At 43.6% G+C, this 115,343-nt stretch carries 102 protein-coding genes (1 of these 102 running past the window's edge); 70 read left to right on the top strand and 32 right to left on the bottom strand.

The features are described from left to right. The 4 genes in view from JV36_RS0115190 to JV36_RS0115175 are tightly spaced (at most 40 nt apart) and all read left to right on the top strand, a layout consistent with a single transcriptional unit that may run on beyond the window. Positions 1–736: the 3' portion of a curlin gene (locus JV36_RS0115190; RefSeq protein ID WP_032094995.1), read on the top strand. 710 nt of this gene lie to the left of the window's left edge; only the last 736 of its 1,446 coding nucleotides appear in the window; its start codon lies beyond the left edge, outside the window; its stop codon occupies positions 734–736. A gap of 40 nt (positions 737–776) precedes the next feature. Beyond that, on the top strand, positions 777–1,169 hold the full coding sequence (locus JV36_RS0115185; RefSeq protein ID WP_032094934.1) for a CsgE family curli-type amyloid fiber assembly protein: 393 nt from the start codon (positions 777–779) through the stop codon (positions 1,167–1,169). Next, positions 1,163–1,618, top strand: coding sequence for a curli assembly protein CsgF (locus JV36_RS0115180; protein WP_032094933.1), 456 nt, complete (start codon positions 1,163–1,165; stop codon positions 1,616–1,618). The genes JV36_RS0115185 and JV36_RS0115180 overlap by 7 nt, the downstream gene beginning before the upstream one ends. An 8-nt stretch (positions 1,619–1,626) precedes the next feature. Beyond that, positions 1,627–2,388 (top strand): CsgG/HfaB family protein, encoded by a 762-nt coding sequence (locus JV36_RS0115175; protein WP_032094932.1) that lies wholly within the window; start codon positions 1,627–1,629, stop codon positions 2,386–2,388. A 34-nt stretch (positions 2,389–2,422) separates the two neighbouring features. On the opposite strand, the gene JV36_RS0115170 is transcribed toward JV36_RS0115175, so the two are convergent. The 14 genes from JV36_RS0115170 to JV36_RS0115100 form a co-directional block, all read right to left on the bottom strand. Then, a complete protein-coding gene (locus JV36_RS0115170; RefSeq protein ID WP_032094931.1) occupies positions 2,423–3,100 on the bottom strand; it encodes a response regulator transcription factor in 678 nt (225 codons plus the stop codon). 144 nt (positions 3,101–3,244) lie between these two features. Further along, entirely contained in the window at positions 3,245–4,195 is a 951-nt protein-coding gene (locus JV36_RS0115165) for a VWA domain-containing protein (RefSeq protein ID WP_032094930.1), read from the bottom strand. Continuing rightward, complete coding sequence (locus JV36_RS0115160) at positions 4,195–5,253, bottom strand: VWA domain-containing protein (protein WP_032094929.1); 1,059 nt, start codon at positions 5,251–5,253, stop codon at positions 4,195–4,197. The genes JV36_RS0115165 and JV36_RS0115160 overlap by 1 nt, the downstream gene beginning before the upstream one ends. 15 nt (positions 5,254–5,268) lie before the next feature. Further along, positions 5,269–6,039, bottom strand: a complete 771-nt coding sequence (locus tag JV36_RS0115155; RefSeq protein ID WP_032094928.1) for a MotA/TolQ/ExbB proton channel family protein — start codon at positions 6,037–6,039, stop codon at positions 5,269–5,271. Between the two features lie 124 nt (positions 6,040–6,163). Beyond that, positions 6,164–8,164 (bottom strand): PEGA domain-containing protein, encoded by a 2,001-nt coding sequence (locus tag JV36_RS0115150; RefSeq protein ID WP_032094927.1) that lies wholly within the window; start codon positions 8,162–8,164, stop codon positions 6,164–6,166. A 10-nt stretch (positions 8,165–8,174) separates the two neighbouring features. Then, the gene (locus JV36_RS0115145; protein ID WP_032094926.1) at positions 8,175–9,626 is read right to left on the bottom strand and encodes a hypothetical protein; all 1,452 of its coding nucleotides are present in this window, start codon (positions 9,624–9,626) and stop codon (positions 8,175–8,177) included. 22 nt (positions 9,627–9,648) lie between these two features. Further along, the gene (locus JV36_RS0115140) at positions 9,649–10,902 is read right to left on the bottom strand and encodes a hypothetical protein (protein ID WP_032094925.1); all 1,254 of its coding nucleotides are present in this window, start codon (positions 10,900–10,902) and stop codon (positions 9,649–9,651) included. Between the two features lie 21 nt (positions 10,903–10,923). Next, positions 10,924–11,463, bottom strand: a complete 540-nt coding sequence (locus JV36_RS0115135; protein ID WP_032094924.1) for a hypothetical protein — start codon at positions 11,461–11,463, stop codon at positions 10,924–10,926. 499 nt (positions 11,464–11,962) lie between these two features. Further along, complete coding sequence (locus JV36_RS0115130; protein ID WP_032094994.1) at positions 11,963–15,304, bottom strand: amidohydrolase family protein; 3,342 nt, start codon at positions 15,302–15,304, stop codon at positions 11,963–11,965. A 405-nt stretch (positions 15,305–15,709) separates the two neighbouring features. After that, positions 15,710–17,059: a glutathione-disulfide reductase gene (gene gorA / locus JV36_RS0115125; protein ID WP_032094923.1), complete on the bottom strand. Its 1,350-nt coding sequence runs from the start codon at positions 17,057–17,059 to the stop codon at positions 15,710–15,712. A gap of 346 nt (positions 17,060–17,405) precedes the next feature. Beyond that, complete coding sequence (locus JV36_RS0115115; protein ID WP_032094921.1) at positions 17,406–18,713, bottom strand: response regulator; 1,308 nt, start codon at positions 18,711–18,713, stop codon at positions 17,406–17,408. A 148-nt stretch (positions 18,714–18,861) separates the two neighbouring features. Next, positions 18,862–20,523: a sensor histidine kinase gene (locus JV36_RS0115110; RefSeq protein WP_032094920.1), complete on the bottom strand. Its 1,662-nt coding sequence runs from the start codon at positions 20,521–20,523 to the stop codon at positions 18,862–18,864. Positions 20,524–20,533: 10 nt separating this feature from the next. Continuing rightward, the gene (locus tag JV36_RS0115105; RefSeq protein ID WP_200883164.1) at positions 20,534–21,349 is read right to left on the bottom strand and encodes a PhnD/SsuA/transferrin family substrate-binding protein; all 816 of its coding nucleotides are present in this window, start codon (positions 21,347–21,349) and stop codon (positions 20,534–20,536) included. 26 nt (positions 21,350–21,375) lie between these two features. Then, a complete protein-coding gene (locus JV36_RS0115100; protein WP_032094918.1) occupies positions 21,376–21,936 on the bottom strand; it encodes a response regulator in 561 nt (186 codons plus the stop codon). Between the two features lie 341 nt (positions 21,937–22,277). Between JV36_RS0115100 and prlC the strand changes: the two genes are divergently transcribed. From prlC to JV36_RS0115060, 8 genes are all read left to right on the top strand, one after another. After that, on the top strand, positions 22,278–24,314 hold the full coding sequence (prlC, locus tag JV36_RS0115095; protein WP_032094917.1) for an oligopeptidase A: 2,037 nt from the start codon (positions 22,278–22,280) through the stop codon (positions 24,312–24,314). A gap of 8 nt (positions 24,315–24,322) precedes the next feature. Continuing rightward, the gene (locus JV36_RS0115090; protein WP_032094916.1) at positions 24,323–25,012 is read left to right on the top strand and encodes a DNA-3-methyladenine glycosylase I; all 690 of its coding nucleotides are present in this window, start codon (positions 24,323–24,325) and stop codon (positions 25,010–25,012) included. A gap of 68 nt (positions 25,013–25,080) precedes the next feature. Next, positions 25,081–25,935, top strand: coding sequence for a bifunctional demethylmenaquinone methyltransferase/2-methoxy-6-polyprenyl-1,4-benzoquinol methylase UbiE (ubiE, locus tag JV36_RS0115085; RefSeq protein ID WP_235207861.1), 855 nt, complete (start codon positions 25,081–25,083; stop codon positions 25,933–25,935). Further along, positions 25,935–26,570, top strand: a complete 636-nt coding sequence (locus tag JV36_RS0115080; protein WP_032094915.1) for a ubiquinone biosynthesis accessory factor UbiJ — start codon at positions 25,935–25,937, stop codon at positions 26,568–26,570. The genes ubiE and JV36_RS0115080 overlap by 1 nt, the downstream gene beginning before the upstream one ends. A 9-nt stretch (positions 26,571–26,579) precedes the next feature. Continuing rightward, positions 26,580–28,211 (top strand): ubiquinone biosynthesis regulatory protein kinase UbiB, encoded by a 1,632-nt coding sequence (gene ubiB, locus JV36_RS0115075; RefSeq protein WP_032094914.1) that lies wholly within the window; start codon positions 26,580–26,582, stop codon positions 28,209–28,211. Between the two features lie 301 nt (positions 28,212–28,512). Beyond that, positions 28,513–28,722, top strand: coding sequence for a transcription antiterminator/RNA stability regulator CspE (cspE, locus tag JV36_RS0115070; protein WP_032094913.1), 210 nt, complete (start codon positions 28,513–28,515; stop codon positions 28,720–28,722). Positions 28,723–29,057: 335 nt separating this feature from the next. Next, entirely contained in the window at positions 29,058–29,882 is an 825-nt protein-coding gene (locus JV36_RS19290) for a hypothetical protein (RefSeq protein WP_052010059.1), read from the top strand. A gap of 170 nt (positions 29,883–30,052) precedes the next feature. Next, on the top strand, positions 30,053–30,526 hold the full coding sequence (locus JV36_RS0115060) for an Lrp/AsnC family transcriptional regulator (RefSeq protein ID WP_200883163.1): 474 nt from the start codon (positions 30,053–30,055) through the stop codon (positions 30,524–30,526). 226 nt (positions 30,527–30,752) lie between these two features. Here the strand turns inward: JV36_RS0115060 and JV36_RS0115055 are convergent, their stop codons facing one another. Genes JV36_RS0115055 through JV36_RS0115045 form a run of 3 tightly spaced genes read right to left on the bottom strand, consistent with a single transcriptional unit; the run spans position 30,753 to position 33,709 of the window. Further along, on the bottom strand, positions 30,753–31,760 hold the full coding sequence (locus tag JV36_RS0115055; RefSeq protein ID WP_032094912.1) for a cytochrome d ubiquinol oxidase subunit II: 1,008 nt from the start codon (positions 31,758–31,760) through the stop codon (positions 30,753–30,755). A gap of 9 nt (positions 31,761–31,769) precedes the next feature. After that, positions 31,770–33,140 (bottom strand): cytochrome ubiquinol oxidase subunit I, encoded by a 1,371-nt coding sequence (locus tag JV36_RS0115050; protein ID WP_032094911.1) that lies wholly within the window; start codon positions 33,138–33,140, stop codon positions 31,770–31,772. 11 nt (positions 33,141–33,151) lie between these two features. Next, positions 33,152–33,709, bottom strand: a complete 558-nt coding sequence (locus tag JV36_RS0115045) for a GbsR/MarR family transcriptional regulator (protein WP_032094910.1) — start codon at positions 33,707–33,709, stop codon at positions 33,152–33,154. 212 nt (positions 33,710–33,921) lie between these two features. On the opposite strand from JV36_RS0115045, the gene JV36_RS0115040 reads away from it, so the two are divergent. Together JV36_RS0115040 and JV36_RS0115035 are read left to right on the top strand one after the other, a co-directional pair. Beyond that, a complete protein-coding gene (locus tag JV36_RS0115040; RefSeq protein WP_032094909.1) occupies positions 33,922–35,127 on the top strand; it encodes an MFS transporter in 1,206 nt (401 codons plus the stop codon). Positions 35,128–35,332: 205 nt separating this feature from the next. Next, positions 35,333–38,035: an ATP-binding protein gene (locus tag JV36_RS0115035; protein WP_032094908.1), complete on the top strand. Its 2,703-nt coding sequence runs from the start codon at positions 35,333–35,335 to the stop codon at positions 38,033–38,035. Positions 38,036–38,318: 283 nt separating this feature from the next. Here JV36_RS0115035 and JV36_RS0115030 read toward each other — a convergent pair whose 3' ends face one another. The 4 genes from JV36_RS0115030 to ubiD form a co-directional block, all read right to left on the bottom strand. Beyond that, a complete protein-coding gene (locus JV36_RS0115030) occupies positions 38,319–39,341 on the bottom strand; it encodes a transporter substrate-binding domain-containing protein (protein WP_052010058.1) in 1,023 nt (340 codons plus the stop codon). A gap of 362 nt (positions 39,342–39,703) precedes the next feature. After that, positions 39,704–41,050: a M28 family metallopeptidase gene (locus JV36_RS0115025; RefSeq protein ID WP_235207863.1), complete on the bottom strand. Its 1,347-nt coding sequence runs from the start codon at positions 41,048–41,050 to the stop codon at positions 39,704–39,706. 246 nt (positions 41,051–41,296) lie between these two features. Continuing rightward, positions 41,297–41,992, bottom strand: a complete 696-nt coding sequence (fre, locus tag JV36_RS0115020) for an NAD(P)H-flavin reductase (protein WP_032094907.1) — start codon at positions 41,990–41,992, stop codon at positions 41,297–41,299. Between the two features lie 53 nt (positions 41,993–42,045). Beyond that, positions 42,046–43,515, bottom strand: a complete 1,470-nt coding sequence (gene ubiD / locus JV36_RS0115015; RefSeq protein WP_032094906.1) for a 4-hydroxy-3-polyprenylbenzoate decarboxylase — start codon at positions 43,513–43,515, stop codon at positions 42,046–42,048. Between the two features lie 225 nt (positions 43,516–43,740). Between ubiD and JV36_RS0115010 the strand changes: the two genes are divergently transcribed. Together JV36_RS0115010 and JV36_RS0115005 are read left to right on the top strand one after the other, a co-directional pair. Next, positions 43,741–43,992, top strand: coding sequence for a TIGR02647 family protein (locus JV36_RS0115010; protein ID WP_032094905.1), 252 nt, complete (start codon positions 43,741–43,743; stop codon positions 43,990–43,992). A 117-nt stretch (positions 43,993–44,109) separates the two neighbouring features. Continuing rightward, positions 44,110–44,760 (top strand): tetratricopeptide repeat protein, encoded by a 651-nt coding sequence (locus JV36_RS0115005; protein WP_032094904.1) that lies wholly within the window; start codon positions 44,110–44,112, stop codon positions 44,758–44,760. 166 nt (positions 44,761–44,926) lie between these two features. Here the strand turns inward: JV36_RS0115005 and JV36_RS19465 are convergent, their stop codons facing one another. Then, positions 44,927–45,790 carry a cytochrome b/b6 domain-containing protein gene (locus JV36_RS19465; protein WP_081926644.1) on the bottom strand — a complete coding sequence of 288 codons (864 nt, stop codon included), beginning with the start codon at positions 45,788–45,790 and terminating at the stop codon, positions 44,927–44,929. Positions 45,791–45,893: 103 nt separating this feature from the next. After that, a complete protein-coding gene (locus JV36_RS0114995; protein ID WP_032094903.1) occupies positions 45,894–46,178 on the bottom strand; it encodes a PepSY domain-containing protein in 285 nt (94 codons plus the stop codon). A gap of 343 nt (positions 46,179–46,521) precedes the next feature. On the opposite strand from JV36_RS0114995, the gene JV36_RS0114990 reads away from it, so the two are divergent. Then, complete coding sequence (locus JV36_RS0114990) at positions 46,522–48,885, top strand: TonB-dependent receptor (RefSeq protein ID WP_032094902.1); 2,364 nt, start codon at positions 46,522–46,524, stop codon at positions 48,883–48,885. Between the two features lie 120 nt (positions 48,886–49,005). Here the strand turns inward: JV36_RS0114990 and JV36_RS0114985 are convergent, their stop codons facing one another. Continuing rightward, positions 49,006–50,682, bottom strand: a complete 1,677-nt coding sequence (locus JV36_RS0114985; protein WP_032094901.1) for an alkaline phosphatase D family protein — start codon at positions 50,680–50,682, stop codon at positions 49,006–49,008. 694 nt (positions 50,683–51,376) lie between these two features. Between JV36_RS0114985 and rnr the strand changes: the two genes are divergently transcribed. From rnr to rplQ, 22 genes are all read left to right on the top strand, one after another. After that, positions 51,377–53,758, top strand: coding sequence for a ribonuclease R (rnr, locus tag JV36_RS0114975; protein WP_032094899.1), 2,382 nt, complete (start codon positions 51,377–51,379; stop codon positions 53,756–53,758). Then, entirely contained in the window at positions 53,759–54,499 is a 741-nt protein-coding gene (gene rlmB / locus JV36_RS0114970; protein ID WP_032094898.1) for a 23S rRNA (guanosine(2251)-2'-O)-methyltransferase RlmB, read from the top strand. It begins immediately after the preceding gene. A 229-nt stretch (positions 54,500–54,728) separates the two neighbouring features. Then, positions 54,729–55,706 (top strand): transposase, encoded by a 978-nt coding sequence (locus JV36_RS0114965; protein ID WP_032094897.1) that lies wholly within the window; start codon positions 54,729–54,731, stop codon positions 55,704–55,706. Between the two features lie 759 nt (positions 55,707–56,465). After that, positions 56,466–58,136 carry a S8 family serine peptidase gene (locus JV36_RS0114960; protein WP_200883162.1) on the top strand — a complete coding sequence of 557 codons (1,671 nt, stop codon included), beginning with the start codon at positions 56,466–56,468 and terminating at the stop codon, positions 58,134–58,136. Positions 58,137–58,491: 355 nt separating this feature from the next. Further along, entirely contained in the window at positions 58,492–59,934 is a 1,443-nt protein-coding gene (locus JV36_RS0114955; RefSeq protein WP_052010056.1) for a hypothetical protein, read from the top strand. A gap of 465 nt (positions 59,935–60,399) precedes the next feature. Continuing rightward, positions 60,400–60,768 carry a 50S ribosomal protein L14 gene (gene rplN, locus JV36_RS0114950; RefSeq protein WP_032094895.1) on the top strand — a complete coding sequence of 123 codons (369 nt, stop codon included), beginning with the start codon at positions 60,400–60,402 and terminating at the stop codon, positions 60,766–60,768. A gap of 12 nt (positions 60,769–60,780) precedes the next feature. Beyond that, positions 60,781–61,095: a 50S ribosomal protein L24 gene (gene rplX / locus JV36_RS0114945; protein ID WP_032094894.1), complete on the top strand. Its 315-nt coding sequence runs from the start codon at positions 60,781–60,783 to the stop codon at positions 61,093–61,095. Positions 61,096–61,112: 17 nt separating this feature from the next. Then, positions 61,113–61,652, top strand: coding sequence for a 50S ribosomal protein L5 (gene rplE, locus JV36_RS0114940; protein ID WP_032094893.1), 540 nt, complete (start codon positions 61,113–61,115; stop codon positions 61,650–61,652). Positions 61,653–61,664: 12 nt separating this feature from the next. Beyond that, positions 61,665–61,970, top strand: a complete 306-nt coding sequence (gene rpsN / locus JV36_RS0114935; RefSeq protein ID WP_032094892.1) for a 30S ribosomal protein S14 — start codon at positions 61,665–61,667, stop codon at positions 61,968–61,970. A 13-nt stretch (positions 61,971–61,983) separates the two neighbouring features. After that, positions 61,984–62,376: a 30S ribosomal protein S8 gene (gene rpsH, locus JV36_RS0114930; protein ID WP_032094891.1), complete on the top strand. Its 393-nt coding sequence runs from the start codon at positions 61,984–61,986 to the stop codon at positions 62,374–62,376. A 13-nt stretch (positions 62,377–62,389) separates the two neighbouring features. Continuing rightward, positions 62,390–62,923: a 50S ribosomal protein L6 gene (gene rplF / locus JV36_RS0114925; protein WP_032094890.1), complete on the top strand. Its 534-nt coding sequence runs from the start codon at positions 62,390–62,392 to the stop codon at positions 62,921–62,923. Positions 62,924–62,935: 12 nt separating this feature from the next. Continuing rightward, complete coding sequence (rplR, locus tag JV36_RS0114920) at positions 62,936–63,289, top strand: 50S ribosomal protein L18 (RefSeq protein WP_032094986.1); 354 nt, start codon at positions 62,936–62,938, stop codon at positions 63,287–63,289. Positions 63,290–63,298: 9 nt separating this feature from the next. Further along, positions 63,299–63,799, top strand: coding sequence for a 30S ribosomal protein S5 (gene rpsE / locus JV36_RS0114915; protein WP_032094889.1), 501 nt, complete (start codon positions 63,299–63,301; stop codon positions 63,797–63,799). Between the two features lie 6 nt (positions 63,800–63,805). After that, positions 63,806–63,985: a 50S ribosomal protein L30 gene (gene rpmD, locus JV36_RS0114910; RefSeq protein WP_032094888.1), complete on the top strand. Its 180-nt coding sequence runs from the start codon at positions 63,806–63,808 to the stop codon at positions 63,983–63,985. A 4-nt stretch (positions 63,986–63,989) separates the two neighbouring features. Next, positions 63,990–64,424 carry a 50S ribosomal protein L15 gene (gene rplO, locus JV36_RS0114905; RefSeq protein ID WP_032094887.1) on the top strand — a complete coding sequence of 145 codons (435 nt, stop codon included), beginning with the start codon at positions 63,990–63,992 and terminating at the stop codon, positions 64,422–64,424. Between the two features lie 5 nt (positions 64,425–64,429). Next, positions 64,430–65,749 (top strand): preprotein translocase subunit SecY, encoded by a 1,320-nt coding sequence (gene secY / locus JV36_RS0114900; protein ID WP_032094886.1) that lies wholly within the window; start codon positions 64,430–64,432, stop codon positions 65,747–65,749. 37 nt (positions 65,750–65,786) lie between these two features. Continuing rightward, positions 65,787–65,900, top strand: a complete 114-nt coding sequence (gene rpmJ / locus JV36_RS19460) for a 50S ribosomal protein L36 (RefSeq protein WP_013786217.1) — start codon at positions 65,787–65,789, stop codon at positions 65,898–65,900. A gap of 174 nt (positions 65,901–66,074) precedes the next feature. Beyond that, positions 66,075–66,431: a 30S ribosomal protein S13 gene (rpsM, locus tag JV36_RS0114895; protein ID WP_032094885.1), complete on the top strand. Its 357-nt coding sequence runs from the start codon at positions 66,075–66,077 to the stop codon at positions 66,429–66,431. Positions 66,432–66,445: 14 nt separating this feature from the next. Continuing rightward, positions 66,446–66,838, top strand: a complete 393-nt coding sequence (gene rpsK / locus JV36_RS0114890; RefSeq protein ID WP_013786215.1) for a 30S ribosomal protein S11 — start codon at positions 66,446–66,448, stop codon at positions 66,836–66,838. A 24-nt stretch (positions 66,839–66,862) separates the two neighbouring features. Continuing rightward, complete coding sequence (rpsD, locus tag JV36_RS0114885) at positions 66,863–67,483, top strand: 30S ribosomal protein S4 (protein ID WP_032094884.1); 621 nt, start codon at positions 66,863–66,865, stop codon at positions 67,481–67,483. A 19-nt stretch (positions 67,484–67,502) separates the two neighbouring features. Continuing rightward, positions 67,503–68,492 carry a DNA-directed RNA polymerase subunit alpha gene (locus JV36_RS0114880; protein WP_032094883.1) on the top strand — a complete coding sequence of 330 codons (990 nt, stop codon included), beginning with the start codon at positions 67,503–67,505 and terminating at the stop codon, positions 68,490–68,492. Between the two features lie 41 nt (positions 68,493–68,533). Beyond that, positions 68,534–68,935: a 50S ribosomal protein L17 gene (gene rplQ, locus JV36_RS0114875; RefSeq protein ID WP_032094882.1), complete on the top strand. Its 402-nt coding sequence runs from the start codon at positions 68,534–68,536 to the stop codon at positions 68,933–68,935. Between the two features lie 639 nt (positions 68,936–69,574). On the opposite strand, the gene JV36_RS0114870 is transcribed toward rplQ, so the two are convergent. Continuing rightward, positions 69,575–70,642 (bottom strand): GGDEF domain-containing protein, encoded by a 1,068-nt coding sequence (locus JV36_RS0114870; RefSeq protein ID WP_032094881.1) that lies wholly within the window; start codon positions 70,640–70,642, stop codon positions 69,575–69,577. Between the two features lie 219 nt (positions 70,643–70,861). Between JV36_RS0114870 and JV36_RS0114865 the strand changes: the two genes are divergently transcribed. From JV36_RS0114865 to JV36_RS0114765, 21 genes are all read left to right on the top strand, one after another. Beyond that, positions 70,862–72,226 (top strand): flagellin N-terminal helical domain-containing protein, encoded by a 1,365-nt coding sequence (locus JV36_RS0114865; RefSeq protein ID WP_032094880.1) that lies wholly within the window; start codon positions 70,862–70,864, stop codon positions 72,224–72,226. A 187-nt stretch (positions 72,227–72,413) separates the two neighbouring features. Then, the gene (locus JV36_RS0114860) at positions 72,414–73,874 is read left to right on the top strand and encodes a phosphomannomutase/phosphoglucomutase (protein WP_032094879.1); all 1,461 of its coding nucleotides are present in this window, start codon (positions 72,414–72,416) and stop codon (positions 73,872–73,874) included. Positions 73,875–74,074: 200 nt separating this feature from the next. Continuing rightward, entirely contained in the window at positions 74,075–75,481 is a 1,407-nt protein-coding gene (locus JV36_RS0114855) for a mannose-1-phosphate guanylyltransferase/mannose-6-phosphate isomerase (RefSeq protein ID WP_032094878.1), read from the top strand. 150 nt (positions 75,482–75,631) lie between these two features. Next, positions 75,632–78,457, top strand: a complete 2,826-nt coding sequence (locus JV36_RS0114850; protein WP_032094985.1) for an SLBB domain-containing protein — start codon at positions 75,632–75,634, stop codon at positions 78,455–78,457. Positions 78,458–78,475: 18 nt separating this feature from the next. After that, entirely contained in the window at positions 78,476–79,420 is a 945-nt protein-coding gene (locus tag JV36_RS0114845; protein WP_032094877.1) for a Wzz/FepE/Etk N-terminal domain-containing protein, read from the top strand. Continuing rightward, positions 79,420–80,694: a Vi polysaccharide biosynthesis UDP-N-acetylglucosamine C-6 dehydrogenase TviB gene (gene tviB / locus JV36_RS0114840; RefSeq protein ID WP_032094876.1), complete on the top strand. Its 1,275-nt coding sequence runs from the start codon at positions 79,420–79,422 to the stop codon at positions 80,692–80,694. The genes JV36_RS0114845 and tviB overlap by 1 nt, the downstream gene beginning before the upstream one ends. A 27-nt stretch (positions 80,695–80,721) precedes the next feature. Beyond that, entirely contained in the window at positions 80,722–81,747 is a 1,026-nt protein-coding gene (locus JV36_RS0114835; protein WP_032094875.1) for an NAD-dependent epimerase/dehydratase family protein, read from the top strand. A gap of 1 nt (position 81,748) precedes the next feature. Continuing rightward, positions 81,749–82,813 (top strand): dTDP-glucose 4,6-dehydratase, encoded by a 1,065-nt coding sequence (gene rfbB / locus JV36_RS0114830; RefSeq protein WP_032094874.1) that lies wholly within the window; start codon positions 81,749–81,751, stop codon positions 82,811–82,813. Continuing rightward, positions 82,813–83,691 (top strand): glucose-1-phosphate thymidylyltransferase RfbA, encoded by an 879-nt coding sequence (rfbA, locus tag JV36_RS0114825; protein ID WP_032094873.1) that lies wholly within the window; start codon positions 82,813–82,815, stop codon positions 83,689–83,691. Before rfbB ends, rfbA begins: the two co-directional genes overlap by 1 nt. Next, positions 83,688–84,764: a DegT/DnrJ/EryC1/StrS aminotransferase family protein gene (locus JV36_RS0114820; RefSeq protein ID WP_032094872.1), complete on the top strand. Its 1,077-nt coding sequence runs from the start codon at positions 83,688–83,690 to the stop codon at positions 84,762–84,764. The genes rfbA and JV36_RS0114820 overlap by 4 nt, the downstream gene beginning before the upstream one ends. Then, positions 84,761–85,354 (top strand): acyltransferase, encoded by a 594-nt coding sequence (locus JV36_RS0114815; protein ID WP_032094871.1) that lies wholly within the window; start codon positions 84,761–84,763, stop codon positions 85,352–85,354. The genes JV36_RS0114820 and JV36_RS0114815 overlap by 4 nt, the downstream gene beginning before the upstream one ends. After that, positions 85,341–86,837 (top strand): oligosaccharide flippase family protein, encoded by a 1,497-nt coding sequence (locus tag JV36_RS0114810; RefSeq protein ID WP_032094870.1) that lies wholly within the window; start codon positions 85,341–85,343, stop codon positions 86,835–86,837. The genes JV36_RS0114815 and JV36_RS0114810 overlap by 14 nt, the downstream gene beginning before the upstream one ends. A 2-nt stretch (positions 86,838–86,839) precedes the next feature. Next, complete coding sequence (locus tag JV36_RS0114805) at positions 86,840–87,736, top strand: glycosyltransferase family 2 protein (protein ID WP_032094869.1); 897 nt, start codon at positions 86,840–86,842, stop codon at positions 87,734–87,736. After that, on the top strand, positions 87,726–88,862 hold the full coding sequence (locus JV36_RS0114800; RefSeq protein WP_032094868.1) for a hypothetical protein: 1,137 nt from the start codon (positions 87,726–87,728) through the stop codon (positions 88,860–88,862). Before JV36_RS0114805 ends, JV36_RS0114800 begins: the two co-directional genes overlap by 11 nt. A 60-nt stretch (positions 88,863–88,922) precedes the next feature. Continuing rightward, the gene (locus JV36_RS0114795) at positions 88,923–90,017 is read left to right on the top strand and encodes a glycosyltransferase (RefSeq protein WP_032094867.1); all 1,095 of its coding nucleotides are present in this window, start codon (positions 88,923–88,925) and stop codon (positions 90,015–90,017) included. After that, the gene (asnB, locus tag JV36_RS0114790) at positions 90,018–91,940 is read left to right on the top strand and encodes an asparagine synthase (glutamine-hydrolyzing) (RefSeq protein WP_032094866.1); all 1,923 of its coding nucleotides are present in this window, start codon (positions 90,018–90,020) and stop codon (positions 91,938–91,940) included. Continuing rightward, positions 91,933–93,048 carry a glycosyltransferase family 4 protein gene (locus JV36_RS0114785; protein ID WP_032094865.1) on the top strand — a complete coding sequence of 372 codons (1,116 nt, stop codon included), beginning with the start codon at positions 91,933–91,935 and terminating at the stop codon, positions 93,046–93,048. Before asnB ends, JV36_RS0114785 begins: the two co-directional genes overlap by 8 nt. Continuing rightward, positions 93,048–93,986, top strand: a complete 939-nt coding sequence (locus JV36_RS0114780) for an NAD-dependent epimerase/dehydratase family protein (protein ID WP_032094864.1) — start codon at positions 93,048–93,050, stop codon at positions 93,984–93,986. The genes JV36_RS0114785 and JV36_RS0114780 overlap by 1 nt, the downstream gene beginning before the upstream one ends. 5 nt (positions 93,987–93,991) lie before the next feature. Then, positions 93,992–94,543: a sugar transferase gene (locus JV36_RS0114775; protein WP_032094863.1), complete on the top strand. Its 552-nt coding sequence runs from the start codon at positions 93,992–93,994 to the stop codon at positions 94,541–94,543. 97 nt (positions 94,544–94,640) lie between these two features. Further along, positions 94,641–96,578 (top strand): polysaccharide biosynthesis protein, encoded by a 1,938-nt coding sequence (locus tag JV36_RS0114770; RefSeq protein WP_032094862.1) that lies wholly within the window; start codon positions 94,641–94,643, stop codon positions 96,576–96,578. 115 nt (positions 96,579–96,693) lie between these two features. Then, positions 96,694–98,025, top strand: a complete 1,332-nt coding sequence (locus JV36_RS0114765; RefSeq protein ID WP_032094861.1) for a capsule assembly Wzi family protein — start codon at positions 96,694–96,696, stop codon at positions 98,023–98,025. 43 nt (positions 98,026–98,068) lie between these two features. On the opposite strand, the gene JV36_RS0114760 is transcribed toward JV36_RS0114765, so the two are convergent. Next, entirely contained in the window at positions 98,069–98,566 is a 498-nt protein-coding gene (locus JV36_RS0114760) for an NUDIX hydrolase (protein WP_032094860.1), read from the bottom strand. Continuing rightward, positions 98,563–99,570, bottom strand: coding sequence for a hypothetical protein (locus JV36_RS0114755; RefSeq protein WP_032094859.1), 1,008 nt, complete (start codon positions 99,568–99,570; stop codon positions 98,563–98,565). The genes JV36_RS0114760 and JV36_RS0114755 overlap by 4 nt, the downstream gene beginning before the upstream one ends. A gap of 214 nt (positions 99,571–99,784) precedes the next feature. On the opposite strand from JV36_RS0114755, the gene glmS reads away from it, so the two are divergent. From glmS to JV36_RS0114740, 3 genes are all read left to right on the top strand, one after another. Then, positions 99,785–101,617 (top strand): glutamine--fructose-6-phosphate transaminase (isomerizing), encoded by a 1,833-nt coding sequence (gene glmS / locus JV36_RS0114750; protein WP_032094858.1) that lies wholly within the window; start codon positions 99,785–99,787, stop codon positions 101,615–101,617. 70 nt (positions 101,618–101,687) lie between these two features. Next, positions 101,688–103,028 (top strand): phosphoglucosamine mutase, encoded by a 1,341-nt coding sequence (glmM, locus tag JV36_RS0114745; RefSeq protein ID WP_032094857.1) that lies wholly within the window; start codon positions 101,688–101,690, stop codon positions 103,026–103,028. A 77-nt stretch (positions 103,029–103,105) separates the two neighbouring features. Further along, entirely contained in the window at positions 103,106–104,293 is a 1,188-nt protein-coding gene (locus tag JV36_RS0114740) for a nucleotide sugar dehydrogenase (protein WP_032094856.1), read from the top strand. Between the two features lie 91 nt (positions 104,294–104,384). Here JV36_RS0114740 and JV36_RS0114735 read toward each other — a convergent pair whose 3' ends face one another. Both JV36_RS0114735 and JV36_RS0114730 read right to left on the bottom strand, forming a co-directional pair. Continuing rightward, positions 104,385–104,771 carry a type II toxin-antitoxin system VapC family toxin gene (locus JV36_RS0114735; RefSeq protein WP_032094855.1) on the bottom strand — a complete coding sequence of 129 codons (387 nt, stop codon included), beginning with the start codon at positions 104,769–104,771 and terminating at the stop codon, positions 104,385–104,387. A gap of 4 nt (positions 104,772–104,775) precedes the next feature. Beyond that, on the bottom strand, positions 104,776–105,006 hold the full coding sequence (locus tag JV36_RS0114730) for a type II toxin-antitoxin system Phd/YefM family antitoxin (RefSeq protein ID WP_032094854.1): 231 nt from the start codon (positions 105,004–105,006) through the stop codon (positions 104,776–104,778). A gap of 275 nt (positions 105,007–105,281) precedes the next feature. Between JV36_RS0114730 and JV36_RS0114725 the strand changes: the two genes are divergently transcribed. The 3 genes from JV36_RS0114725 (at position 105,282) to JV36_RS0114715 (ending at position 106,894) form a co-directional block, all read left to right on the top strand. After that, positions 105,282–105,473 (top strand): hypothetical protein, encoded by a 192-nt coding sequence (locus JV36_RS0114725; protein ID WP_032094853.1) that lies wholly within the window; start codon positions 105,282–105,284, stop codon positions 105,471–105,473. Positions 105,474–105,512: 39 nt separating this feature from the next. Next, on the top strand, positions 105,513–105,887 hold the full coding sequence (locus tag JV36_RS0114720) for an outer membrane beta-barrel protein (RefSeq protein WP_268746609.1): 375 nt from the start codon (positions 105,513–105,515) through the stop codon (positions 105,885–105,887). A gap of 257 nt (positions 105,888–106,144) precedes the next feature. Then, positions 106,145–106,894 (top strand): hypothetical protein, encoded by a 750-nt coding sequence (locus JV36_RS0114715; protein WP_032094851.1) that lies wholly within the window; start codon positions 106,145–106,147, stop codon positions 106,892–106,894. Between the two features lie 94 nt (positions 106,895–106,988). Here JV36_RS0114715 and JV36_RS0114710 read toward each other — a convergent pair whose 3' ends face one another. After that, positions 106,989–107,888, bottom strand: a complete 900-nt coding sequence (locus JV36_RS0114710; RefSeq protein ID WP_235207860.1) for a homocysteine S-methyltransferase family protein — start codon at positions 107,886–107,888, stop codon at positions 106,989–106,991. A 235-nt stretch (positions 107,889–108,123) separates the two neighbouring features. On the opposite strand from JV36_RS0114710, the gene JV36_RS0114705 reads away from it, so the two are divergent. After that, on the top strand, positions 108,124–108,306 hold the full coding sequence (locus tag JV36_RS0114705) for a hypothetical protein (protein ID WP_032094850.1): 183 nt from the start codon (positions 108,124–108,126) through the stop codon (positions 108,304–108,306). A 51-nt stretch (positions 108,307–108,357) separates the two neighbouring features. Here JV36_RS0114705 and JV36_RS0114700 read toward each other — a convergent pair whose 3' ends face one another. Beyond that, positions 108,358–109,254 (bottom strand): LysR family transcriptional regulator, encoded by an 897-nt coding sequence (locus JV36_RS0114700; protein WP_032094849.1) that lies wholly within the window; start codon positions 109,252–109,254, stop codon positions 108,358–108,360. Positions 109,255–109,361: 107 nt separating this feature from the next. Here JV36_RS0114700 and JV36_RS0114695 point away from each other — a divergent pair, with 107 nt between their 5' ends. Genes JV36_RS0114695 through JV36_RS0114685 form a run of 3 tightly spaced genes read left to right on the top strand, consistent with a single transcriptional unit; the run spans position 109,362 to position 113,542 of the window. Next, on the top strand, positions 109,362–111,056 hold the full coding sequence (locus tag JV36_RS0114695; RefSeq protein ID WP_052010053.1) for an ABC transporter transmembrane domain-containing protein: 1,695 nt from the start codon (positions 109,362–109,364) through the stop codon (positions 111,054–111,056). Then, on the top strand, positions 111,057–112,106 hold the full coding sequence (locus JV36_RS0114690; protein WP_032094848.1) for an HlyD family secretion protein: 1,050 nt from the start codon (positions 111,057–111,059) through the stop codon (positions 112,104–112,106). It abuts the gene before it with no gap. Further along, a complete protein-coding gene (locus tag JV36_RS0114685) occupies positions 112,103–113,542 on the top strand; it encodes a TolC family protein (protein WP_032094847.1) in 1,440 nt (479 codons plus the stop codon). Before JV36_RS0114690 ends, JV36_RS0114685 begins: the two co-directional genes overlap by 4 nt. 316 nt (positions 113,543–113,858) lie before the next feature. Here the strand turns inward: JV36_RS0114685 and JV36_RS0114680 are convergent, their stop codons facing one another. Then, positions 113,859–114,704 (bottom strand): hypothetical protein, encoded by an 846-nt coding sequence (locus tag JV36_RS0114680; RefSeq protein ID WP_032094846.1) that lies wholly within the window; start codon positions 114,702–114,704, stop codon positions 113,859–113,861. Positions 114,705–115,343 lie beyond the last annotated feature (639 nt).

Genomic DNA, 115,343 nt, shown 5'->3' with positions numbered 1-115,343 from the left:
TTGGAGCATGGTCGGCGATGCAAACGTTCTTGAATTTGAACAAGACGGTAACGGCAATGAAATTGCCACTGGCGCATTTGATGGCTCAGACAATGAAGTTAACATCGACCAAATTGGTGATATTAACCTAGCTACGGTAGAAACTATTGGTGGTATTGCTAACACATTTGAAATTAATCAAGTGGGTAATAGCAACATAGCATATGCCGGTGTGATTGGTTTATTCAATGAGTTTGATTTAACACAAGTCGGTGATGCGAATGAAATTAGCGCGGTCAACTTCGAGGGCTTTTTCAATACAGTAGAAATTGATCAAGACGGCGATGCTAACCTAGCGCTGGCGCAGGCCGGTATTGGTGAATCAACATTTTTCGCAGATGACAATATTATCGAAATGTCGCAAGAAGGCATTGAAAACGTAGCGTCAGTAGAGCTGGCGAGTAATGCAAGCTCGAGTTTTAATGAGATAACGGTATCGCAGTCCGGTGAACTCAACCTTCTCGACCTACTTGTAAACGGTAATGACAATATGATTAGCGTGATGCAAGAAGGCGTTGGCAACTGGGTTACTGATGAGAGTGGCGGTCAGTTTGCTATTACAGGTGACGCAAACACATTTGAGGTAACTCAAATGGGGAATGATAACTTAGTAACAGGCAGTATAACGGGCAACGGCGGAACGGTAAGCGTTACGCAAGTAGGCGATTACAACGTCGCTACTGTTGTTCAAATGTAAGTGCGACAGGCCGAGCGAAAGCTCGGCCTTATTCAATGCAATGAAGTATTTGTATCGTTTCACATGTCTTACACTATTCATTAGTGTCTTTTCTCTGACGAGTCACGGAGCAGAAATCCGGCTGGGCGGGCTGCTGCTAGACAACAGTATCAGTCGTCAAGGTCACGAGTTTGCCTCTAGAATCAGCCAATACTGGCGAGAAGTTCCCGACAGTTCAGGTAAAAACTTAGTCGTAAAAGAGATTATCGTTCCCCAAGCAGGAACACTGCTTTCGGTAATATACGACAACAAAGTGGTTTACCAAACTTATATGGGGCGTCGTCAGGTGCCTATGGACGAGAAAGTGCAGCAAGCCATTGTTTTAGTGTTAGATGCTGTAGCGAACGCGAGTATTGATAGTAGAAGCCCAGATTTAGCAGGGGATGAATGGTAATGAAAAAAGGGACATTAATCACAGCATTGATAACCTTGGGAGCGGTATTTCAGTTTACTGCCCTAGCAACAGAATTGGTCTATGAGCCTATCAACCCATCGTTTGGTGGCAACCCATTAAACGGGTCGTTTTTACTCAGCAAAGCCAATTCACAAAATGCACACAGTGCGTCTTTAAATGAACGGTCTTATGACGAACGCTTACAGGAGTCGCTTGAACGTGCCTATATCAATCGTATTGTACGTGAGATAACCGATATTGCCTTTGGCGAGCAGGAATATGACGCAGATGGTAACCCCATAGACAGCATATTCAATCAAGACAGTATTTTTGTAAGTGGTGATTTTCAGGTAGAGCTGATCACAAGTAACCCTGATAGCATTGTAGTTAATATTACTAACTTGCTTACAGGTGAAGTTACGGTTGTAGAAATTCCACGGTTTGGGTAGGGAAACACATGAGAAGTACCGTATTTTTAGTATTGGCGTTTGTCCTTTGTGGCTGCGAATCAATCACTAACACATTGCCGCCAAATGCTTCCGCGGCAGATATTATCAAAGAAAGCAAAACACTATCGGAAGTGAAATCTTTACCTCCTCCCATGGGACAAATTCCAGTATCTGTTTATGCGTTTAGAGACCAAACCGGCCAGTATAAGCCAAGCAGCGGTGCGAGTTCATTCTCTACCGCTGTTACGCAAGGCGCTACGTCAATTCTTGTGCAAACACTGAGCGAGACTTCTTGGTTCTTACCAGTAGAGCGTGAAGGGCTACAGAACATTCTTACAGAACGTAAGATTATTCGTGCAGACGAGAATAATGACGGTGATCTCCCCCCTTTGACAACAGCAAGAATAATTATTGAAGGAGGCGTCATCAGTTACGACACCAATATTCGTACCGGGGGGGCTGGTGTTGAGTACTTTGGTGTTGGAGCAAGTGAGCTATTCAGAGAAGACCTTATTTCTATTTATATGCGGGCAGTTGATGTCAGAACCGGGCAGGTTTTAATCTCTGTCTCAACGTCGAAAAAAGTGCTTAGCCAAGAAGTCAGGGCTGGGCTATTTAGGTATGTGTCATTAAAACGATTGCTAGAGGCTGAAACCGGTTACACCACGAATGAACCTATGTTTGAGTGTGTGAAACAAGGCATTGAGAAGGCAGTGACTGAATTGGTCCTACGAGGCATGGATAAAGGTGTTTGGCGCTCTAAAACTTAGGCGCCGGCCATCAAATAAATTTTCTTACTAATAGCTAATTGCTGACTTGTTGCAGTTGACTAAATTGCTGCGCATACCATTTTATAAGTTCCACACGATTTCTACATTCAGTCTTTCTAAAAATGCTGTATACGTGGGTCTTAACGGTATTGACGCTAATGTGAAGGCAGTCTGCAATTTCTTTATTTTGAGCACCATCAGCCACTTTGCGGGTAATAGCTAACTCACGTTTTGTCAGCAATTTGTTCGGTGGCTGTAACCTTGCTAGCGGCTTTGTTTTTGCTAGTAAATTAGCGTCAATGTAACGACTCATTACCTCACGGCTAAACCATTTATTTCCCGCTTGCACTTGCTGCACTCCCCGTACAAGCAGTTCCAAACTATCTTCAATGTGAAAAACACCATTTATGCCATGTTGTAATGCTGCGTAGTGGAAATCAACGTCTGCTGCATACACGTTGAAGACGACCTTATTTAGGTCGGGAAAATCGTTCACAACTGGCAAATTAAGTAACGTTGTTGTACTGCAATAGTTTGCATCAATAAAAAAAGTGTAGGTATTGTTTAAGATACTTCGTGGAGGCTGAATAGCACCAGTGGTGACGGCAAAACCACACGACGGTAAGATACAAAGAAACCGTTCATAAGCCTCATCTCTTTCGCTAGCTATTTCGTGATTATTTCGCGTAAGAACAAACGCTTGATGTGACATGAAAACTCCTTTTCGTGTCTAAAGACATGACCCACTAAACCTTACGGTCTAAGGGAACACATTACAACATTGTAAGCACACTTCGCTTCGTAATTAGGCAATAAAAAATGTAACAAAGTAAAACAAGCTTCAGTAGTGACGCTCTTAAAAATACTGGCCTACAAACGCACCGCGGTTTCGCTTAGCAACGGCTTGCATAAAAGCGCCAAAGCGCTGGGCGTTGCCACTACCGCGGCTAAAACCTACCCCATGGATACGTATGATTGGCTTACCATCCGCACCAGCATTTGCCTGCGTTATTTGGGTTACCGTTCGGTCAAAATTGCTTAGCTGATAGTCATCACCAAATACATAAAGACTCACTTTCCCTTTTGTGTTTTTGTAGAGCTTTATTGCTTTTAAAATACCAGCTTCAGGTTGGCTCGCACCACCTTTAAAGCTTTGCATTTGGTTCATGGCTGTTTTTCTGAGCGTTGGTCTGTCGTCCAGCCATTGCCCAGCCTTACTTGAAAACATAAAGCCACCGTCGGCCGACATAATTTGAAAGCCTTTCATTTTTGGGTGGTTTTGCAGAATATCGTTAACAATGGTGATCACTCTATTCCAGCTACTTCCATTAGACATGGAGCCTGAGTTATCGATAGCAAAAATGACATATTCTGCGTCTGTGGGTATACCGCCTACATCATCATCGGGAGTATCTGTTGAATTAGGCGTATTTAACATGGCGGTGGCTTGGCGAATTTCAGCTCTCAGTGATGATGCCTTGTCTTGTAACTGCGTGATTGTTTGCTGGGCACGAGGTATGGAGGAGTTTAAGTTTTTTTGCTTATCGGTTACCGAGGCCGTTTTGCTTTGAGCCGATTTAAGTTCTTGTTGTTTATCTGAAAGTGCACCTTTCAGCGTTTCCACACTTACCTGTGCTTGCAAAACCTGGTCAATGAGAATACTTACGTTACTAGGACCTCGCTCGGTATCTTCAGTGCCATTTTTTGCAAGTAATACCAGCATAATAACCGCGCCGAAGGCACAGGAGATAATATCTAAAAACGCAATGTTGAAGACTTCTACGGGAGCTCGCTGAATTTTCCGCATTACGGCCACTCCGGTGCTGGTGAAAGAAATGTGCCGCTTGTCACTCGGGTCCATTCCCAATACATAGGTGTGGCAAAAGGGTCGCCCTCAATGGGCAATAGAATAACGTTGTAATGTACCCCTTTCTTCGCGCGCTTTACGGTTTCTACAAACAGTGCTTTTCTACAGTCAGACGAGATGGATTTTTTACTACTAATAAAGTTTCTGCAGCTCAGTGGTAAACCATCACCTAGTGTTGGTAGTCCGTCTGTCACAATGTAAACATCGGTTATGTTTGAATTAGCGTCAAACAATACTTTAAGCCCTTCTTGGAGATTTGTTCCTCCACTTGGTACCACTGCACCTAAATCTTTAACAATTGCATTCATAGAGCCACTGACTTTTGCACTAATGATTTTCCTGATCCCCAGTGTTTCAGCTGTATCAGAAAAGGTTACAACAGAAAGCCTTGATGTTTGAGGTACTCTTGCAAGCATCCACTGTGCCACTCGTTTTGTACGCACCCATTTGGGCGTAGACACTTTTTGGCCATCGCTTAACGCCAGTTTGCTCAACACATCAAGCAGGTTATCTCCCATCATTGACGCGCTTTTATCAACTAATATACCTATATCTGAACCTTCTATCCTAAGACCCGTTATATAGTTCTGTTCGCCGGTGCCCTGCATTTGAATATTGGCCGATTTTTCCACTTCTTTAGATAGCGCAGCCAGCTGATTTTCAAGATCGGCCACTACAGCCATTTCGGTAGACATATCTTGTAACAGCTTGGACTGATCTTGCGTGCTATCTTTTTGGGCTTGTTCAACATCGTCCTGCTTGGCCGATTCAAGGGCTATTTTATCGTTCACTTCATCTATTGATTTTTTAAGATGCTGCTGCTCGGTTTGTGCTGCCGCTAATTCTTGTTCCAGCTTTTCTTTTTCATCAGTAGGAGTGGGAGTGAACGCGTTAAAATCGACCAAAATGAATATAAGGATGACGGCGCCTAACCCGCATGCCATGACATCGAGAAAGGCAAGATTAAATCCGTCTACGGGTTTACGGGTTTTTGGCATGCTTACGTTGCTCTATTAGTTATGTAAATGTGAGAGCAAGTGACGTTCACATGATGCCTGTGTGCGGATCACCATAGTATCTTGGCGACCGTTAAGCAGATGCATTAACAGCATTAAGATAAGGGAGATAAACAGGGCAACGAGGGTAGAGTTAAATGCCACGCCAAGCGAGGCGGTCATTCCAGCAATATCGCCCTCAAGCGCTGCATCAGCTTGAGCAAGGGCTGCGCCTATACCGCGCACAGTACCCACAAAGCCAATAGAGGGAATCGCCCAAATGATGTATCGAATAACGTTATTACCACTTTCTAGTTGTGCAGCAATGTTATCAATGGATGAATGAATAGCATCGGCAGCATGCTGAACATTATTTGTGTTTTTATAACGTCGAATGCAGTTTATCCAAGTGCTATAAGCGGGAGTGTCACTATAGGAGGAAGAAGATAGTTCGTTAATTGCCTCATCAATAGCTAACGGTGTATCTTTATTGTGTTCTGGCAGCAGATCGCGAGAATAAATTTCTTCTTCATCAAGCAACTTCCAAAGTTTGTATACCATCAAAAAAATACAAAATAGCATTAAGGAAATACACACCTGCTGCTCAATATCTTTCAAAATAACCCAGATAGATGAAAGCGAGGCTGTGCCTGTGCTTGCAATGACCTTTTCCGCTGCCGGCCTAATAACCCCGGCAAATAAAAAGTGAACAATAGCGAAAATAAGCAGGAAAACGCCGCCGCTAAAGAGAAAGCTTGGATTCATTGATAACGCATTATTTTTATTCATAGTAAATCCTTGGCGCTAAATGTTTGTTGGAAAGTCTTGGGGAGCGTCTAACGACACTAAGTATGCGCTTGCTGTTCCGGCAACGATCAAAAGAATGGCCGCAATGATAAATTTTTTCTTCATATTAGTTTTCATACCTTGCTATGCGAAAACCAATGTCATCTTGTGGGCTAGTTTCGCCACTTCTCACACTGGCTCTTATGTTTTTTAGTCTGCCTATTTTGAACGAGGCTCCTTTGACAACGTGCTTACTGCCATTCGTTGGGCCCAAGTAATCCACTGCCGTGCCACTAGTTTGAGGGGGTGTTACAGAATACACATCATGCACCCACTCACGAACATTGCCGTCTAAATCAAAAAAGCCACCGCGCTCAGCATCAAACGAACCCACTGGCGCTGCATTGGCAAACCCATCGTCATAATCTTTTAAAATAAAGGTTTGCTTGCCCTTTAACGAGGCATCGGCAAAGTTGCCTTGTTTGTCTCGTATTCGTTGCTGATTTCCCCATACAAAGGTAGTGGGGGAGGCCCTTCGATTCAGTTTGGCGATAAACTCCCACTCGGCTTCTGTGGGTAGTCGGTAGCCTTTCGCGTTAGCGTTAATGCCCACAACGCGCTTGCCCTGCATCACATAAAAAGGTGCAAGCCCCTCTTTTTCGCTTAGCCAATTAGTAAAGGCTGCCGCATTTTCCCATGAAATATTAGCCACAGGCTGCTTGCTGTTTTTTGCCTGTCCTTGGCCTTTATTTTGACCGCTAAAAGCAGCGTATTGCCCTTGAGTAATTTCGTGCCGCGATACCCAAACTTGTCGTGAGAAATCCACGTTAAGCTGATGCTCATTTCGCTTTCGGTTTTGTTCATTAGGTGGCGAGCCCATTGTAAACTCCTTAGGTGACACCAGCGCCAGCTGAATGCCTAATGAAGATACAAATAAAGGCGTGCCGTCGCGGCGTCTGGCATCAAACTCTGTCAGCATTTCTGCGTTTACGGTGGTGAGCTTGTTATGAGTAGGCGTTATGCTTTTTTCTACCGTTCTGTAGCCACTTCGCTGAAAAGATACCCGCGCTGGAAGGGTTTGAAGCTGAAGTCGCAAGGGGGTTTCACCTTTTTTTACGCCATCAATAACTACCTGAGAGGTAAGCGATGAGGTGAGACTGACGTCGCCCATTTCTCGTGCTAACTCAAAGCGAATGTTTCTTTGTTCCCCAGGGGTGAGCGTTACACGCTCACGTTGTGGCACAAAGCCAGGCTTTTCATACGTTATTAAGTGGGTAACGTCAGCGTTTACGCTAGCATTCGACTTTGCTGGCTTGCCATTGATGCTAATAATGCCTCCAGACGGCGCTACGTCAATGGCTAGCTGTGCCTGCAATAGTTGAAGATTGTAATCTCGACGGGGTGATAGACGTTGGTTGCTAACCTCAATAGTATCGTGCAACGGCTCAAATCCATCCTTTGATAAGGACACGTCGTAGCGGCCGCCAGACTTAGCGATTGTTAAAGGGGTATTGCCCACTGTCTCACCGTTTATTGAGACCGCTGCGCCACTAGGAACCGAGTTTATGATCATGCTACCTTCAACCGGCTCTAGCGTTAATTCCTTTTCAATAACCTCAGCTTTGTCTGCAGTGACGCTCAGTAGAGCTTTACTGAAGAAAGGATGAACCGCAGATATATTGTATTGCCCTTCCGATAATTCGGTTTTTAAGATACTCGCGACCGCTATTTTTTCGCCGTTAATATACCAACTGATATCTGATAACTCGGGCTCAGTGGAAATAGTTAATGTGGCAGGTAGCGGCACTAGCTCTACCTCGATGGTGCTGGGCGATTGACTGTTAACAGTAAGTTCGGTTGGCATAAACTTAGGTGCCGATACCGAAACATCTGCAGAGTTTCCAATTACGTAAAGTTTGTCGCTAATAAAAAAAGCATTGCCGCTAAGCACAGAAAACTGAGGCGCTTTTGCCGCATCCTCAGGATAAACAGCAAAGGCATACCCTTTAGTTAAAAATAGCCAACTAAAATAGATAGCTATAATAATCGACAGCCCAATAAGAGAAAAAATCGCTGCACTTTTTCGGCGTCGTTTTCCCTTAGCAATGGCTTCATCAATGCTACTCAAAATGGTTTCCTTATACTTTTTCTGTGCAAGTGATGTGTACAGATAAATCTGTAGTCAACGGTGTGACCTGAATATTTTCGATAACAGAGCGGTATCCTTCACGGCTTCCTTCTAGGCGGTATGTACCGGGCTTAAGCTGGATAGTTTTAGTTTTCACTTCGCCCACTATGCCAACGCCTAATACTTTTATGTAGGTATCGTTATCTGAGGTGATAGTCACGTCCCGTGGTGTATTCACGTCGTCTATAGTTTTTTTGAAGGTGTCTGCTTGTGCTCGTAGCTTTTCACTCTGACTAAAATAAGGCTCTGCATTTTTTAACGCCAGCATGGCAGCCTGTTTTATATTGCTATCTGCTAAGCGCTCAGGTCGTTGTTGAAAGTTTGCGATTTGTCGACGACTTTCAATAATTGCTTTTGCATTTTTATCAGCCTTTAAAAGTGAGGTGCTGGTGGGAAATTGAGTTAAACCTTTAGCGGCAAGTAGCGATACGGTCTCCCACTCATCTGCGCTTATAAAAATAGCCACTTGCTCCTCAACCTTATTGAGGTTTTCACCAGCAATAAGTGTTTTGAGTCGCTGGGAAATGACTCTCACTTCTTCGCTGTTTGTCTTAATGGCAGCAGCTTCGGTTAATACCCGATTAGCAACGCCATAATTTTTATCTACTATGGCTCTATTTGCTTGTGCTAACAAAGAGGCAAACTGGCTATCCGTCTGCTGCTTATTCAGTGCCGCAAGCGCCTGTGAGGCGTCCTCTCTGAGTGGATCGAGCTTTACGATGGTAGTGTAGGCTTGTTGTTGCTTTGTAATATTGTTTTCAATTTTACCTATTCGAGCTTGTTCGTAGGCATCCTGCACTTGCTCAAATACGTCTATGCGCTGCTGAAGGGTATTAGCTAACGCGTATTGCGGGTTTATGGATAACGACTCTCGATTTAAATTAAACGCAGTGCCGTTGTCGTTTTGATTAAACGCGGCCAGTGCCTTTTCATAAGGTTGGGTATAGGCTAATTCAAACGCGTTTAGCAAAGCACTACTGTCATCATTTATCTCATTGATGCGCTGTTCCACACTGGCATAGTTAGACGCAGCATACGCATTAAAAGCGTCGTTGAGCTTATTCTCTATGGTCGTTGCGGCCTCACGAAAGCGCTCTGAATAGCTAACGCGAGCAGACATTGCTTCTATCTGCTCTTTGGTTTTGCTCAATGCAACTTGTAAGGCTTTTCGCTGCGCTTCGCTAAACACTTGTTGGCTTGCTTCGATAGAGGAGGGGGATGACGTCGTGTCATTTTCATTACGAGGGACCCGTTCTTCGGTGGATGTTACCGGTAACATAAAAACGAGAAACCCACCCACAGCGATAACCACAATTAACACTAACGTGCCAAGCAAAGACTTTTTAATTATCGCTTTCTTCTTTGCTCGACTTTCTTCTATCGCTTTTTCAACGCTTTGCATAGGCTTCTCGTTAATGCAGCGCTTAAAGCGCTGTCATCGGAGTGGCTTCCATATCATAAATGTCTTTTAACTTAGCGCGCAGTTGATAGTACTGCTCGCTCGCTGTGCCTTGTAGTTCAATGCGTTGATTATCAATTTCAACGATTTGATCGGCGACTTGTATATCCAAGTTTTGCCCCATTTCGTCGAACAAATCACGCTGGGCATGCAGTTCCTTATTGGTTTGAATAGCCTGGCTAAGCGAGCCGATAGCCGCAATGCCTGCACCTGCAGCGGCAACTTGACCCGCTGTCGAGCTTGAGTTTGACCCTAGTAGTACAGAGGCAACAGCAAACAGCCCAGCAGTTACTTGCTTAGTGGTACGCTCGGCTTCTAATTCGCGTATTTTCTTTGCTTCAGGCAAGGTTTCCATCTGATATTTTCTGTATGCTTCTTCTGTGGTCACCCAAAAAGAGTCGTAAGTTTCTTGCAAACTATCTATAAACTGTTCGTCTTTAGCTTGAATAGCGCGAACTCGACGCAGCATAGGGTCGCTTTCAGATGGGGCACTCACTAATTCAATTGTGCCTCTGCGACCTTGTTCAAGATACTGGCCGAAGCTTTCTGGGCTGTACATTTGAGCGTAGCGAAGGTCAGAAATGGTTTGAACCTCTTTTTTATAGGCTTCAGATTTTTCTTTCAGTAGGCCGTATACAAACTTAGCAATGTCGTCGAAAACAGGGCCATTCGGATTTTCACCGCGAGACATAGCATCTCTGTACCATCCTTCGCTTACCCGATATTCAAATTCCTCTTCGCCCCAAACGGTGTTTTTGGCGTCCATTACTTTTACACCAATTTCTACCGTTTCAGTATCTGAGTAGTTAATAATTCCAAGTACATAAACGTCTGCTAATGCAGAAGCGTCGGGAGTCACATTTATACTGCCGAAGGATTTTGTCTTACCCAGTGCTTCTTTAGTCGCTACGGCAAAGCGATTCGCTTCTAAGCGTCGAACTTGGGGCCAAATACCTTCTTCTTCAATCTCGTCATAGTCAATGCTTCCATCCCTCTCAGTGGGAAAACCCGGGTCGAAGACCGGAACCGCAACATCCATAAAAATAGAAGAATTGTAGTTATATGAGTTAGACGATGAACCTAATGGCTGCCCTGAGCCTGGACCTACCATAGAAGGCCCTACGCTAGAGACTTTAGTTTGCGTTGAGCCACAACCGCCTAAAAATAAGAGCGAGGCGGTAGCCACCACGGTAATTAGTTTTTTATTAAATGAAGACATTTCCTTTCCTTCTTCTTAGTGTTATTTACAGCCGTATTGTTCTTTTAATTCTTTAAAATGTGTTTTTTCCGACTCAGTGGTTGCACCTTGTAGCCCAGTATTTACCGCGTCGCACACGGCAGAACTTCCGCCTTGCGAGGGGCCACCAACGGTGGTTTTCGACGTCGCCGAGGTTGATTTAGTGGACGAGGCTTGGGAGTTGGTCGATGCAGACTGTGCATTGGATTGTTCCGCACTCTCACCTGAAGTACCGGTACCGTTTGCGCCAAGTGCGCCTGACCCGCTACCAGCACCACTGCCCGCGGCATCAGCAATACCTTGCGCAGCAGATTGTGCGGCATTGTTCATGCACTCTTCGGTTTGATCAAGTACGCTAAAAAGAGACTTATCCATAGCCTCAATTTTTTCTGCCTCAGTCATTAGAGAGGTGTCCTGTTCGCCGAAATCTATGAATGAACAGTCTTGAAAATAGATGGGTGTGCCTTCCGCTTGCCCAAGCTTTGACATGCATAAAAGAACGACAATAATGAGAATACTGGGAACATTTCGATTCACGTTCATAAGTCCTTTTAAGATTGAAAGTCGAAAGCTGAAACAAAAAGCTGTGATAAGAAGAAAAGCACTGCTGCTTCTTGTTGAATACTTATAGCACCTTTTATACCAGTCCGCATAGATAATTACCAACTCAGCGAGACTTAAAATGTTCGAAATCGCGGCGTGTTACCGCAGGTGCAGTGGTTCTACATCAAGGTGACACAACAAAGAGTACGGACATTTTAAACTCGCCCTTCGGGAAGGTCTGGCAAGTTCCCTAGCTTCATTCTGGGAATTTGAAAGGGAACAGTCATTCCTGCATTCCCACGCTTCGCTAGGAAACTTGCCAGCGCCTTCTGAGTGGGCAATTATCTATGCGGACTGGTATTTCTCATCTAAAAAATAGGAAGATAAAGAAAAAGCCAGCGATGAGAGGTATCAACTCGTTCATCGCTGGCTTTTAAGTGTTACAGATTATGTCGGGCTATTTAGCCCGTCTGTTGGCGCTAATTACTGCTCAGCAGAATTAATGCTCCCAATGGAAGTGGTGCGCTTTGGCCTCAACCGCATCGGCTGTTGCCTGTGGCATAAAGGTGGCATTGTCTTGCTCGAAAAAGAATGGTTTACGCTTTTTCTTGCTGCCTACTTCATTCATCGTTTCCGACTCGTACACACGGCCGTTTAGCACGGTATATTCAACATACTCACTCTTTTTAATGTCGCTGAGTACATCGCCATCTATTACCACTAAGTCTGCTAGTTTTCCGGCTTCAATACTGCCGAGATCCTTAGACATACCTAAGTGTTTGGCACCATCAATAGTACCTCCGCGTAATGCCTCCCAAGGAGTAAAGCCGCCTTGTTGCATTATCCATAGCTCCCAGTGAGCGGCTAAACCTTCACGCTGTCCGTGAGCACCAATATGTACACTTACTCCATTGTCGCGAAGCTCTTTAGCGTAGCTAGCCACGTTTTGGTGGTTATATTGATTTTCTGGTGCGCTAGGTCTGCGAATAGCACGTCTATCTAATATAGTTGATGGGGTATAACGCAGTAAGCGAGGGTTTTTCCACACCTCTGTTTTGTCGTACCAGTATTCTTCACCCATCATTCCGCCATAAGACACAACAAACGTGGGGGTGTAACCAAACTCTGTGGCTTTCCAAAGCTGAGTTACGTCGCTGTAGCCTTTTTCCACCGGTAGGCTGTGCTCTAAACCTGTATGGCCATCAACTAGCATGGTTAGGTTTTGCTGGAACTTACCGCCGCCCTCAGGCACTACCATCATTTCTTGGTTCTTAGACGCCCATAACACCTGTTGACGTTGGTCACGACGTGGCTGGTTATAGCTTTTTACTGAAATCGCGCCCGCTTCTTTTAAGCGTTCAACGTGGAAGTAAGCATCGTCATAATCGTTAATGATGGCTTTGTATCCTAGTCCTTCTGCGCCATATAAAATGGTGCCGGTAGAGTAAATACGTGGTGCTACAATTTTACCTTTGCGCTGTAACTCAGACGCTGCAAATATTTCAGTAGTGTCGTTTGACGGATCGTGAATAGTGGTGACACCAAAGGACACATTCGAGTACTGACTCCAGTTTTGCTGTGGAATGATTTCATTTCTTCCCTGGGAACCGTGAGCGTGAGCATCAATAAGGCCTGGAATAATGGTTTTTCCGCTGGTATCAATTTGCATCGCGTCGGCAGGGATCTCGATATCGCTGCGCTTGCCGACAGCTTCAATGCGGTTGTCTTTAATAAGCACAACGCCATCTTCGATGATTTCCTGCGTATTGTCAGCGTCACGCATGGTCACCACTTTGCCGCCTACCAGTGCTTTATACCCTGATGGTTTGTCAGCGTCGGTAGAGAACGATAGGTCCATTCCCTGTGCCACTGGCTCTGGTAATGTGTCTGAGGCTCCGTCAACGAAGGCGAAGGCTTCATCAAGAGAGCGCTTAAACAACGTCGGGCCGTTAAACCAGCTTAGGGTTTTATTGTCAGGCGACCACGTTAGGTACTCTCCAGCACGGCTTGAAAGCTGTGTTACTGGTAGTGAAGTCATGTCTGGACCAATGGTAATTTTCTTACCATTATCGACGAACGGCGCCACATACGTTTTGAACTGATAGACAAAGGCAATCCACTTTTTATCGTGAGAAAGTTTGTACTCACTTACCTTGGTGCTGCCGTATAGATGAGTTCGCTTGTCGTTGCCTTTAAGGTTTACACTAGATAGCTGCGTTTCGTAATAGGCTTCACCGCCTGCAGACTCAGTAAAGTAAACCCGTTCGTCGCCGCCTGCAAAGTGGGCATTATACCCACCGTCGGTCACCTTATTGACGGTGTCTTCTTCAAGGTCAGCCACATAAATACCTGGCTCTACAGAGTACTTAGGGTTCAGCAAGTAGCCCCCCGTAAATTTGCGAAACAGCACTTTCTCTCCATTTGCGGAGAATGATGGCTCAATGTAATGGCCCGGTTGTTCGGTGATGACTTTGCCTTTACCGCCTCTCGCTGATACTACCCGAACGGTACCTAAATCTTGGTCGTCCCACGTGGTATACACTATTTTTTTACCGTCGTTAGAAAAACGTGGGTAAAACTCGTCGTGGTCGCTTTGTTTGGTTAAACGCTTAATGTTGCCCGACTTCACGTCGCGAACGTACAGCTTACCTAGCGCCTGAAATAAAACGGTTTTGCCATTGGGAGACATTTGAGACCAGCGGATCATATTGACATCGAACTTGTCTGGAGCCACGTCTACGTCGAAACGAAGGGCGTCAGCGTATTGCACTTTGGCGTCTACACTAATTTCAATCGTTGATGTGCTTTTGTCAGCAATATCGATGGTGTGGAACTTTCCGCCTGTCCAATACACGATTTTCGAGCTATCGGGCATCCAATCGAAATACGCAAAGTAGCCTTCAGAGCCAAAGCCTTCCTGCATATCTCTTTCAAGCTCTAGTGTGAGAGGTGTTTCAATACCCGTTTTAACGTCTTTTATAAACAGAGCAGTTCTGTCTTTCACGCGGCGAACAAACGCAATGTATTTACCATCTGGTGACGGAGTAGGGACCACTGCACCGCCAGTGCCGCTGATGTAACGGCTTTCTTCACCGGTTTCACGATCAAAACGGGTAATGGCAAAGATACCTTCTAGCGGGTCGCGATTGTATTCAAAGCGGCTGCCAGGAACGGTATTTTCTGTGAAGTAGATGTATTTGCCGTCATGAGAAAAAACAGGGTCAGCAATGTTTTGCTGGTCACGCTTTCCGCTGTTTCGCGCTTTAATTTGCAGGCCGTCACCGCCTGACTTGTGATACATCCAAATCTCGCCCGCAGGAATACTGCGACTCGACATAATACCCTTTGTTACCACAAGGTATTCGCCATCAGGGCTCCACTTAGGAGAGTGAATAAGGTTGTTTTTCTCACTAGTCACTTGATGAAGGTTTTCGCCATCGATATCCATAACCCACACATTGCTTAGGCCATCGCGGTCTGAAATAAAAGCGACCTGCTTACCGTCTGGCGATATAGAAGGATGAATATTCCATGCGAAGTCTTGGGTAAGTGGCGACGCATCACCGCCATTGATATCGACTTTATATAGGTCGCCAAGCATATCGAAAACCATATACTTGCCGTTAGGTGCCACATCGAGGCTTGACCACGTGGTTTCAGTGGTGCTTATTGCCACTTCATTAAGTGCATAAGGCGGGTTATTGACGTCCCAGTTATCCACATCGTAGCCGTTTTCTTCTTTACTCTGAGACGTTGCTTCCTGTGCAAAGGTAGGAGCAATGCCTGATGCCAACATCGCTGATGCGATGAGACTCAGTGATAATTTTTTCATTGTATTTATTTCCAACTTTTTAATGTCGTTAGTTTTTATAGTGTGCGTGTTGTTGTTTCTTTCTCAGAAGCCCGTAAACAAGAACAGCATTGGTTGTTGATATCATACGTTACAACATAAACGTAATATAAACATAACGCGACTAGTCGCTTTCATTAAGTGATGAATGCCAGTTAACATTATATTTACGTTGTTTGTAAGAAGAAACAGAGTGGATAAAGAGTAAGGCTGATTTTTTTTAGCTCACAAAAAAGGCCGCTTAATCTCAAAGGCGGCCTACGGTTTATATTTTACAGCAATTGCGACCTATTGAAGGTCACAGTTGCTGATTAAGTCATGAATTCAAGTTGAGAGCTCAAGCCCAAAGCCTACTTTCCAAGCCCAGAGCCCAAGCCAGAGCTCAAAGCCCAGAGGTTAGGTCATAGTAACGAATTCTTCACCGCTGGTAGGGTGAATAGCGACACAGGCATCAAAGTCGGCTTTTGTTGCGCCCATTTTTATGGCCACTGCAAAACCCTGTAATATTTCATCCATGCCGTGTCCAATACCGTGCAGGCCAACCACTTTTTCATCTTTACCGGCGCAGATAAGCTTCATCTTTGTCATTTGGCGATGACGGGTTACGGCGGTGTACATAGATGCAAAGCTTGACGTGTAAGTTTTAATATTGTTTTCGCCGTGCGCCTCAATGGCTTCTGGCTCTGTCATTCCAATAGTACCAATAGGTGGGTGGCTAAACACCACTGTTGGAATAAGTGAATAGTCCATATGCGCATCTTTTTGGCCGTTGAACAGACGCTCACTGAGCAGTCTGCCGGCTTTTATCGCAACAGGAGTCAGCTCTGCTTCACCGGTAATATCACCAACGGCGTATACATTTTTGGCCGTTGTGTTTTGGTATTTATCCACTTTCACCGTACCGTCATCACTAAGCTCAACATCGGTATTTTCCAATCCGATTTTATCGGTAGATGGCTCGCGGCCAATGGCCCAAATTAAGCAGTCTGCTCTTAACTGCTCGCCGTTGGTTAACGTTATTGTTAATTCACCATCGTCAGCTTTTTCCACTTTTTCAACACTGGCGAAGGTGTGTAATTTACAGCCTTCGGTATTGATCATATCAACCAATGTTTCGTGGATAATAGGGTCGAAGTTTCTAAGTGGTGCATGTTTTCTCACTACTAGGTGAGATTCTGTACCTAACGCATGAAGTACACCTGCCAATTCAACACCAATGTAGCCAGCACCCACAACGACTGCGCGCTTAGGCTGATCTTTTAGGGCAAAAAAGCCATCTGAGTCGATGCCGTACTGCGCCCCTTCGATATCTGGAATAGAAGGGCGGCCGCCTACTGCAATAGTAATGTGGTCTGCCGTAATGCGTTCACCATTCACTTCAATCGTATTGTTATCGATAAACTTAGCAAATCCGTGAATTAGAGTTACGTCGTTAGCTGTTAACACGCGATCGTATGATGCGTGAATGCGTTCAATGTACGCTTGGCGACTTGCAATTAGGCCATCCCAGCTAAAGTGGTTTACTGAAACATCAAATCCATATTCTGGCGCATAGCGGTGCACGGCTTCTGCAATTTGCGCCCCGTACCACATGGCTTTTTTAGGTACACAACCCACGTTTACACAGGTGCCACCAATATCCTTTGCTTCGATAATTGCCGCTTTTTTGCCGTGCTTTGCTGCGCGATTAGCCGATGCAATGCCACCGCTACCGCCGCCAATAGAAATATAATCAAAATGTTTCATACAAAAGCCTTTTAAATTGTTAGAGCCAATTCTTATTTTTCCATTCTCACATGAATTCTACTGTAACGACATACGAAATAGCATCGCCAGCGGCAATAATGCGATTAATCGCAAGCAATACATTTAAATATGCGTATTGAGCACACATCAGCCACAAGCCTTTGCTGCTAAAAATGTCCGTAGTCTTTGTTGTGTCACCTTGATGCAGAACCACTATACCTGCGGTAACACGCCGCAATTACGAACCTTTTAAGTCTCGCTGAGTAGGTAACTATCTATGAGGACTGGTATAAAAGGTTCGCTAGTCGCTAATTACTAGCTACTAGCGCACCTTCTTAAAGAGAAACTACTGACTTGTAGTCTCAGAATTGCTTTCTGGTTCTATTTGAATGCTAAATGCTTTACCGCGCTCTTCTTCAAATTGCTGTAGTTTTTGAATGGTTGCACGGTTAAATACGTGGCCTTCAGGCAAGATGAGTATATGACTGTCGTTATACAAGTTTTGAGCCAGCTGCATCCCTTCTTTTAACTGAGCGGCCTTCATTGTGGTATCGAGTAGGGTAGAGGTGCCAATGTCCTCGGCACTTAACAGTAAATCAAGATACTCACCGTCATAACGGGTGTTTCTGTGTTTTTTCATTTCTGCTTTGGCGTCTCTAGGCAGCATTTCCACACCGCTCATTCGGCCAGTGACCAAACGCCAGTAGTCCCTTGCAATCGCCAATATTCGGGCTCCCACAGGGATTTCTTTCGCTACCTTATTGTAAAGGCCTGAACCATTGTAGTGCTCAAACTGAAACTCGATAATATCTGATATAGGCTGAAGCTCTTCGGCTGGAGCGAGGATAAGCGCAGCTTGTTTGGTTTGCGATAAGTAATTCTGTTGCTGTTGATATTTTAACTTAGCAAACGGCTCGGCAAAATCTTCTACCAGCAAACCCAATTGGCCGAGTTCGCATATGAGCCCCGCATACTTTACTTGTTTGATATCACTTTTCTCTAGCTGTGCAATACGGGCAATTTTTGCCGCAAGTTCGCTCACTTCAATGGCAAACTTACCGTTGATATGGGGGTTAATACTGATTACGTTGAACAGCACTTGCTCCATGGCCTGGTTGTGCTTCTCAATCTTATTGAGCGCAAATTTTATTTGACGGGTTCTTTTTTGAACCACACTTTCAAGGGACGTATTAATGTCTTTGAGCTTTTTGTTCTGAAGACGAGTCAGCTTTTGCAGTCGCGTATTTTCCTCCTTAAGCTTAACCCGTTCTAGCCCTTCATTGATAACTGAAATGAGCTCTTGGTTATCCCATGGCTTCTGCAAATAGCGATGAATTTTACCTTGGTTTACGGCTTTGATTGTAGACTCGATATCAGCATAGCCGGTGAGAACCACTCTAAAGGTGTCAGGATAGTTTTTAGCGACTTGCTCTAACAGTTCAGCCCCAGACATTTGCGGCATTTTCATATCCGAAATCACCACATGGACAGTCTGCTTCTGCATTAGCTCTAGGGCTTTTGAGCCGCCATCAGCGAGCAGCAGATTTATATCCATTGTAAACAGAGCACGTTTTATCGCGCGCAATATATTGGGCTCGTCATCGACAAATAAGACAGTGTATGTCACCGGCTTTTCTGGGGTAGGTGCTGTCATAAAAAACGTAATCCTGTTAAAACGATATCTCTCACTATGTAAGCATTGCACTGCCTACGTCGAGTCTTTCTTAATGTACTGACAATTACTCAATACTCTAACCGGACATTACTACCTTGACTGTTAGTCAATAGGCTACCCAAGGTAGCTAGGTTTCCGGTTCGTCGCTTATATCTTTCACAATGGGTAGTGCCAATGTAAACTTGCTGCCTTCATTTTCTACGCTTGTAACGCTTAAACGACCGCCATGTTCCTGTGCTATTCCAAACGAAATAGACAATCCTAATCCGGTACCTTGCCCTTCTGGCTTGGTAGTGAAAAATGGATTAAACAGCTTATCTAAATTGTCTTGAGGAATACCGCACCCAGTATCTTCCACCCTTAACTCTACAAAATCGTCAACGACGACTGTGGAGATAGTGACTCTCCCATGTACACCTGTGCTTTCTACCGCTTGGCCTGCATTAATGAGCAAATTCGTCACGACTTGTGAAATTTTGCCAATATTCATCGTCACCGCAGGCACGTTGCCTAATTTAGTTTCTACAGTACATACATATTTTAGCTGGTTATTAACCATGGCCAATGTGGTGCGTACGCAATCGTTAATGTTGTGTAACTGCACGCCATCGCTATCTACCCGGGAGAAGAGTTTTAGCCCTTTCACTATTTCTGCAACGCGATGAAGCCCCTCGGTGGAGTCATTAAGTAAATCGCTAATATCCTCATTGATAAATGCCATATCTTTATCAATGATGTTTTGCTTTATATCGGTAATGAGAGCTAATCGCTGAGCCTCATCATCGCTATTTAGTAGCGCTGTCACTTGCGCGAATAACATTTGATAGGTGGCAATATAGTCGTTTAACGTTGATATGTTGCTACTCACAAAGCCAACAGGGTTGTTTATCTCATGAGCAACGCCGGCAGCTAATTGACCAACGGAAGCCATTTTCTCAGCTTGCAATAACTGCACCTGCGCTTCTTTTAGGTTTGTGTTTGTCTCTTCAAGCTCCATGTTCTTTTGATTAAGCTTTGCCGTTCTGTCACGTACCTTATCTTCAAGTAGGGCGTTGAGTTCTTTAAGCTCATCTTCAAAGCGCTGTCGCTGTCCGTGCTCTTCTCTTAAACGCTCCACTAAATGATTAAAAGCTTCTGCTAAATCACTGAGTTCGTCTTTACCACGAACCTCGATAAGGATATTTTGATAATGATTATTTTCAACGGCTTCGCCAAGATGTTTAGCACCAGTGTGAAGTGATTGAAGCTGTCTCATTAAGTAAGAGCCAAGTAAATAAGACAACAATCCAACAAGTACAAACTCAAGCACCGCTAGGGTGAGCGTCCAGCTTCTCACCCGCGACACCGAGTCTGTCACCGAAGCAATATTTAATCCCATTTCCACATAGCCGTAGAGTGTGTCGTTCACCAAGATGGGAGCCCGTGTGTCGTAAATGCCATCGTCGGTGTGTGAGGCCGAGGTGTCCTTATTAAACGTGTTCTGCAATGCCCTTGAATCGCCTTTTTCAATAAACACTCTATTGTTTTTGTCTTTAACCCTTACGTAAGCAATATTGGGGTTGGTGAGTATTTCTGTAACATCAGCATCAAGAGAGGAAAGGTCGTAACTTAAAAATGCATTTTTAGTGGTAGAGACAAACAGTGCCGCGCTTGTGCTTGCAGATTTTTCAACGCTGCTATCAACAAGGTCGTTTAAAAATTGAAAAATAGTGACCACTAAAACAATAAGCAGTAAGGCGGTTATTGATATCACGCCTGTAATGGTTTTTGTTCGCAAGGATAATCGCACAGTTAGTCCTTTAACTATGGGGCCGAGATAGTGATGATATGCCAAGCTCACGGACATCATCCCAATGAGAATCATCGGCTTCAACGAAGCCGTTCATACCCAAATTCTTTAATATATCGGCGCTACTGGCATCACTAGAAATCGAGATTAATGCATTGATTATCGATTGTCTCTCATCTTCACTTAGCCTTGGGTGTGTAGCAATAGCGTGAGGAGTATAAAGAGGGCTTTCCCACAATATCCTTAACGACTGTTGAGCTGGAGATGACTGCAGCGTTCTATAAATTCCACCGCCAGCGATAAAAAACTGTTTTTCTACATTTAAATAAACGGAATCGTGGGAATTTACATAGCGAGGAACAAAAGCAATATTTTCGTTTCGTAATTTGGCGCTCGTGACTATGCTTGCGGCAAAGGCAGCCGGTGCTGGAAATACTAGCTCGGCCCCGTTTAGTTCGGACAAAGATTGAATGCCACTATCTTTATGGACAACAATAATGCCCTGTAAACGTTTATCTTTTTGTTTTGCGAGGGCTTGGTAACCCACTGACGAGTTAAATACGACAAAATGAAACGGGTTCATGTAGGCAATATCGTATTCGCCATTTGCTAAGTTAGCTTCAAAGGAGGGAATGTCTTTTGCCGTGTGAAAATCGATAGTGAGGCCGGTGTAATTTTCTATGTAGTCAAAAAGAGGCTGCCAAGACTTCACCATTTTTTTTGCAGACTGTTGAGGAACAACGCCAAAAGTGAGGGTTTTCGCTTGTACCCCATGCGGTAACATCAGTATAAAAGCGGTGCACATTGCACATAGTACTCTACACATGAAAACGCTCCTTATCCTCTATTGCCCTACATCGACATAAACTGCTCGAGTACCATGGTGAGATCGTGGTTAGAGAATGGCTTTTGAAGTGATGCATCGGCACCTATTTCTAAGGCACGTTCAAGGCTAATATCATCGAGTGCAGAAATAACAACAATTTTTAAATCTTTATATTTGCTTTGTTCACGTGTGAAATCGATGACGCTGTATCCATCCATTCCCGGCATACTCAGGTCGAGTGTCATTACCTTAGGCTCATACTGACTCAGCATTATGCCCGCTTGGAAACCGCCGGTAGCAATGTAGCTGTCGAATCCAGCTCTGCGTGCTACCCGTTGAATTGACTTTGCAACAGGCATTTCATCATCGACAATAAGTATTGAAGGTGTTGCGTCACCCTTAAGTGAGTCGGGGATGGGCATGTCGTGACGCTCTAAAAATTCAATGAAATCTTCAACGAGCACGCGATTGTTCCCTCGGCCGGGAAGCTTGAAGCCTTTAAGTTTACCGTTTTCTATCCATCTGATTACGGTACGCAAATTAACATCGCAGTATGATGCTATTTCGCCCGATGTAAGTGTCTTCATAGTTTCGCCCTTTTCATATCCTTGTGAATTATAGCGTCATACGCACAGAAGACAAAGTAGACAAAAGGTTTAAATGTGACATTAGTGACATTTCGGTTTGTGGCGGCTGAAAGGCCAGCAAAAGTGCGCTTTGTCACTGTTAATAGCTTTTGATCTTCGACTAAAAAATAGTTGTACTTACAGGTTAAGTCAAATCACTTACCAACCATGGCATGATACAGCGAAGTGTGGCGGTATTGTTTAGACGAAGCTTGGCTGTGAATGAATGTTGTTTTTCGATGAAAAAACCCCACCTTATTTATAATTGAGATTATGCATACAACGATAAGAGTAAATATATTATGACGACCCCAGCAATTGAATTAGTCGACGGTTTACCCATATTTTCTGGCATTGAAGCCGATTCGATAAAACCAGCCGTTGAGCGCGCTATTGAGGCCTGCAAAGCAGAAATTGACGATGTAGTCGCGTCTAAAGATTATTCTTATCAAAATGTGGTTCTTCGTCTAGAAGAAGTTGACGACCGACTTAGCAAAATATTTTCTCCAGTGTCACACATGAACAGTGTGGTTAGCAGTGATGAGCTGCGTGAGGCCCACGATGCCTGCTTACCATTATTGTCAGAATATGGCACTTGGGTTGGGCAACATGAAGGTCTGTTCAATGCCTATGTGGCGCTACAAAATTCAGAAGAGTTCAGTAGCCTAGATGATGAACAGCAGAAAGTAGTCGAAAACGCGGTTAGAGACTTTACGCTGTCTGGCGTGGCCTTACCTGATGCGCAAAAGAAGCGCTTTGCAGAAATACAGGCAAAGCTAAGTGAATTGTCTTCTACGTTTTCAAATAATGTGATGGATGCCACCATGGGGTGGACTAAGCATGTTAGTGATAAAAGTGTGTTAGAGGGTATGCCAGAGTCTGCCTTAGAGGCGGCGGCGCAGGCTGCCCATCAAAAAGACCTTCAAGGGTATTTGTTCACGCTAGATATTCCATCTTACCTTCCTGTGATGCTGTATGCCGATAACCGTGATTTACGTGAAGAAATGTATCGTGCGTACTCAACGAAAGCGTCTGATCAAGGGCCGAATGCAGGCAAGTGGGACAATACCGATATCATTAAACAGATACTATCGCTACGTACTGAGATAGCTGAACTGCTGGAATTTTCGAGTTACGCTGAGCGTTCGCTAGCCACTAAAATGGCTGACTCTACCGAGCAGGTCATTGGTTTCTTGCGCGACCTAGCGGCTAAGTCGAAGCCTCAGGCAGAACGAGAGTTAGACGAAGTAAAAGCGTACGCCCGCAACACGCACAATGTGACTGAGTTAGCGTCTTGGGACTTGCCTTATTACAGTGAAAAGCTGAAGCAAGAGAAGTACACAATCTCAGATGAAATGCTGCGCCCTTATTTTCCAGAAGACAAAGTGCTGTCCGGGTTATTTGATGTGGTTCACAAACTTTACGGCCTGTCGATTGTCGAGCAACCTGGTGTAGATACCTGGCATGAAGATGTGCGCTACTTCACCATCACTGATGAAGCTGACGTGCTTCGCGGAAGCTTCTATTTAGATTTGTATGCACGAGCGAAAAAGCGCGGCGGTGCGTGGATGGATGAATGTCGGGTGCGTCGCGAAATGAGCAATGGCGAACTGCAGCTTCCTGTCGCCTACTTAACGTGTAACTTTAACGCGCCCATTGGCGATAAGCCTGCTTTATTCACCCACGATGAAGTGGTAACGCTTTTCCATGAGTTTGGTCACGGCATCCACCATATGTTAACCAAAATGCGCGTGGCGGGTGTATCTGGTATCAATGGCGTACCGTGGGATGCGGTAGAACTACCAAGTCAGTTTTTAGAGAACTGGTGTTGGGAAGAAGACGCACTTAACTTCATTTCTGGACACTATGAGACTGGCGAGCCACTACCGGCAGACCTACTAGAACGGATGTTAGCAGCCAGAGACTATCAATCTGCCATGCAGATGGTCAGACAGTTAGAATTCAGCTTGTTTGACTTCTTACTTCACAGTGAAAAAGGCAGCACCGTTGACGTGCAAGGTGTGCTCGATAGTGTAAGAGACGAAGTGGCCGTATCTGTACCACCCTCTTTCAACCGTTTCCAAAATGGATTTGGTCATATTTTTGCTGGTGGATATGCAGCAGGCTACTACAGCTACAAGTGGGCTGAGGTATTATCTGCCGATGCTTACAGTAAGTTTGAAGAAGACGGTATTTTCAATCGTGAAACCGGAAAAGCCTTTTTGTCGAATATCTTAGAAATGGGTGGAAGCAAACCGCCAATGGAGCTATTTGTCGCGTTTAGAGGTCGAGAGCCTAAAGTGGATGCATTACTGCGTCACAGCGGGATAAAAGGATAACACACGCTATGGCTGAATCGTTTCACTCTATATACCAGCGAGCGTGTGAGCGAAAAGGCGGAAAAAGGGTGCTTGAAGCTATGCTTCACGCACCCTTGTCGGCTTCTGATGTGGCTACTATTCCGGACGATCGTTTTTTAGCCGCAATGACGAAAAAAGTGTTTCAGTCGGGTTTTGTGTGGCGAGTTATCGAAAATAAGTGGGACGACTTCGAAACGGTCTTTTTTAACTTCGATATCGACAAAGTATTGTTGATGCCTGATGAGATGCTAGAGCAAAAAGCATCTGATAAACGCATTGTAAGAAATTATAAAAAAGTCATGACCGTGAGAGATAACGCCATCATGATTAAAGATGTGTCTTTAGAATACGGGAGTTTTGGAAAGTTTGTGGCGTCTTTTGGTCCTGAAAACATCACCGAACTATGGGCTTTTTTGAAAAAGCGAGGCGCACGGCTTGGCGGAAATACGGGGCCTTATACACTTCGCTCCCTAGGTATTGATACCTTCTTGTTGTCCCGTGACGTGGAAGATTATTTACGTAAAAACGATATTGTGGATGGCGGCCTTACCTCGAAGAAGAGTCTTAGGGCAGCGAATGATACGTTTGCCAATTGGCATAAAGAAAGTGGCCGGTCTTTGCAAGAGATAAGCACTACGGTGGCATTCAGCTGGGGTACGAATTCACGGGTGCGTTAAGGCTTTAGCTTACCCTCACAATCCTATACACTTCAGCTTTGTGAAATACAGTTAGCAATAGGAACGTTATGAGCGACAATCAGACCTCATCAGCGGGTGATGTGCACTCTTCATCCGAGCACTCTCTTTCTGAAGAGCACGTGCTAGAAAACGATGTGGAACAAACGGCAGAGCAAGCTACAGATCAAAAGACGCACTTCGGTTTTAAGCAAGTAGAGAAAGAAAAAAAGGCGTCTTTGGTTGCCAACGTTTTCGATTCTGTCGCAGCGAAATACGATGTAATGAACGATCTGATGTCCATGGGCGTTCATCGTTTATGGAAGCGATTCACTATTGATTGTTCAGGTGTGCGCGCGGGCAATAAGGTGCTCGACATTGCAGGTGGCACTGGCGACCTAACTGCTAAATTTTCTCGCTTAGTTGGCCCTACTGGCCGCGTAACCCTTGCTGATATTAATTTATCCATGCTTCAGGTAGGTCGAGATAAGCTGCGTGATCGCGGGCTTGTCAGCAATATCGACTACGTTCAAGCTGATGCAGAAGCACTGCCATTTCCCGACAACCACTTTGATGTGGTTACCATGGCATTTGGTTTGCGAAATGTGACGGAAAAACAAAACGCGCTTAATTCAATTTACCGCGTGCTAAAGCCTGGCGGCCGCTTATTGGTGTTAGAGTTTTCTAAACCAACATCTGAGCAGCTCAGTAAGCTTTACGACATGTATTCATTTCACTTACTTCCCAAGATGGGGCAATTGGTCGCGAATGATGCAGAGAGTTATCAGTACCTAGCTGAAAGTATTCGCATGCACCCAGATCAAGACACCTTGAAAGGCATGTTTGAAGAAGCCGGGTTTGAGCAGTGCGACTACCAGAACTTGACGGGCGGTATTGTAGCGCTTCACCGAGGTTATAAATTTTAATGCCTGCATCTGCACTTTTTGCGGCTACGCTAGAGGCTTCTATCAATAAACTGCTAGCGCTGGATAGCGACAGTAAGGCGAGGCTTAACGCCCTTGACGGTTCGCGGATGACAGCGTTTTTATCTCCTATTCCATTTGGCATTACCCTGGTTTTTTCCGACAAGGTTGATGTGTTGATAGAGCATGGTGGTTTTGAAGAGGTAAAGGCGCAGTTAGGTGCCAAAGACTGCTGCATTAAAACCTCACTCGATACATTGCCAGCGCTAAAAGAAACCAGCCAATTAACTCGCCTTATTCAGCAAAAAGCGCTGTATTTAGAAGGTGAGTTAAACGTGGCGCAGCAGGTAAGCAGTCTGTTTCAAAATCTCGACATAGATGTAGAAGAACTAATTGCTATTAGAACAAATGACGTTTTTGCCCATCAGTCGATGAAAACGGTAAAAGCTTTTCATGAAAAATCCATGTCGATGCTTGCCAATATGGGTGATGTGTTTGGCAATGCCTTAGTGGAAGAAAAAAAGTTGGCTGCACATAAGCTCGCGGTTATGCATTTTAGCGATGAAGTCAGTGCGTTGCGAGATAGCACAGAGCGCTTAGATGCCAGGCTACGTGATTTAGAAGAACGACTTAAATAAGAGACTTGCATGCGAATTGTTAGGCTGTATCAAATTAATCGAGTGCTGCTAGAACACGGCCTCGACGAACTAATTCCTGCAAAGTGGTTACCTTGGTACGCAAGGCTATTGCGCCACAGTATCTTTTGGGTGCGCAACAAGCACAAAGGTAAATCCCAAGGCGAGCGAATTACGCTTGCGCTACAAAGCTTAGGGCCTGTATTCATTAAGTTTGGCCAGATGCTGTCAACACGCCGAGACTTGCTTGCGCCTTCTATTGCCAATGAACTGGCGCGGTTACAAGATAAAGTGCCGCCTTTTCCTTCACAAGCGGCCCAGGCAATAATCAAGTCCTCTTTAGGCCTAAACGAACTGAGCGAACTGTTTAGTGAATTTGAAGAAGAGCCTTTAGCATCAGCGTCTATCGCGCAGGTGCATGCAGCAAAATTAAAGGCAAATAACGAAGACGTGGTGGTAAAAGTACTGCGCCCTGATATTCGCGATACGATAGTGGCAGACATGGAGCTGTTGTTTAGTTTTGCCAATATTATTCAACGCTGGCTACCCGATGGCAGGCGCTTGCGCCCGGTTGAAGTGGTGGTGGAGTATCGTAAGACTATCGTGGATGAGCTTGATTTACTGCGTGAATCGGCTAACGGTATTCAGTTGGGCACCAACTTTGAGGGCTCTGATGCCCTATACGTACCTAAAATATACAGTGACTACTGTCGTCATAATGTGCTTGTTATGGAGCGAATTTACGGTATTCCCATTTCGAATATCGATGCGTTAATTGCGCAAAATACTAATTTAAAAAAGTTAGCAGAGCGCGGTGTAGAAGTATTCTTCACCCAGGTGTTTCGCGACAGCTTTTTTCATGCAGACATGCACCCGGGTAACATTTTTGTTTCCACCGAACACCCAGATAACCCCAAATATATCGCTATCGACTTCGGCATTGTAGGTACCTTAAATAAAGAAGATAAGCGCTACTTGGCCGAGAACTTTATCGCCTTTTTTAATCGAGACTATCGCAAAGTAGCGCAACTTCACGCCGATTCTGGTTGGGTACCTCAAGACACCAACATCGATGAATTTGAAATGGCCATTAGAACTGTATGCGAGCCTATATTTCAAAAGCCGCTAGCTGAGATCTCATTTGGTAACGTACTGCTGCAGCTATTTAATACAGCCCGCCGTTTCGACATGGTGGTGCAGCCCCAGCTGGTGCTGTTGCAGAAGACTTTGCTGTATGTGGAAGGGTTGGGAAGGCAGTTATATCCGCAGCTAGACTTGTGGAAAACCGCGAAACCGTTTTTAGAAAACTGGATGAAAGAGCAGATTGGATTTTCTGCCATGATGGGGAAGGTGAAAGCCAACTTGCCGTTTTGGTCAGAAAAATTGCCCGAGATGCCAGACTTACTTTACGACAGTTTACAGCATATAAAACGGATGCCGCTACAGCAGCAAAAGGCGTCCGCAGCGCTTCTTCAAGAACAGAAAAGAACTACTCAGACCACTCACTTAAGTGTGGTTGGTGGTACATTTATTCTACTTGCCGCTATCCTGCCAATTTACGGCATTTCGTGGTATTTCCCGGCATTTAGCGGTGTTATTGGCACTGTTTTTTGGTTCTTGTCTTGGCGAAATAGTCGGCAATAACGGCAAAGCAATAATGAACTTTTTATGAATCTGGTTAATAACCCATTAATTAGTATGTTAATTGTTCCCAAGAGTGTTATAGTGGCAATGGCTGTTTGCCAGAGTCTTTAAATAGACGAGATTTGTATTATTTGCTATATGTTGCTACAAGTAAAAACTGCTCGAGTTACTCAGTAATTTGTGTTTGTTGTTAGTCCATTCGTAAGTAAGCCTCAATACTCCGCCAATTTAAAGACCAACAGAAACACAGTTACACGCGCTTTTTTGCGCAATTTATTACGATATTTGAGGTCTATACGACATGTCTAAAGTTACAGGCACCGTTAAGTGGTTTAACGCTGATAAAGGTTATGGTTTTCTTACTCAAGATAATGGCGGCAAGGACGTTTTCGTTCATTTCCGTGCAATTATCTCTGAAGGTTACAAAACTCTTCCAGAAGGTCAGCGCGTAGAATTTGAAGTTGAAGAAGGTCAAAAAGGTCTTCAAGCTGCTAACGTGCAAGCTATCTAAGAAATTCAAAAATGGCGGTCAATTTGACCGCCATTTTTCTTTCCGCTTTACTTTTACCTCCACCGGCAATCTCGTTGTTCGGCATTGTGTAAATCGTGCTTGTTCTAATCGCCACGCTAAACACAAAACTTAATTTTCCAATTTCAAGAAAACGCTCTCGTTAACCAAAATTCACACTCTGCATTGCTTGCTATGTATTGCTATTTCCTTGTGTAAAGTGTTCTACTAAACCTATTAGTGTTGGTTTTGTTGTGCTGGTTATCTCTAGAGTACAAACAAACCGACAAACGCCTCGTTTTGCTTATATTTTCACATTTGGTTATTAGGGTATTCTTATGATTATTCGTATGGTTGGCTCGCAACTTTTCTCATTCTCTAATATGACAAGACTCAAAAGAGGTGTAGGGAGAACTACGGCGGTGGGCGCTTTATTGAGTCTAGCTTTAGTTTTAGGTACGGCCACTGCTGCCGAAGGAACTGTATTAGCACCTTCATCAGGGTCTGTAATAGTATCTGCGTCTACACTAGCATCTGCACCAACGTCTGCATTAGCATCTCCGTCAGCGTCTGACTCCTTATCTGAATCGGCGCAAAACAGTGAGTCGAGTGATGATGAGCCATCGGCTGTAGTAGCCACGCTTTTTGATAAGCCTATCACTGCAAAAGATATTACCCCAGATGACGAGGTTTTAGCTGAAATGGCCTCTCAAGCGAGTAGCAGTGAAGAACAAAATGCCATGGTGGCACTTGCCAGCCTAACAAAATTGTCAGAACTTATTATTGAAGGGGTGCTAGACGACTACGTCGTACAAAATAAGCTCGCTGTTGATGCAGCGTTGGTAGAAAAATTTAAAACTAAATTTGCGGGTAGCGCCAGTGAAGATGGCATTAGCGACGATGTTGCAAAGCGCCAAGTTATGATTTTTCTAGCAGAAAAGCATATGTACAACACCTATGGCGGCAAGGTCGTGTTTCGCCAGTCTAACCCACAGTTACCCGTTGGTGCCTATTACAAAATGCTTAAAAACTATGAGCAATCGGGTAAATTTACCATCCTCGATAAGGGGCTTGCCGACGGTTTTTGGACGCCGTTTACCCCGCCGTATCAGTATGAATTAGCTGAAAAGAATATTAATTTTGCTCAGCCGTGGTGGCTGTAATTAGCATTGCAGTGGCCTACGGCCTTACGCTGCGCTTAGCTTATCAGCCAAGTTAAAGCCGAGATTAGTGCCTAGAGTAGAACCGAGATTGAAGCCGAAATAAAGCCAAGCTTTTAATCGTGCTTTTAAAGGCGTAGTTAGAGAAGCAACAAAATGACAATATGTAATGTATGAAAAACACTAACATTGATGCTATCGATCGCACCATCTTGAGTATTTTACAGCAAGATTCAGAAACGCCTGTTGCACAAATAGCTGAGCAAGTGGGGTTAACCTCCACACCTTGCTGGCGCAGAATACAAAAGTTAGAAGCAAGCGGCATTATCTCTCGACGAGTAGCGTTACTGCAGGCACAAACACTGGGCCTTACCATGACCGTGTTTGTGCAAGTTAAAGCGGGTAATCACGATGGAAAATGGTTGTCGACCTTCTCGCAGCATGCATCATCTTTTGATGAAGTGGTGGAGTGCTATCGTATGTCGGGGGAATATGATTATTTGTTAAAAGTGCTGGTAACCGACATGGCCTGTTTCGACCACTTTTATAAACGGCTGGTAAGCGGTATCGCCTTTTCAGACGTCACCTCAAGTTTTGCTATGGAGCAAATTAAATATACCACTGCGGTTCCTCTCACACATTTATAGTGTGTGAAGCTCTACCATGCAACAGGCATTTTAGGCAAAAAACTTATAGCGCCAAAAACATATACTGCAAAAACACATAGCGCTTGAGCATACAAAACAAAAACATATAAAACAAAAACGCAAAGGGGCCTATCGAATAGACCCCTTGGTTCGATTTGATAAAGTTGAAGCTTGTAAGCTTGCTCCGCTTCTCTTTAATGCCTTCTTATGCCAGCACACGCTCTAGTTAGTAGTAAGACAGTTTCTCTGACTTTCCTGAGAAGATTTTGTAAACCATTACGGTGTAAGCCAAGATAACAGGGACTACCACCACCACGCCAACTAATAAAAACCGGAGTGAACTGGCATCACTTAGCGCGTCAGATATCATCATTTGCCCCGGAATAATGAACGGGTAATAACTAATGGCAAACGCAGTAAAGCACAGTAGAAAGACTAACAATGCGATGAAGAACGGTAGCCATTCTCCTTTACCATCACTATGGGGAAGCTTTTTAAGCAGCACCCCACACAGTGTTAACAGCGCAAAGCAGGTAACCGGAATGGCAAATAGCATGACTCCCCACGGAGCCGATAGCCATAAGTCGCGCACCTCTTCATGCAGAGATAGATTGGCAATACTCACCGACACAATACCCAGCGCTAATATCCCTAACCCTCGTTTTGCCCAGTAATATGCTTTTTGCTGCAATTCACCTTCCGACTTTAAGATAAGCCAGCACGAGCCAATAAACGCGTATGCCGCTGTTACACCCAGTGCTGCTAATACGGCAAACGCTTGTGCCCACAAATCGGTGCGAAGGCCAGTTACATAAATACCTAGCATGTAGCCTTGGGCTAGGGTAGTAAGCAAAGAGCCATACTTAAACACTAGGTCCCATTTACGCTTATTTACTTGTACTACCTTTGCGCGAAAGTCGAAGGCAACGCCCCGTAAAATAAGCCCTAGCAACATAAAGGTTGCCGGCAAATACAGAGTTTGCAGTACTTCGCTGTGCGCTTCAGGGAAGGCAATAAGTAACAGGCCTACTGCGAGTACTAACCAAGTTTCATTGGCATCCCAGTATGGGCCAATAGAGGCTATCATGTCGTCTCTAAAGGCTTCGGTGCGAGGCGGTATCAGTACGCCCACACCCAAGTCGTAGCCGTCTAATATGGCATAAAGTAAAACCGACAAGCCCAATAAACCCACATAGATATTACCGAGCATTTCAGGTGAAACATGTTCAAACATAGTGACTCCTTACACAGTGACTGGGTTGTTATTAGGGCTCATTTTCGCTTTTGCGATCTCGCGTTCCTCGGTGGTGATTTCTTCAATCTCAACTGCTCGGCGACACATCAGCATTAGGGTGCCGATGTAGGCGATAAGTAGCCCGCTGTAGATAACAGCGTACAGAGTAAACGATATCGCGATATTGCTGGGTGGTAGTTGTGTTACTGCGTCAGTGGTTTTTAAGACGCCGCTAACAAGATAAGGCTGTCTGCCTATCTCTGTAACATACCAGCCTGCAAGGGTTGCTACCCAACCGCTAAATGCCATACCAGCAAAAGTACGTTTTAACCACACCGGGAATGAACGGTTACGCATTAAGTAAATACTGCCTAACCAAGACACTGCCAGCATTAACATGCCCATGCCTACCATTACCCTGAAGCCGTAAAATACGGGCGCAACTGGAGGATGCTCCCCCTTAAACTCATTGAGGCCTTTTATCTCGCCTTTTAATTCGTGGGTAAGAATTAAGCTGGCTGCATAGGGAATGGGAATTTCGAAGTGGTTTTCTCTGCCTTCCTCATCCGGTATAGCAAACAAGAGTAGCGGCGCGCCCTCAGTGGTTTCCCACAGACCTTCCATAGCGGCTACTTTCTGCGGCTGATGCTCGAGGGTGTTAAGCCCATGCATGTCGCCTGCAAAAATCTGTAGCGGTATCAGCACGGCCGCTGTGTAAGTAGCCGTTTTAAGGGCAAGCTTAGGCGCAAGTTTATCGTCACCTTTTAGCATTCTGTAGGCTGATAGACCGGCGATTAAAAAGCTTGCCGTTAATCCCGATGCCAACATCATGTGAACAAAGCGATAGGGGAACGACGGATTGAATATTATTTCTTTCCAATTGGTGGCGTAAACCACACCGTCAACTACCTCAAACCCTTGTGGTGTCTGCATCCAACTATTCAGCGCTAAGATCCAAAACGCAGAGGTTGTGGTGCCAAGGGCGACAATAAGTGTGGAAGTGGTATGCAGCCAATTAGGGACTCGGCGAATACCAAATAGCATAATACCTAAGAACGTGGCTTCTAAGAAAAAGGCGGTGAGTACTTCATACCCCAATAATGGGCCAGCGACATTACCCACTTTTTCCATAAAACCAGGCCAGTTTGTGCCAAACTGAAAAGACATGGTTACACCGCTTACTACACCTAGGGCGAAGCTTAGCGCGAAAACCCGTACCCAAAATCGGTACATACGCATCCATACAGGGTGACCAGATATGTTAGAGCGCATTTTAAAGTAGAAAAGAAACCACCCCATAGCCATGGTAATAGTGGGAAATAGAATATGAAAACTGATATTTAAAGCAAACTGTAATCGAGACAACAAGAATGCATCCACAGAACGTCTCCTTAATTAACGCTGTTTTTACCCGGTAAAATCTTATCCTTAAGGTCTAGCATACGGCCTACGCCAGAACCGAGTTTCATCAGCGTATTAAGTTTTTCTGGTCCAAGGTTTTGTAGCTCTTCAGACCATGCCGTAATTGATTCCAATAAATCGTGTATTTCATTAAGCTTATTTTGTGCACCGGCTTCCGTGCCGTTTGCAGGCTCATCGAGCAGTAGGTCTCGAAGCAGGCTTAGAGTTGGGTCTATTTCGCGCTTTCTTCGTTCTTCAAAAACTCGATTGGCCAACGTCCAAATATCGCCTGCAGGAATAAAGAACTCTTTGCGTTCACCAGGCACTAAATGCTGTTTGACGAGTCTCCACGACTGAAGTTCCTTCAACCCCATGCTGGTATTTCCGCGGGAGATATTCAGCGCATCAGCAATTTCTTGTGCTGAAATAGGTTCTTCGTTTAACACAATAAGAGCCAAAATCTGTCCTACAGTTCTGTTAAAGCCCCATCGACTTCCCATTTCACCAAAGTGCATTACTGCTGATGTGATTAAAGGTGTCATCTTCATTTTGTGTGCCTATTGAAGTTTCAGAAATTACTGAAAGTTTAATATTCTATTTGATGCAGATCAATCTTTTTTGACATTAATATGGTTTCATAAATACGCCGCTTCGCTTCACTACGCCCAAGAACTCAATGGCTCAGGAGTGATAGTTAAATTGTCATACGGGAGAGGTAAGCTATTACTAAGGACGTTTCAGTGCTTTTTGGTATCTCTACATGACATTGACTCTTTCCCGGTACCACTTTTACTTGGTAATAAGTACGTTCACATTACTGTCTGTACTGGGGCAGGTTTCCACTAGTATCTATACTCCTTTCTTTCACGACCTAGCCCATACCTACAACAGTAACGTTAGCCTTATTGAAAAAAGTGTGGCTATCTTTCTTATCGCTTTTTCAGGTTCACAGTTGCTGTCTGGTATTCTCTGCGATTACATAAATAAACGCCTTTTTCTGTTATGTGGAATTTCAGTGTTTATGTGCGGCACTCTTTTGGTTGCATTGGCTAATTCAGACAGCGGCTTTCTTTTAGGTCGAATTGTGCAAGGGCTTGGCGGAGGCGTTGGAGTGTCGGTGTCACGGGGCTTATCAAGGCAAATATTTAATGAAAAGCAACTTAGTGCATCACTCTCTATTACCAACATAGCCTTTGCCATTGCGCCTGCGATTGCTCCGTTACTAGGTACTGTAATTGGAGAGCAACTAGGCGTGTCTGCTATTTTCTATTTCGTTCTAACAATAGCGGGCGCAGCGTTATTACTTCTTTTAATCGCATCTGAGACTATTTCCCGTCACAGTCCGGCGGTTTCACCTAACGTTTTAGGTGAAACCTTCAGGTTGATTAAAAAGAGTAGCGCGCCGATTATCTTGATGGGCGTAGCAAGCGGATTACTCTATGGCATTGTGTTTTGTTTCATCACTATCGCACCGTCGATGATTATGGAGCAGCATGGGTTGAGCAAAACGCTTTTCTCTATTTATTCACTGCTCGCAACTCTCGCCTTTGTTGCAGGTAGCATACTCAATATTCGGCTTTCTAAGTTGTCTAGCTTACTAAAGTTTAGGCTTTCGACTGTTGCCATACTGAGTTTGTCAGTACTCATTAGTGCGCTCACATTTCTCCTAAATCTTGACGGTTTAGTTGTGATGCTCGCCTACAGCTATGCCACTTTCTTTTTTACTGGTATTGCTATGCCGTGCAGTGTCACTATTATGCTGAGCTTTTCAGCAAAATCAGCAGGCTTTTTGGCCGCATTGGTGGGTTTTTTTCATTTAACTGGCGCTGCCGCAGGCGCTTACTTAGTTGCTTATTTAGGTCGCACGTTTTCAATGCTTCCTGCACATACGTTCGTTCTTATAACAACGGGCTTATGCCTTGTAAGCACTACTGCTTGCATATTCTTAAAACGGTCTAGAATTTAACTTACAGCCTTGGTGAAAAGTCAGTTCATCTACGTTTTTAGTGCTTACGTGGTTTTTTTCATTAAAAAATAAGCGAAAAAGTGATTATTGGCGTTAGAACCTTTACCATATCGAATTAGTTATTTTCAGGCGCTTTCATGATGTTGCGCCTGAATGACGCCTCATCTCTTGCTAGATAGTGGCGTATCAGAAAAAGGTTTCCACTATGAGTCAAGCTTCGCCACAATTAAACGAGAATTGTGCAGACGAACCCATTCACCTTATCGAAAGTGTTCAAAGTTTCGGTTACGTGATAGCCCTTAATCCGGCAGATAAAACCATTCAAGTTGTAAGCAGTAACATTGGCGAACTTTTCAAAGTAGACATTGTTCCAGGTAAAACGCTTATTACTGAGCTTTTTACCATTCCAAACCCAGAAGCTCATACCTTCAAAACCATCTTTGAAGCCGTAAAAGGTGGCAACGTTCGTCACGCTTATCAGTGGAATTTTGCAGAAAACGCGCTCTGGCTAGAAGACTGGGAAAAAGAAGGCAGTGGCGTTGCTTATGAATCTAACGGCTTATTGGTCATTGAATTAGAACCCACGCCACAGTTAAGTTATGAAGCAGCGCAGCAGTGGGTACCCATGGATATGGACTTGCGTGCACTACTGCCCGATGTGGATGATCGCGATTCCATAAGCGACGTGGCAGATAGCATAGCGCGATATTTTCAAGACTATGTGGGGTTTGATGCCGTTATGGTTTATCAATTCGACGATGACTATTGTGGTGAAGTCATCGGAGAGGCCACTGAATCGGGAAGTAAATCGTTTAAGGGCCTCAAATTTCCAGCGTCAGATATCCCACAGCAGGCCAGAGCGCTTTATTTATTGAATCGCGTGCGCTGCGTGTTCGATGTTAACGAAGCAGCAATTCCATTGTTGCCTCGTATTGAAGAATCTGAGCGTCCGCCACTTGACCTTTCTATGTCTATGGTGCGCTCGGTTTCTCCTACTCATATTACCTATCTTAAAAATATGGGTGTGCGTTCATCGTTTTCGGTATCTCTGGTATTTGAAGGCAAGCTGTGGGGCCTAATAGCTTGTCATAGCAAGCAGCCTATTTATGTCGATCAGAAGAAACGCCTGGTGTGTGAATCACTCGGGCATCTTTATGCATGGCAGCTACATACAAAAACGCTTCATGAAAAAAAGGAGCATTTCCAAAATCGTCAGCGTTCATTGAATAGCATTGTTCACCAGCTAACCTCTTATTCAAACCCGCTCGATGTGATAGGAGAGAAAGAGAAAGAATTACTGCAGGTTGCGGATTCATGCGGCATGGCGGTGATAACACCATCAAGTAATTATTTTGTAGGCAAAACCCCCTCAGAATCTACGGTAATGAAACTGCTAGAGAAATTTGCCACGCCTAACTCCGAGCAGTCCATTACGTTAAATAGGCTGGCAGAGCAGGTGACAGACTCGTGCAACCTCAACAGCATTCGAGGTATGTATATATCATGCGTGTCTGCAAAGCTTGGCTATTACACAGTGTGGTTTAGGGAGCAACGGGACAAAACTATTCGTTGGGCTGGTCGTGATGCCGCGAAACAGGATAAGCTTAAATCATTAACGCCGCGCAACTCTTTCGAGCTTTACTTACAAAGTGTGGCAGATGAATCGGTGGATTGGACCGAAGACGATAAGTTAATTATTGAAGGATTTGACCACTTATTTATTCCCTATGCGCTGAGTTTAAAATCGTCTCTTGATCAACAAATTAGCAAACTCGAAGAGCTTGATAAGGCAAAGGACCAGTTTTTAGCCAGTATTTCTCACGAGTTACGCTCGCCACTTAATTCGATTGTAGGCTGGACCGATCTGGCGCTGATGGACGTGGATAACGTCGATAGGATGAAAGATGCCTTAGGTGTTATCAAGCGCGCGGCGTCTACGCAAGCGGCACTGATTAACGATATTCTCGACTTGTCGCGGATAATCTCGGGAACGATGAAACTATCCACTCACTCGTTAAAGATCACTCATTCTATTGCAGAGGTGGCTAAGTCGTTTGAAGCCGGATTCGCAGGCAAAAATATTCAGCTATCTATTAATTGTGATGATGAACATACGCAAATACTCGGTGATAATTTACGTATTAAGCAGGTAATCAATAACCTGTTGAGCAATGCTTTAAAATTTACATCAAAAGGCGGTACGGTTCATATTAAAGGTAGACGGGAACATTCGAATTACCTGTTCAAAGTAAAAGACAACGGAAAGGGCATGACCCGTGAGCAAATCTCTCACGTGTTTGAGCGCTTCTATCAAGGCAAAAACGAGCACAACAAGAATGGGCTTGGGCTAGGTCTTTCTATTGTGAAAAGCCTTGTTGAAATGCACGGCGGGGAAATTTACGCAGAAAGCGATGGTCTTGATACTGGCACCACCTTTTTTGTATCGCTACCCATAGCACCGCTAAATGTATTCGATGAGATTATTGAGGTGAGGAACAGCGAAATAAGCGACTTGTCTCCTTCGCTTCGACTAAACGGTTTGCGGATTTTAGTTGCCGAAGATGAAAAGGATGCCAGAGACTTTATCAAACTCTTTTTAGAGTCGAACGGGGCGCGGGTTAACGTGGTGAAAAACGGCCTACTTGCGTGGAAAGAGATTAATGAAATGCCGGAAGCGTTTGACCTTGTGTTATCTGACATTGGTATGCCAGAACTCGACGGGCTGGGGCTAGTGCTGAAAATTCGCTCTAGTGAGTTTTCGCAAATATCGTCACTTAATGCAGTGGCGCTGACGGCGTATGCGTATACTTCTGACCGCGTAAAAGCACTGAAAGCGGGCTTTAATAACTACGTGTCTAAACCTGTTGATGGCGAAGAGCTGCTCACTATCTTAGAAATGTATATGTAGGGTAAACCCTATTGCAGGCAAAAAGGGTGCATGCGCCAAGGGGGAGCATATCCCCTGTGAGGCCTGTTGCGTGTTATTAGCGGCGCCTGTATTTAAGTATTGCTAATAAGTGCTAATAAGTGCTAATAAGTGCCCGCTAGGGGCCTGTCGCGATTGTTAGCTGTATGAGACAACCCCGCTTAATAGCCATCAAAGATTGCCGTGACTCATAAACCTGCAGCGCTAAAGAAGCCCGTTGTCATGGCTCTTCCTAAAGCATCAAAAAAGGTAGGGAGCAAACAACCTACCAGCGCCTTAATAGCGTCTCGTAGGTCGTCGCATCAAGTAAGGACATTCGCTTGTTCATTGCATCGCGTTTTTCTGCTTCAATACTATTTTTTTCATTAGTGTTTTCTTCAATACTCGGCAAGGCATTAAATGCCTCGGCTTTAGAGGTAAAAACGGTGCCGTCTATCACAAATACACTATCGTCAGAAACCGGTGTTGAATCCAGATTATAGGCTGCTTTTAGTAAGCTAGAAGCGCGTGTAATATCAGAATGACCAATGTAATCTGCAATACCGTCGAGGTTGATGTCTTTACGCAACCAATCTATTTGAAGAAGCTTATTGTACTGCCCGTTTTGTTGCATGGCAGACACAGCATTGTTGAAGTTGTTAATAATCTTCTGCGCATTAGGCACGTCGTCGCGTATCGCTAGCTGAAACCCACTTTTCATCAAAGGCTTTGCAGAATAGTGCAGAGTTTCTTCTCTATCGTTGGCAAGTAAGGTATTAAACTCTCTTATAAGCAATTCAGATGTAATTAAATAGGGCGCTCTGTCGTCGGCAAGTTGGCGAAATGCATCAAAGGTGGACGGGTTGCGCGACCATTTTATGTCTTTAATTAATCTGAAGTTTGGGGTGTTAGCAAATCGATTTTCTATCGCCACGCGGTTGCTTTTTAAATGCTGAAAAATTTTGATTTGCTCTACGTCGGCATCTTTACTGGCTGCATAAAGATGTAGGGGTAAAAACACGTTCGATGTTATTACGCCTTCTATTTGCTGGCCCATATCAACGAGTGCATATTCACCGTCTACCCTTCCTGCTCGAACAGCGCTTCCCAAAAAAGCCTGACGCATGACTTTTAAACTAGCATCGGTACCACTTTGCGCTAGCGCAGTGGATACTAGTTCATTCACTCTCGCAGGTTCACCGTCGTCATTGACGTAAGTCTCGAAAGGGCCAGCGGCAAGAGTGACTTTATTTAGCTTTTCGTTTGGCTCGTCAGCTAATTGGGCATTTGCGTGAGAGAGGGCCGACATGCAAAAGATGCATGCAAGTGTGGAAGTAAACGTAAAACGACTAACACGCTTTGTGAGCAAGTTATTTTTCCCCTTTAACTAATATACTGCGAATTTAGCCTCTTTATACACTCTAGGGTAGATATAAAGTTTAATCCACCGCGGCCATATTAACGACAATTAACACTGCGAACACGAAGCGGCGGTTTTAAAGGCTTTTTTAAAAGCTGACTTAAAAGCTATTTTTAAAAAAAAGCGCTGCACATTTGTGAAGAGGGGTTAAATACAGGTGTATATGAAGCCTCTTCATTACAGTCGCAGCGCTTTGTTATTTTACTCGTGTTGCTATTTGGCCAGTTTATTCTCTGTGTTACACGAGCAGTTTACTCACCAAAACTACCGGCTGGGCCTGGATAAACGACCACGCTTTCAACGCCATCGTTGTTGACACTGGCAACGCCGAAGAAGTAATTATCAATCACTACATTCTCAAGGGTGGCCTCAGTAACATCACCAACAAATTTGCTGTATTCCCACTGCGGCGCGTCAGTATGACGCCAATATACTTTATACCCTTTTAACTGTGGGTTTTGTGCCTCGTTTAAGGCGTCCCACATCAAGGTTGTAGAAGGTTGAACCGCGCCTTTTATCGACACGTTTGCAGGTGGGTTTGGTGCCCATGCCATAGAGGCTAAGGTTACGGCGTTTAAGCCAGTTAACTTGGCCGCATATTCAAAGTTAACGCCATCGAGGGTATCGCCGTATTTAATGCCATCTTCCTCACGCAAATCTTGATGCTGACGCGTGTAGTTTTCGTTGGTTTCCATAATGCGAATGCCCGGATAGCCAAGGTCGTTAAACGGACGGTGATGACCGCCTCGACCGAACCTGTCTAAACGGTATACCACCATGGTATCGAGGTTTTCAATATACTGGTCGGCCACCTTGTCTATGTAGCGAGCCAAATTACGGCTTGGCGAGTCTACTTCACCACCGGTAAAGCGGCGGCGTCTTGCTTCTGCTTCGGTTTCAGTAACTCGTGTACCTTCAGCAAAAATACGGGCTGTGGTGTTGTTGATAACCCCATTTACCCCTTCAATATTGCCAATCATATCGTTGTTCAATACCGCTTTGATGCGCCAGCCGTCTTTCTTAGCTTGGTTTGCCATAATACGGCCACCAAAAAGGCCTTGTTCTTCACCTGCCAGTGCGGCATAAACAATGGTGCCGTTAAATTCGTACTTAGACAGTACTCGTGCAGCTTCCAGCGTACCGGCTACACCCGATGCATTATCGTTAGCTCCAGGTGAGTCAGACGTAAAATCCATAACATCGGACACGCGAGAATCAATGTCGCCAGACATGATCACATAGCGCTCAGGATCGGTAGCGCCGCGCTGAATAGCGATAACACTGACTACCTCAGTAGGGTTAGGAATACGCTTTTCACCGCTGATGGTTTCAGACTGAAAGTATACTTCTAAGCAGCCGCCGCACTGAGCAGAAATTTCTTCAAACTCAGATTTAATCCAGCGCCTTGCCGCGCCAATTCCTCTGGTATCAGACTCAGTCTCAGATAGGGTATGTCGGGTACCAAAATTAACCAGCGTAGTGATATCGTCTTCTATTCTCTCTGGTGAAATAGATGCGGCAATATCATACAGTGCTGCTTTTTGCTTGGTATCTGCAGCGTGAGCATTACCAATGGCAGCGGCACTCACAATCGCCATAGAAAGTGCTAATGAAAGCGCAGACAGACCCACGCTTTTAAATGTTGTAGGAATATTTTTTATCATTCTTTTCTCCAAGGGTGCTTTTAACTGAACACTAGGTGACAGAGTTACTCAACCATAGCGGATACGTTACAAAGGAACAATTGGAGTAAACGTGTACAGCAGTTAGTTATCGAATTTGAAGAAATAAAAAAGCCGACGGTAATCAGTCGGCTTTCAAAACACTAAAAGAAGTAACAAGTCTTAGATAAAGGCGAACGCATCACCATACAAATTTTCTACCTTTAAACCGCGCTGGGTGAAGTCATCGCGAACGACCTTGGCCATTTCAAAGCGGCCAGCAACATATACCTGAACCTCGCCGAAGTCGGCATGATCAGCCATTGCGGCATGGTGTACCCAACCCGTTCTTCCCGTCCAGTCGTCACTTGCAAACTCAACAACAGGCACAAAGGTAAAATGGTCGTTTTGATCAGCTAGCGCGCTAAGCTCATCGGCTAAGTACAGGTCGTCGGCGTGCTTACCACCCCAATACAGCGTTAAAGGTGTTTTATCGCCGCTTTGTAAGTGCTCTTTTAGAATAGAGTAGGTGTAGGAAAATCCTGTGCCGCCAGCAATAAGCACCATGGGTAAACCATTGCTTTGCAAGAATGCATCGCCATGGCCAAGACTGAGCGTTATTTCTCCGTCTTGCTGCATGCGCGCTAACACTTCACCCGCGTAGCTGTTACCTGGCTCTGCGCCAATATGAAGCTCTACTCTATTATTGTCGTAGGCCGGGTTAGCGATAGAAAACGGGCGCATATCTTTTTCGCCCATCACTACCATGGCGTACTGACCTGCTTTAAACGCTACTGCTTCTGGTAACGTTAGCTCAACTTTTTGTACTACATCGGTTAAAGGCGTAATGCTTGCAACCTTGCAATTAATCTGTGGCATGTATTCTCTTCTTACCTTTTGGTTTAGCGTGTTGCCTTTGCTCTTGAGCCTGATTATTTCATAATACCAAGTTCGTCCCAAATATCATCAACACGCTTTTTAACGTCTTCATCCATAACGATGGGCTCGCCCCATTCGCGGTCGGTTTCACCGGGCATTTTGTTGGTCGCATCCATTCCCATTTTTGAGCCTAGCCCTGATACTGGAGATGCAAAATCGAGATAGTCGATAGGAGTATTTTCTATCAATACCGTATCACGGGCCGGATCCATACGCGTAGTGATGGCCCAAATCACATCATTCCAATCTCGCGCATTCACGTCATCGTCACATACAATAACAAATTTGGTGTACATAAACTGGCGTAAAAACGACCATACACCCATCATTACCCGCTTCGCATGCCCTGGATACTGCTTTTTCATGGTAACCACTGCCATTCGATAGGAGCATCCTTCAGGCGGCAGATAAAAATCGACAATCTCTGGAAACTGCTTTTGCAAAATAGGGACAAACACCTCGTTGAGGGCAACGCCTAAAATGGCGGGTTCGTCTGGCGGACGCCCGGTGTAGGTAGAGTGATAAATAGGGTCTTTTCTGTGAGTTATGTGCGTTACGGTGAACACAGGAAACTCGTCTACTTCGTTATAGTAGCCAGTGTGATCGCCATAAGGCCCTTCTGGGGCAGTTTCATCTTGCGCAATATATCCCTCAAGCACTATTTCAGCGGTTGCGGGTACTTGTAGGTCGTTACTGATGGAAGAAACTACTTCCGTTTTATCACCTCGCAACAACCCGGCAAATGCATATTCAGATAGCGTGTCGGGCACCGGCGTAACAGCACCTAAAATAGTAGCAGGATCGGCACCTAATGCCACTGACACTGGGTAAGGTTCGCCGGGGTGAGTTTGGCACCACTCACGAAAATCTAGCGCACCGCCGCGATGAGATAACCAACGCATGATGAGTTTATTCTTGGCAATAACCTGCTGACGATATATGCCAAGGTTCTGACGTTTCTTGTGCGGCCCGCGCGTTACGCTGAGCCCCCATGTTACCAATGGCGCGGCATCGCCTGGCCAGCAGCGCTGAACGGGAATTTTTGATAAGTCTACATCATCGCCTGTTAGCACCACTTCCTGACAAGGCGCTTTTCTAACTACCTTGGCGGGCATGTTAAGAACTTGCTTAAACACAGGAAGTTTTGACCACAGATCTTTCAATCCTTTTGGTGGCTCAGGCTCTTTCAAATAGGCTAAAAGTTTACCCACTTCTCTTAACGCTTCTACCGAGTCTTGACCCATACCCATGGCAACACGCTGAGGTGTACCAAACAGGTTTGCTAAGACAGGCATAGAATGATTTTTGGGGTTTTCAAAAAGAAGCGCAGGACCGCCGGCACGTAGGGTGCGATCGGCAATTTCAGTCATTTCAAGGTCTGTATCAATCGGCTGGCTAATGCGAACCAATTCGCCTTTGCTTTCTAGTTGGCGAATAAAGTCGCGTAAATCTTTATACTTCATTGGGGCTGCACATCCACGAACTCATGTTATGGCAAGAGTATACTATTTAGCGGTAAAGTCCGATCAGTTCGCAGTGTGAAATCCAGATTAAAGGTTCAATAGTGGCTATTTTCGAGAAAATGATCTGGACAGTGCGATTAATTGTGTGTGATATAGGAAATGGCGCTATAACTAATAGAGAAACATAAGCGCTATAACTTTCAATCCTTTGCCTAAGGTGGTTGTATGACAACATTCGATCAGGACATGCTCGACGAGTTAAATTTACTACTCAAATTTCCCGACAATAGCCTGCTACAAGGTTTAAAAATTCACCACGACGCAAGTCAAACCATGGTTAACGCCGCCTCTCGATTATACTCAAAAGGACTTATTACTTTGCCTGATGGAGGTTACCTTACCGATTTAGGTATTGATCTAGCTGATCACGCCCGTCATATTCAGTCTGCTTTATGTTCCACCAAAGGCGGCCATTAAACTAGGTTGCTAGGAAAGTGTGTTGACCTCAAAGAAGTAAGCAATGTAGTTAAGATATTCTATACTTGGACGATAACTTAACTACGCTTGCTTTATCTTTTGTTAGAACCCGTAATTATGAAACCATATTCTCTTACCACTATCGCGATCACTTTTTTACTGTTTAGTTTTTCTGTGCGTGTTCATGCATTGGAAGGCGAAACCATAGAAGAGATACGTGCTGTTCAGCTTTACAGTCAAGATGCGCTTATTGAAATGATAAATGCGAACACGCATTTAGATAAAGTGCTGGCCGATCGCTGTCAGCTGGTCCAAGACATTGAAGCGCGAGCTGAAGTGCTAAAAGTACCAGCCTATCAGTTTCTTTGGGGTGACATGCTGGCGTGGGGAGTGTGCGTTGATGAGGAGCCTGCACGAGGTATTGGCTATATAGAAGATGCGGCGAATCAGGGATTGCCCGCGGCGCTAGAACAGCTAGGCCGATATTACGCAAACGGAACACTAGTACAAGAAGATAAAGAGCGGGCCGTTGTTTACTTACGAGAAGCGTCAGCACTTAAGAATTTAAAGGCGCAAATTCAGTTAGTAGAGCTGTTCCTCGCCGGCTACGGTAGCCCATATGATTACGAAGATGCCTACCACTGGCTGCATACCGCCATTACTAACGACAAAGCCCAGCACAAAAAAATAGCGTCTTACCTTGATGAACTAGAAACGCTAATGCACCCCAAAGCAGTTCGCGCTGCAAAACGGCCTATGGATAGCTAGGGCACGTTAACCCTTACTGTAGGAATTCAGTTCCCTTTGGGCAGCGCCGGCGTGCTGTATATAACGCGTTAAATGATTTCGATTTAACCTGAAGACTTTCAGCTATTTATTTTGGCTAAACACCACAAAGACCGTGACGAAAATGCTCAGCAAAGGTCAATACACCCTAAGGCTTATCATCTCGAGACAAGTTTCGCCGTAAGCCCGTTATCATAGGGCGCAGCAACTGTACGCGCCCTCTATATTGCACAAAAAACACCGCTGCAATATGGACCAATACACACGCATATAACACATCAGCAAATATGCTGTGGATCCATTCCAACGTACTATTGCCAAATAGGGCGTCAATTTCCTCCATTAGAAACCCGCTAATACCTAGGCCAAAAAACAAACCTATAACCGCAAATATCATGAGCCAACCAAAAGGATTGTGCCCTGTTTGGACAGGCACATTACGAAGTTTTAAGTGCTGTAGATGTTCTTTAAAGGCTTGGCTACTTAGGTCAATAGTACGGAAGCTAGCGTAGTTCGATTCACTAGGAGCTTCCTTATTGAGACAGGCATAAAAAGAATCATGAGACGTGCCGATATTGTTACTATTATGACTGTCACAAAAAGTGGAGTCTTGATAAACGCTTTGGTCCTTATTGTCGCTTTTATTGTGACAGTCATAAGAAGTAGCCTCATTGCTATGCCTGTCATAAAAAGTATTGTGACAGGCATGAGAAATATCATGAGAAGCATGCCTGTCTTGATAAGTGCTTTCTGCTGGCGGGCGTGTGAAGCCCCAAACGATGCGCACGACAACGAAAAACACGGCGCTGTAACCCGCAATTTCGTGATACAGACGTCCTGGCTCTACAATAAAGTAATTCGTGATAAAGCAAATAACCAAGCCCCAGTGGCATAGCCTTACGACACCATCCCAAACACTAATGTCTTGTAGGTTATTTCTAGGGTAGTTGTTACTGCGGTGGTTGTTTGCAGGTGTTGTCTCTTTCACAGGTTGTGTTGTGCGCTCTGTCATAGCATTTGCCTTCGCTTGTATTAACGGCGTCGAAAACAAAAAAGCGCCGCAATAATAATTGTGGCGCTTTTATATAAACCTTACAACGTATTTGATTTTAAGGTTAGTGGCTTTCTTCTTTAACGATGCTGCCATCTACAGGGTTGAAATAAATTTCTACCTTGTTTTCATCTTTGTTGAAGCCATAGATTTCGTAGCAGTTGCCATCGGTTACTTTGAACTCATTGATTTTATAGCCTTGCGCAACAAGTTGTGCTTGAAAGGCTTCTTGGTTTTGCCAATCTGCCTGAGGGGCTGTTGTACACATAGTAGTACCGTGCTCTGCACTACATGCGCTTAGCAATGTGGCCGCGCCAACCGCGGTTAGTAGCATTATCGCTTTTTTCATTGTTTTCTCCTTCAACATGGTAATGGTTTTACTGAAAATTCACTGAGCCTAGTAAAACGTAAATACGCTTTAAATGCTCGCACAATCGTCTGAGAATAATTCTTATTATCAGACTAGCATGCTTTTTATAGCACTACTATACAAGATGATAATGTACATAAATTACAAAAGTTTATGGTTAAAGACACTGTCATAGAACTGCCTTTTATCTTTCATGTATGTGTCATCGAAACGTCTCAAATCCACTCTACCTTCATGAACGCCAGCGCAGAAAAATCAATCATCTTACTCATAAGCGCTGAAATCAAAAAACACAAAGCTTGCACACATAAAGGAATGAACTATGTACCCCCGCTCATTGTTAGCCCGCGCAGTTTTATGCGCGCTCTCTGCAACCGCTTTTGCGTCAGCAAATGCACAAGAGTCGAGTGTTGTGGCACCAGACACGTCAGATGATACTTACGACTATATAGAAGAAATTACCGTGACTGCCCAAATGCGTGAGCAATCGGTAATGGACGTACCGGTAACCATGGATGTTATCGGCAGTGAGTTTTTAGAACGCACCAACATAATGGAACTCGACGATTTATCTCGCATCCTTCCTAACGTTCAAATTCAAGAGCAAGCGGTAAGTTTGCCATCTTTCAATATTCGCGGCGTGACAGATGACGTGTCAGCGGTTTCAGCAACACCGCGAATTTCAGTATACCAAGACGGTTTTGATATCAGTAAAAAGACCGTGTCGAGTGTTGCGCTTTACGATATTGCGCGAGTTGAAGTGCTTAAAGGACCACAGCCAACTCTTTTCGGTGTCGCCGCTGCAAATGGTGCTATTAGCATTCATTCACAGCTACCCACCGACACAGAAGAAGGTAAGGTACAGCTTGGTTATAACAGCGAGCAGGGAAGAGAGCTCGACTTTATGTACAACAAACCAGTAAACGAAAACCATAGTTTTCGAATTGCAGGACTGTACCGGGAAATGGATGGCATCGTTGAAAATAAAGCCTGTAGTGATGAAGCATTTTATGGCAAAGCTAATGTCATCGACCATTTAGGTAATAGTGTGCCTTGTAGCGGTGAAGATTTACAAGGGGTGTCGGTTCAGGCGTTGCGCGCTACATGGAAGGCTGATTATGACCAACTGGAAATTATTGCCCGTGCTTCAATGGAATACAATGATCAACCAGGTATTGCGTTTAAATCTGGCTCTATCGCGCCTAAAAATGGCGATACTAGCCCCTACACTGCGGCTGAATTTAGCATGGGGAGTGAACTGGGTATTGAGCGTTCTTTGTACGCTTATGATCTTACAGTTAACTATGACATCAACGACACGCTGCGCTTTCATGCAGATGGCTTTTACAAGGATGTTGAAGTAAGCGAAGGTTTTGACGCTGATGGTTCAGCGCTTCGAATTCAAGATGCGTATTTTGATAACGATGCCACACTAAAAGGCGGCTCCATGCGCCTAGTTTACAACTCGGGTGACAGGCTAACTGGGTTTGTGGGGGCATCTATTATGCAGGATGATTCAATTTTGCCTTACTACATCATGGTGGACCCATTTGTTCGCGGTACATTCGATGCGGTAAAGGCTCAGCTAGAAGCGTCGTCGGATATTCCACTTAACCAAAATATTGCTACCGACGCAACGCTTGAGCAAATACAAGCCCTTCGCAGCCAGCTGGTATCGGCGTTGTTTAACGCAGATGGTACGCCAATTTCCAATCCCGACTTACCTTCTACTGTTATTCAGGGGCCGTTTGTTTTCGAGGCTGAATTAGATATTAAGTCGTACGTTGCTGAGTTTTCTTACTTTGTTACCGATGAATTAAATGTTACAGCGGGTATGCGTTACATTGATGAAACTCGCTTCACGCGCAATACCTTTGCCACTGCGAATGGGCCATTTACGTTTGAAGGTGAGGGCGATTTTAGCGATACCCTTCCTCGTTTTGCAGTAAGTTACGATATTCAAAATAACTGGAATGTGTACGCAAGTTACGCGCGAGGCCGACGCTCTCCTGTAGTAGATGCTAATGCTGGTGGGGTAAATATTACCGATGCAGAGATAGTGGATAGTTTTGATGTTGGTGTTAAATATCAAAGTGCCAACTTTATGTTTACCGGCGCCATGTTTACCTATGAATACAGTAATTATCAGCAGAGTTTTACCGACCCTGAAACGTTGCAATCGATTACCGTGACTGTAGGTGACTCGTCGATGTCGGGTATTGAGGGAATGGCGGTTTATAATTACAGCGACACCTTAACCCTAACAGGTAGCTTAGGATTTCTTGATGCCGAGTTTGCTAATGACACGGCAGATGGCTCACCCTTCGAATATGGCGGTAACAAGTTTCGTTTAGCACCAGAGGTAAGCGGTGCGTTTAACATCAACAAGTTGTTTTACGTAGATGCTTGGACCCTTGATGTGAATTGGTTAACGAGCTTTCAGTCTACCGTGTTTTTTGAAAGCAGTAATTATCCTGGTTCGTCACAAGATACGTATTCACTCACCGACGTCTCTTTTAAGTTGAATAAAAAAGACAGCCAATTTGCCTACGAGCTGTACGTAAATAACCTGTTCGATAAAGAGTATTTGATTGATGCTGGTAACACCGGTGGCGGCCTTGGTATTCCTACCAATGTTCGCGGCATGCCCAGAATAGCCGGCGTACGCGTATACTACGAGTTCTAAAAACAATAAATAGGGTCAGATCCCAATTAAATACGCGTCACAAAAGTAACACCAAAAAAGGGCTGAGCTTTCACTCTGCCCCTTTTTTACTCTCACGCCCAAAACTATAAAACCTTACTGCTAAGCCTTAAGAGTTATGGAATGTGTTTGGCTTACTTTTCCGTCTTTAGTCAAAATGTCATCGACAAAATACCATGTCGCATTTGCTTCTTCATTGGTAACGTTTAGTGTTAGAAATCCGCGCTGATGAAGGTTGCAGTATTGAAGGTCGTCAATAAGCATGGGTAAATCCTTCGCCATTGCCTCGGCTGCTTTATTATCCATAGATAAATAGTTTTCCATCCCTGGCGAGGAAACTCCTGGAGTCGCAAGCTCAACGGCGACTTTTGTTCCATCAGCGAGAGTGAGGGTATTATGCCACGCGTTGTGAGTGTCTCCAGCTAGGGCTATGACTGGCTTATTAAGCTGTTTTAGTTGCATTAGTAAACGCTCCCGCTCAACAGGGTAGCCATCCCACGCATCAAGATTGTATGGCATGACCGAGGCCACTAGCTGCAACTCTTTTTCGCTAAGCGTTTCTCCGCGCTGCTGTTTACGCTTTATCTCGGCAAGATTGCTAACGTGAGCCGGAATTTGCTCCCGCGGCACGCCATTAAATATAGACACCGGAAACAGCATGCGACCCATTAAAAGCTGTTGGCCTAACACCTGCCATTTTGCACTGCTGTTTCTCATTGCCTCGTTCAGCCATTTACGCTGCGCGTCGCCAAGCAGACCTCGCTGCGGGTTGCTTATATCTTTAGTAAACGCCGTTTGGTTGAACGCCTTAGTATCTTTGTCTCGGTAATGAGCATATTCAAGCTGCTTATCGCGAGCGAGTACCCGCGTGTCTAACATGTACAGGTCGAGCAGCTTGCCAAATGTGAATTGTCGATAAATTTCCATGCGCGCCTCACCAAAGGTGGGTCTTATTGGTAGCCACTCGTAGTAGGCTTGTATCGCTGCAGCGCGACGGTTGAAAAAGTCGCCTTCATCATCCTGATGATTTTGAGCGCCATCTTTATAAGTATCGTTCGATACTTCATGGTCGTCCCATACTACAATAAAGGGTTTGTTTTGATGCAGCGCGAGCAACCCTTCATCTGTTCGATAAAGCGCATAGCGGCGGCGATAATCGGCAAGGGTAAAGAGCTCGGTGTCATTATCAGGTTCAAATGTACGGCCAATTTGTTTTGCGTTTTCTGTGGCATATCCTTCGCCGTCGTATTCATAGATGTAGTCGCCCAAGTGAAGCACGTAGTCTATGTTTGAATTCTTGGCAGCCTCCATGTAAGGCGTGAAAAAGCCTGCTGGATAATTAGAGCAAGAAAATACTCCAAAAGTCACTTCACTGACATCATTGGAGGGTAGAGTTCGGGTTTCACCGATAGCACTTACGCTGTCAGCGCTTCGAAAGCGATAATAATATTGGCTGTCAGGGGATAGGCCTTTTACGTCAACTTTAACGGTGTAATCTTGAGATGCTTTTGCGGATACTCTGTCGCTGGCCACAATACTTTTGAACGTTTTGTCACTGGCTATCTCCCAAATAATATCGGCTTTAGCGGCATTATCTGCTGGAACTGCCCGCGTCCAGATAATAACCGCGCTTTGTAACGGATCGCCACTGGCCACGCCATGTGTAAAAGTGGCATTACTTGATGGGCGAGCGTTTGAAACGCACCCCGCTAGTCCACTTGATATTGCCATGCTCACGCCAGCAACTGATGATAATGCAATAAATTTTCTTCTATCCATGGTGCCTGGTTTTCCAAAAAGAGTAAGTGATATAGCGATGCCGCGTTTATATTTCGGAAATAACGCTAGGTTTCAACGCTATAAAGTGCCAGTGCCCCAGAGCACTGTCGCTTCTAAGTATAAATTCTCGGAAGCGTTAATGTTTACAAACACACATCTCGACATGTTAACGCTTATTTTTATACAGGAGCTATATGACATGAAGGTGTCACTTTTTTATCAATATTTTGCACTACTAAAGCCAAGCTTGAGTATTCATTGTAAAAAAATACTATTAAGACAGTCATAAAAATTAGCCAACGCAACTAATGAGACAGGCATGATGACAAGAGATAAGACAGGCATGATAAATAGCGCTTTTGTGATACGAAGGCGTCACCTGTAGACAATGAACTAATCAAACGAGGCGAGAGACCGCTCATTATTTTGTAAGAAAAATAATGAGTCGAGTCAACTTACGCATTTACGCCGTTTCTGGCTGTCACTTGAGCGCAATATTTTTGTGATAAATACTGTTATACTGTGCATCAAACAACCAGATGGCGAAGCGATTGCAGTGATGCCATAACAGCAACGTAGTTTTGGCGATGAAATTACACACTATGCAATCACGCAAAGCCAATTGAAATATCCGCTTTATTAAAAATGATATTGAAAAACAAAACCAAATAAACAAAAGGTAATTTACAAATACATGAGTGACGACCCGCATTATCAGCGCGAGAAAGAAAAGTACGAAAACCCGGTAGCTAGCCGAGAACATTTGATGAGCATATTGAAAGAGCATGACAAACCCTTGTCATTTCTTGATATTTGCGCCGAAGTAAATGCTGAAAACGAAGATGCCCGAATTGGTATTCAACGACGACTTCGTGCCATGGAGCGCGAGGGGCAGGTACAGTTTACGCGTCAGAAAAAGTACATTCTTCAAAACCGTGATGAAATATTTAAAGGCCGACTAATTGGTCACCGCGACGGTTTTGGTTTCTTGCGCCCTGAAGATAAAAGCGGCGACTTATTCGTAAGTGCAGGGCAAATGAGCATGTTCCTGCATGATGATATTGTAGAAGCCAGAGTGAGCGGCACCGATCGCAGAGGCCGTAAAGAAGCCTTTATTACACAAGTGATAGAGCCAAGAGAAGAGCCCATTGTTGGGCGCTACTTTGTAGAGCAAGGCTTTGGCATGGTAGTGCCAGACGACAGCCGCCTTCAGCACGAGATTGTCATTCCGCCGGAAAGCACCAACGGTGCACGGATGGGGCAAGTTGTGGTTGTAGAGCTTTCTCAGCGACCGCGCAGAAAAATGAGCCCAGTAGGTAAAGTTGTTGAAGTACTTGGAGAGCATATGGCGCCAGGTATGGAAATTGAGATGGCTTTGCGCACGTTTGATATTCCACATCAGTGGCCGAAGGGCGTGACTAAACAAGTATCACACCTTACCGACCAAGTGCCTGATGATGCCAAAGCGGGACGGGTAGATTTACGTCAATTACCGTTGGTAACGATTGATGGTGAAGATGCCAGAGACTTCGATGACGCAGTATATTGTGAGCCGCTAGACGATGGCGGCTGGCAGCTATGGGTAGCCATTGCCGATGTGAGCCACTATGTCAAAACAGGCTCAGCCCTTGATGATGAAGCGCAACAGCGTGGAAACTCGGTGTATTTCCCTGACCAAGTTATTCCAATGCTGCCTGAAGTACTATCAAACGGCTTGTGCTCGCTTAACCCTGAAGTAGATCGTTTGTGCATGGTGTGTGAAATGACCATCAGTGCGCAAGGCATTCTTGAAGAGTTCCAATTTTACGAAGCCGTAATGAACTCTCACGCTCGCCTTACTTATAATAAGGTGTGGAAAATTCTGCAGGGCGACAAAGAAATGCATCAGCGCTACGAAGCGCATGTGCCTCATTTGCGTAACTTACATGACTTGTATCGCGGCCTTAAAAAGTCTCGCGCCAAACGCGGTGCTATTGAGTTTGAAACGCAAGAAGTAAAATTTGTGTTTAACGCACAGCGCAAGATAGAAAACATTGTTCCTCTTGTGAGAAATGATGCGCATAAGCTTATTGAAGAGTGCATGATCATGGCGAACGTGAGCGCTGCACTTATGCTTGAAAAGCATGAAGCACCGGCGTTATATCGCATACACGACAAGCCAGATGCCGACAGACTTACCGCATTTACGAGTTACCTCAGTGAGATAGGGATTACTCATCGCATTGTTGATGATGCAGAGCCTTCTGCGTTTACCGATGTGGTGCTAAAAACCAAAGGTCGCGTTGATGAAGAGCTAATACAAACCATGTTGCTTCGTTCAATGAAGCAAGCGGTGTATGGCGGCGACAACGTAGGTCATTTCGGTTTGGCGCTTGAAGCTTACGCGCACTTTACCTCTCCAATTCGTCGCTACCCAGATTTGGTGGTTCACCGAGCGCTGAAAAGCATTATTGCAAAGCAACAGGGCAAAAAGTCGGTAAGCGGCAGTAAGAGCTATACGGTTGATGAAATAGAGCAATTGGGCGAACAGTGCTCTATGACAGAGCGCAGAGCCGATGATGCAACGCGCGACGTTGCCGATTGGTTGAAATGTGAATTTATGCTCGACCACGTTGGCGATACCTTTGAAGGTGTGGTGAGCTCGGTTACTAATTTCGGCTTGTTTATCCGCCTTACCGAATATCATATTGACGGGCTTGTTCACATTACTTCATTAGATGACGACTACTATCAGTTTGATGATGTGAAGATGGCGCTAGTTGGCGAGTCTGGCCACAATCAGTTTAGATTGGGCGACACCGTTTTAGTACAAGTTGCTGCCGTTAATTTAGATGAAAGAAAGATTGATTTATTGTTCGATAAGTCTATGCTGCGCAGCCCTGGTGGCAAGAAGGGAAAAGCGAAACCTTCTAAGAAAGCCGCTGGAAAAGGGAAGCGAGGTCCTAAACCTGCATCAAACAAAGGTGGTGGCACTGGGCAAGAAAAAGGCCCAGCGAAGACGCCAGCCAATGGCGGGGCAAAAAGCCCTGCTAAAGCGGGTAAATCAGATAAAACGAGCAGAAGAGGAAAGCGTTAAATGGCGCAGCAAGAATGGTTATACGGTTTACATGCTATGCAGTCGGTATTAGAAAACGAGCCTGAGCGTGTTGTTGAAGTTATGGTGCTAAAAGGTAGGACCGACGAGCGTTTAGTCAACATTGTGAACCAAGCCCGCCGTTTTGGCATTTCTGTACAGTTTTGTCAGCGCAAAACCTTAGATGACAAAGTTAACGGCGAGCAGCACCAAGGCGTAGTTGCCAGAGCAAAAGCCGCACGAGTTCTTGATGAAGCCGATCTTGACCGCATTTTAGAGAAAGAGTCACAACCTTTTTTACTGGTGCTAGACGGAATTACCGACCCGCATAATTTAGGCGCGTGTTTACGAACTGCTGATGGCGCTGGTGTACATGCCGTTGTGGTACCTAAAGACAAATCAGCTAGCTTAAATGGCACTGTGCGCAAAGTGGCGTGCGGGGCTTCAGAAGTGATACCGCTTATTCAAGTGACGAATTTATCGAGAAGCTTAAAGCACATGCAAGACAAAGGAATTTGGATTGTAGGTACAGCAGGTGAGACCGATAAAACCCTTTATGATGTTAATCTAAAAGGCCCTACGGCTCTGGTAATGGGCGCTGAAGGAAAGGGCATGCGCAGGCTCACGAGAGAAAACTGCGACGAGTTAGTGAAGCTTCCTATGGCTGGCAGTGTGTCTAGTTTAAACGTGTCGGTTGCCACTGGCGTGTGCTTATACGAAATTGTTAGGCAGCGACTAAGCTAGCATCGTTAACACCACTGCGCATTAAATTAGTGCATCGACGAAGGGGCAACTTTATTGCCCCTTTTTTGTGCCCAAGTACTCATCAACTAGTGAGACAGGCATAGACCGATGCCCAAGCAATTAATGCGACAGACATAAAACATCAATAAAACTGTACCTCGATACACTTTCTTTAAACTCGATGAATACTCAAACTGTTTATATTACAACTCATAGTTTGACAGCCTCGATGCCTAAAACCAGAAAGTCGCAAATTAGTTTATTCGATACACCTTATTATCACTGTATTTCACGCTGTGTTCGTCGTGCATTTTTATGCGGGGAAGAAAATGGAAAAAGCTTTGAACACCGCCGCCAATGGGTAGAAGATCGCATACATGTGTTGAGTGAGGTATTCGCTATCGGTGTATGTGCTTATGCGGTCATGAGTAACCATACCCACTTGGTGCTACATATAGACAAGGACAAAGCGCAATCAATGACCACCGCGGAAGTGCTTCAGAGGTGGCATACATTGTATAAGGGAACCCTGCTTACACAGCAGTATCTGTCGTTACCTACGCGAGAAGAGCTCAGTGAAGCGCAGCTTAAAACCATTGAATGTACCGCAGAAGTGTGGCGAAAGCGGCTATACGATATCAGCTGGTTTATGCGGGCACTGAATGAATACATTGCCCGAGCTGCTAACAAAGAAGATGAGTGCACAGGACATTTCTGGGAGGGACGATTTAAATCGCAAGCGCTATTAGATGAATCGGCTCTAGCGGCCTGCATGGCATATGTAGATTTAAATCCAGTGCGTGCAAATATGGCAAAAACGCCAGAAAGTTCCAATCACACTAGTATACAGTATCGTATTCGCGCAGCTAGGGCAGGGAAGACCCCAAAACGACTCATGCCCTTTTCACGTAAATCAAAAAGAGGTTTATCAACCGGTTTGCCCTTTACTCTCATTGAATATCTTCAGGCCGTTGATGCAACCAGTCGACATATATACCTAGCCAAACAAGGGAAAGTAGACAACAACAAATTACACATTTTAGAAAGACTCAACATCGAAAGCGACAAATGGTTAACGCTAACCACGCAATTCGAGACCTTATTTAAGCATGCAGCAGGAAAAGTGCTGCACTTAGAGCAGTACGCGCATAACCAAAATCAACAAAGGGTGCACGGGCAAACAAATGCCAGACGTTTGCTAGGATAACTTCAATCTAAACTGACCAACCACATACCAGAACAGTCAATGTGGCTGCATAGTTATTTTCGCTAGTGAAACTCACCTTTTCGACTGCTTCTAATTTTCAATAAGAAGAATTAACAAAAATTTGTTCAAGCCCGTTTTGTGCCTAGCAAATAGACTAAGTGAAAACTTTTCTCATTTTTAACTATGCCTGTCACAATTTTCGTCTTTAACAATGCCTGTCTAAATTTAATAAACCTTCCAATTCCACCCACCTAATTCACCAAACCACCTTCTCATGGGCCTTTCAAGCCATCTCAAGTTTCTGCCAATAACTTTCAAAAAGGCACAGCTCACATTTTGTTACATTTGCAGTTGTAAAATAATTGTTAATTATAAAAATCTATTCCTAATATGAATCTGTCCATAGGGCAGGGCTGACGGGGTATGACGCTTTTCTACTCCATTTGATAACTGTTTAATAGGTATGAAAAAAACTCATCAAGACTGAGGTTGTATACTCAACATGCTGATTTGCCTATTAATATGGATTTTGTAGATGAAGTGTTGATACGTTTTATTTACGCCAACTGACACGCGGGTAGGTCGTTGCAACGCAGTTGCGTTGAAAGTCATGGATAGGCGTTTCGTATAAGGTAATGGTTGAACCTGTATGTCAAAACATAACAAAAGTTTCTAAAGCACGAGAGTAAAAGTGTTGAAACAACAAGACAGATAAACAGGAAATAAATTTTGAATTTAAAAAATAAGAAACACACATGTATGACTGCTGCTGCCATCGCAGTTTCTTTAGCCTTCGCTGGTCAAAGCGCAATAGCTGAAGAAAATGCTCCGGTAAAAGTAGAAGTAAAGAAAAAATCTTTCTCTTCAAAATTGAATAAAAGCTTAAATAAGCGCCTAGATAAACGATTCAAAAAAGTCGGTTTTGGCTCACTTGAAGAGCCTGGCGATCGCTACATTGTAAAATTCAAAGATGAAATGACATCTGAAGTTCTTATGGGAACAAACGATGTGTCGTTAAGAGGAAAAGGAGCGTTAAAATTCGGTAAACAGAAGAAAGCGTTCAACGTACAAGCTGCAAAAAATGATGTTATTCGTGCAGGGGGCTTAGTTAAAAAAGAATTGAAAAAACATCGCATGATGGCGGCGAAGCTCGATCGTAAAGCATTAAATGAACTGCGTAAAAACCCAAATGTAGAAAGTATCGAAATAGATGCGAAGCGCAAGCCTATGGCACAAACCACGCCATACGGTTACACCATGGTTCAGGCTAACCAGTTTGGTCAAGCAGATACCACAGCGCGTAAAGTGTGTGTTATCGATACAGGATACAACTTGGGCCACCCCGACTTACCAGATACCAATAACGGTGTAACAGGCAATGCAAACAATGCCGCCGTGGGTAACTGGTATAACGACGGAAACGGTCACGGAACCCACGTCGCTGGTACTATTGCGGCGTATGACAATAACGAAGGTGTTGTAGGTGTGTATCCTGGCGTAGACCTTCACATTGTGAAAATATTCAATGACAACGGTCAGTGGACGTACGCGTCAGATCTTATCGATGCTATTACTCAGTGTGAAAATGCGGGTTCAAACGTTGTTAATATGAGCTTGGGTGGCGGCAGTGCATCAGCGACAGAACGTGATGCTATGCAAAGCTTCACCGATGCAGGCATGCTGCTAGTGGCTGCTGCGGGTAACGATGGTAACAGTGGCAAGTCTTACCCGGCGTCTTACGATGCGGTTATGTCAGTTGCTGCGGTAGATTCAAATGAAAACCGTGCCAGCTACAGTCAATATAACGACCAAGTAGAGATTGCTGCGCCTGGTAGTGCGGTACAATCTACTTATCCAACTAACACCTACGCAGCCCTTAGCGGTACATCAATGGCAACACCTCACGTAGCAGGTGGTGCAGCATTGGTATGGAGCTATTTCCCTCAGTGTACAAATAACCAAATTCGAAATGCGTTGAATGTAACTGCACAGGATAAAGGCAGTGCAGGTCGCGATAACTTCTATGGTTTTGGTTTGATGAAATTGGCTGATGCTTACAACCAACTTAATACCAACGGTTGTGATGGAAACGGCGGCGGAACTGACAATGGTGGTAGCCCTACCGTTGAGCCAGTGTCTGGCCAAGTACCAGGTTTATCGGCGGCTCGTAACGAGTGGAACCGCTACACGTGGACTATCCCAGAAGGTGTAAGCCAAATGACCGTGAGTATTGCTGGTGGTTCAGGCGATGCAGACCTATATATGAAGTTCGGTTCTCAACCTGAGACGAGTGACTTCGATTGCCGTCCTTATCGCAATGGTAACAACGAAGAATGTACCTTCGACGCGCCAGCGGCAGGTACTTGGCATATCGGTATACGTGCATACTCTAGATACAGCAACGTAACACTGTCTTATTCTTATGAATAATCTTTAGCTAATAAATGTAAATAAGATTGATAGGTAAAAGCCTGCAGCTCTGCAGGCTTTTTTTTACCTTTCATCAAAGAATGAAAATAAACACTCATCAGTAAAAGCTTTTTAAGCTTATCCCTTCAAACTTATGCCTCAAACCGAGCCTTTTAAAAGTGACAGTCAAACTAATCACAAACTTCGTATAGATTCACCGTCATTTTCTTCAGTGAATTGTCAGCTTTGTAAAGACAGCGTAAAGCTATGAACCTACCTCAAAACTTTGTGCCATAACGGCGTTCGGCGCAGGTTTTCCCGTCTGTGTTGTTATCCAATTAATCTATTAAAAACAAATTTAAAGGAAACACCGTTTATGCAAGCACTCTCCTCCCTTTATCGTGCCTGTCACATTAGTGGCTTTTATGATGCCTGTCTCATTAGTGGCGGTTACCGTTCGTGGTATAGGACCATTGCACTAGGTTTGGTTGCGCTATTTGCCCTTTCGGCATGTGGAGGTTCAGACAGCAGCGATTCAGATTACGAATTTGCATATCTTCAGTTTTATAACGCATCGCCTAATGGTGCAAATGTAGAAATGCGTGAAGTGGATGGAGATAGCTTTGGCTCGGCGCAATTCGGTGATGCGTCTTCTATGTATTCAATGGAAAGCGGTGAACTTGTTTTAGAGTTCATTCGCACAGACTCAGATGATCAAGAAGTATACATAGACGAAATAACGGTGAATTTGAAAGAAGGTGAGAAAACCATGATTGTTATGAGTGGCGACTTCAATAGCCCCTCATTCAACGAATACAGCTATGAACGGGAGACCTTAGAGGACCACTTCAGACTGCTCGCCATTTCAGTCACTATGGATGGCGAATCTTTTGACTTTTACATGAGCGATGCGGGCGACCCCTTTGAAGCAGCAAACTTTCTTGGCACCATTACGCCTAACGACTTAGGAGAGTTAACTTATTGGGATGGTGATGACGATAGCGATGACTTTGACGAAGGCGAATACACTGTATACCTTACCGCGCCAGGCAGCACTGACGTCATCTTTGAATCTCAAACCTTAGATTTCATCTATGAAACTGAATACGTAATGGCCCTTCGCGATGTAAGTGGCGCTATACAAGAAGGTCTTGTCGTAGACACCATTCTAAACTCCTCTACGGTATCTGGTTTAACCGATGTAGAAGCCGATGCGCAATACCGCATCTACAATTCAACAAACTTAGACACACCGGTAACCGTTACCTTCGGTGGCAACACAGACGAAGAAGACATTGAATTTACATTAGCTGCTGATGAGCTTTCTGACTTTACTGCAATTCGCTACGGTGACTACCGTGTGTCGGTAGAAGACACTTCTGGTGCTATTACTAATCTTAACAATAAACTGATTACCCTAAATCAGGGTGAGAGTAAGGCGATACTTATCTATGAAAAAGATGGCAAACTAGGAGCATCGACATTCGAAGAAAGTGGTTTACCACAGGCCTACGATAAAACCGTTAACTTTATTAACCTTGTTAGCGACTATGACGACGTTGAAATTTTCCTTGTACGTCATGACGAAACTATCGATACCGCAGAGTATAGAGTGAATAACTTAGAGTTTGGTGAAACCAGCACCGAAGTCCTGCCTTCTGATTTTTACGAAGTTATCGCAGTGTATGAAGACGACAACGACGAACAAGTATTGTTAGACCGTACGGCGCTTTTTGGCTTCACAGAAGAAGAAAACTACATTGTGACCGTTGAACCGGCGGATACAGCAACGGGTTACGAGATAAACATACTGTTTTAATCGCAAAACGCTTATCTACACATCAGCGCTAGCAGAAGCTTGTTAGCGCTGTTTAGCTTTGTAAAAAGGGAAATATTGTAAAAGGAGCAGTTAACGCGTCTCTATTTTTATACCAAAGTGTATTTTGGTACAAAATGATTAGGCTAAAAACTGTCATATTCTCGAATATCTATTATCTTTAATAGTAAGCGCAGTGTTTTGATAGCTATGTTCACGTAGCGCAGCTCATTGAGTTCCTGCTTGATGACCTCCTCTGTGGTTATCATCACCCCAGTTTTCCAGCTGGGGTTTTTTTATCCACCCAGTCTAAAATTAATTCAATTTACTGCTATCGCTTAGTTAATAATTCTGTTATAGTTTCGCGCCCTTTTTATGGGGGTATGTACATAAAAGCAACGATATCCAGTTGTTTTTAGCAGCACAATAACGACTCGGGAGAGTCTTAATTTAGAGCGGAGCACTAACATGATCCAAATGCAAACTAACCTGGACGTTGCAGATAACAGCGGCGCTCGCAGGGTTCAGTGTATTAAGGTTCTTGGTGGCTCGCATCGCCGTTATGCAGGTATCGGTGACATCATCAAAGTTACTGTCAAGGAAGCAATTCCTCGCGGTAAAGTTAAAAAAGGTGACGTACTGAATGCAGTGGTGGTGCGTACTAGAAAAGGCGTTCGTCGTCCTGATGGTTCATCCATTCGTTTTGACGGTAACGCGGCTGTTTTGCTTAATGCAAACAAGCAACCAATTGGTACGCGTATCTTTGGCCCGGTAACCCGTGAGTTGAGAAGTTCAAACTTCATGAAAATCATCTCATTGGCCCCAGAGGTACTATAAGGAGTCACGATAATGGCTAATAAAATTCGTCGTGATGATGAAGTAGTCGTATTAGCGGGTAAAGACAAAGGCAAACAAGGCAAAGTCCTTAAAGTGCTTATGGCTGATGACCGTTTAATTATAGAAGGCGTTAATCTCGTCAAGAAACACACTAAGCCTAACCCTCAATTGGGTGTTGCTGGTGGTATTGTTGAGAAAGAAGCTTCTATTCACGTTTCTAATGTTGCGATTGTTAACCCAGCAACGGGTAAAGCAGATCGCGTTGGTTTCCGTTTCGAAGATGAGAAGAAAGTACGTTTCTTCAAATCTAACGGCGAACTTGTTTAATTATATTGGAGAGTACGATGGCGAAACTGCATGATTTCTATAAAGAAACAGTAGTAGCTGAACTTGCTAAGCAGTTCGGGTACAAAAGCGTCATGCAAGTCCCTCGGATTGAAAAAATCACTCTAAACATGGGTTTAGGTGAAGCAGTTGCTGACAAGAAGGTGCTTGAGAATGCTCAAGCTGACATGACGGCTATCGCCGGTCAGAAGCCGATTGTTACAGTTGCTAGAAAATCAGTAGCGGGCTTTAAAATCCGTGAAGGTTATCCGATTGGCTGTAAAGTAACCCTACGTGGCGAGCGTATGTGGGAATTCCTAGAGCGTTTGATTTCAATCGCTATTCCGCGTATTCGCGATTTCCGTGGTTTGAACCCAAAATCATTCGACGGGCGTGGTAACTACAGCATGGGCGTGCGTGAGCAAATCATTTTCCCTGAAATCGATTTCGATAAAGTGGATAAGGTTCGCGGTATGGATATTACTATCACTACCAGTGCGAATTCTAATGACGAAGCACGTGCTCTGCTGGACGCGTTTAACTTCCCATTCAAAAAGTAGGGGTGTAGGGTTATGGCAAAAGAATCAATGAAAGCACGCGAAGCGAAGCGTACTAAGCTAGTAGCTAAGTATGCTGAGAAACGCGCTGCACTTAAAGCGATTATCAGCGATGTTAACGCTTCTGAAGAAGAGCGTTGGGACGCTGTTCTGAAGCTGCAACAATTACCACGTGACTCTAGTTCTTCACGTCAACGTAACCGTTGTCGCGTAACTGGCCGTCCACATGGTTACCTACGCAAATTCGGCCTTAGCCGTATTAAGCTTCGCGAAGCAGCGATGCGCGGTGAAGTCCCTGGCCTTAAGAAAGCCAGTTGGTAAGGAGTAGCTGATAATGAGTATGCAAGATCCTATCGCGGATATGTTCACACGCATCCGTAACGGCCAGATGGCTCAGAAAGTTTCTGTAACTATGCCTTCTTCAAAAGTTCGCGTTTCTATATGCGAAGTGTTGAAGTCAGAAGGTTATATCACAGACTTTGCTGCATCAGGTGACGTTAAGCCTGTTTTAGAAGTTACGCTTAAGTACTTCGAAGGCAAGCAAGTAATTGACACTATCGAGCGCGTAAGTCGCCCCGGTCTGCGCATCTATAAGAAAAAAGATGAGCTTCCAAAGGTTATGGGTGGCTTGGGTATCGCTATCGTGTCGACTTCAAAAGGTGTGATGACTGACCGTGCAGCGCGTAACGCTGGCATGGGCGGTGAGATCATCGGTTATGTAGCATAACGGAGGAGTTGAAATGTCACGTATAGCAAAAGCCCCAGTAGACTTGGTTTCAGGCGTAGAAATATCTATCTCTGGTCAAGAAGTTACTGTAAAAGGTAGTAAAGGCACATTGAGCCGCGTTTTTAACGACGCTGTTGAAGTTGTACAAGAAGAGAACCAATTGAAAGCACTTCCTCGTGAAGGTTTCGCTAACAATTGGGCACAGGCTGGTACTGTTCGCTCACTTCTTAACGCAATGGTTCAAGGTGTTACGCAAGGTTTTGAGAAAAAGCTTCAGCTAAATGGTGTTGGTTACCGTGCGCAAGCACAAGGTAGCAAGCTTAACCTAACGCTAGGTTTCTCTCATCCTGTAGTATACGAAATGCCTGAAGGCATTACCGTTGAAACTCCTAGCCAAACTGAAATCGTCGTCAAAGGCGCCGATAAGCAGATGGTAGGACAGGTTGCGGCGAACATTCGTGGTTACCGTCCACCAGAGCCTTACAAAGGCAAAGGTGTACGTTACGCTGACGAACATGTACGTCGTAAAGAAGCTAAGAAAAAGTAGGTGGGTGATACGATGGATAAGAAAACAGCTCGCATTCGTCGCGCAACTCGCGCACGAGCAAAAATTCGTGAACTGGCCGCGCATCGCTTGGTTATTAACCGCACACCTCGCCACATATACGCTCAGCTTATCGCCCCGTGCGGTTCTGAAGTATTAGCGGCGGCTTCAACTGTTGAAAAAGATCTTGCGAAAGATCTTAAATCTACAGGTAACGCTGAAGCAGCGACGGTAGTCGGAAAAGCAATCGCAGAGCGCGCTATTGAGAAAGGCATTAAAGCAGTGGCTTTCGATCGTAGTGGCTTCCAATACCACGGTCGCGTTAAAGCATTAGCTGATGCAGCTCGCGAAGCTGGTCTTCAGTTCTAGGAGTTTATAATGGCTAAACAAGACGTTCAGAACGGTGAACTGTTAGAGAAATTGATTGCCGTTAACCGCGTATCTAAAGTGGTTAAAGGTGGTCGTATCTTTAGTTTCACTGCATTGACAGTAGTGGGTGACGGTAACGGTCGCGTAGGTTTCGGTTATGGCAAGGCACGTGAAGTTCCTGCTGCAATTCAGAAAGCTATGGAAAAGGCACGTCGCAACATGGTTGACGTTGACCTAAATGGCAATACGTTACAGCACCCTATTAAAGGTCGTCACTCTGGCTCTAAAGTTTACATGCAGCCTGCATCAGAAGGTACCGGTATCATCGCCGGCGGTGCAATGCGTGCAGTACTTGAAGTAGCTGGCGTACAAAACGTACTTTCAAAATGTTACGGCTCTACAAACCCAATCAACGTTGTTCGTGCAACAATCAACGCGCTGACAGAGATGAATTCTCCAGCGAAAGTTGCTGCGAAACGTGGATTGTCTGTAGATGAAATTTTGGGGTAATCAGACATGGCAACGATTAAAGTAAAGCAAACTAAAAGTGCTATCGGCAGACTGCCTAAGCACAAAGCTACGCTTAAAGGCTTAGGTCTTCGTAAGATCAACCATGTTCGTGAACTGGAAGATACCCCAGCCGTACGTGGCATGGTCCACCGTGTACATTACATGGTCGAGATAGTGGAGGAGTAAGAACATGCGTTTAAATACTATTGCTCCTGCACCAGGGGCTCATAAATCTGGTAAGCGTACTGGTCGAGGCATCGGCTCAGGTCTTGGTAAAACGAGTGGTGTAGGCCACAAAGGTCAAAAAAGCCGTTCAGGTGGCCGCGTTAAGCCAGGATTCGAAGGTGGTCAGATGCCTTTACAGCGTCGTCTTCCGAAATTCGGTTTCACTTCACGCAAGAGCTTTGTTACTGATCAAGTAACACTTGCAGAAATCGCAAAAGTAGACGGTGATACAGTTTCTCTTGAAACTTTGAAAGCAGCAGGTCTTGTTAAGAAAGAAATGTTGTTTGTAAAAGTAGTTAAGAGCGGTGAGTTATCACGTGCTGTTACAGTAAGCGGTTTAAAGGTTACTAAAGGCGCTAAAGAAGCGATTGAAGCTGCTGGCGGTAAAGTAGAGGAATAAGCTAGATGGCTAAACCAGGATTGGATTCAGGCGCTAAAAGCGGCTTGAGTGAGCTTAAAGCAAGATTGTTGTTCGTACTTGGTGCGATTGTTGTTTTCAGATTGGGTTCTTATGTTCCTATTCCGGGCATCGATCCAGCTGTACTTGCTGACTTGTTCGAGCAACAGAAAGGCACCATTGTAGAAATGTTTAACATGTTCTCTGGTGGTGCGCTTGAGCGTGCATCCGTTCTGGCTTTGGGCATTATGCCATACATTACTGCATCCATTATTATGCAGTTGCTCTCGGTGGTTCACCCACCGATGGTAGAGCTTAAAAAAGAAGGCGAAGCAGGCCGTCGTAAAATCAGCCAGTACACGCGTTATCTAACGCTTGTACTTGCTATTTTCCAGTCGATAGGAATATCGACTGGCCTGCCAAACCTAATTAATGGATTGGTATTGAACCCTGGCTTCGGATTCTACTTTACAGCGGTAGTGAGCTTGGTCACAGGAACTATGTTCCTTATGTGGTTGGGTGAGCAAATTACTGAACGAGGTATCGGTAACGGTATTTCTATCTTGATTTTTGCTGGTATTGTTGCGGGTTTACCTACAGCAATCGGTCAAACGGCAGAGCAAGCAAGGCAGGGCGACATTAATTTGTTATTCCTCCTGTTGATTGCTGTGATTGTTATTGCACTTACATACCTTGTGGTATTTGTTGAGCGCGGACAACGCAGAATTGTGGTAAACTACGCGAAACGTCAGCAAGGCCGTCAGGTTTTTGCAGCGCAGAGCACGCATTTACCGCTGAAGGTCAACATTGCTGGTGTAATTCCACCAATCTTTGCTTCCAGCATTATTTTGTTCCCGGGAACTATCGCAGGATGGTTTGGACAAAATGAATCAACAGCATGGTTGCAGGACGTAGCGTTAATGCTATCACCAGGTCAACCGCTGTACGTAATGTTATATGCAGCAGCTATTATCTTTTTCTGCTTCTTTTACACGGCGTTGGTTTTCAACCCGCGTGATACAGCAGATAACTTGAAAAAGTCTGGTGCGTTTATCCCTGGCATCCGCCCGGGTGAACAAACATCGCGTTATATTGATAAGGTAATGACTCGCCTCACACTGGCTGGCGCACTATACATAACCTTTATTTGTTTGGTGCCTGAATTCATGCTAATTGCCTGGAATGTTCCGTTCTACTTCGGTGGTACGTCGCTTCTAATCATAGTAGTGGTTATCATGGACTTTATGGCACAGGTGCAGACGCATTTGATGAGTAGTCAATATGAGTCTGTTCTGAAGAAAGCTAATCTTAAAGGCTACGGCCGTTAAGTTAGCCCCTTAATATTAAAGATAGGGGAGTGATGTAATGAAAGTTCGTGCATCAGTTAAAAAGATTTGCCGTAACTGTAAAGTTATCAAGCGCAACGGCGTTGTGCGTGTAATTTGTACAGAGCCAAAGCATAAGCAAAGGCAAGGTTAATCTAAGCGGTACAGAATACTTGCAAAGCTACTAAGCAGAATCCGAAGCATACTTATCGGGTTCTGCTAGTTTTGTTTATAGGTGTTTTGAACCTTTATTTGCAATTTGGTCGACGGATGAGTATCCTATCGGGCTTTTTAGGTCGTCGACAAATAAACAAGAGGAGTGCTGTTAATGGCCCGTATCGCTGGCATTAACATTCCTGAGCACAAGCATGCTGTAGTCGCTATCCAAGCGATTTATGGTGTAGGCCTCACACGTGCGAAAAGCATTTGTGCAGGTGCTGGTGTTGCAGAAGATACAAAAATCAAAGAGCTAGACGAAGCTACTATCGATAAGCTTCGTGACGAAGTGGCGAAATTTACTGTTGAAGGTGATTTACGTCGTGAAGTCTCTATGAGCATCAAACGTTTGATGGACCTGGGTTGCTTCCGTGGTATTCGCCACCGTCGTAGCTTGCCTCTACGTGGTCAGCGCACTAAAACTAATGCGCGTACCCGTAAAGGTCCTCGTAAGCCAATTAAGAAGTAAGCGGGGAGTAAGTTATGGCAAAAGCACCAGCTCGTAGTACGCGTAAGCGCGCTAAACGTCAGGTTGCAGACGGTATGGCTCATATCCATGCGTCTTTCAACAACACAATTGTGACTATTACAGACCGTCAAGGCAATGCACTAGCATGGGCGACATCTGGTGGTTCAGGTTTCCGTGGTTCACGTAAATCTACCCCATTTGCTGCGCAGGTAGCTGCTGAGCGTGCAGGTGTAGCTGCACAAGAATACGGTCTTAAGAACCTAGAAGTGTTCGTAAAAGGTCCAGGTCCAGGCCGTGAGTCTGCGATCCGTGCTCTTAACGCTACTGGTTATAAGATCACAAATATTACCGATGTGACACCTATTCCTCACAACGGTTGTCGTCCACCGAAAAAACGTCGCGTTTAATCGACGGACAGTTGGAGAAAGATCATGGCAAGATATTTGGGTCCAAAACTCAAACTTAGCCGTCGCGAAGGAACTGACTTGTTCCTTAAAAGCGGCGTTCGCGCAATCGATTCTAAATGTAAGATCGATACAGCGCCTGGTCAGCATGGTGCCCGTCGTGGCCGTTTGTCTGACTACGGTGTTCAGCTGCGTGAGAAACAAAAAGTTCGTCGTATGTTCGGCGTACTGGAAAAGCAATTCCGCAACTACTATAAAGAAGCTGCGCGTCTAAAAGGCAACACAGGTGAAAACTTGCTACAGCTTTTAGAGCAGCGTCTAGACAACGTGGTTTATCGTATGGGATTTGCTAGTACACGTGCTGAAGCACGTCAGCTAGTAAGCCACAAGGCGATCATGGTAAATGGTCAAGTTGTGAACATTCCATCGTTTAACGTTTCTGCCGAAGACGTGGTTTCTGTTCGTGAGAAAGCGAAAAAGCAAGCGCGTATCGTTGCTGCTTTAGAACTGGCTGACCAACGTGAGAAGCCAACCTGGATTGAAGTAGACAGCACGAAAATGGAAGGCACTTTCAAGCGCGTTCCAGAAAGAACTGATTTGTCTGCTGAAATTAACGAACAGTTGATCGTCGAACTTTACTCTAAGTAAAGCCAACTAAAGAGGAAGCATTGTGGGTTCTGTGACTGAATTCCTAAAACCGAGATTAGTAGAGATCGAAAACGTTTCTCCTACTCGTGCCAAAGTAACTTTGGAACCACTAGAGCGCGGCTTTGGCCACACTCTAGGTAACGCCCTACGTCGTATATTACTGTCATCTATGCCAGGATGTGCAGTTACCGAGGTAGAAATAGATGGCGTTCTTCACGAGTACAGCACCAAAGAAGGTGTACAAGAAGACGTTATCGAAATCTTGCTAAATCTTAAAGGTTTAGCGGTTCGCCTTGAAGGTAAAACTGAGGCAACCCTAACTCTAGTGAAATCTGGCGCTGGCCCTGTTGTTGCTGGTGATATTCAGCATGATGGCGACGTAGAAATTGTTAACCCTGATCACTTAATTTGTACTTTGACAGGCGAAGCTGAAATCAGCATGCGCGTTAAAGTAGAAATGGGTCGCGGTTATGTACCAGCTTCTACCCGTCGCTCCTCTGAAGAAGATGATCGTCCAATTGGTCGTTTGTTAGTTGATGCTTCATACAGCCCAGTAGAACGTATTGCGTACACTGTTGAGTCTGCCCGTGTTGAACAACGCACAGACTTAGACAAACTAATCATCGACATGGAAACTAACGGCACTTTAGATCCTGAAGAAGCGATCCGCCGTTCTGCTACCATTCTTGCTGAACAGCTTGATGCATTCGTAGACTTACGTGATGTTTCTGAGCCGGAAGCGAAAGAAGAGAAGCCGGAATTCGATCCGATTCTACTTCGCCCAGTTGATGACCTAGAGTTAACAGTACGTTCTGCTAACTGCTTAAAAGCAGAAGCTATCCAGTACATTGGTGACCTGGTACAGCGCACTGAGGTTGAGCTACTTAAAACGCCTAACCTTGGTAAGAAATCGCTAACTGAAATCAAAGATGTTCTAGCATCTCGTGGTTTGTCTCTAGGCATGCGCCTAGAAAACTGGCCGCCAGAGAGCATCGCTGAAAAAGATTAATCAGGTTTTTATCAAACTGATTTGTAGAGAAGGATAAAACTATGCGCCATCGTAAGAGTGGTCGTCAGTTGAATCGCAACAGCAGCCATCGTCAAGCTATGTTCAAAAACATGGCCGGTTCTTTGGTCAAGCACGAAGTGATCAAAACTACGTTACCAAAAGCGAAAGAATTACGTCGCGTAATCGAGCCACTAATCACTATGGCTAAAGAAGACAGCGTTGCAAATCGCCGTCTAGCTTTTGCCCGTACAGGTGATAAAGAGGTCGTAGGTAAACTGTTTAACGAGCTTGGTCCTCGTTACGAAGCACGCCCAGGCGGTTACACTCGCATTTTAAAATGTGGTTTCCGTGCTGGCGACAATGCCCCAATGGCATATGTTGAGCTAGTTGACCGTCCAGTTGTTGAAGCTGAAGAAGAAGTAGTAGAAGCAACTGAAGAGTAAATATTACTCGAATAGAAATGGGGTCAGAACGAAAGTTCTGACCCCATTTTTTTTACCCAAAATAAATGGGGTCAGGTCCACATTCTTGTTGAACTAAACACTAAGAGACCTACTAAATAGACAGGCATAAAATTTCACCTTTATTTCCAAATAAGACCTAACAAAACCCGATAGTCACAACAAGCATTCTGTAACAACTTCGAATACTCTTATTGTGACAGGCATAACACTCTTCTTCCTCTTATTGTGACAGGCATAAAACTCTTCCCTCTAATACTCTTATTGTGACAGGCACAATAGCTTTACCCTCTTACTCTTAATGTGACAGGCACAATAGCCTTACCTGCTAGAAGGTTCGCAAAAGGTTATGGGCAGTATTGTGAGAAGGGCATGAAAAACATTAGTTTTTATACGCAGCTGTCGAGCTTTGAATATTGCAATAAGTGACTAAAACAATTATTCGAGATAAAGCAACGCCTGACGGCGTTGTGTTTGGTTGTTTGCAGCATGATTCAACTGAAACTTGACGATGCTCGTCCGCAACAAAAAGAGCCAAGGCTATTGGAAGATGCACCATCCTCAATAGAAGCCACTTGCGCAAGCCATAAACTTGAAGGGCGATAGCAACTGTCCCTGCAGTTAGCTAGCAATACAAACGCGACTTTTCCCATCACGTTTTGCTTGATAAAGGGCTTCATCTGCAGTCTTTATTAAGTCGTCAATAGTTTTCGTTCTACTACACCGTGTAATACCTGCGCTAAACGAAATCGTGATATCGATGGTTGTTAAAGCTTGAACAGCACTTAGAAGGTTGTTTACACAACTGTTTGCCTCAGACACTGACACGTTCTTAAGAAATAAAACAAATTCTTCGCCACCCCAGCGAGCAATAATATCTTCTTCGCGCGTATTTTCTCTTAGTGCTTGGGTAAATATTTTTAATACTTTATCACCCATGTTATGACCATAAATATCATTGATGTGTTTAAAGTCGTCCAAATCCAAAATAACTATGCAATGCTTGTCAGCATCGTTTGCTGCCAGTAGGGTGTTAGCTAAAAAGATGAATTTTGATCGGTTGTATGCACCGGTTAAATAGTCGGTTTCAGATAATCGTTTCGACTCCTGATGTTCAGCCCTTAATTGTTTAAAAGTCGTTTGGCGAGTACCTTCATAAAACCGAAACAAGAGTATTTGAACAATAGCCGCTTCTATGACGTTAAGAAGCGCGCCTTTCGATAGCGTAATGGGAACGCCACTTTCTAATTGGGTATAAACGAGGTAAATACACACACATAATGTAATAGAGGAAAGGAGAGTGCCGCCGGTGCGGCCAAGTAAGAAAAATGTAAAAGGTAAAATAATGGTTGCCCACACTAGCGAATAAGCACGACCTTCAACACTTATTAAATACATCAGCATGACAGTGGTTATCGATAGCGAAATGAGCCATGCGGTTAGCTTAATATTGCCTGTTTTTCTAAACGCTAAATACCCTGTGAGTGAAAGTACAAATCCTATACCGTCTATGAGTGCAAGTTGAATGGCATTAAACGCAAAAATATTAATTAACGATAGAAGTGGAAAAAGTAAACACGCTAGTAACAGCGTGTGCTGTATAAGTCTTACACGCCAATAGTCTTCACTGAATTGGGTATAAGGAAACTCCTTATACCACCATGCCAAGCCATACGTCTTAAGGTTCATAGTCGCGAATGTTCACCGTTTAGTTCTAGATTAAATTTGTATGAATTCACAATCTGACGATAGCAACATAACACGGGCTTGATAATCAGAAATCAATGGAATCAGCCCAACATTTCCATCATAACTGGCTTGTACTTTGCATCCGTGAAATTTCAATGACGTCAGCATAAAAATTTACTCGCTACATTAGCGCACTGTCAACATTTAACAAGGAAGCACATGTTATCAGTATCAGGCAAGTATCAATCTTTAGCGTTATCGACCTTTAGAAGCAACGCGGTGGCCACATCTCTAGAGCGCTTAAGTTCCGGGCTGCGTATAAACAGCGCTGCTGATGATAGCGCTGGCCTCCAAATCTCTAATCGGCTGACGTCAGAGCGAAACGCCTATACGCAGCTGAATCGAAACCTGAATGACGGTATAAGCTATGCACAAGTTGCAGAAGGTGGACTGCAGGAATCTGCCGCTATACTGCAGCGAATGCGGCAACTATCCATCCAATCTCAAAACGGTATTAATAGTAAAAGCGATAGAGCAGCACTGGATAAAGAATTCCAAGCGCTTAAGTTAGAACTCAATGCTATCGCGTATGGAACCGAAGTATTCAACCGACTCCCCTTAGTAGGTGATGCCAATCTGTTAAGCGATAATGTGCCCTCACTAGGCGACAGATTCGCTCAGGGTGTAACGCAATCTCTTCCTAGCGGCCTGCAATCCATAGCTTTCATACCAGCCGGTTCGAGTAATGTTCAGGTGAATATAAACGACAACGGCGCAAACGATGATATACAAGTATTTACAACCAGCGGTAAACACCTTGCCGGTACGCCTATTACTAATGCAACGTGGAGTGCTGGTTCTAATAATATTTCTAACGTAGCCGATGTTGAATCTCGCTTCTTTTTGACCTCAAACGGTTACAATTCAGATGCGAGCTATGATGATAGTGAATTACTTACTAGTGGTAGTGCTACGATTGATGGAAACGCAATTTCATTTAGCGGCGATCAAAATGGCGCAACACCGTCTAACCTAAATGAGTTTTTAACTATTTCAAGCAACTCACAACCACTCATCATTTCAGTAATCGGTAGTGGAGTTTTTAATGTTACCGCTACATGGGATTCACTAGGCAATGAGGATGAAAGAGCGTTTAGTTTAGGGCCAGTGGATATTACTGCCACGAATAAGCTCGGTAAGGGTACTGAGTACATAGAAGTAACAAAAACACCGGCTACGCTGGAAGACTTAAGTTTAGAGAGCACTTCTATCAACAGTGAACAGAATGCTGAAGCCGCCCTTAATCAAATTGATGCCGCACTGAACACCGTGAGTGAAAGTCGTGCTTTTTACGGCGCAAAACTCAATCAAATGACATCAGCATTAAACGTAAACGCCATTGCTAATGAAAATATCAACGCTGCACGTTCACGAATTACCGATACCGATTTTGCAGCAGAGACAGCCTCACTTACACAAAGTCAAATTGTCGAACAAGCGAGTATTAGCGTGCGAGCACAGGCCCAGTCGAGCGAAAATCAAGTATTAGGCCTACTAAACGGCATTGCAGAACAAACAGCATAAATGGGGTCAGAACAACATTCTTGTTCCACTAACCACTCAGTATGCGTTCTTTCTCTATCTTCAACAAAAGCAGATAAAAGAATACGCATAGTAATATTACTCGCTAGATGATTTAATATATGCCCTTGCGACGCTGCATTTATAGAACAATTTTCCTCACCCCCATCAAAGGATTAGAGACTCAGCAATGGCCAACCCAATTACCTGTTTTAAAGCCTACGACATTCGTGGCGAACTAAACTCACAATTAACCGAAGAAGTGGCTTACCGCATAGGTTATGCCTTCGCGGAAGAGCTAGATGCCAAAACTGTTGTAGTAGGTAGTGATGTTCGTCAAACTTCTACTCCACTTAAGCTGGCATTAACCGCCGGGCTTATAGATGCTGGCGCCAAGGTTACTGATATTGGTATGGCTGGTACAGAAGAAATTTACTTTGCCACAAAGCATCTTGGTGTAGATGGTGGTATTGAAGTAACCGCAAGTCACAACCCCATCAACTATAACGGCATGAAGCTTGTGAAGGCAGGCTCTATTCCTATTAGCGGCGATACCGGCCTCAATGCGATTAAAGAGCGTGCAGAAGAGCTAAGCGATAAGTTTGTCAATGGCAGACTTAATCATTACGTTAATGGTCAGGCTATAGATGCTGATGCGTTTTTTAATGGTAAAGCGCATATTCAAAAAGATTTGCTATCAAGCACGGGCCAATATGATGAAAGCTCTTGTATGGATGATTACGTAGAACACATGCTTTCCTACGTAAACCTAGAAAACTTTACGCCTTTAAAGGTGGTAGTGAATGCCGGTAACGGCTCTGCAGGCCCTGCTTTGGATGCTATCGAAAAAGCGATGCTTACTAACAACGTCCCTATCGAATTCATAAAGGTGCATCACAATGCAGACGGCACCTTCCCTAATGGCATTCCTAATCCACTGCTACCGGAAAACCGCGCTGACACTGCCGATGCAGTAAAAGCGTCAGGTGCCGACTTTGGTATTGCATGGGATGGCGACTTCGACCGTTGTTTCTTATTCGATGCCGACGGTGAATTTATTGAAGGCTATTACATTGTAGGGTTACTTGCCGAAGCCTTTATCGAAAAAAACACCGACAGCAAAATTATCTACGACCCGCGCGTTTATTGGAACACCGAAGACATCGTTGCTAACGCTGGCGGTACGCCCATAAAATCTAAAACTGGGCATGCGTTTATCAAAGAGCGTATGCGCAAAGAGGATGCAGTATACGGCGGTGAAATGAGCGCCCACCACTACTTTCGAGACTTTGCCTATTGCGATTCAGGCATGATCCCTTGGTTACTTATTGCTGAGCTTGTGTGCGTGAAAAAACAAACTCTCGCAAGCATGGTAAAAGAGCGTATAAAAGCATTTCCATCGTCGGGTGAAATTAACAGTAAACTAAAAGACGCTGATGCAGCGCTAGAGCGAGTTACCAATAAATATCAACCTGAAGCAAGTGTGATTGATACTACCGATGGCCTGGGGCTTGAGTTTGGAAATTGGCGCTTTAATTTACGTAAGTCGAACACCGAGCCGGTAATTCGCTTAAATGTAGAAAGTAAGGGTGATATTCCTCTGATGGAAGAAAAAACTAAAGAGGTGCTCGCGCTTATTCGTGCTGAGTAAATAAAAATGGGGTCAGAACTTTCGTTCTAACCCCATTTTTATCATTTTTGAATTAGCGATGGGGTCAGAGCGCAAAGCTGTTTCCCCATTTTTTTGCTTTTGTATTTGCCATTTCATAGCAATACAAATATTTGTATACTAGCTTATCAGCATCATATTTCAGGACGTGGTAATTAACGCCACTCACCAAGGATATTACAATGAAACCAGTAGTATTAGCTGGCGGCTCAGGTAGCCGTTTATGGCCAAAGTCGCGAGCAGCACTTCCAAAGCAATTCCTATCGCTTACCTCCGACAGCACCATGCTGCAAGACACTATTACTCGCTTAAAAGGCACTAAAGCCCAAAGCCCTATTTTCATTTGTAATGATGCGCACCGCTTTTTGGTTGCAGAACAGCTTCGCCAAAAAGATATCCATCATGGTGGCATATTGCTTGAGCCAGTTGGCCGCAACACTGCACCAGCCATTGCGTTAGCGGCGCTTCACGCCACAATGAACGGTGAAGATCCAGTGCTACTAGTGTTAGCAGCCGACCATTTAATTCAAGATAACCAAGCTTTTCACAACTCGATAGAAAAAGCAGAAAAGCTGGCAGAAGAAGGCAAGCTAGTTACCTTTGGTATAGTGCCTGATCAGCCTCATACAGGTTACGGCTACATTAAAGCGGGCAGCGAACTCGGCGAAGGGTTTGAAGTAGCAGAATTCGTTGAAAAGCCTGAGCTTGCAACTGCTAAAGAATACGTAGATTCAGGTAGTTATTTTTGGAATAGCGGCATGTTTATGTTTAAGGCCAGCCGCTACTTGGAAGAGCTAGCTAAATATAACGCTGAAATGCTGGATGTATGTAAGCGTGCCATTGATACTAAAACACCTGATTTAGACTTTATCCGAGTAGACCACGATATCTTTGCTACTTGCCCAGATGATTCTATCGATTACACCGTGATGGAAAAAACCGACAGCGCAGCCATGGTGCCACTAGACGCAGGCTGGAGCGATGTAGGCAGTTGGACATCCCTATGGGATACCGCTGAGAAGGATGAGAACGGCAACGTTTCCGTAGGCGACACCATTTTAGAAAATACCAAAAATAGCTACGTGAATTCAGAAGGGCGTCTAGTTTCTGTTATAGGCCTTGAAGATGTAATAGTAGTAGAAACCAAAGACGCTGTAATGGTTGCTCATAAAGATGACGCGCAAAGCATTAAAACCGTTGTTAATCATTTAAAAGCAGAAAAGCGCCCAGAATTTGAGTTTCATCGCGAAGTATTCCGTCCATGGGGAAGCTACGATTCTATTGATAACGGCGACCGCTTCCAAGTTAAGCGCATAACCGTTAAGCCGGGCGAAAAGTTATCAGTTCAAATGCATCACCACCGCGCAGAGCACTGGATTGTAGTATCGGGCAGTGCCAATGTAACTATTGATGAAAAGACTACTTTGGTTACAGAGAACCAATCTGTTTATATTCCGATTGGTGCGGTTCATGCCTTAGAAAACCCGGGTAAAATACCGCTAGAGCTGATTGAAGTTCAGTCAGGTGCTTATCTTGGCGAAGACGATATTGTTAGGTTTTCTGATAGGTATGGGCGCGTTGCAAAGTAATTAGTTTAAATGTGATCCGCTTCCAGAAAATTAATACTTTGGTATTGGAATTTTTAAATTGAAACATGTAGAATCCGCGCCCTGTGCGCAGTTATCTGGAATCTATTAGTGGCACAATCACGCATAATTAAGGGAATCGATGTGAAGAAAATGTGTTTAATCATTGCATCATTAGTATCAATGACAATGGCCTCGCAACTCTCCGCCGCCACCCCCACCGCAGAACAAATCGAGATGTTTAGCAAGTTACCGAAGGCTCAGCAGGAGTCTTTGGCACGGCAATACGGTGTCGATTTAAGTGCAATCACTCAGGGCAACAGTGGAAGCACTGCAGAACCATCTCCCACACTGAATGAATTAGTTGGGCAGCGTAATTCTGCAAACAGCTCGCAGCAGCGCTCACAAAACTCAACCTCTTCAGAGCCCTCTGAAGACATCAATGAAAACTTGATGTCTTCGCCAAACGAGCAGAGCGAAAAAGCGGAAGACGAACCTACTTATACCGACTTTTCACTAAAAGATAGCGATAACAAACTTAAGCCATTTGGCTATGAGCTATTCGCCGGCGAACCCAGTACGTTTGCCCCTGTTTCCGATGTGCCTGTACCAAGTGAATACGTACTAGGCCCCGGCGACACTCTGCGCGTACAAATATATGGGAAAGAATCACAAGATTACTCGTTAACCGTAAATCGCCAAGGCGACATTGAAATACCTAAATTAGGCCCCTACTCAGTGGTAGGCCAAACTTTTGCGAAGGTTCGAGAAGAACTAAGTGCAGAAATAAGCAATCGCATAATTGGTGTTCGCAGTAATGTCACCATGGGCGAGCTGCGCTCTATTAGAGTGTTTGTACTAGGCGAAGCGTACAAGCCTGCATCTTATACCATCAGTTCGTTATCTACTGTTACTCAAGCACTATTTGCTGCCGGCGGTATTAACGAAATAGGTTCGTTACGAAACATTGAAGTTAAACGTAACGGAAAGACGGTTGCAGCATTAGACTTATACGATTTACTACTGAAAGGCGACACCAGTGGCGACGTTAGCCTAATGGCAGGTGATGTGGTGTTTATTCCTACCAAGGGTAGCAGCGTGTCGGTTAAAGGTGCCGTACCAAGACCAGCCATATATGAATTAGATTCAGAACAAACCGTTCGAGATGCCATTAAACTGGCGGGCGGATTATTACCCAACGCCTATAGCAATATTGTGAGATTACAACGGATTACTAAACAGGGCCTACGTGAAGTAGTTAATGTTAACCTTACTAAGGCATCTCAAAACTCAATTCAAAATGGCGATGTTATTGAAGTAAGTTCATCCTTAGATGCACTTGAAAACAGCGTAACACTAGCAGGCCATGTGGCGAGACCGGGTGTATACGGCTGGCGCGATGGTATGCGTTTAAATGATGTGCTTCGCAATATCCACGACTTCAAAGCGCAGCCCGATTTAAACTATATTCTTGTTACTCGCGAAGACCCCCTAACGGGTGCTATCACAGCACTAGATGTGAATTATAGCGACTACCTTAAAGACAACGATAAGTCTGCAAACATAGCGCTTACACCTAAAGACACTATTTATGTGTTTAATCGCGAACCAGAAAGAGCAACCAGCATAGCGCCTGTTATATCACAGCTTAAAAAGCAAACTAACCTGGCCGAACCACCAAGCGTGGTATCTGTGTTTGGTGCGGTAAGAAACCCTGGTCAGTATCCGTTGAGTGAGCAAGCAACAGCTAGTAATGCGCTTCGTGCCGCTATGGGCTACACCCAAGAAGCCGAGCTTAACTTTGTTTTGTTAGCGCGTTTAAATGCCGACACGTTTAAAACTGAGCTGAAGTACATCAATTTAAATGAAGCAACAACCGATGCACTTCAACCTCTAGATCGCCTTTATGTATTCACAAAAGACGAACCTAGAGATGAATTAATAAGCGAGCTGATAGAAGAACTCGGTCTGCAATCTACAAAAGGGTTTACACAGCAATTAGTAACCGTAAGCGGTGATGTAAGATTTCCAGGCGTATATCCTTACGTTGAGGGTATGACAAAACAAATGTTAGTCGATTTAGCCGGCGGCCTAAATGAATCTAGCTATATGCTTGATGCGGAATTAACACGTTTTGAGACTAATGGAACTTCTAATGCAGCTCTAATGCATCAAACCGTGTCGTTAGATGAAAAGCTTATTCTAAAGCCTCTCGACACGTTACTAATAAAACGTATTCCAGAATGGCGCGAGCGCAGAACTATTAAGCTTGCTGGAGAAGTAAAATTTCCAGGCACTTATGTATTGCAAGAGGGCGAGACCCTGTCATCTGTAATTCACCGTGCTGGAGGGTTAACGGAACTTGCTTATGCTAGTGGTGCAATTTTTACTCGTGAAGCATTGAAAGTGCGTGAACAGGAGCAAATAGACCGTCTATCCAAAGAGCTAGAATCTGAAATTGCGTCCTTGAGTATAGACAAAAGCGATGATGTGCAGCAGGTAAGTGCTTCAGAGGCAGAGAGATTAAAAGATAGATTAAAAACGACAAGCGCCGTGGGAAGGTTAGTAATAGATTTACCGGCTTTGTTGGCAGGCAATGAGAAATTTGATCTTTCTTTAAATCAAGGTGACGCGCTTTACATTCCAAAAATTTCACAATCGGTAACTGTATTAGGCGAAGTACAATACCCCACCTCTCACATATACGACCCTAGTGTTGACGTAAGCGATTACATATCTCGGTCTGGTGGCCTAAAAATTAGAGCAGACGATGACCGCGTTTACGTTGTAAGAGCAAACGGTTCTGTTTATAAGCCTAGTGCGTTCAATTGGTATTCCTTAGAAAGCAGATTAGCCCCTGGGGATACTATAGTAGTTCCTTTAGATACTGAATATCGCGACACTCTCAGTTTGTGGAGCACGGCGACGGGTATTCTTTATAACTCTGCCATTGCGGTAGCGGCTATTAATGGTTTGTAGGATAGGAAGTTAAAGAATATGACTGGCGATTCGTTAAAAAAAACGAGAGAAGGTGAAGGCGATATAGATATAACAGAGCTATTTATGTCTGTATGGAGGGGGAAATGGCTCGTTATAGTAGCTTCAGTCATCGCAGGTTTCGTAGGCATGCTTTATTCTCTTGGATTACCAAACGAATACAAAAGCGAAGTTTTATTAGCACCTGCTGAAGATGCCAATGGTGGTGGCTTAAGTGCATTAGCCGGACAACTCGGAGGATTAGCTTCTTTGGCGGGTGTTAACTTGTCTGAGGGAAAAAGCGACAAGATCACTATCGCTCTCGAATTGCTCAGAAGTAAGGCGTTCATTGGAGAGTTTGTTCAAAGTGAGAACCTCAAACCTGAAATTATTGCTGTTCAAGGTTGGAATAGCGGTTCTAATAAATTGAGCTTCGATTCAGATATATATGATAAAGATGCTGAACGATGGGTGAGGAAAGTAAATTTTCCCTACCTTCCAGAACCCAGTACACAAGAAGTTCACAAGAAGTTCGTTGAAGAATTGCTGAGCATAAGCAAGGACAAGGAAACAGGTTTTGTGAGGGTTTCTATTACTCATTATTCGCCCTACGTTGCACATCAAATCGTTAAAGATCTTATCGAAGCGCTTAACGCCAAAATGCGTCAATTAGACATTTTGGAAGCAGAAAGAAGTATAGAATATTTAACCAGCACATTAGAAGAAACCAACGTTGCAGATATGCAGCAGGTATTTTATCAATTAATAGAGAAGCAACAGCAAACTAAAATGTTGGCAAATGTTCGTGATGAATATGTTTTTAAGGTCATAGATCCTGCTGTTGTTCCGGAAAAAAAGTCAGGTCCTAAAAGAGCGTTAATTTGCTTACTATTGGTTACTTCAGCGTTTTTAGTTTCATGTTTAGTCTTGATAGTCAGAGATCAAGTAAAGAAGAGTAGAAAATAATGGAAATATCGAATACGAAAATCGCCGTCTTAGGCTTGGGTTATGTTGGTTTACCTCTAGCTGTAGAGTTCAGCAAAAAATTCGATGTAGTTGGTTTTGATATAAACCAATTACGAGTCAAAGAACTCTCTTCTGGCTCAGACTCAACTCTCGAAGTTAGTGAGTCTGAATTAGCTGAAGCGATATCGTTAAGCTACTCTAGCGATGAATTAACTCTTTCATCCTGTAATGTTTTTATTGTTACCGTGCCAACACCGATTGATAGATACAAGCAGCCTGACCTAACACCACTAATTAAAGTTAGTGAAATGCTCGGCTCAGTAATAAAAAAAGGCGATACCATAATCTATGAGTCTACGGTATATCCGGGGGCCACTGAGGAAGATTGCATTCCTGTGGTTGAGCGTGTTTCTGGGCTAAAATATAACGAAGATTTCTTCGCTGGATATTCACCTGAGAGAATAAATCCCGGTGACAAAGAGCACAGGGTAACTAACATCCTCAAGGTAACGTCGGGGTCTACCCCAGAAGTGGCTGACTTTGTCGACGCATTGTACAAGTCAATTATTACCGCTGGAACGCATAAAGCTTCTTCAATACGCGTTGCTGAAGCCGCAAAAGTCATCGAAAACACGCAACGTGATGTGAATATTGCACTTATCAATGAGCTTTCCATTATTTTCAATAAACTAGGAATAGATACGCTAGAAGTGCTAGAGGCAGCAGGAACCAAATGGAATTTTTTACCATTTAGACCTGGTTTAGTTGGTGGGCATTGTATAGGGGTCGACCCCTACTACCTTACCCATAAGGCTCAAGCTGAAGGTTACCACCCAGATATGATTTTGGCTGGTCGGCGTATAAATGATGGTATGGGGGCATACGTTGTTTCACAGCTTGTTAAACAGATGATGAAAAAGCGTATTCAGATTGATGGTGCGAAGGTACTGATAATGGGCTTAACATTTAAAGAAAACTGCCCAGACCTAAGAAACACTAAAGTTATTGATATTGTGAACGAACTAAGAGAGTACAACATCACGGTCGATATCGTAGATCCTTGGTGTTCAAGTGAAGAAGCACAACATGAATACGGTGTGTCGACAATGAAAAGTGCCGAACAAGGCCAATATGACGGGATTGTTTTGGCTGTAGGGCATCAAGAATTTAAAGATTTAGGTGCAGATTCTATCCGTAAACTAGGTAAAGCATCACATGTTTTGTACGACTTAAAATACGTGCTTGATAAATCATCTGTTGATATGCGTCTCTAGTCGAATAAAATCTAAGGAAATATTGTAGTGTCTGAATTTCAAAAACTTTGTAAGCAACTCGAATCTTCACCGAGAAAATGGCTAGTGACTGGTGTTGCTGGTTTTATTGGGTCAAATCTTCTTGAAACGTTACTTAAAATGGGTCAAACGGTAGTTGGTCTTGATAATTTTGCTACTGGACATCAGCGGAACCTCGATGAGGTGAAGGCTTCTGTGACCGAGGCGCAATGGGAGAACTTTAATTTTATCAACGGTGATATAAGAGAGTATAATACGTGCCAACAGGCTGTTGATGATGTCAATTATGTTTTGCACCAAGCTGCGCTCGGTTCTGTGCCGCGCTCCATCGCTGACCCAATTACTTCAAATGCTGCGAATATTACTGGTTTTTTAAATATGTTACAGGCTTCTAAAGAGGCAAATGTAGAGAGCTTCACTTACGCAGCCAGCAGCTCGACATATGGTGACCACCCCGCGTTACCAAAAGTAGAGGAAAATATTGGTAATCCGTTATCTCCTTATGCTGTTACAAAATATGTAAATGAGCTTTATGCCAGTGTGTTTGCTCGTACTTATGGTTTCAAATCTATCGGGCTTCGTTATTTCAATGTCTTTGGTAAACGACAAGATCCCAACGGTGCGTATGCTGCGGTTATTCCAAAGTGGACCGCTGCAATGATTGAAGGCGATGATGTTTTCGTAAATGGTGATGGTGAGACGTCGAGAGATTTTTGTTTTATTGAAAACACTGTTCAGATGAATATATTGGCGGCGTGTGCCGATGAAAGCGCAAAAGACAAAGTGTACAACGTTGCAGTTGGTGACAGAACAACTCTTAACGATCTATACAAGTCTATTGCTTCTTCGTTACAGAGCAACGGAATAGATGTTGCTAATCAACCAGTATACCGCGACTTTAGAGCTGGAGATGTAAGACATTCTCAAGCGGATATCAGTAAAGCAAAGCAAAACCTTGGATATGATCCCAAATTTAATATAGGCGCGGGTATTGACAAAGCAATGCCTTGGTATATCGCGTTCATGGGAAAATAGTATGAAGATTCTGGTTACAGGTGGTGCTGGTTTTATTGGCTCTGCCGTTATAAGGCATATAGTTCAAAATACCAAGGACGAAGTAGTAAACCTTGATAAGCTTACCTACGCAGGTAACCGAGAGTCGCTTCCGGGTTGTGAGAAGTCGCCAAGATACAAATTTGAACATGTCGATATTTGTGATTCAAATGAACTTGCAAGAGTATATGAAACGCATCAACCTGATATCGTTATGCATTTAGCTGCTGAATCGCACGTAGACCGCTCGATTGACGGGCCTGGTGAGTTTATGAAGACCAATATTATTGGGACTTATAATTTGCTAGAGGCTTCTCGAACGTATTGGCAAAGTTTGAGTGGTTCGAAAAAAGAAAGTTTTAGGTTTCATCATATTTCGACCGATGAGGTATATGGCGATCTTGAAACCCCTGAAGAGTTGTTTACTGAGGTTACACCTTATGCGCCTAGTTCACCATATTCAGCTTCAAAGGCGTCTAGCGACCATCTAGTTCGGGCATGGAAACGAACTTATGGTCTACCAACGTTAGTGACAAACTGTTCCAATAACTATGGCCCATATCACTTCCCTGAAAAATTGATTCCTCACGTTATTCTAAATGCTATCGAAGGGAAACAGCTTCCTGTGTATGGTAACGGTGAGCAGGTACGTGACTGGTTGTACGTAGAGGATCACGCAAGAGCTCTCTACCTTGTGGCCAAAGAAGGGATAATAGGTGAGACATACAACATAGGCGGGCACAACGAAAAAGCTAACATTGATGTGGTAAAGAAGATATGCAAACTTTTGGAAGAGTTAGTACCACAGAAGCCAGAGGGTATTGTTAATTACCAGGACCTAATTACATTTGTAGCAGACCGGCCGGGTCACGATTTACGCTATGCGATAGACGCCTCAAAAATTCATCGTGAGTTAGGCTGGGTTCCGGAAGAAACTTTTGAGACAGGTCTACGCAAAACGGTCGAGTGGTTTTTAGAAAACCGAACTTGGTGGCAGAGAGTTTTAGATGGAAGTTACAACTTAGTTCGGATGGGTGGAAACGAATAATGAAAGGGATCATTCTAGCTGGCGGTTCGGGGACTCGTCTTTACCCAATTACCATGGGTGTATCTAAGCAACTTTTGCCTATATATGACAAGCCTATGATCTACTATCCACTTTCAGTACTAATGCTTGCGGGGATCAGGGAAGTGATGATCATAACGACGCCGCAAGATGCCGGGTCGTTTAAACGCTTACTTGGCGATGGCAGTGCTTTCGGTATTGAGCTTTCCTACGAAAGTCAGCCGTCGCCTGATGGCTTGGCACAAGCGTTTATTATCGGAGAAGAATTTATCGCTGATGATGATGTATGCTTGGTTTTAGGCGATAACATATTCTATGGGCAAGGGTTTTCTCCTAAGCTGAAGCACGCGTTGGTAAATGCAGCTAGTGGTAATGGCGCTACGGTATTTGGATATCAGGTAAAGGATCCAGAAAGATTTGGTGTTGTTGAGTTCGATGACAATCAAAAAGTAATCTCAATCGAAGAAAAACCACTAGCTCCAAAGTCAAATTATGCAGTCACAGGTTTGTATTTTTACGATAACTCTGTTGTGAAAAAAGCTAAGCAGGTACAACCCTCCTCAAGGGGGGAATTAGAGATTACATGCCTAAATGAAATGTATCTTGATGAGAGTATGTTGAATGTAGAGATGTTGGGGCGTGGCTTCGCTTGGCTAGACACTGGTACGCACGAAAGCCTGCTTGAAGCTGCTCAGTTTGTAGAGACTGTTGAAAAGCGGCAAGGCTTCAAAATAGCGTGTTTGGAAGAGATTGCTTATAACAATGGATGGATATCTAAAGCTGCTGTTGAGCAAGTCGCGGAGTTGATGAAGAAAAACTCTTATGGTCAATATTTAAAAGAAATTGTAAGTCATTCATGAAGGTATTACTCAATAAACCTTTCAGCCCATGTCTTAAAACGCTTCAAGGGCATCTTGAGCGCGTTAATAGTTCTGGCTGGTATACGAATTTTGGCCCTCTACACGAGGAGTTGACAGCAAAACTAGAAAGCTACCTTGGCGTCTCTAATCTTTTACTTGTATCTAATGGAACGTTAGCTATTCAGGTTGCAGCCAAAGTGTTAGGTGTTAAAAAAGCAGTAACCACGCCGTTCAGTTTCGCAGCAACATCAACTTCTCTACTATGGCAGGGAGTCGATGTCTCTTATTCTGACATCGACGCGGAATCATTGAATATCTGCCCTACTTCTCTTGAAGCAACAATTGCGCAAGGCGGAAACTTTGACGGCATTGTAGCAACCCATGTATATGGGAATCCCTGCGACGTTCGTAAATTATCATCGATAGGTAAATCTACCAATACAAAAGTAATTTACGATGCTGCGCATGCATTTGGCATAAAGTGTTTGGAGCGTTCAGTCTTATCCTACGGTGATGCAAGTACACTGAGCTTCCATGCCACTAAACTTTTTCACACCGTTGAAGGAGGCGCAATCATTTTTCGTGATAGCGCCGACTACTTAAAAGCTAAAGAGTTGATTAATTTTGGTATTAAGAGTAACGGTGAGCTTACTGACGCAGGAATAAACGCTAAGCTAAATGAATACCAGTGTGCTGTCGGCCTAACCGTTTTTGAAAAGATTGAGCAAATCGTAGAGCATAGGAGCCACTTATTTTCTCTCTACATGAAAGCACTTGGTAATTTCGTGGGAATGCCTTCTTGGCACTCTAAAAGCAATTATAATGGGGCATATATGCCTATCTTATTGAAAGATAGCGCTGAGAAGGAAAAGGTAAAACAGACCTTAATAAAGAATGGGATCCAATGCCGCGATTATTTTTCCCCATCATTGAATACTATTTATAAACCTGATGTAGAGATGCCTATATCTGAATCTATTTCTAAACGCGTTCTTTGTTTACCACTTCATTTTTATTTAACTGAAGCAGAGGTTACCTACGTCTGTGACACCATTAAAGTATCTTTATCATGAGTATTTATTCTGAAAAGGAGCTTCGGGAACTAGGTTTCGCTAAGTTAGGTGAAAATATACGAATTTCGAAAAAGGCGAGCTTCTACGGTATTGAACGAATCTCGATTGGTAGCAATGTTAGGATTGATGATTTCTGCGTTCTCTCTGCCGGAAAAGGTGGAATAGAGATAGGTAGCTATATTCATATCGCAGTGTACACCTCTCTTATAGGTGGAGGGAAAATAGCGCTTAGTGATTTCTGCAACATATCATCAAGAGTTTCGATATATTCTAGTAACGATGACTATTCAGGCGAGTTTATGACAAACCCAATGGTGCCTGAAGAATATACCAATGTGACAACAGACTCGGTTGTGGTGGGAAAGCATACCATTATAGGCTCAGGCAGTATTGTGCTTCCGGGCGTAGTTTTAGGTGAGGGAGTAGCGATAGGCGCGTTGAGTTTAGTTAGTAAAAGCTGCGAGGCTTATAGTATATACGCTGGTAATCCTCTGAAATTAATTAAGGTTAGAAAAAAGCAACTTATTGATTTAGAAGTAAAGCTACACCACTCTCAAAATGATTTGACGGACTCCAATGCCAAGCAGTAATTCTCTGAAAAAAAATGTTGTTGCGAACTATACGTCACAAATTTATTCAACATTAGTTTCTATTTTATTTTTCCCTCTCTACTTAAAATATCTTGGTGCCGAATCTTATGGCTTAATCGGCTTTTTTGCGATGATGCAAGTGTGGTTCGCGCTCTTGGATTTTGGTCTATCGCCATTAATAAGCAGAGAAACAACCCGTTACAAGAGTGGAGCGTTGAAGCAAAGTGAATATTACAGCCTGCTGAAATCACTTGCTTTTGTGTTTTTTATAATTGGTTTGATTGGCTATCTCTCAATTTACCTTCTTTCGGCTTTCATATCGCGCGATTGGTTTGAGTTGGAATTACTTAGTACGGAAGTAGTTTCCAACTCAATTCAGATAATGGGAGGTGTTGTAGTTTTTCGTTGGCTGTCTGGATTACTGCGGGGAATACTGATCGGCAATGAAAAATTTGTTTCGCTAGCCCTAGTAAATATAACTTTTAACTCTTTAAGATTTATCGGAGTATTCGGTTCATTTGGGTTCTTCGGCTTTAAAATAGAGGTATTCTTTTTTCATCAATTGGTCGTCGGCTTTTTGGAGTTAATTTGCCTAGCATTTTGCAATAAGAAACTAATCCCTAATAAACCGAAAAACGCTACCTTACTAAAGATTGATTTCAGTCCACTAAAACTGCGGTTGGGCTTTTCACTGTCAGTTGCATTTACCTCTTCGGTATGGGTTTTTGTTACGCAGACAGATAAATTGATTTTGTCTGGAATGCTTGAGTTGGCAGAGTATGGGTTTTTCTCACTAGCAGTGATGGTTGCCAATGCTATTATAATTCTTAATTCTCCTATTACTGCTGCAGTCCTACCGAGGCTTACTAGTTATCACGCCAGAGGTTTGAACGCCGAGTTGACTCAGCTGTATACCCAAACGACAAAAATAACTGCGCTTGTCTCCGGAACTGCAGCGCTTTCTTTAGCTGTCTTTCCTGAAGAGATACTTTTTGCTTGGACAGGCGACCAAGAAGTTGTAAAAAACACGAGCGAAATTATGAGTATTTACGCGATTGGCAATTTCTTTTTGATATTTTCTTCGTTTGCGAGCCTTCTACAAACGGCAATAGGAAACTTGAAGCTTCATCTGATAGGGAGTGGACTCCTATTAACGATAGGAGTGCCAAGTATACTTTTATCAGCAGTTTACTTTGGTGCTTTAGGGGCTGCTTGGGCTTGGTTAGTAGTAAATTTTTTCTATTTAACGGGCTACGTAACATTTACCCATTATAGGTTATTGAAAAAAATAACTTATAGCTGGATGTTTAGAGTTATTGTCTATTCTGTTGTGCCCTTGTTGGTGCTAATCACTTCATCAATGCTTTTCAATAACATTGACTCTAGGTTTTACAACTTTCTCTTAATATCAATATCGGCGTTAGCCGCGTTATTATTTAATTTCGTTTTTCTCAAAAAAGTTGATAGGTTGATACAGGACTAAACATGCAGTTTTCAATAATTACTCCCTGCTACAAAAGTGGTCGCACTTTGATGAATGCATACAAAAGTCTTCTACAATCATCTGTAAAAGATTTTGAGTGGATTTTGGTTGACGATTGTTCGCCTGATGGTGGAGAAACCGTAAAGCTCATAAAAGAGATTCAGAACCAAGCTCCTTTTACTGTAAAATCAGTATTTCTCACGGAAAACTACTTCTGCTCGAAAAGCGTCTATCAAGGTTCATTAATAGCAGAGGGAGATTTTGTTTGTATTTTAGATCAAGACGACGAGCTGACACCTAATGCTCTTAGTGGAGTGTCAAATATCATAAAAAATTTCTCTATACTGGAAAATCCCAGTATTGCCGGTGTTTGTGGACGATGTGTAGATGAAAAAGGAAAATTAATAGGTAAAAAATTTTCGGAAGAGGCTTTCAAAGCCAATGAGGGTGATATTCGTTTTAAACTCAAAGAGTATTGTGAGCTACTCCAGTTTACAAAAACGCAGTTGATTCGAGAACATTTTGTACATATGAAGCCAGGCTTTACTAACGGTTTTTTGTGGGCGCGAATATCTGAAAGTTATGACTATATATTCAGTAATTTAGTAGTTCGAGTGTACGATACCTATAACCCTGAATCTTACAGTAATAATAAAAGTATGATTTTGAGTTATCCAAAAAATAAAGCGTTTAATTTAAAAGGAATAGTTAACTCTTATGCTAAATACGCTATCTATAATATTCCATATACTCTGCGAAAGCTCTCTAGTATGAACCGATACAACTATATTGCTCGCCAAAAAATGACGACTAGTGATTTTGACGGAGTCTTATTAAAGGTACTGTTCTTGATTAGCAAACCTGTTGGCTTAATCAAAGGCTTTTTAGATGAAAGGTAATATATCGAAAGACCTTTTATTCAGTCTTTCTTTTATTTTTCTTTCTCTCACTTCAGTCTATTTTTTCTCATTACAGATTGCTAGTTTGTTTGGTCTGTTGTTAGCTACGTTTTGTTTATTTATTTTCAACAAACGTCCTTATGTAGAAGACTTTACTGTAATCCTTATTTACGTTGGTTTATTTATAGTAACTGCGCTTTTTAGTGCCTTTTTCGTTCTTGACGCTGATTGGAAAAGGCTATTGGCATTCCTTTTACTTATATTGTCTGCTGGTGTCGCGTCCTCTTTAGTTACGCAGGTCAATGTCGGAAGAGTTATTTTTATATTTTTATGTTGCCACATAACATTTTTTTACATTCAGTTTGTTGCATATTTTTTCTTCAGTATCCACATTGATTACCTAGGGGCAATTGGGCTCGAATCACGCAATTTCGGCGGTACTTTTAAACTCCCAATTATCAATAAAATGATGAGAGCATCCGGTTTGTTCAATGAACCAGGTACCTATGTTACGTTTGTAGCGCCTGCTGTTGCGTTATCAATGCGATACCTTACAAGTAAACTAAGAAAAAAGATCGCATATCTAGCATTACTTAGTCTAGCTCTCACGCTTAGTACCTTCGGGGCAATTTTTGCAGTGATTATTTTGGCAATTACACCAGTCAAAATTAAGGTTAAAGCTCTACTTGCCCTTGTTTTTGGTGTTTTTTCGCTTCCATATTTATATTGGCGTTTTTTTGTGAGTAGTTCTTTTGGCTCCTCGCACGGGATGAGCTTCAGAGAGGAATTCATACGAGCGACGATTGAAAACGCTTCAAGTGTGAGTGGATTCTTTCACGGAGTTGGAGGGTTTAGCTCTACACCATTTAACTTCAGTTCGAGCGGAGCTGTCAATGACTCAGGGCTTTTCTTTACGCTCATTTATTACATGGGGCTTTTTCCATCTCTTCTATTTGTATTCTCAATATCTCTAATCGCTATCTATAAAGGTCGAGCATCGATTTCGTTAGTTTTAATCCTATTGCTATCTAAAATTAACTTTTTTGCTTTGATAATGCCATTCTATCTTGTCTTTGCTCTTTGCAATTCTAAAAAAAGATTGCCTCGCACTGACATAGATGAGTAGTTCTATTTTTCTAAACCATTCAATATATTAAATATTTACACATAATTAGGAATTTCGTAAGTGATTATCGTTCATATATTTAGTGCGCTACATCAAGGTGGTGCTGAGAATCAATTCGAGCAAATTGTTGCCGATAATGCTAATAGTGAATGTACACATTTAGTTGTATCTATGAAGAAAGAGCGAAGTAAACTATCTGATCGATTGGAGAAAAAAGGACTGCCTGTTTATTTCTTTGATTTTACAGGGGTATCATTCATTCATGCTCTAATTGAGCTTCGTAGGTTACTAAAATCTCTCATGGAAGAGGACAAAGTCGTAATCCAATGCTGGATGTATCACGCAAATGCAGCAGGTTGGATTCTATCGTTATTAACTTCAGTTCCTCTAATCTGGTCTATTCGTAGAACCGAGATTCCTAAGGGCGTTACTGGTGCTTTAGCCAGGATTTCGGCGATAATGGGGCATTTTGGCAGCTTCCCAATTGTCAGCAACTCTCATGCTGGTAAAGAATCCCATCAGCGCATATTTTATCCATCACGAATTAGGGTTATTGGGAATGGATTTTCGATAGATAAATTGTCCAGCGAGCGACCTTCAAAATTGGACTCTTTTAATTTTGTCCATATTGGCAGATATGCACCTATTAAAGGGCAGCAGAATTTTGCGATTTCAGCGATAAAACTTCTTGAAAAGTTATCGGAAGATGAAAGAAAATGCATTACCTTTACTTTTATAGGTAGAGATGTTGAAGCTGCTTTGAGTAAGACCATTACCGCTACAGATTTTAAAAATCATTTTAACTTTTTGGGAGAGGTTGAATCGCCAAGGAGGACTTTATATAAATACTCTTGTTACGTTTTATCATCACTCAGCGAGGGCTCCCCTAACAGCCTAGTCGAGGCTATGTTAGAGGCTTTACCTTGCATCGCTAGCGATGTAGGCGACGCTCGCCGTATCCTAAACAACGACGCTATGCTTTATAAACCTAATGATTCTGATAGATTAGCAGACTTAATGGAAGCAATGTTAAAAACGCCGTCGCCCAAACTTGTTGAGATGGGCGAGGCGAATCGAAAGCGCGCAATGGAATGGTTTGGCGTAGAAAGAGTTCGAGCCGAATATGAAAAGTTATACGAAGAGGTAGCCAAATAGATGTGTGGTTTTGCTGGGCTGTATTCACCGTTTAAACAAAATATGGTGACAGAAGAGAGTGTAACGGAGATGATTGCTCCTATTTATCGTCGTGGTCCAGATGATTTTGGTACTTGGTGTGATCCGCAAAACGGAATTGGTCTAGGTCACCGTCGTCTTTCAATCATAGATATCTCGCATGCAGGTCATCAGCCCATGAGGTCGCATGATGAGAGATATCATATTGCTTTCAACGGTGAAATTTATAATTTTTCAGAGTTAAAAGAAGATATAGAGAAGTTAAGAATAGTCGACTGGAAAGGGCACTCTGATACCGAAATTCTATTGGAGTACATAGCCAGTTTCGGTATTCAAGAAACCTTGAGTAAAGCGGTAGGTATGTTTGCTTTTGCATTGTGGGATGGGCAAAAAAGAACGTTGACATTGGCTAGAGATAGGGTTGGCGAAAAGCCACTTTATTATTTTTCTAACGAAGAATCTCTTCTTTTCGGGTCAGAATTAAGTTGTATTGAAGCGGTAGCTAAAGAGTCACTTGAAATTGACCGCCATGCGCTTTCTCAACTAGTTCGTCAGGGTTATATATGTGCGCCGAGTTCAATTTATAAACAAGTGTCTAAGGTGATGCCCGGTGAGTTTATTACTTTTAATAGTGAATTGACCAAAGATAGTAAGTGTTATTGGAGTGTTGCAGGTGTTTTAAAGCAGCCTGAATTATCTTTCGAAGACGATGAACAAGCAGTAAACGAGCTAGAGAAACTTTTTAATCAGAGTTTAAGTGGTCAGATGCTGGCTGATGTCCCATTGGGAGCATTCTTATCTGGAGGGGTCGATTCATCAAGCGTTGTTGCGCTAATGCAGTCTAAAGCCAACGCTCCTGTCAAAACTTTTTCTATCGGTTTTAAGGATCCTCGATACGATGAGGCTAAGTACGCTAGAGAGGTGGCTGAGCATTTAGGAACGGAGCATCATGAATTGTATATCGATGAGAATGATCTCTTAAACGTCGTCAATGATATTCCCAATGTATTCTCTGAACCCTTTGCGGATTCAAGTCAGCTGCCCATGTTTTTGGTCAGTAAGCTCGCTAAACAGCATGTAACTGTATGCTTGTCTGGCGATGGGGGAGATGAGCTATTTTGGGGATACAGCCGTTATCAACAAACGTTAAATGCATGGAAACGCATAACGGGTCTATCGGAGTTCAATAAATCAGCAATTAAGTTACTAGCTAAATGCTTGCCGATACACGCCCTTAATATGATTGGTGACGTGAAAAGCAAAGGGTCTATGTTAGGCGATAAAGTACATAAAGCTCTAACACTACTCGACCATAAAGAGTTTATGAATTTCTACAGAGACTTCTTAATGTCTAGCTATCGCGATGTTGGAAGTCTAGTCATTGGTGAAGACGATGGGTTTTCACAATTGAGCATCAGCGATTCAGAATGTGATTACGATAGTTTAAATGAACTTATGTCAACAGTCGATATGACCACCTATCTCCCCGATGACATACTTTGCAAAGTAGATAGGTGTGCGATGGGGCATTCTCTCGAAGGAAGAATTCCCTTGCTTGACCACAGGATTATCGAATTCGCATTACGTTTACCAAGTAGTTATAAGGCGCGAGATAAAGCTAAATGGTTATTGCGCCAGGTATTATTTAAGCATGTGCCCCCAGCTCTTATTGAACGACCTAAAAAAGGATTTTCTGTGCCTTTAGATGTATGGCTTCGTGGTCCATTGAAAGAGTGGGCCGAGTCACTGTTATCTAGCGATAAAATAGAGAAGCAAGGGTTCTTAAACACTATGACTCTTAAGAGGTTATGGCGTGAGCATCAAGCAGGTGTTAGAAACTGGTCAGCAGTTTTATGGAACATTTTGATGTTTCAGCAGTGGCTGGAGTCAAGAGAAGGTGACTAAGCTTTTATTTGTAGTAAACGTTGACTGGTTTTTTATCTCTCATCGATTACCAATTGCTCTTAGTGCAATGAAAAAGGGATACGAGGTTCACTTAGCTTGTGCGGATACTGGGAAATGCGATGCACTAGAAGGCTTAGGTATTCGTGTACACAGAATAAAAATGTCGCGCTCAGGAACTCATTTATTATCAGAAATAAAGTCGTTGTGGTCGATTTTTTCGGTAGTCAGGAAGGTCAAACCTGATATTCTCCATGGGGTTACTATAAAGCCAGTCGTTTACAGTTCCTTAGTTAGCAGAATTTGCGGTGTAAAGAAGCGTGTATTTTCTATCTCAGGGCTTGGCTACGTTTTCATCGATGAAAGTCCAAAAGCAAAGGTACTTCGTCAAATTATATCCAGGCTTTATAAGTTTGGATTAAATAACGATAATTCAACCGTTATATTTCAAAATTCAACAGATAGGCAAACTTTTATTGACCTAAAAATTGTGCAACCCTCCTCGGCACGTCTAATCAGGGGGTCGGGTGTAGACCTTTCTGAGTACCGCTATTCACCAGTTGAAGCAGATAAGCCTTCGGTGATGTTTCTGGCGCGCTTATTAAAAGATAAGGGAGTTATAGAGTTTTGTGAGGCGGTAAAGTCGCTGAAGAATGCGCACCCCAGTGTGGATTTTGTGTTAGTTGGTGACTTAGATCCTGAGAATCCAAACTCAATGAGTATCGAAGAGCTTACTAGCTATGTAAGTGAAGGTGTCGTCAGACATATCGGTTACAGAAAGGACATACCCCAGGTAATCTCTTCTTCTACCATTATGGTTTTGCCGTCTTATCGTGAAGGTTTGCCGAAAAGTTTAATTGAAGCAGCAGCCTGTGGACGAGCTGTTGTGACAACAGATGTTCCAGGGTGTAGGGACGCAATAGAGCCTGACGTTACAGGAGTTCTCGTTCCAGCAAGAAATATTTCAGAGTTGGCCTCTGCTATCGAGTATTTACTTCTGAATCCGGAAAAAACATCGGAAATGGGCAGGCAGGGCAGAAGATTAGCAGAAACTACGTTTTCTATTGATGATGTAATTACTGCACATTTCAAAATATACGAGAATAATTAATGAATTTGCTAGTAACCGGTTACTCTGGTTTTGTTGGCCAGCATTTAGTTGAGCAGCTAAAAAATACAGAGCATGAATTGATTTTGCTGGGTAGAAAGAAGCCTAGCAATAATACACAAGTTCAGTTTCATAATTTCTCTCTTGGCGACACTTCTCCCGAATTAGAAATGGCATCAATAATTGATGTAGTAATACACTGTGCTGCAAGAGCACATATTATGAAAGATGAAGTCGAAGATCCAATTGCTGAGTATAGGCGGGTTAATGTATCAGGCACTTTAGCGTTAGCTAAACTAGCCAAAGATAATGGTGCTAAAAGGTTCATATACATTAGTTCAGTTAAAGCGTTAGGCGAAAGCACCGAGGACGGACAAAAGTTGTCCCACAATTCTGCGTATAACGCTGAAGATCCTTACGGTCAATCGAAAGCTGAAGCGGAGGCTGCCTTAATAAGCTACTGTGAAACCGTTGGAATGGAATACGTCATAATAAGGCCTCCGCTTATTTATGGCAAAGGTGTTAAAGCTAACTTTGCTTCGTTGTACAAGTTTATAGGGCGTGGATTCCCACTTCCACTCGCAGGAATTAAGAATAATCGCAGGTCAATTGTTGCCATTGAAAACTTAGTTCATTTGATCACGTGTTGTATAACTCATCCAAACGCGAGCAACCAATGCTTTATGGTTTCTGACGGCGAAGATTTATCAACTGCTAAGTTAGTAAAGTTGATGGCACGAGCGCAGGGGAAGAGAGGGATGGGCTTGTATGTCCCACAATGGTGCTTTAGCTTGTTGGGTAAAATTACGGGAAAGCAAGATGTGGTGTTGCGGCTTACAGGAAGTTTGCAGGTTGATATTTCCCATACAAAGAGTGTTTTGAACTGGAACCCGGTGATTAGTTCAGAAAACGCGTTAAAAAACATGAATAGGATTGTTTAGTACATATGCTTAGGTTGTTAGATTTTTTATTTTCATTTTTTGGATTGATTGTTGGTTTTCCGATTTTTTTAGTTCTTTTTATCATTGGTTTGTTCGATACGGGCTCACCAATTTTTAAGCAAGAAAGGGTTGGTCGACACAAAAAGCCTTTTACGCTAGTTAAGTTCAGAACAATGAAAGTAGATACTGCTTCTGTGGCAAGCCATTTAGCGAGTAGCGCTTCCATTACTAAATTTGGCCACTTTTTAAGAAGAACAAAATTAGACGAGTTGCCTCAGCTATGGAATGTTCTGAAAGGAGAAATGAGCTTAGTAGGTCCTAGACCTGGTTTGTTTAACCAGCACGAACTTACTGCCGCAAGAGAAGCTTACAGTGTTTACGATGCTAGGCCTGGTATTACAGGGTTGGCTCAAGTTAATGATATCGATATGTCTACCCCTGAACTTCTCGCGAAAACGGACCGAGAAATGCTCGATTCCCTCAGCATAGCTTATTACTTTAAATATATTATAATGACTGTAACAGGCAAAGGAAGCGGCGACAGAGTTGGTAAGTAGTCACTGCATGGCATGATATTAAAGTTTTAATTTTTATCTAAGTATTTATTACGCAACACATTAGATGTGTTGCGTTTGTTTCGTATTGAAGGTTTTTGTGAACAAGATTGTTAAAAGATTATTTTCTCTCCCTAGACCACACAAAAGGCTTATAACGCTAACTGTAGACGCGTTGTTCATCGCTACTGCTTTTTGGTCGGCACTTATCATTCGCCTCGATTCGTTGAGTGCTATAACGGAACAAGCTTATTGGTTGCTCTTGCTTCTGCTAACACCAATAAGTGTGATTGCTTTCGTTAAGTTTGGCTTGTACAGAGCAGTACTTCGCTACGTTGGTATTAATGCTTTAGGAGCTGTCGTTGGTGGGGTAGTAACCTCATGCGTAGCTCTAGTGGGTATCGCGTTCTTTTTGCATATCGGAATACCACGTACAGTTCCTATTATTTTTGCGTCGTTTTCGCTGTTGTTAGTAGGCGGAAGCCGCATTTTAGTGCGTGCTATGGTAGGGAAAGTGAGTGCGTCTAATCGTAAGCCGGTGGTAATTTATGGTGCTGGCTCAGCAGGTCGTCAATTAGCATTAGCGTTACGTCATGGCGCTGAATATCGGGTTGTGGCTTTTGTTGATGATGATAGAAGTAAACAAGGCTCGTCAATTGAGGGGCACTTGGTTCATAACGTAGATGAATTAAAATTGATTATTAACCAAGAGCGCGTAGTAAAGGTGCTTTTGGCATTACCAAGTACTTCGCGTGTAAAACGAAAGCAGATCCTTCAAAAGTTAGAGCATTTATCGGTGAAGGTGCAAACCATACCAGGTATGGCTGATGTAGTTGCTGGTGCAGTTAACGTCGACCAAGTGAAAGACGTTGAAGTAGAAGATTTATTGGGCCGCGACCCTGTCTCACCGAAGCGTGCACTCATGCATGCAGATATTAAAGATAAAGTGGTAATGGTTACAGGAGCAGGCGGCTCTATAGGGTCTGAACTTTGTCGTCAAATAGTGAAAAATCAGCCTTCTAAACTTGTTTTATTCGAGCTATCCGAATTTGGCCTTTATTCAATAGAAAAAGAGTTAAGCCAGTATATTGAAGAGCGTGGGTTGCGCGTGCAAGTGCTGCCTATAATGGGGTCGGTTCAGCGCCAAAATAGGCTTGAAGCGGTGATGGGCGCTTTTGGTGTGCAAACGGTTTATCATGCGGCAGCTTACAAGCATGTGCCATTAGTTGAGCACAATGTTGTAGAAGGTGTTCGCAACAATGTATTTGGCACCCTATATACTGCAAAAGCAGCTATCAATTGTAACGTTGAAACCTTTGTGCTGGTGTCTACAGACAAAGCAGTAAGACCTACCAATGTAATGGGCACAACAAAAAGAATGTCAGAGCTTGTATTGCAGGCTTTATCTGATACCCAGTCTACTACACGTTTTTGTATGGTGCGTTTTGGAAATGTGTTGGGCTCTTCTGGTTCCGTTGTACCGTTATTTAGGAAACAAATCAAAAGAGGTGGGCCAGTAACGCTTACCCACCAAGACATTACTCGTTATTTTATGACGATACCAGAAGCTGCACAGTTAGTCATTCAGGCAGGCTCAATGGGCATGGGCGGAGACGTTTTTGTGTTAGATATGGGGGATCCTGTCAAGATAAAAGATTTAGCAACAAAAATGATTCACTTATCTGGCTTTACTGTAAAAGATGATAAAAACCCAGATGGCGATATTGAGATTCAATGTACTGGCCTTCGTCCTGGTGAAAAGTTATATGAAGAGTTGCTTATTGGAGACAACGTAGAAGGAACAACTCACGAACGTATTATGACAGCCCATGAAAATAAACTCACTTGGACTGAATTAGAATCTATTTTAAATAATTTAGATGAAGCCTGTCATAACTTCGAACATGAGCGAATTCGGGATGTTTTATTGAAGGCGCCAACAGGTTTTGCTCCAACCGACGAAATTTGCGACCTAGTATGGTTAGAGCGACAATTTGCAACGTCAAAAAAAGCTGATATAGCCAAGCTAAAACACTAATTTTTCACCTTTTAACAAACCGGACTTGTTCATGCGCCTTAGTAATTCGTTTTTGCTGATACTAGCTTGTTGTGCCAGTTGTATAGTCTTTTCCCGTCCAGCGTACAGTGCAGGTGTGTCGCCATACTTGCCATTGAACCTGCCTAATCACATTGCGCAAAAAATAGAAAGGCTGGCGGTAATCGCTGGCGAAACATCTCTCAATAGGCCCTACAAGGTAGCTCAAGTTACTGCTCTAGCGCGTAAAATTCAAAGTACTCATCCATTGCTGTACAGAGAGGTAGCACCCTATTTACGAAACCACAAAGGGCGTTCGAGCATCAGTTTAATGCAGTTGTCGTTAGGTGCTAGCAATAGCAAAATTAATAACCCCTATCATTTTGGTGCCGATGGAGAAAGCAGCCTACTTTTAGAAACGGCAGCCTACACAATGTATTCTGACCATTTAGGTGTAAGTGCCAGTGCTATTGTAAGTGAAGATAGTGTGAATAAAGCTCAGGGTATGGTGCATGTTGGTATTGATGTTTTACAGTTAGATATTGGGTATAAATCGCGCTGGTGGTCTGTGGGGCGCATCAACTCGCTGTTACTTTCAAACGACTCAGAGGCCTTCGCTAGCGTATCTGCAAGCAATGTTGTGCCATTAAGTATGCTAGATATAAATTATGAAGTGTTCGCTGGCAGGCTAAATAATAATGCGCCCGTTGTTTCGGGCGCACTATTCGAGCAAGATGAGCCTTATATAACAGGCGCAACTTTGAGTTTTTCGCCTATTCAGCAGATTACGCTTGGCTTTGCTCATACAACCGTATTTGGTGGTGGAGTAAGAGATGCTGGGGTAGGTACGTTTTACGATGCTCTTGTTACTAATAGCTTAGGCGACGCCGCAAATACTTCTTATAGCGAAGCTCAAGCTGACAGGCGTTTTGCACTTCAAGCAAGGTATAACCATGAGGTTATGGACTTCCACTATTCAATATATGGTGAGCATGTTACTAAAAAAGTACTCGGGAATAATAAAGCGCAACCGAATGCTGCCACTGTAGGCATTTACTTTCCAGCTATTAACGATAGCTCACTTAGAATAGAAGCGACCCGCTACGACCAGGGCTTTTATACCAGTGATATTTACACCAATGGCTATCAAGACAGTGGTGATTCGTTGGCACACTTTATTGCAAGCGAAGCGGAAAACACGGCTGCAAAAAGTGTAACCGCACAATGGTATTGGTCGATGGATGCTGAAAATAGTTTAACCACCTCGCTTGGCTGGTCACAAGTGGCATTATTGACTCAGCCTTTAAATGAGCGTGTTTCCTCCGGATTAAACTTTAGTGCCGATTATCGCTCTCGCTATAAAAGCGTATATTGGGGAGTGGAAGCCTCTTTCGGTGAAGATGTGATAGGCGAGCAGGTTTATAGAATTTCCTTTTACCTAGGTTTATAGCATCCACTAAAATCTGCAACTACATAGCTTGAAAAGTGGCTTATTATCTGTTTTCTGGGCTAGACCAATGCATTGCTAAAGCCGCGATAGTTATACCGTCTGTAATTTCACCGCTTGCGATAGAGTTTAATATTTTATCTTTTTCAATATAGACGATCTCTGAAACCTCACTATCCACTGCCGACGTATTAATTCGTTCATCGACTGACACGAAGTATATTGGCAGTGACGACGATAAAATTGCAGAATTAGGTTGTATGGTGCCGATGTGCTTAAATTTATTGCTTTCAATACTGTATCCGGTCTCTTCAAACAACTCTCGCGCAGCAGTTTGTGCCGGTGATTCCCCATTTTCACCATAGCCCCTGGGTGCTTCAATAAAAAAAGAGTTGTGAGCCTGTCTAAAAACCCTAACAAATACAAAATATTCTGCGGCCTGCAGAAGTATTACTGCGCCATTATCAGAGCCGTTTTCTTCCACAAAGTGGTATTGCCCCTGTTTAACTACCCTAAACCATGGGTTCTCATACTCAATGCTCACTTAATTTCAAGCCCTACTTTTTTTGTTAGTCTATTGTACATACCAAACCAGTTCTTGCGCGATAAATATTGTTTTCCACTATCTTCAAACTTATCTTCAATATAGCTTACGGCTTCGTCGGTAAGAAACTTGGCAATTTCTCCTGCACCAAAGCTAGATATTAATTCGAATGCCTTTATGGGATATTCAATAAGTTTTAGTTCATTGCGAATGGCTTTAAATGCAACGCTCGAATCGAGAATAATATTGGGTATGTTATTCATAAAGCCCATATTATCTTGAAGAAAAGCCTCGCCTTTAAATACAAATAGTGAATTGTATGAGGGATCGATTACTTCAAGTTTAAATTTAGAGGCTATTGTTAAATCACTATGGAAATAGCTATCACAGAAAGCATACCATTGAGATCTTGATACAATACCCTTGGCTTTTTCTTTAAACTGGGCACGCTCATCGCCATTTGAAAAAAAGCCGGTTTTCTGAACGGTTTGGTTTTGAGTGCTATCTTTCAAAGCATTGTTATCAACAAGAATGTCGTCGTTGTTTATGAGTGAAAATATTTCATTTTTAAGCGCGTTTTCATTTACTTGAATGTTTTCGTATGGTGGTTCGATGCTATCGAGAGCGGCCTGTATATTTTCGCAGCGATACAAGAGTTCATCACGTTGTTTTTGTGAAATGTCTGCCAAGCGAGGGGATGCGGGCAGGCTTGATAGTATATAGTCCGGCGCGAGGCGCTCAAAATAACTGACTAGCGAGAAACCGGGCCGTACATCAAAACCTCTCACTACAAACTTTCCTTTGCCCTCTTCATTTAAATATTTATGTACATTTTTCCTTCCAATTAGTGAGTCAATATTCTCGTTGTCAAAGATGGTGTTAGGGGTTAACACAACGCCATCACCAAAGGCAAGGCTAGTGAGGAAGCGTTGCCGTATTTTACCTAGTTCTAGCTGTCTAACGGAATCGCAGTTGGAGAGAAGTAGCTTTTCTTTAAAGAGCATATAACACCTGAAGTTTGTATTATTTAAACCAGTACTCGATATTTCTTTTTACATGTTTTTTGTACACTTTGGCAGCACTGTTTTTACAATTTTTCTTTAGCATGCAGAGTTTTTAGCTAGAAGCCAGTGACTTATTGCCTTATTAGTTAGTTCCTTTACAATACTGCCCCTAAACTAAAGTTGTAACTAACCCGTGAAGTGTGGAGTAGCAGGAATGTGTGGAATTGTAGGCGCTGTAGCCGAACGGAATGTAGTTGAAATACTACTTGAAGGGCTGAAAAGGTTGGAATACCGAGGGTATGACTCGGCCGGTGTAGCCTTGTTAGACAAGGAAGGCAATCTGCAGCGAATTCGTAAAGTGGGCAAGGTAAAAAACCTAGCTGAAGCGGTAGATAACGAAACCGCATTGGGAACCACAGGTATAGCGCATACACGCTGGGCTACCCACGGCGGCGTTACAGAATACAATGCACACCCTCATTTTTCATCTAGCCGTGTAGCGGTGGTTCACAACGGTATCATTGAAAATTATGTTGCCCTTCGTAAGCAACTTAGTGAACAAGGCTATAATTTTACCAGCGATACCGACACCGAGACAATTGCCCATGTGGTACATCAAATGCTTGATGAGGGGCATTCTCTGTTAACGGCAGTTCAACAAGCGGTAACTCACTTTACTGGTGCTTATGGTACGGTGGTTATCGATAAAGCCGACCCTGATAAAATGGTGGTTGCGCGCTCGGGCAGCCCTTTAGTTATCGGTTTAGGCCTTGGTGAAAACTTTATTGCATCAGACCAGTTGGCGCTATTACCCGTAACTCGCCGTTTCATTTTTCTGGAAGAGGGCGACGTAGCCGAGGTAACTCGTCGCGAAGTCACTATTTTTGACAAAGACGGAAAGCGGGTAGAGCGAGAAATAGTGGAGTCTACCGTAGAGCATGATGCGGGCGACAAAGCCGGTTATCGACATTACATGCTAAAAGAAATTCACGAACAACCAGCCGTTATTCGAAACACGCTTAAAGATAGAATAGATAACATTAGTAATACTGATGCATTATTTGGTAACGGCGCAGAAAGTATTTTAAAACAAGTTAAGCACGTTCAAATTATTGCCTGTGGTACAAGCTACCATGCGGGGATGACTGCTCGTTATTGGCTAGAAGAGTATGCCAATGTGTCTTGCTCTGTTGAAATAGCGTCGGAATTTCGTTATCGAAAATCAGCAGTTCATGAAAACAGTTTGTTGGTTACTATATCGCAAAGTGGCGAAACCGCCGATACGCTAGCAGCGCTTCGATTGGCAAAACAGCTTGGATATATGTCAGCGCTTACTATCTGCAATGTGCCCGGCTCGTCTCTAGTTCGCGAATCCGATTTATCATTTATGACATTGGCTGGTGCTGAAATTGGCGTGGCATCGACAAAGGCGTTTACCACTCAGCTGACCGCCTTTTTAATGCTTACGTTAGTGTTAGGTAAGTTTAATGGTTTGTCTGAAGACTCTGCTAACAAGATAGTGTCGGCTATTAAAACCCTTCCAGGGAAAATAGAAGAGGCGCTTAATACCGCCAGTGTTATTGAAGCGTTAGCCGAAGAGTTCGCCGATAAAAACCATAGTTTGTTTTTAGGCCGAGGTGCCCAGTACCCTATCGCGATGGAAGGGGCGCTAAAGCTGAAAGAAATTTCGTATATACATGCAGAAGCCTATGCATCGGGCGAATTGAAACATGGGCCGTTAGCGCTTATCGATGATGAAATGCCGGTAATTGTTGTTGCGCCTAACGATGAATTGCTTGAAAAGCTAAAGTCGAATGTTGAAGAGGTGCGGGCACGTGGTGGTATTATGTACGTGTTTGCTGATGCCGAAGCGCATTTCGAGAGCGACGAAACCCTGCGCGTAATTAATGTTCCTCACTGTGAAGACATTATCGCGCCCATCGTTTACACGGTTCCGCTTCAGTTGCTTTCATACTACGTGGCACTGATTAAGGGAACTGACGTAGACCAGCCTCGTAATTTGGCAAAATCTGTAACAGTTGAATAGTTAGTTCGAACGATTTTTAAGGCCATAACTTTTAAAGTTGTGGCTTTTTTTGTGTTTAAAGGAAGTAGAAATGTCTCAGAAATATTTTGGCACCGACGGGATTCGCGGAAAAGTAGGCGAGTTTCCCATGACACCCGATTTTGTTATGAAGCTGGGCTGGGCCGCCGGTATTGTGTTAGCCAAAGACGGTACAAAGGAAGTATTAGTAGGAAAAGATACCCGCGCAAGCGGATACATGCTCGAGTCGGCATTAGAAGCAGGTTTGTCGGCAGCAGGTGTGAACATTGCGTTAGCAGGGCCAATTCCTACACCTGCTGTAGCCTACCTTGCATCTACGTTTCGTGCCGATGCTGGAGTAGTGATAAGCGCATCACACAACCCATACTACGACAACGGTATTAAGTTCTTTGGCAGAAGCGGCGCAAAATTAGGTGCACTACAACAGCAGGCTATTGAAGAGAAACTGCAGTATGCGTTAGAAAATGGTATTGATTGTGTTGATTCGCAAAAGCTGGGCAAAGCACGCAGGGTAGATGATGCAGCAGGACGTTATATTGAGTTTTGTAAAGGGACCTTCTCTAGTGAGTTGTCGCTAGAGGGTTTAAAGCTTGTTATAGACAGCGCGAATGGAGCCGCTTATAAGGTGGCACCAAGTGTATTTGCAGAGCTAGGCGCTACGGTAATTAATATCGCTAATACGCCTAACGGTATTAACATTAATGAAAAGTGTGGTGCAACCTCTTTAGCTTCACTCAGCGATGCCGTACTTCATCACGAGGCGGACTTAGGTATAGCGGTAGACGGCGATGCCGACCGTATTATGTTTGTAGATGGAAACGGCCACACCGTTGACGGTGACGAAATCCTCTTTTTAATGGCGCGCGAGGCTAAGCAAGCAGGCTATAAAGGCGGTGTAGTCGGCACGCTCATGAGTAATTTGGGCTTGGAGCTGGCCTTTAAAGAGTTGGGTATACCGTTTGTTCGTACTAAAGTTGGCGACAGATACGTGGTCGAAAAGCTCAATGAAACCGGCTGGCGCATTGGCGGCGAAACGTCGGGTCATATTCTCAATTTAGATTATGCATTTACTGGTGACGCTATCATCGCTGCTTTGCAAGTGCTAACTGTGGTGGTTAAGAGTGGTTATTCGTTATCGCAGCTAACTTCAGGAATGACAAAACTGCCCCAATGTATGGTGAATGTAAGGCACGAAAATTTAGACTCAGTATTGAATTTACCCATTGTGCAAGATGCTGTAGCTAGTGTAGAGGCACAACTTGGTGAAAATGGAAGGTTAGTGTTGAGAAAGTCTGGTACAGAGCCATTAATTCGGGTAATGATTGAGGCTAAACAGCAAGAAATTGCTACCTCGTTGGCGAACAAGCTTGCTGAGATTATAAAAGAAAACTAGTACAGTAACGGCATTCTCTGGCACACTTATTTGGATTTTGATGGTGTGCCATATCGGCAATCTTGGTAAGAGCAAAAATGGAAGTGAGTATGAAAAAGTACAAAATAGCGGTAGCAGGAACTGGTTACGTGGGCTTATCTAACGCCGTTTTGTTAGCTCAACACAATGAAGTGAAAGCCATTGACTTAGTGCCTGAAAAAGTTGAGATGCTTAACAATCGAAAGTCTCCTATTGAAGACATCGAAATCTCGGAATATCTCGCGACCAAAGAGCTGGATCTTCAAGCGACCCTTGATTCAGAAGTAGCGTACAGAGATGCAGATTATGTAATTATTGCCACGCCGACGGATTACGATTCTCAAACCAATTACTTCAATACCAGCAGTGTTGATGCTGTGATTAAAAGCGTAATGGCAGTTAACCCAAAGGCGGTGATGGTAATTAAATCTACCGTACCTGTTGGGTTTACCCGCGAAGCCAAAGCGCGCCACGGTAGTGACAACATTATATTCTCACCTGAATTTTTACGTGAAGGCAAAGCCCTTTACGACAACTTACACCCAAGCCGTATTATTGTAGGCGAGCGAACAGAGCGAGCTGAAATATTCGCCAAGCTACTAGAGCAAGGCGCTGTTAAGACAGGCATTGAAATACTATTTACCGACAGTACTGAAGCCGAGGCTATCAAGCTTTTTGCTAACACGTACTTAGCGATGCGTGTTGCATATTTTAATGAGCTAGACAGCTATGCAGAACGTGCCGGATTAGACACAAAACAAATTATAGAGGGCGTTAGCTTAGACCCTCGTATTGGCGGGCACTATAACAACCCAAGCTTTGGCTATGGCGGTTACTGCTTACCGAAAGATACGAAGCAGCTGCTGGCTAACTACAGCGAAGTGCCTAACAACATGATTCAAGCCATTGTAGATGCTAACCGCACCCGCAAAGACTTCATTGCCGATTCAATTGTAAGCCGCAATCCGAAAATTGTGGGTATTTACCGCCTTATTATGAAGTCGGGCTCTGACAACTTCAGAGCAAGTGCTATTCAAGGCATCATGAAGCGTATTAAAGCCAAGGGTATTGAAGTTATCGTATACGAGCCGGTACTCACTGAAGATGAGTTTTTCCGCTCTCGTGTAGTCAACGACTTAGAAGCCTTCAAGAAAGAGTCTGATGTTATTGTTGCCAACCGTGTAACTGCCGACATCGAAGACGTGCTAGAAAAAGTATACAGCCGCGACCTCTTCAACGCCGACTAAAAATAAAGGGGGTCAGATCCACATTAGTTAATTGAGAATAAAAGGGGGTCAGATCCGCATTAACGCATTAATGCGGATCTGACCCCCTTTATCATTTACTGGCATCGATTAACCGAATACCGTAATCGGGAAAGTACGCGTCTTTCGTTAATATCTGCAATCCCTCTGCTTGTGCTTGAGCGATTAACATGCGATCAAACGGATCTCTATGATGCATAGGTAATTTGCCCGATTGCTGGCCATGAAATAACGTGATGGGTAATGCGCTAAAACCAAGCTGTTCAACAATTGATTCAATGTCATCAGGTACTTCAAGTTTTCCCATCTGTTGTTTAATCGACATCTCCCAAACTGTTGCTGCGCTTACAAAAATAGCGTTTTCAGGATTAGCAATGTGCTTTTGTGCATTTAGGCCAAGCTTTTTATCTCCACACATCCACCAAATTAACGCATGAGTATCTAATAGAATTCTTTTCATCGTGCTACATACCAAAAGTATCTGCTATATCGTCATTAACCTCTTTTGAGTCAAAATCATCAGATGCAATCACTTGTCCTTTAAATTGTCCAAACACTCGTTCTTTTTGGGCTTTGTAAGGCACTAGTTTTACCGCTGGCTTACCTGATTTTGCAATGACCACCTCTTCGCCTGAAACTGCCAATTCAACAAGTTGTGACAGCTTGCTCTTTGCTTCATGCATGTTCGTTTGCATATGCTACCTTTATATGGCTTAGCTAAACTTAGCTAAATAATAGTTCAAAAAAGAGGCATCAGCAATTGCTTATTCAAAAGCAATAGATGTTGGCTTAAATCTGCGTTTACTTTAAAAGGGATTAATGAACTGAGTTAAATGTGGCTCTGACCCTCTTTATCCTTTTTATTATACTTTAGTTGTAAGCGCCTCTGTGTTTTTGTTTAAGCTCCGCCGCCGTTAAAGGTCGGCATATCAAACTACAAGCAATACATGTAAAAAGGAGCATTACATACATGAACAACACGTTAGTTCTCGCACTAGCTACCGCAGCACTTGGATTCAATACTTCAGTCATTTCAAGTGAAAAAGGCCCTAAATGGGATTTGGTTGAAGCGGGTTACACGCAGGTTAGTATCGACGATGTTGATGAGTCGCCATCAGGATTCAATGCATCGTTGTTAAAGAGCGTGGGGGAGAGCTTTTAGCTTACGGGCCGTTACCGCGAAGTAAGTGAAGACGTTCAGATTTTCGGTGGTACGGTCACCGGCGATGTTAGCCAATTATCATTGGGTATGGGGTTTCACTCGGCGATAACAGATACAACTGACTTTTACGGCCAGCTGACGTACGAGCACCTAGAATTGAGTGGTTCATTTCAGGGTAACTCAGGGTCTGCAGACGACAATGGATTAGGTGCGAATATTGGTATTCGTTCGATGCTAACGGACAATATTGAGCTTGCTGGAAACATTGGTTACTTGGACGAGGCTGATGAGTCCGAAACATCATTTGGTGTATCAGCCTACTATTATCCAATTGCCAATACTGCTGTAGGCGTAAACTATGAAGTTTGGGATGGTATTGACTTCATCTCAGCCAATTTAAGAATCGCGTTTTAATAGCAATAAGTAGGGTCAGATCCACATTATCTTGGGGCCATCAGATGCTTGCTAAATGTGGATCTGACCCCCTTTTTAATTAAGCGCTGCGATGCAGGCGGCTTTGACTTCCTTTAGTGTCAATTAAACTTACAGTATGCTTTTGCACAAGACATTGCTCGGTATTAGTCACTGTATTTTAACAATAAAAAATATGGCATCTAAATTGCTGGTCTTTAGTAAAAATGTCCTGTGATAATTAAAAGAGGTAGTGGCACATGGGTAACACAATTAAAACAATCAAGATGATGTTTATAGCATTATTGGCGTGTCTTAGTATGGGCGCTAATGCGTCATTAATTACAATCGGTACCTTTACCGGAGGTGATAGCGGTGATGGCCTAGATTTTGTTGGCAACTTTACTTATGCAGTTAATGTATTTGGTGCTGGGGGCTTTTCTATTGATGACGCATCATTTACCGATGATTCAGTATCTGGCGTTTCGATAAGTGCTGTTAATGCTATTTCTAATTGGCATACTGCGAATTACGGTAACACCCAGAATGACAACAACTTAGAAACGGTAATGCGCTCTATAAGATGGAGCCCTCGTGCAAATGATGGCTCACAATTGCGTGACGACGTAGTAACGATTGATTTAGGAAATCTCACAGTAGGTTCAACGTATTCGCTTCAGCTATTGTTTGCAGAGACATGCTGTACACGTGGTTTTGATTTGTCTTTTGAGGGTGTAAAAGCAGTAGATGATTTTTCTCCGTACATTACGCAAGGTCAAGATCTCAATACATCAGAAACTAATATAACCACCGTTGGAGCATTTATTCGCTATGATTTTACTGCACAAGACTCCACGTTAAATATTTCATTTGGCGGCGCTGCACCTTTTAGCGACAACAATCCAATAATCAATGGATTTACATTAGAATCAACAAAAGTGTCTGCTCCGTCAACGATCGCTTTTTTTGCGTTATGCTTATTTATGTTGGCCAGAATGCGTAGAGCGTAAATTTAAATAACTTATATTCGAGTTTATTTCTTGGGCGGCCGTAACTATTACGGCCGTTTTTATATAAATTGCTTTTAAATGTGGTCTTACCACTTTAATTTATTTTTCTCTTAAAGGCTTCACTCACCGCCTTGATATGCAACGGGCTTATTTCACAGCACCCTCCGATAACACTTGCGCCTTGCTGCGCCCATGCTACTGCGTATTCAGCGTATTTTTCTGGTGATAAATCTTTTCTTTGCGCCAAACTCTCTACTGTGTCGCCAGGATACAATTCATCAACGGCTTTAAACCCATTAGCGTATACACCGAAGTTAATTTTACACTCTCTCAATAAGGGATGAATTTCATTAAGCGCTGCGTTGATGGCTTCAGGGCGACTGCAGTTTAGTAAAATCATCTGCGGCTCTAATTGGCTCAGTGCTTTAATTGCATCAGCAATGGGCTCGCCGCCGCGCAATAAGGTAGGCTCTGAATCACTCACTGAAAATGCAACCCATACCGGCTTTCCTGTTTCTTTTGCTGCGGTGCAGGCTGCTTTTGCTTCTTTAAGCGATGACATGGTTTCGCATAAAAATATGTCTGCCGCTGATTTTTGTAACGCTACAAGCTGTTGATACGAGCTAAGGGCTTCCTCGAAGGGCATGGCATCATCGGGATGATAACTCGCCACGAGCGGTGGCAAGCACGCTGCAATTTTTGTGTGGGGTTTACTCGATTGCGCAACAGCCGACTGTGCCGCTTTTATTGCAGCTTCGTGCAAGGGCTCGATAAGTTCGATAGAGCCATCTCGCGTAAGCCGTTGTGGGGTGGCGGTGTAGGTGTTTAACGTGATCACCTCAGCGCCACTTTCAATGAATTCCGCGTGCACATCACGCACCAAATTCGGCTCATGCAGCATGACATCTGCAGACCACAGCGGCGTTAGCTCACGCTTACTTCGCTTAACGAGCTCTTGACCCATGCCACCGTCTAAAATCGTCACGTTTTCCACTGTTATACCTTAAAACAAATTTGCCCGCAGAATACCTTGATACCGAAGAGGGATAAAGGGGGTCAGATCCGCATTAACGCATTAATGTGGACCTGACCCCATTTATCACCTACACCCCAGCACCAAAGTTATCCCGCGATATACAAAGCCCACTAGCGCAATACGCAAATCCACAGGCTGATATTTAGCTAATGAGATATTATTCAATTAGGTTTTGAAGAGCAGGATACCTTCAATGATTACTGAAGATTTGATAGTGCGGGAATGTTTTGAAGCAGTGGAAGCTTTTGCTGAATGTGCCTATTTAGGCAGAGGGCGATTTGATTGGACGAAGGTTCAAAAAGACGCTCACGAAGCATTAGATAACCGGTTTGGCGAAGCGCAGGTGGCATTGTGCGTAGAGCACTGCAAAGGGTAGTGGACAGTAGGATAGGGAGAAATAGTACAGATTGTAGTTACCCCTGCGCGACTAACTCTGAGTAAACAGCGCCTTTGCGTTATCTACAATGTGCTCGCAAATAGTGTAATCCGCTCGACTTTTCCCGGTGATAGCATAGTAACGTTCGTTAAGTGTTTTGGCGTTGCCAATACAATGCACGCCGTATTGCGCTTCTACATGAGTCGATATAGCTGAGGGCGCGCAGAATACCCCAAAGTCTTCGCTACCAAATAGTTTAAGTAGTGCGCTGTCATCAAATTCGGCAACAATCTTAGGATACAACTGCTCAGTTTCAAGCCAGCTAACAAGAGCATGCCGTATGCCTGACGTATGTCCCTGCATTAGTAGTGGCATATGATTTAAACATGCAGGAAAGCGTTCGTTATGCTTTAGCGGATGTTTAGCGAAAAAGCTAAGTGAGCTTTCACCCAGAAAGTAGCTATTGGCATTTACTTGGGTACCAGGCGCAATGCCCCGGTCAGCCATAATGAAATCGACGGCGTTAATGGCTAATTCTTTTAATAACCCCTCGAAGCTGTCTTCCTTTATTACATACTTCACGTTCGCGAACTCGCGCATGGTATTGTGCACAAAGTCGTAGAAAAGCACTTTCGGAATACCATTAGTAATACCAATCACGAATTCTTTCGTATTAATTTCGTCATTTGTATTAAGAATTTCAGCAAGTTGGTTGCCTTTGTGAAATATTTCACTGGCATACTGATAGCTCACTTTACCTTTTGGGTTCAAATATAAACGTTTGTTTATTCTGTCGAAAAGCGAATAGCCCAACTGATTTTCAAAGGTACTGAGTTGCCCACTTACTGTTTGAGGAGTAACGTGAAGGAGTTTTGCAGCCTTTGCAATGCTGCCTTCTCGCGCCACAAGATAAAAGTAGTAAAGGTGATGATAGTTTAAATGGTGCATAACTAAGCTTTTGTCGATGAACTTAGAAGAATATAACAGATTTAATCTTATTAAATATTAAATTACACTATAGAAAATAAGCTTGCGGGTACATAAAAGATACTATTATGGAAAAAGTAATTAATCTGCGTAAAACAAGGAAAACGCTGTTTTCGTTGTTAAAACCTGAAGCCAGCTTCTTTTCAGTAGCAATAGCCTACGGTGTGGCAATAAGTTTAATGACATTGGCAGTACCTATTGCGGTACAAACCCTGATAAACAGTATCGCTAACATCGGTTCAACACGAGCCGTGGTGATACTGGCCATGGTGCTGTTTTTCACGCTATTCACTTCTGGCGTGTTCAGTGCCCTTCGCATGCGAATAATGGAGTATTACGAGCGCAAGGTGTACGCGCGCCTTACATCCGATATTGGCCTACGCACTATCATGGCACCTCATAGCTATTTTGAAGGTCGTCAAAACATCAGTATGACCCAACGTTATTTCGACATAATGACGTTACAAAAGAACATTCCCTCGCTCATGATTGATGGCTTTGCATTGGTATTGCAAATGCTGGTGGGTTTTACCTTAGTATCTTTTTATCACCCAACGTTATTAGCGTTTAACGTCGTACTTATTCTTGTCATGTATGCGGTATGGAAAATTTGGGGGCGTGGCGCTAAGCGTACGGCAATTCAATTATCCACTGCAAAATATAACTCAGCTAAATGGCTACACGATATTGCAAGTGCTCACGAATTCTTCAAATCTGCCGATCATGTCGAATATGCTGGAAAGACTACCGAAGGCTATATTGGCGACTATATCCAAAAGCATAAAAATCACTTTCACTATACTTTCTCGCAAGTTGTTATGTTTTTACTACTTTATGCAGTGGCGAGTGCGTCATTATTAGGTATTGGCGGCGTATTAGTAGTGCAAGGGCAACTGTCTATCGGTCAGCTTGTTGCCGCAGAACTGATAATGTCTGCAGTGTTTCTCGGTTTATCCCGTTTTACCCAATATCTCAAACTCTACTATGAGCTTTACGGCTCGGCAGAAAAGTTAGGTAGTGCACTTTCTATTCCGCAAGAATCACTTCATTCAAATGCTGAACATATACCAGAGTCTTCCAAGCTTATATTTAATAAACTAGTGCTTAAGCATGGTGACGACCACTGCAATATCGATGTAACACTTGAGTCGGGAACGCAGTATTTTATAACCACAGAAAAGAGCTGGGTACAACGAGAGCTACTGGGTCTTTTAAAGCGTTACGAGCCTGTGCGCTCAGGCGAAATTACGTTAGATAATTTAAGCCTGAATGACTACGATATTCACGAACTTCGTCAAGCGGTGACCATTCTCGACCGTTCATTAATTATCGAAGTATCGATAGAGCAATATTTAAAGCTTGCTCAGCCAAAGGCAAGTTATGCTGATATCCGCGCGGCTCTTGAAGTGGTGGAGCTAACCACGGCCATCGATGCGTTACCTGATGGTTTAAGAACCCAAGTCTCCGTGATGGGGGCGCCATTGCAGCCACTACAGTTTTTGCTATTAAAATTAGCCGCAGCGATTATCGCTAAACCTCAAATTTTGATTTTAAATCAGCATTTCGACGCTATACCGCCAGCGTTAAGAATACGATTGCTCGAGCGATTAAAGGAATACGACTTTACTGTGCTGTACTTTTCTAATATGCCCATTCCTGAATGCGCTACCGGCTTATTGCATCTTCATGACGACGCACAAGTAACGCATTACAATAATAGCGATAAAAGCGCTTCAGATGGGCATGTTAAGGAGGACAGTTAAATGAATAATGCTGAACGTCGTTTTTTAGATAACATGAAGTCGCTGCCTGCCTTGCGGGTGCCTAAACTACACAGAGTGGTATGCGGCATTATTGTATTTTTGATTATAGTTTCAGGCTTTACACTGTACTTTACGCCTTGGATCCAGACAGCCTACGGCACAGGCATGGTGGATTCTTTAGACCCCGAAGATCGCATGCAGCCTATAAACGCCCTGGTGGACGGGCAGGTGAAGAAGTGGCACGTAAGGGAAGGTCAGCAGATAAAAGCGGGCGCGCCAATTGTCACGCTTATTGATATAGATGCACAGCGCTTAGAAAAGTTAGAGTCGCAGTTAGCCGCGGCCAACTTAAAAAATCAAGCTAATGAAACCGCTGTGCGAAATGCCGAGAACAACCTGCAGCGTCAGATAGGCCTCGAAAAGCAGGGGCTAGTGTCGCGCAAAGAAGTGGAGAACGCTCAAATAAAAGTGGAAGAGTTGCGAGCGAAAGCGGCGGCGTCGGTAACAGAAATTAACGATGTAAGTATGACGCTATCCCGTCAGTCTACGCAAACCAAAGTGGCGCCGGTTGATGGCACAGTGGTTAGATTGTTATCTGGCGGCGTGTCTACTTTCGTAAAATCAGGAGACATTTTAGGCCAGTTTATTCCTGCTGATGCAAAACGCAGTGTAAGAATAACGGTTCGGGGGCTAGATGCGCCCTTAGTAACACCAGGCGCAAAAGCGCGTATTCAATTTGACGGTTGGCCGGTGTTTCAGTTTAGCGGTTGGCCCGGGGCTGCAATAGGTACTTTCGGTGGGGAAGTGGTTTATGTAGAGCCGGTGGCGAATACCATGGGTGAGTTTCAGGTATGGATAAAGCCCGATAAAGATGATGTGGCCTGGCCGGCAGAAAGTTCAGCACGCTTGGGTAGTCAGGTAAGAGCGTGGATATTGCTTGAAGAAGTTCGCTTAGGTTATGAAATGTGGCGTCAGTTAAATAACTTCCCACCTAAACCTACGGTGCAGCCACAAACTACCGCCACTGCGAAAGGAAGCGGTCGGTTATGATCAATAAAGCGAAGCTTAGTTACTTTCTTAATTCAGCCGTAGTTGCCTTAACGTTAAGTGGTATATCGGGCGCACATGCAATAGAAAATACTGCCAACCAGGTTCCTGCGCCCAGTATTAATGAATTTATAGATAGCATGACCCAGTACCATCCTTACGTACTGGCGATTAACGAGGGTAATTACCAGGCGGCCGCTGAAGTACAAATTGCGCGAAGCAGCTTCGACCCATTCATAGAGCAGAAAACAAAAAGCCGCGTGAGCGGTTATTACGACGGAACAAATTTAACCCAACGCTTCACTAACCCGGTGGAGGACTATAATGCCAATGTATTTACCGAGTATCGTATTGCCGCGGGCGATTTCCCGGCTTATGAAGGTGGTTACGATACACTTTCTGCAGGAGAGGCGAGCGTTGGTGTTGCTATGTCATTGCTACAAAATCGTGAAATAGATAAGCGAAGAACCGAGCTTCGAAATGCGGGACTTGCCACGGCGCAGTGGGAAGCGCAAGCCACCAGTATGCTCAATAACTTTGTTTATAAAGGGGTTACTGAGTACATATCGTGGTATGAAAGTGCGCTGCAAATTAAGGCGGTAGATAATTTGCTTGTTACCGCCCAAGACAGGGAAAAAGCGTTGACCACACGTGTTGAAAAGGGCGACCTTGCCAATATCGTGTTGGTAGAGTTTCAAGCAAATATAATGCAGCAGCGATTGTTACTTGCCGAACTTAAGCAAAAGCGCGACGCTCATGCTCAAATGTTGTCGTTCTATTGGCGCTCTCCCCAGGGAGACATGATGTCGTTCAATGCTGACACACCGCCAAATGATATTGAATGGCCCTTTTGGGTGGGCGACGCACAAATTATGGCGTTGCGTAAAGCCTTGCGCCAACACCCAGAACTTGATGTGATGCAGTTAGAGCAGCAGGTGGTAAAAAACAAAACTGCGCTAGCCAATAATGCCTTACTGCCAAAGCTCGATTTACAAGCGTCTATTGCTCGAGATGTCGGGGCAGGATCTGAAACATTAGAAGGTACAGAGACTAAACTCGGCCTTTCGTTTTCTTATCCACTTGGTAACCGAAAGGCCAAAGCGGAACGCTCTCAGTTACTATCCAAGCAGCGGGAGTTAGGACACAAATTTACCTCAATCCAGCAGTCGATCATGCAACGCTTCGAACAAGCTTATGTATATTGGACTCAAGCAAAAGACATTGCTGCATTGCAAAGCGAAAATGCGTCACTTGCTAGAACATTATCACGTGTAGAGAGAACGCGGTTTGATGCCGGCGATAGCGATATGTTTGTATTAAATGCTAGAGCGCAAAATGAAATTAAGGCGCAGATTAAAGAAATAAAGGCCAAAGTAGATTTATTAAAAGCAGAACTCATGCTTTATAAAGAAGCAGCTATGCTGTATGAAATGAAATGAAATAGCGCGTTAAATGTCTTTGATGAGAGCGGGATAAGGCGCGCTGTGTTGGTGTGTGAAGCTATCTGTTTCAGCTACAGACTAGTTTTGCATTTTGTTGAGTACGTTTTGACGGCTTTGAACAGCAATGCAGGTAACTAGCGTTACCTGCAGCTCTATGAACCAGAGCACTATCAATCAGCGCATTACCAGCTAGCAGCACTTTAAAACTTCTGTGCTATCAACCGTCAGTGCTGTCAATCTTTCCGCACTACCTACCTTATGCACTACCCACCTTCAGTATCATCAAAACAAAGCCCCAAGGGCGATGTTAAATCTAATTGCCTACGGCAGTGGCAAAGTCACTCTCGCTTAGTCCAGCAGACAGGGCATACTCTTTAAGCTTTATCTGAGATACGCCAGAGTTGTTCGCAGTATTTAAAATACGCATTATCTGTTCACGTTGTTGTGATGACTCGCGAACAGCAGTCTCTACTACCTTTTCTGCTTTATTAGGGAATACGGCTAGCAAAGCGTCAACAACATACTCACCAACAAACGGTACTGCGTTAAGCGCACTTGTCATTATCTCGACAATTTTGTTTGGGTGCTCTTGCGAGAGTGTTTGCACAATACTGTCAGCAGAGTCTGGTTGAGTAAGCACGGCAACGCGTACTATTTCATCAAGCTCTTCTGGTGTAGCCATTGCAGCCGCGTGAACTACAAAATCTACGTAAGTCGGTTCAGCTGTTATAGCTAACTTAACGATATTCGGACAACTACTAACTTCTTTCTCGATAGCAAGCTTTACAATTTCTTCTGTAGACGAAGGTTGCGCCGATATTGCAGCGAAGATGATTTCTCTGTATTTATCAGGGTAAGTGTCTAATGCAATATCTACCACAAGCACAATGTCTTGCGGATAGTGACCAGCGATAGAGCTTATTGCTCTTCCCACTGACATAGTCTGATCTACCTGACGCTTTAAAAAAGCGGTTTGAAACTTAGTAGACTGACTTACTTCATCCTTTGGCACTACTGAAGGGCCTGCAGATTCGTTAGATTCTGTAAGGGGTGAAACTTCTTGCGACGCTTCCTGTGCATTTGCTGTTGTAACAACACCGATACTGAGAAAACCAGCTGATAACAGTGATGCCGACAGAGTTGTTAGCGTTCTTGACATAAATCCACCTTTTATAATTATTGCGTAGCTTTATAACGATGCTGCTGTACTCGCTGATGTGTTTGCTTTTGTAGTAGCTATAGCAAAGCGCTTATATGAATGCGCCCTACCTACACACTTAGAGCCGTACGCTTATATAGGTATTAACTGCTGTAAATAACTTAGGCAGGCTACTCACTTTACTGTGAAAGAGTCACTGTAAGAGGTGCACCGTAAATGTTAAACACAGAGCTAACGGTATAAAGGTACAAGCAATATAAGTACATACTGTAAAGGTGTGTGCGTTAATCAAAGAATTCGATATTCGTTTCGATATCGTTTCGTTTTCGCACCCTGCCTTATTTGCTTTTATCGCTTTTATGTAAAAAGCGACATTCGATAACATATATAAAGCTGTTATCGGCAGCGATCGTTTACCACTTAGTGGTAACTACTATATAGGATCTTAAGTCTCATCCTATTAGTAATTAGTCCACATTGTCTACTAATTATCACATCTGACTAAAAATTAGACGCTTGGTTCACTTTTATCGACTTTTTATTACTTTTTCATGAATAAGGGTTGACGTGAGCGCTCAGATCCCTAAAATGCGCATCCGCTTCGGGGGAAAAGCAAAACGACTTACCCAGCTCTTAGCA

It is taken from the genome of Alteromonas sp. LOR, assembly GCF_000753865.1.
Taxonomy (GTDB): Bacteria; Pseudomonadota; Gammaproteobacteria; order Enterobacterales; family Alteromonadaceae; genus Alteromonas.
The sequence above is the reverse complement of the archived record's forward strand: the minus strand, read 5'-3'. Positions and strand labels throughout refer to the sequence as shown.

Bases quoted from the DNA above. Each gene is read 5' to 3' on its own strand.
- JV36_RS0114805 (WP_032094869.1), top strand. From the start codon at position 86,840: ATGCAGTTTTCAATAATTACTCCCTGCTACAAAAGTGGTCGCACTTTG.
- JV36_RS0115060 (WP_200883163.1), top strand. From the start codon at position 30,053: ATGAAAAACACTAACATTGATGCTATCGATCGCACCATCTTGAGTATT.
- JV36_RS0115025 (WP_235207863.1), bottom strand. From the start codon at position 41,050: ATGGCGATTGTGAGTGCCGCTGCCATTGGTAATGCTCACGCTGCAGAT.
- JV36_RS0114995 (WP_032094903.1), bottom strand. From the start codon at position 46,178: ATGAAAAAAGCGATAATGCTACTAACCGCGGTTGGCGCGGCCACATTG.
- rpsK (WP_013786215.1), top strand. From the start codon at position 66,446: ATGGCAAAAGCACCAGCTCGTAGTACGCGTAAGCGCGCTAAACGTCAG.
- JV36_RS0115105 (WP_200883164.1), bottom strand. From the start codon at position 21,349: ATGTGTAGAGTACTATGTGCAATGTGCACCGCTTTTATACTGATGTTA.
- rnr (WP_032094899.1), top strand. From the start codon at position 51,377: ATGAGTGACGACCCGCATTATCAGCGCGAGAAAGAAAAGTACGAAAAC.
- JV36_RS0114845 (WP_032094877.1), top strand. From the start codon at position 78,476: ATGACTGGCGATTCGTTAAAAAAAACGAGAGAAGGTGAAGGCGATATA.
- JV36_RS0114815 (WP_032094871.1), top strand. From the start codon at position 84,761: ATGAGTATTTATTCTGAAAAGGAGCTTCGGGAACTAGGTTTCGCTAAG.
- glmM (WP_032094857.1), top strand. From the start codon at position 101,688: ATGTCTCAGAAATATTTTGGCACCGACGGGATTCGCGGAAAAGTAGGC.
- JV36_RS0114755 (WP_032094859.1), bottom strand. From the start codon at position 99,570: ATGCTCTTTAAAGAAAAGCTACTTCTCTCCAACTGCGATTCCGTTAGA.
- rfbB (WP_032094874.1), top strand. From the start codon at position 81,749: ATGAAGATTCTGGTTACAGGTGGTGCTGGTTTTATTGGCTCTGCCGTT.
- JV36_RS0114965 (WP_032094897.1), top strand. From the start codon at position 54,729: ATGCCTAAAACCAGAAAGTCGCAAATTAGTTTATTCGATACACCTTAT.
- JV36_RS0114715 (WP_032094851.1), top strand. From the start codon at position 106,145: ATGGGTAACACAATTAAAACAATCAAGATGATGTTTATAGCATTATTG.
- ubiD (WP_032094906.1), bottom strand. From the start codon at position 43,515: ATGAAGTATAAAGATTTACGCGACTTTATTCGCCAACTAGAAAGCAAA.
- rpsE (WP_032094889.1), top strand. From the start codon at position 63,299: ATGGCTAAACAAGACGTTCAGAACGGTGAACTGTTAGAGAAATTGATT.
- JV36_RS0115010 (WP_032094905.1), top strand. From the start codon at position 43,741: ATGACAACATTCGATCAGGACATGCTCGACGAGTTAAATTTACTACTC.
- JV36_RS0114865 (WP_032094880.1), top strand. From the start codon at position 70,862: ATGTTATCAGTATCAGGCAAGTATCAATCTTTAGCGTTATCGACCTTT.
- ubiB (WP_032094914.1), top strand. From the start codon at position 26,580: ATGCGAATTGTTAGGCTGTATCAAATTAATCGAGTGCTGCTAGAACAC.
- JV36_RS0114960 (WP_200883162.1), top strand. From the start codon at position 56,466: ATGACTGCTGCTGCCATCGCAGTTTCTTTAGCCTTCGCTGGTCAAAGC.
- JV36_RS0115160 (WP_032094929.1), bottom strand. From the start codon at position 5,253: ATGCCAAAAACCCGTAAACCCGTAGACGGATTTAATCTTGCCTTTCTC.
- JV36_RS19290 (WP_052010059.1), top strand. From the start codon at position 29,058: ATGATTATTCGTATGGTTGGCTCGCAACTTTTCTCATTCTCTAATATG.
- rfbA (WP_032094873.1), top strand. From the start codon at position 82,813: ATGAAAGGGATCATTCTAGCTGGCGGTTCGGGGACTCGTCTTTACCCA.
- JV36_RS0115145 (WP_032094926.1), bottom strand. From the start codon at position 9,626: ATGCAAAGCGTTGAAAAAGCGATAGAAGAAAGTCGAGCAAAGAAGAAA.
- JV36_RS0115040 (WP_032094909.1), top strand. From the start codon at position 33,922: ATGACATTGACTCTTTCCCGGTACCACTTTTACTTGGTAATAAGTACG.
- JV36_RS0115175 (WP_032094932.1), top strand. From the start codon at position 1,627: ATGAGAAGTACCGTATTTTTAGTATTGGCGTTTGTCCTTTGTGGCTGC.
- JV36_RS0114985 (WP_032094901.1), bottom strand. From the start codon at position 50,682: ATGGATAGAAGAAAATTTATTGCATTATCATCAGTTGCTGGCGTGAGC.
- JV36_RS0114855 (WP_032094878.1), top strand. From the start codon at position 74,075: ATGAAACCAGTAGTATTAGCTGGCGGCTCAGGTAGCCGTTTATGGCCA.
- JV36_RS0114850 (WP_032094985.1), top strand. From the start codon at position 75,632: ATGTGTTTAATCATTGCATCATTAGTATCAATGACAATGGCCTCGCAA.
- JV36_RS0114775 (WP_032094863.1), top strand. From the start codon at position 93,992: ATGCTTAGGTTGTTAGATTTTTTATTTTCATTTTTTGGATTGATTGTT.
- JV36_RS0115155 (WP_032094928.1), bottom strand. From the start codon at position 6,039: ATGAATAAAAATAATGCGTTATCAATGAATCCAAGCTTTCTCTTTAGC.
- rlmB (WP_032094898.1), top strand. From the start codon at position 53,759: ATGGCGCAGCAAGAATGGTTATACGGTTTACATGCTATGCAGTCGGTA.
- rplF (WP_032094890.1), top strand. From the start codon at position 62,390: ATGTCACGTATAGCAAAAGCCCCAGTAGACTTGGTTTCAGGCGTAGAA.
- JV36_RS0114690 (WP_032094848.1), top strand. From the start codon at position 111,057: ATGAATAATGCTGAACGTCGTTTTTTAGATAACATGAAGTCGCTGCCT.
- JV36_RS19465 (WP_081926644.1), bottom strand. From the start codon at position 45,790: ATGACAGAGCGCACAACACAACCTGTGAAAGAGACAACACCTGCAAAC.
- ubiE (WP_235207861.1), top strand. From the start codon at position 25,081: ATGAGCGACAATCAGACCTCATCAGCGGGTGATGTGCACTCTTCATCC.
- rpsN (WP_032094892.1), top strand. From the start codon at position 61,665: ATGGCAAAAGAATCAATGAAAGCACGCGAAGCGAAGCGTACTAAGCTA.
- glmS (WP_032094858.1), top strand. From the start codon at position 99,785: ATGTGTGGAATTGTAGGCGCTGTAGCCGAACGGAATGTAGTTGAAATA.
- JV36_RS0114955 (WP_052010056.1), top strand. From the start codon at position 58,492: ATGCAAGCACTCTCCTCCCTTTATCGTGCCTGTCACATTAGTGGCTTT.
- JV36_RS0115135 (WP_032094924.1), bottom strand. From the start codon at position 11,463: ATGAACGTGAATCGAAATGTTCCCAGTATTCTCATTATTGTCGTTCTT.
- JV36_RS0114700 (WP_032094849.1), bottom strand. From the start codon at position 109,254: ATGCACCATTTAAACTATCATCACCTTTACTACTTTTATCTTGTGGCG.
- JV36_RS0115170 (WP_032094931.1), bottom strand. From the start codon at position 3,100: ATGTCACATCAAGCGTTTGTTCTTACGCGAAATAATCACGAAATAGCT.
- JV36_RS0115030 (WP_052010058.1), bottom strand. From the start codon at position 39,341: ATGTCGGCCCTCTCTCACGCAAATGCCCAATTAGCTGACGAGCCAAAC.
- rpsH (WP_032094891.1), top strand. From the start codon at position 61,984: ATGAGTATGCAAGATCCTATCGCGGATATGTTCACACGCATCCGTAAC.
- cspE (WP_032094913.1), top strand. From the start codon at position 28,513: ATGTCTAAAGTTACAGGCACCGTTAAGTGGTTTAACGCTGATAAAGGT.
- JV36_RS0115055 (WP_032094912.1), bottom strand. From the start codon at position 31,760: ATGTTTGAACATGTTTCACCTGAAATGCTCGGTAATATCTATGTGGGT.
- tviB (WP_032094876.1), top strand. From the start codon at position 79,420: ATGGAAATATCGAATACGAAAATCGCCGTCTTAGGCTTGGGTTATGTT.
- JV36_RS0114780 (WP_032094864.1), top strand. From the start codon at position 93,048: ATGAATTTGCTAGTAACCGGTTACTCTGGTTTTGTTGGCCAGCATTTA.
- JV36_RS0114870 (WP_032094881.1), bottom strand. From the start codon at position 70,642: ATGAACCTTAAGACGTATGGCTTGGCATGGTGGTATAAGGAGTTTCCT.
- rplO (WP_032094887.1), top strand. From the start codon at position 63,990: ATGCGTTTAAATACTATTGCTCCTGCACCAGGGGCTCATAAATCTGGT.
- JV36_RS0115080 (WP_032094915.1), top strand. From the start codon at position 25,935: ATGCCTGCATCTGCACTTTTTGCGGCTACGCTAGAGGCTTCTATCAAT.
- JV36_RS0114695 (WP_052010053.1), top strand. From the start codon at position 109,362: ATGGAAAAAGTAATTAATCTGCGTAAAACAAGGAAAACGCTGTTTTCG.
- JV36_RS0115140 (WP_032094925.1), bottom strand. From the start codon at position 10,902: ATGTCTTCATTTAATAAAAAACTAATTACCGTGGTGGCTACCGCCTCG.
- JV36_RS0115005 (WP_032094904.1), top strand. From the start codon at position 44,110: ATGAAACCATATTCTCTTACCACTATCGCGATCACTTTTTTACTGTTT.
- JV36_RS0115115 (WP_032094921.1), bottom strand. From the start codon at position 18,713: ATGACAGCACCTACCCCAGAAAAGCCGGTGACATACACTGTCTTATTT.
- rplR (WP_032094986.1), top strand. From the start codon at position 62,936: ATGGATAAGAAAACAGCTCGCATTCGTCGCGCAACTCGCGCACGAGCA.
- JV36_RS0114860 (WP_032094879.1), top strand. From the start codon at position 72,414: ATGGCCAACCCAATTACCTGTTTTAAAGCCTACGACATTCGTGGCGAA.
- rplN (WP_032094895.1), top strand. From the start codon at position 60,400: ATGATCCAAATGCAAACTAACCTGGACGTTGCAGATAACAGCGGCGCT.
- rpsD (WP_032094884.1), top strand. From the start codon at position 66,863: ATGGCAAGATATTTGGGTCCAAAACTCAAACTTAGCCGTCGCGAAGGA.
- JV36_RS0115180 (WP_032094933.1), top strand. From the start codon at position 1,163: ATGGTAATGAAAAAAGGGACATTAATCACAGCATTGATAACCTTGGGA.
- rpsM (WP_032094885.1), top strand. From the start codon at position 66,075: ATGGCCCGTATCGCTGGCATTAACATTCCTGAGCACAAGCATGCTGTA.
- JV36_RS0114725 (WP_032094853.1), top strand. From the start codon at position 105,282: ATGAACAACACGTTAGTTCTCGCACTAGCTACCGCAGCACTTGGATTC.
- rpmJ (WP_013786217.1), top strand. From the start codon at position 65,787: ATGAAAGTTCGTGCATCAGTTAAAAAGATTTGCCGTAACTGTAAAGTT.
- JV36_RS0115165 (WP_032094930.1), bottom strand. From the start codon at position 4,195: ATGCGGAAAATTCAGCGAGCTCCCGTAGAAGTCTTCAACATTGCGTTT.
- JV36_RS0115035 (WP_032094908.1), top strand. From the start codon at position 35,333: ATGAGTCAAGCTTCGCCACAATTAAACGAGAATTGTGCAGACGAACCC.
- asnB (WP_032094866.1), top strand. From the start codon at position 90,018: ATGTGTGGTTTTGCTGGGCTGTATTCACCGTTTAAACAAAATATGGTG.
- JV36_RS0115100 (WP_032094918.1), bottom strand. From the start codon at position 21,936: ATGAAGACACTTACATCGGGCGAAATAGCATCATACTGCGATGTTAAT.
- JV36_RS0114810 (WP_032094870.1), top strand. From the start codon at position 85,341: ATGCCAAGCAGTAATTCTCTGAAAAAAAATGTTGTTGCGAACTATACG.
- JV36_RS0115045 (WP_032094910.1), bottom strand. From the start codon at position 33,709: ATGAAGATGACACCTTTAATCACATCAGCAGTAATGCACTTTGGTGAA.
- JV36_RS0114730 (WP_032094854.1), bottom strand. From the start codon at position 105,006: ATGCAAACGAACATGCATGAAGCAAAGAGCAAGCTGTCACAACTTGTT.
- JV36_RS0115185 (WP_032094934.1), top strand. From the start codon at position 777: ATGAAGTATTTGTATCGTTTCACATGTCTTACACTATTCATTAGTGTC.
- prlC (WP_032094917.1), top strand. From the start codon at position 22,278: ATGACGACCCCAGCAATTGAATTAGTCGACGGTTTACCCATATTTTCT.
- JV36_RS0114705 (WP_032094850.1), top strand. From the start codon at position 108,124: ATGATTACTGAAGATTTGATAGTGCGGGAATGTTTTGAAGCAGTGGAA.
- JV36_RS0114740 (WP_032094856.1), top strand. From the start codon at position 103,106: ATGGAAGTGAGTATGAAAAAGTACAAAATAGCGGTAGCAGGAACTGGT.
- JV36_RS0114800 (WP_032094868.1), top strand. From the start codon at position 87,726: ATGAAAGGTAATATATCGAAAGACCTTTTATTCAGTCTTTCTTTTATT.
- rplX (WP_032094894.1), top strand. From the start codon at position 60,781: ATGGCTAATAAAATTCGTCGTGATGATGAAGTAGTCGTATTAGCGGGT.
- JV36_RS0115090 (WP_032094916.1), top strand. From the start codon at position 24,323: ATGGCTGAATCGTTTCACTCTATATACCAGCGAGCGTGTGAGCGAAAA.
- rpmD (WP_032094888.1), top strand. From the start codon at position 63,806: ATGGCAACGATTAAAGTAAAGCAAACTAAAAGTGCTATCGGCAGACTG.
- gorA (WP_032094923.1), bottom strand. From the start codon at position 17,059: ATGAAACATTTTGATTATATTTCTATTGGCGGCGGTAGCGGTGGCATT.
- JV36_RS0114820 (WP_032094872.1), top strand. From the start codon at position 83,688: ATGAAGGTATTACTCAATAAACCTTTCAGCCCATGTCTTAAAACGCTT.
- JV36_RS0114735 (WP_032094855.1), bottom strand. From the start codon at position 104,771: ATGAAAAGAATTCTATTAGATACTCATGCGTTAATTTGGTGGATGTGT.
- JV36_RS0114685 (WP_032094847.1), top strand. From the start codon at position 112,103: ATGATCAATAAAGCGAAGCTTAGTTACTTTCTTAATTCAGCCGTAGTT.
- JV36_RS0114680 (WP_032094846.1), bottom strand. From the start codon at position 114,704: ATGTCAAGAACGCTAACAACTCTGTCGGCATCACTGTTATCAGCTGGT.
- rplE (WP_032094893.1), top strand. From the start codon at position 61,113: ATGGCGAAACTGCATGATTTCTATAAAGAAACAGTAGTAGCTGAACTT.
- secY (WP_032094886.1), top strand. From the start codon at position 64,430: ATGGCTAAACCAGGATTGGATTCAGGCGCTAAAAGCGGCTTGAGTGAG.
- JV36_RS0114990 (WP_032094902.1), top strand. From the start codon at position 46,522: ATGTACCCCCGCTCATTGTTAGCCCGCGCAGTTTTATGCGCGCTCTCT.
- rplQ (WP_032094882.1), top strand. From the start codon at position 68,534: ATGCGCCATCGTAAGAGTGGTCGTCAGTTGAATCGCAACAGCAGCCAT.
- fre (WP_032094907.1), bottom strand. From the start codon at position 41,992: ATGCCACAGATTAATTGCAAGGTTGCAAGCATTACGCCTTTAACCGAT.